Here is a 114505-nt window from a genome sequence, read left to right as displayed (position 1 = left end):
CTCCAACACCACGTGGTAGCCGTGATCGAGCGCGAACCGCACGGTCTGCCCGATCAGCGCCGGAGCGGCACCGCCGGGCCGGTCCCGCTCACGCAACACGATGCGACGCAGGTAGTCCTGCTCGACCAGGGCACAGCCCCGGCCGTGCCGACGCCGCAGTTCCCTGGCGATGCTGGACTTGCCCGAGCCGGAGTTGCCTCGCACGCAGACCAGGATCGTGTCCACGCTGCCGGTCGGCACGGACTCAGTGGTCACGGCGCTCCCGCTGTCAGTTGTTGCGTACGGTCAGGTTTCTTGCGGTTTGCGTGACTCCTTCCTGCCGCAACTCCAGGATGTGATGCTGGTCGTCGGTCTGCACGAACCGGACTTCCAGATCGAGTCCCGGATGCAGGTAGCGACCGCCCGGCTCCGCCAGCAGGACGACCGGCTGCTGGCCGGCGGCGGAGAAGGTCAGCTGGCCGTCGCTGACCGCGATGTCGATCGGGTAGTCGTCGCGCAGGACGTAACGGCCCGCCACGTCACCAAGTGGTTCGGCGGTGACATCGGTGGCGTAGCGACGGTCGGCAGCGGCACGGATGCTGGCCAGCAACTCCCACCCATCCTCCGAATTGGTCATCGCCGCGACAGCGGTGCCGCTGTCGGGCCAGACGGAGGAGAAGCAGGTGTAGCCGACGTTCTGCCCGGTGTGCCCGAACCGTCGGCATCCGACTCGGTCGGTGAGCTCGGTGCCGAGCCCGTGGACGCCGCCGGGGATCTGCGGTGTCCACATCTCGGTGGCCAGGTCGCGGCTGAGCAGCTTCGAGTCCCCCGAGGCCGCCCGAGCGATCTCAAGGTCGAGCCGAAGCAGGTCCGTAGGGGTGCTCCACAGCCCAGCTGCCGCCGTCTCCGGCTGCACCCGCCAACCGCCGGGCACCCCGGCGCCGCCCCCATGATGGCCACGAGCCACCGGATGCGGTCGCTGGTGCGGAAACTGCTGGTCGAAGCTGCTGTCGGCCATGGCCACCGGTTCCAGGACCAACGATCGCATGAGATCCTCGAACGGGGTCCCGGTCACGTCCACCATCAACTGCTGGAGCACCGAGTAGTGGCTTCCCGAGTACCGGAAACGGCTACCCGGCAGAAGGGTCGCCCGAACCGGTGGAGTGGTCGTGGAGCCGCCGCCCTCCAGGACCTGCAACAGCGAGGGCGCGCGATCCGCGGCGTAGCCGCGATACCAGGTGTCGGACAAACCGGCGGTGTGCGCCAGCAGTTGTCGCACCGTCACCCTGGGCTGCTGACCCGCGCGGTCGAGCAGTTGCCACGAGTTGAGGTACTCGCTGATGTCGGCGTCCAGATCCAACGCACCGTCCTGAACCAGCAGCAACGCGCCGAACGCGGCGACATGCTTACTGATCGAACAGGCCGCGAACGCGGTGCCTGCGGTCACCGGCGTCGACGCCTCACCACCCGTGACGCCGTAGCCGGTCGCCCACACCCGCCCGTTAACCTGCCCGACGGCGATGCTGACCCCCGGCACCTGATAGACGCGCATCAGATCGGACAGCGTCGCCGTGTCCGGCGAGAGCCGTCCGGAAGACACGTGCCGGTCAAGTTCGCCCAGCAACAGGGCCCATTCCTGCGACAGATCCACGTCCTTCACGGCACCGATTCTTGACCACCCGTGCTGCCCGATCAACGCCGCGCCGCCGGGCCTGTCCGTCATGCAGCACGGTGCGCCACCGGTTGAGGTGTGCGGCGTCCGGCCGGGGCTGTGACCACGGGGCAGCAGAGGGTCCCACCCGCGACTCAGGGGCATAGCCAGTTGGCCATGCCCCTGAGCACTGCTGGTGCGCCGCCAGGGACTCGAACCCCGAACCCGCGGATTAAGAGTCCGCTGCTCTGCCAGTTGAGCTAGCGGCGCTCGTCGGCAACGGGACGAGACGGTAGCACGCCCCGGACGCCGCCCCGAACAAGCGCCTTACCGCAGCGTCAGCGTGACCTGCCCGGTCGCGACACCGGACGGGTCCACGACCAGGGAGTACGTGCCGGAGGCCGGCAGCACTGTCGGCCCGATGTCGCCGGCCCCGTTGACCACGCAGCCGCTGGTGATCGGGCTGCCATCGGGGGCGCGCAGCTCCAGCACGCCGCACTGGTCGGGTAGGTCGGAGGCGGTCGCGGTCAGCCTCACCGACGTTCCGGCGCTGGCGGTGAACCGGTAGGTGGTGACCGCGCCGGGTCGGTCGACGGTGGCGACGACCTGCGGCCCGCCGACGGTGATCGTCGCCGCCCGGTCGTGGCTGCTGACCAGCCGCAGTGTGGTCGCTCCGGTGCCGCGTCCGCTGGGGTCGACCACCACGGTGTACGTCCCGTCGGCAGGCAGCAGCGTGCCGTCGATCTCGCCGCCGCCGTTGATCACGCAGCCGCTGTGCAGCAGCCGGCCCTCGGTGTCGCGCAGTTCCAGTGGGGAGCACTGGTCGGTCAGTGTGCTCGTGGGCACCTCGACGAAGACGCGCTCACCCTGCCGCCCGGTGAACCGGTAACGGGCCCGCGCGCCGGGCTGTTCCAGTGTCGCGGTGACCGCCGGGCCGTTCGCTTGCAGCGTGCCGTCGACGTCCCGAGCCGCGTACACCCCGACGGCGGCCCGTCCGGTGTCGCCGGGGGCGGCGGTGACCCGCACGGCGTACGTGCCGGTGGCGGTGAGGTCGACGCGGTCGATGTACCCGACGCCGTTGATGGCGCAGCCACTCGCGATCTCCCGGCCGCTCGGGTCGGTGAGCGTGTACGGCGAGCAGCGGTTGCCGATCCCGGGCGCGGTGGCGTCGACGAAGACGGAATCCCCGGCCCGGCCGGGGAACGTCAGCGGCGCCCCGCCGGGGGTCAGGCTGGCGGTCGCCACGGGTACGGCGGTGATCGGCGTGGTGGCGGGCGGGGCGACCCGCTCGGTGGTGGCGCCGGAGACTGCGAACTCGGGGCGGCCGCTGACCGCGACGTCGAAGACGCACTCGGCGAGCTGGGCGGGGGCGGTGACGCCGGCCCACCGGCAGACCTGCTCGGCCGTGGCGCGGCGGGCCGGGTCGAGGTCGCCGACGGTGACCTCCCGTTCGGGGAAGGCGCGGTCGGTGAACGTGCCGGTGTCCTGCCCGTCGTCGTAGTGCAGCAGCGAGCGGTCCGGGGTGATCCGCCAACTGTCCGCGTACGTCGGGTAGAGCTGCGCGAACGGCACCGGTTGGGTGAGCGCGGTCCCGGAGGAGGACGCGATGTCATCGGTCGGGTCGCCGTCGAAGTCGCCGAGCAGGCCGCGTACCTTCCCGGCCCGGCCGTCGGCGAGCTTGACCAGCACCCGGTAGCCGTAGTGGCCGATCTGGTCCACCGCCGCCGCGGAGCCGTCCGGCCACGTCACGTCGTACCCGTCGGTGGGTCCGGTGTCGGAGGGGCGGCGGGTGAGGGTGCCGCCGCCGGGCAGGTCGGTGCGTTCCGGCGGCGCGGCCAGCGGCGCGCCGTCGACGTGCACCCGGGTGCCACCGTCGGTGAGCGTGAGCGCGACCCGGTGGGCGCCGACCCGGAACGCGACCGCCGAGTTGACCGAGGCGGTCCGGGTGCCGGCCATCGGCGCCTGCCGGACCTGCACCTCCAGCGGGTCGTTGCCGGTGGCGGTGACCAGCGTGAACTCGCCCACGGCCTGGAAGTCGTAGGCGACCCGGTCGAACGTGACCAGGTGCGGGTCGCCGTTGCTGCCGCCGCAGTTCGCGCCCTCCTCGCAGAGCTTCACCGGACCCTTCTGCGGGGGCGTCTTCTTCGCCGGTTTCTTGCACTCGTCGAGGTTCTTCGGCAGCGGCTTGCCGTCGTACTCGGTGCGCGGCGGCAGTCCCTTCGCCGTCCGATAGCGGTTCTCGGCAAGCGTCGCCTTCACCTCGGCGGTACGGATGCCGGTGCTGCCACAGTCGCCCTGCGGAACCTTGCCCTGGGAGATGTCGTCGGCGTGGTTCAGCTCGTGGTAGAGCGCGGCGCAGGGGTCCCGGGACACGCCGTCGCCGTACGGGTCGACGGAGGTCGGATTCCAGGTGACCGTCGAGGAACCCTTCCCGTCGGGGCTGTCCGGGGTCTCGAACGCGCCCGAGCCGCCGGGGGTCGGAATGATCCGCACCCGGGGGGACTTCTTGTCCCGCAGCCGCGGCAGCACACCGGACGGGTCCCCACCGGGCGCGGCGAACCCCTTCAGGCAGTTGTCGACAGCGCCCTGGAAGTCGACGCCGCTGACGGGCACGCCACCGGTCGGGTCCACCGCGTAGTCGGCCCGGGCCGGTCGGGACCCGCCGATGACCAGCGCGCCGACGGACACCAGCAGCAGGACTACCGCGGCGGCGGTCGGCCGGCGGCGGCGGGCCCGCAACAGGACCACCACCAGCGCGACACCGAGCAGCGCCAGCAGCAGCCCTCCGCCGGCAAGCCACAGCCAACGCCGGCCGGTCACGCCGCCGCCGTCGCCAACGGTGAAGGTGGCGGTCCGCAGTGCGGTCCCGCCCGCGCAGAGGCTGGTCGCACCGGTCACCGGCAGTGGCAGGTAGCCGGCGGTCACCTCGTACCGGCCGGGGGCGCCGACCGGCCAGAGCGTGTCCAGGCCACCGCCGTCCGGGGTGGCGGCCACCGAGCGGAGCATCACCGCGTCGGGCGTGTCACCGTCGTGCAGGCGTACGCCGGTCAGGGTCACCGTCGTGGCCGCACCGGGCTCCACCGTGGTGAGACCGGCGGTGGCGGCAGCACCGATGCCGTCGTCGTGGAAGCTGCGGGCCAGCGTCGGCGTGAGGTCGCGCCCGTCGAGGCGTACCCCGGTCACCTGGACGGTGCCGACGGCGCTGGTCGGCAGCGCGCACGCCGCGTCGGTGGTGTTCGTGACAGTGAGGTCGAGACGGACCTGGTCGCCGGCCCGGTAGTCGGCCTGGCCGGGCCGCAGGGCCAGGCCGAGGCCGCCGTCGGCGGGCGCCGCAGCGGCGCTCACCGCGCTGGCCGCCAGGGCGGTCAGCAGTACGGGAAACGTGGCCGCGAGTCGCACCGTCCACCTCATGGTGCGGACTGTAGGGGCGCGACGGCCGGTCTCCGCACGCTCTGTCGGGGACCGGATCCCAGTCGTCGCCGGTTGTAGGCGCGGTGGCCGTGCCCAGCAGTCCGCCAGGTCCCGTTGATCAAGCGGGTACGCTCGTTACCGCTGCATGCTGCGCTGACCGGCGCCACAACGGCGCCGAACGGCCGGCTCGGCCGCGAGCCGCAGTGAATCCGAAGAACCTCGCGCCGCTCCAGGGGGAAGCAACCAGGTGAGCACCCATTCGATGTTGTTGTTCGTGCTCGCCGCTGTCGCGGTGATCGTCGTCGTGCGGTGGGTGGCGGCCCGCACCGGTCTGCCGGCCGCGGCGCTTCTGCCGCTCATCGGCATCGCGTACGCGCTGCTCCCCGGCCCCAACATCGGCCTTGATCCCGACCTTGTGCTCATGATCGTGCTGCCGCCGTTGCTCTACAGCGCCGCTCTGGACTCCTCGCTGTTGGACATCCGCCGGAACCTCCGGATCGTGGTCAGCCTGTCCGTGCTGCTGGTGCTCCTCACCGGGGTGCTGGTCGGCATCGGGTTCCACCTGTTCGTCGCCGGGGCGACGCTCGCTGCCGGGATCGCGGTCGGTGCCGCCATCGCGCCGCCCGACCCGGTGGCTGCCCTGGCGGTGGGCCGCCGAGTCAACCTGCCACCGAAGATGGTCACGATCATTCAGGGCGAGGGGCTGCTCAACGACGCCACCGCGCTGACGATGCTCAGCGTCGCGGTGGCCGCCGCAGTGGGTGGTGAGTTCTCGTTCCCATCCGCCGTTGGCCAGTTCGTGCTGGCGGCGGTCGGCGGGGTCGCCGTGGGAGCTGCCGTCGCCTGGCTGGTACGTCTGGCCCGACCGTTCACCGCGGACCCACTGTTGTCGAACGCCATCTCGCTCGCGACACCGTTCGTGGCCTACCTGTTGGGCGAGGAACTGCACGTCTCCGGGGTGCTCGCCGTGGTGATCGCCGGGCTGATCGTCGGCCACAAGACGCCCCAGCTCACCTCGGGCGCCGCCCGGCTGCAGACCAGCGCGGTGTGGCGGCTGGTCGACTTCCTCCTGGAAGGCTTCGTCTTCCTGCTGATCGGCCAGCAGCTTCCCGAAGTCGTCAAGGGCCTGCGTCAGTACGACACGTCGACCATCGTCATCGCCGTCGCGGTGTCGGTCGGCGTGGTGCTCCTGCTGCGCCCCGCGTGGCTGGTGATGACCCAGTCCCTCCCCCGGTCGCTGCACACCCGGCTGGGCGGCATTTCCGAGCAGGACGACCCGGACGAACCCGGGAGTGCCCGGCAGATCGAGCGCGCTGACCGCAACGCCCGCCGACTCACCTCCCGTGAAGTGGTGGCACTGAGCTGGTCCGGCACCCGTGGCGTGATCAGCCTCGCCGCGATCTTCACCCTGCCGCTGACCACCAACAGCGGCGCACCCTTTCCTGACCGTGACCTCCTGCTGTTCTGCACCTTCGTGGTCGTCCTGGTGACACTCGTCGGGCAGGGCATGACGTTCGCACCGCTCGTGCGGATGCTGGGCCTGCGCGCCAACGAAACAGACCAGGCCCGCGTACGCAACGAGGCCCGCTCGGCGGCGGTCGGGGCCGCCCTGGCCCGCCTCGACGAGGTGGCCGCCGCGGAGCCGGACAGCGCGGTGGCTGTCAACACCATCCGTACGCAGCTGCTGGCCCGACTCGCGCGCTACCGCGGGCGGCTGGACCTTCTGGAGCAGAGCGGCTCATCCGAGATGCCCACCTCACCGGAGTACGAGACGGCGCTTCGTGTCCGGCGGACAACCATCGACGCGCAGCGCGAGGAGCTCGTGCGCTGGCGCGACTCCGGCCGGCTGCCGGATGAGGAACTCCGCGTCCTGGAACGCGAACTCGATCACGAGGAGCTGCTGCTCCCGAAGCGGACCTCCAGCTGACCTGCCGGGTGACGGCGCCGTGGCTTCAGCACGGCGCCGTCACCCGCCGCCTCACAGCTGGTGCAGGATCACCGGGTCCTTGATCTTCTTGTCGGCCGCGAGCAGCAACGCCTTACTGATGATTTCGGCGAGACGGTTGTCGCCCTCGAAGGGCAGGAACATCTCCGGCTCCTTCGCCTTCGCCGAGTCGGGGATGATGCACAGGTACCGGTCGTCCGGGGCAATCAGGATGTTGCCCGAGCCGCAGTGGATGCGGTAGGTGTGCAGGTCACCCCGCACTTCGAGGAACCGATCGGTGAACGTGCACCGGCTGCCGATCGCCAGCCGGGGGATCAGCTCGGCCAGCACCTCCCGGCGAGTCCGAGCGGTCGGGCTGAGGTCGCCGAAGCTGTTCTGCGACCAGTAGTCGCGGTACCGGCCCTGGGGACCACCGTCGTACCAGTTCGGGTCGTTGCCCACCCCGGCCGCGGCCACGAACAGGTCGACGTCACGCATCACCTCGCTCAGCACGACCGCCGGAACCTCCTCCAGCGGCACCGGTGTGCGCTCGTCCCGCAGGAACACCAGTCGGTCGGTTCCCATCGTGTCGAACATCAGGTCGTCGCCCTGATCCTCGATCCCGGCGATGTGCAGCACGGCGCGCAGCTCCCAGTCCGGAAGGGCCAGCCAGGGGTCCTGGTAGCTGGCGCCGTCGTTGCGGTGTCGAACGTGCGACCAGCCGCGCCGGGACAGCAGCGCGATGAGACGATGCTGGCGCACGATGTGCGCGGCGAACCGGTTGGAGTACGTGCCGGTGGCCCGCTCCGCGTCGGTCAGCAGGTACTGCTCGCGGTGCGCCTGCTTGAACGGCTGGGTGATCGTGTGCCGGGCCAGGAAGTCCCGCCACGCCAGGACCGCGGCCGGATCGTCGACCGGGTGCCACAGCCGCACCGTGGCGTCGCCAGCCGGCTCGAACACCGTGTCGTCCACGGTCCGCAGGGCGTCGCCGCCCCAGCAGCAGGCGACGCCGTCCACGGTCCAGATCAACCGTCGGGCCAGGGTTCGGGCCAGCGGGTGGTCCAGGAACCGCTCCCGCCACTGCTCGACGGTCCACGCCCGGTCACGCCGCAGCAGCCCCTCCAGGCGGTCGCGGGTGCCGGTCAGCGTCGCGCCGATGTCCGCGACGGTCGCCTTCAGCTCCTTCAACTCCTCGCCGTGGTCCTTGCGCACCTGAGCCGGAGGAGCCTTGACCACCTTGCCGTCGGAGTTGCGCCACACCACGGCGGCGTCGAGGCCGCGCACCTCGACCTCGTACGAGCAGTCACCCAGCTTGTCGGCGAGCGGCAGCCCGAAACCGGGCAGCGCCATCTCCTCGACGTCCTCGCGGCCGATGCCGAGCGCCTCGGCGTGCTTGGTCAGGCCCTTCTCGACGATGCGGAGAGTGCTCTTGTAGGTCAGCCGCGACGCCAACCGCGCCAGTTGCGCGAGGGCGGCGGGGTGCTCGGTGTCCACGAGCACCGCGACCGCGACGTTCGCCAGCTTCGGGCTCGACGGACCGTGGCCGGGAACCTTGCGGGCGGCCCGTTCCGCGATGTGGCCGAGGCTGCGCAGGGTCTCCTCGGACGGCGGGCACATCGCTCGCATCCAGAGCAGGCCCCACAACACCCCGACGTTGTGGCGGTCGGCCAGCCGCGGCGGAAACTCCGCGAGGTGGCCACTGCAGCACGTGGTCATCCGCAGCGGCAGGCTGCGCGGCAGACCCACCAGCGGAAGCCAGTCGTCGAGCCGATCGGTGAACTCGTCGACGCCGACCGCGTCGAGCAGGGCCCGGGCACTCTTCTGCCAGGCGGCCGTCGGTCGTGCCTTGTCCGCGCCGAGCAGGCAATGAGCAAGCAACGCCTGCCAGCGGGATCGGCGCTCCTCCGACATCGCCTCGATGTCCGCGACGGCCCGGTCAGCCCACTTCTCGCCGACGTTGACGGTGGGCCACATCGCCGCGTCCTCGTCGCCCATGTTCGAGTACGAACGCTCGATGCGCGTCCGACGCCAGGTCGCCAGGGCCGCCGGGTGCGAACGTCCGGCGAGGTACTCGGTTTGGAGCGACTCCCGGGTGAATGTCACGAGCGACGTGCTCCACCGACCGAATCCCAGCCACGCCTCACCGCCCAGTCGGTCCAGCCACCCGGCCCCGGTCAAACCGCCGCCCGAGCGCAGAGAGCGGAGCAGCCCGTACAACGCGTCGCTGTCCTGTCCCGGCACCGCCCATGCGTCGAACAGAGCCTGCCGCACAGTCACCGGTTGTGCGGCGAGGAGCTGCCTCGCCCGCTCCCAGATCTCGCTCAGCGCGATCTCCCACGGGGTCTTCCGGACGTGGTACGACCGCGGCAGGCTGCCGATCAGTGTCATCGCCGCGGCGACCCGACGGTCGTCATCCGTGCCATCGCCATCGAGCGCCGCGACGGCGGCACGGACCTCCTCGGCCCGCTGCGTGGCGTCCGGCAGCAGTTCGACCTGCGGGGACGCCAGCTCGTACGGTCCGGCCGGGTCGTTGAGCGCGGCGAGCAGCGCCGGTCCGGTGCCCTCCGGCGCCCAGCCGCACACAGTGCCCACCCAGCCGACGAAGTCCCGTTTGCCATGGTCGTTGAGGGTGTTTCCGCTCCGCTCACACCATCCCCGGATGGTGTCGACCACGTCGCGCAGCACGATTTCCGAGTCGTAGGTGCCCATCAGCCACCCACCAGCGGAACGAGCTTCAGGAAGGTGACCCGGGACCCGGCGTGCAGGCGGACCTTCTCGTCCAGCGCGGTCACCTGACGGTCGTCGACCAGCACCACGAAACGGTTACGGGTGAACCCCTCGAGCGCCACCCGGGTCCGCTCCTCGGGATCTACCTGCGCACCGGACTCGGCGACCTCCAGGAATGTCCGTCGGCGGATCAACTCGTCGAGACGTACTGTCTCCTCGAAGATCTCCATGGTCCATTCGGGCCCGCTCGGCACGCCGGTAGCTTCATCGACGACTGTGATCAACGGCATGGCGGAGAGGCTAACTGATCACTCCGACAGCATTCCCCGTCGTTCCACCGTCCGGCGACCGCCGCCCTCAACGGCACCATCGTCCGCCTCAATCGCAACGGGTGAGCGGGCTGCAGTTTGTGTGACCTCGGCGGGTACCAACCAGTCTCCACGGTGTACGAGAATGTCCCGCGAAGGCGAGGTTATGAGCGTGACCTATCACGCGTACCCGAACAGGACCGACATGTCCGCGGTGGTGGACGCGGCACGCCGCGGGGACCAGGCGGCGATGGACGAGTTGGTCTCGCACTATCTGCCGCTGGTGTACAACATCGTGGGCCGGGCACTGAATCGTTCGTCGGATGTCGACGACGTGGTGCAGAACACGATGCTGAAGGTCGTGCGAGGGCTGGCGGGCGTACGCGATCCGCGGCTCTTCCGGTCGTGGCTGGTGGCCGTCACGATGAACGAGGTCCGTGCCCACCGGCAGGACCGGCACACCACCCCGACGCCGTCGGAGGACATCGACAACCTGGTCGTCCCGGGCTCCGACTTCGAGGACCTGACCCTGACCCAGCTTCGCCTGTCCGACCAGCGCCGGGAGGTCGTCCTGGCCACGCGCTGGCTGGACGACGACCACCGTCACCTGCTGTCGCTGTGGTGGTTGGTCGAGGCCGGTCACCTCTCCCGCGCCGACCTGGTCGACGCGCTGCAGCTCGACCCACACCACGTGACCGTGCGCGTGGCCCGGATGAAGGCGCAGTTGGACACGGCTCGGCTGGTGGTGCGGGCCCTCTTCGCCCGGCCCGGCTGCGCCGGCCTGATCGACACGGCCTCCGACTGGGACGGTCAACCGGCGCCCGTGTGGCGCAAGCGGTTGGCGCGGCACATCCGCGACTGCCCGCACTGCCCGAACGCCACCTCCGACCTGGTTCCGGCCGAGCGGCTGCTCGCCGGCCTGGCCCTCACACCCGTCCCGGTCAGTCTCGCCTCCGACGTCACCCGCAAGGCGTACGCCGCCACCGGCGCGTCGCAGGGCGCTGCGGGCGCAGGCACGCACGCGAAGACCGGGATCCTGCAGCAGGCCCGTTCCTCGGCGTTGTCCCTGCCCAAGACCCTGGTCGGCGCCTTCGCGGCTGTCGCCCTGGTCGGAGGGGGCGGACTCGTCGTCGCCCATTACACGGACGGGTCACCGCAGCGGCCGGCGAGCGCCACCGGCTCCCAGCCGTCCGCCGCGAGCACCGAAGCCGCCGCCGAGGCCGACGAACCCGCGCCGGCCTCGCCTTCCCCGTCGGCGCCCGACCCGTCCTCGGCCACGGCGAGCCCCACCCCCACCAGATCGGCGACGCCGAGCAAGTCACCGAAGCCGACGAGTTCACCCACGAAGACGGCAACCAAGTCCGCCAGCGCGTCCACCGGTGTGTCCGCCGCGGAACAACGTCTGCTGGTGCTGCTCAACGAGCGACGCCGCGCGCTCGGGCTGACCGAGGTCAAGATGCGGACGACGGAGCAACGCGCCGCGGAGGCCTGCGTGAAGCAGAACCTGGACGCGGGTGGCCTCGCGCACTGCGGCCACGAGGTCCTGTTCGCCTCGACGGGCAACTCCTCACCCGAGCAGATAATCAATGCCTGGTTCAACAGCCCCGGGCACAAGACCGCACTGACCTACGCCAGCTCCCGCTACGCCGGCCCCGCCATCGCCTACAACGGCAGCCGCCAGATCGCTGCCATCAACATCGACTACTGACGGAGCCGCGGGTACGGGTGATACAGCGGCGACGAAGCGACCGGCCCGACGCCGATCGGCGTCGGGCCGGCCTGGAAGCCACGTGCCGTTACCAGGGCACCACACCGGCGTCCTCGAAGAAGCCGCCGGTGGGGCCCCCGTCGGGCAGTGTGGCCAGGCGGATGGCGGTCGCTGCGCCCTCCTGGGGAGTACGCACCCCACGGAAGCCGTTGAGGTCGGTGGCGACGAAGCCCGGGCAGGCGCAGTTGATGAGGATCCTGGTGTCTGCCAGTTCCCGGGCGTACTGGAGGGTCACCGCGTTCAGGAACGACTTTGAGGGCGCGTAGGCCACAGCGACCGGACCTGTGGTGGTATCCCCGTCGGGGCCAGACTGCCGGGTCAGAGAACCGACGCCGCTGGACATGTTCACGATGCGCGGTGAGGCCGACCGGGTGAGCAACGGCAGCATCGCGTTCGTCACGCGGATGACCCCGATGACGTTGGTCTCCACCACCGTGCGGATGACGGCCGGATCGACGCTGCTCGGCTGCTGCTGTCCGCCACCGGTGATTGCGGCGTTGTTGACCAGGGCATCGAGGCGGCCGGCGCGTTCGGCGATCAGATCGGCTGCGGCGGCGACACTGCGGTCGTCGGTGACATCCAACGGGACACCGAAGGCGTCGACGCCAGCGTCCCGCAGCCGTGCCACCGCCGTGTCCCGCCGGGCCTGGTCGCGCGCGCCGACACCCACGCTCCAGCCCAGCGCACCCAGGCCTGCCGCAATCTCGTACCCGATGCCCTTGTTGGCCCCGGTGACCAGGGCAATCTTCTTGTCACTCATGTCTTCGACTGTGGGCCACGGCCCACGAGTCTCCAAGACCACCTGAGTCATGGGCGATACCCGGAAGGTATCGCCGCCTTCGTTCCCGGCTAGGCTGGACACGTGGAGACACGAGAGCTGCGGTATTTCGTCGCCGTGGCCGAGGAACTGCACTTCGGCCGCGCGGCGCAACGTCTGGGCATGGCCCAGCCGCCATTGTCGCGGGCGATCAGTCAGCTCGAACGCCGTCTGGGTGCCGCCCTGCTGAAGCGTGACAGCCGCTCGGTGACCCTGACCGAAGCCGGTGCGGTCCTGCTGCATGAGGGACGAGCAGCGCTGGACGCTGTGGAAGCTGCCGAACATCGCGCCCGACGCGCAGCTCTCGCCGTCACCGGTCACGCCAGCGTCGTCCTGGCGACCAAGGCTGGAGCGTCCAGCGAGTTGCTCGCGAAGCTGCTGCACGCCTACGGCACCGAACCCGGATCTGTCGACGTCGACGTGGTGCTGTGTGGCCCCGGCGAACAGGAACGACTGCTGCGGACCGGCCGTGCCGATGTCGCGATCCTTCACCACCCGTTCGACAACCTGACGGGGCTCGACACCGAGGAGCTGTTCACCGAGGGCCAGGTCGCCATCCTCCCGGCCGGCCATCCCCTCAGCACTCGCGAGAGTGTGCGGCTGAGCGAGGTGACCGAGCTGCCGGACCTGCCTCTACCGCGCTGGCCCGCGTATGACGGCACCTATCCCGACGGCCCCGGTCCTGAGGCCCAGAGCCACTCCCAACTGCTCCAGCTCACCGCCCTTGGCCGGACCTTGCTGGTCGTGCCCGACTCCGCCCGATCCCAGCTGAACGACGATCTCGTCGCCGTGCCGATCGTGGACGCGCCGGACGTCACCACGGTCATCGCCTGGCCCCCGCACAGCCGTTCCCGAGCTGTCGCGGATCTTGTACGAGCCGCACTGCGCCTCTAGCCGCCGGCATCGCGCCTCGGCGTACGCGAAAAAGGCCCTGACCGGCAGGGATCTGCCAGGTCAGGACCTTCATCGTTGGTGCGCCGCCAGGGACTCGAACCCCGAACCCGCGGATTAAGAGTCCGCTGCTCTGCCAGTTGAGCTAGCGGCGCTCGTCGGCAACGGAGAGAACATTAGCACCCCCGGAACCTGGGCTCCAATCCGGTTACCGGGCTCCCCCCTTCGGTCGAGCTTTGCCGGCAAAAATCCACAAACCGCCCAGCCCGCTCAAGGCGGGGGCATGGGTTGCGGCGTCGATGCGGCACGATGTCCGCCAGGTACGCGAGAACAGAGGTGGGGATGACACGGTTCACGCGAGCCGGGGCGGTGGTGGGCGCCCTGACTCTGGTGGCGTCGCTGGCACTGACCGGGTGCGGCGACGAGCAGAAGAAGCCGGAATTCGTTGGCGGGACGTCGTCGGCGGGCGCGGGTGCCGAATCTGGCTCGTCCGCGCCCTCGGCACCGACCACCCCGAGCGCGCCGAGCGGGCCGACGCTCACGCTGAGCCCGGCCGACGGCACGAAGGACCGGCCGGTGAGCACGGAGATCAGCGCGAAGCTCCCGAGCGGCGGAAAGGTGTCCGCGGTCACCCTGACGGCGGACGGTGGGGGCTCGGTGGAGGGCAAGCTGCGCACCGACGGTTCGGCCTGGGTGCCGTCCGCCCCGCTGAAGTTCGGCACCCGCTACACCGCCACGGTGACGGCGAACGGGTCCGACGGCACGAGCAGCCAGGGCACCAGCAGTTTCACCACGATGGCCAAGCCGAAGTCGACCATCGGGTCCGGCCTGTACCTCTTCGACGACAAGAGCTACGGGGTGGCCATGCCAGTGGTCACCGAGTTCCACCCGGGCATCCCGAAGAAGGACCGGGCGGCCGTGCAGAAGCGGATGTTCGTCCGCACCGACCCGCCGCAGCCGGGGGCCTGGCACTGGGTCGACAACGGCACGCAGGCCTACTACCGGGCCCCGGAGTACTGGAAGCCCGGCACGACCATCACCGTACGGATCGCCCTGGCCGGGATGCCGCTGAGCAACGGCAAGTACGGCGACATGGACCGTAAGGCGACGGCGAAGATCGGCCGGTCGTTCGAGATGAAGGTCGACAACGCCAACAAGAAGATGACGGTGTACGAGAACGGCGCGCTGGTGCGCACCATCCCGGTGAGCCTGGGCAAGAAGAGCACGCCGTCGTCCAGCGGCACGATGGTCGTGATGGAGAAGAAGGAAGCCACGACCTTCGACACCCGCGACGACCCGGACCCGGCCAACCGCTACGTCACCGACATCCAGTTCGCCCAGCGGCTCACCTGGGGTGGCGAGTACATCCACGCCGCACCCTGGTCGGAGCACGTGCAGGGGCGTCAGAACGTCTCGCACGGCTGCGTGAACGTGTCGATGGCGAACGCCCGGTGGTTGTTCGAGAAGACGCGGATCGGTGACCCGATCACGGTGAAGGGCACCGAGCGCAAGATCGCCGCCGGCAACGGCTGGACGGCGTGGAGCCTGAGTTGGTCGGCGTTCATCAAGGGCAGCGCACTACCCGTACCCAGTGGTGGAGCCGGCCCGGCGCTCTGAGCCGCCCGGCATCGATGCGCCGGCCCTGCCGATGGCCGGGCCGGCGCGTACCCTTGCATTCCCGCGCTGCGACGACGCCGCGGCGACCCCTCGGTCCCGGTACGGAGACGAGCCAGGCTCACGAAACGCCGGATAGTAGCAAAAATCCGGCATCATCGTCGGCGTGTTTCGGTTCACCCTCGGCAACCGGGGCCGGCTCTGGCGCGTCAGTAGGAGACGATGGGGCAGCGACCACGACTGTGAGGGAATCATGCGAGCTAGCCAGGATCAGCTGATCAGGCGCGGGGGCCGACGCCGCGTGTTCGCGGCAGGGCTCCTCGCCGTGGCGCTGGCCTTCACCTCCGCGTGCACCGATGGCGACGGCGACAAGCCGTCCTCCTGGCAGGGCGGCGACAAGGCTCCGGCACCGAAGGCGGCGGCGACCATCAGCGAACCGGCGGCCGACGCCAAGGACGTGCCAGCGTCCACCGGCATCACCTTCACCACCAAGGACGCCGTGAAGACCGCTGTCGAGCTGAAGGACGCGGCCGGCAAGGCCGTCGAGGGCACCCTCGCGGCAGATGGCAAGACGTGGCTGCCGGCCGGCGCGCTGGAGTACGGCACGGCCTACACGGCGACCGTCACCGCCACCGGCGACGACGACCGTCCGGCCACCGCGACCAGCACCTTCACCACCATGGCCAAGCCGAACAACCAGGTACGGGTGACCAGCTTCCTCGGCGACAACCAGGTGGTCGGGGTCGGCATGCCGCTGATCGTGAAGTTCAGCCGGAACATCCCGGAGGACTACCGCGACGACGTGCAGCGCCGGATGACGGTGACGTCGACCCCGGCGCAGGAGGGCATCTGGCACTGGGTCAGCCCCACCGAGGTCCGGTACCGGCCGAAGGAGTTCTGGAAGGCCGACAGCAAGATCTCCTACCGGGTGCAGGCCGGCGGCCTGCCGATGGGTGAGGGCTGGTACGGCCGCGCCGACCTCAGCGTGGACGTCAAGATCGGCGCTGCGGTGGTCATGACGGTGGACAACAAGACCAAGCGGATGACAGTGACCCGCAACGGCTCCGTGGTCAAGACCATCCCGGTCAGCCTGGGCAAGAAGAGCACCCCGTCGTCCAGCGGCACCATGGTCGTGATCGAGAAGCTGCGCAAGACGGTCTTCGACACGTTCGAGGAGCTGGGCCCGGAAGAGGGCTACCGCACCAAGATTGACTTTGCGCAGCGCCTCACCTGGGGTGGGGAGTTCATCCACGCGGCGCCCTGGTCCGAGGGCCAGCAGGGCAGCGTGAACGTCTCGCACGGTTGCGTGAACGTGTCGATGGCCAACGGTGACTGGCTGTTCAAGAACACCCAGATCGGTGACCCGATCACGGTCAAGGGCACCGAGCGCAAGCTGCAGAACGGCAACGGCTGGACCGACTGGAACATGAGCTGGGACGAGTACGTCAAGGGCAGCGCCCTGCCGTACGAGCCTCCCGCGGACCCGGACACCACGCCGACGCCGGACGGCGCGGTCACCCCGTCCCCCACGCCGACCGCCTGACCCCTACGACGGAAGCCCTCTCCCACGCGGAGGGGGCTTCCTCGTGGGTGCCCCTATCGGGCCCCTGGAACGACTCAGGCCCCCTCCGAGGAGGGGGCCTGAGCAGCACAACCAACTGGGTGACTGATGGGAATTGAACCCACGACAACCGGGACCACAACCCGGTGCTCTGCCAACTGAGCTACAGCCACCACGCCGCCGTCGCCCGGTTGATAGCCCCGGGCGGGGTGCGGACCAATAATAGCCACATCGCGGCGTGCCTCGTCCAGCGGGTTCCCCGGTCCCCGTACGAGCCGCCGCGGGTCAGAGTTCGGCGGCGATCGCCTTGGCGGTCTCGACGTCCGGGCCGGGCAGCGGCACGAAGACCGTACGCCGGTAGTACTCCAACTCCCGGATGCTCTCCCGGATGTCGGCCAGCGCCCGGTGCGCGAGGCCCTTCTGCGGCTGGCCGAAGTACACCCGGGGGTACCAGCGACGGCAGAGTTCCTTGATCGACGACACGTCGATCAGCCGGTAGTGCAGGTGCGCGTCGAGTCGTGGCATGTCCCGGGCGATGAAGCCCCGGTCGGTGGCGATCGAGTTGCCGCACAGAGGTGCCGTACGCGGATCCTTGACGAAGGTGCGGACGTAGTCCAGGACCAGGTCCTCCGCCTCGGCGAGGGTGACCGCCGAGCGGCGGACCTCCTCGGTGAGGCCGGACTTGGCGTGCATCGTCTGGACGATCTCCGGCATCGCCGCCAACGCCGCCTCATCAGCGTGGATCACCACGTCGACACCGTCACCCAGCACATTGAGGTCGGGATCGGTGACCAGTGCCGCAACCTCGATCAGTTTGTCCCTGCCAAGGTCCAACCCGGTCATTTCACAGTCGATCCAGACAAGGAGATCAGCCACCGGGACAGCCTACGCGCAGCCCACGACCCGCGGCTGCGCGCTCTCGGCCGACCGGACCGCTAGGGTTTCGGGGTGCCAGCAGAACCCGTCGCACCGCCCGCCGTCACGGACGACGATCCCGGCGGCCGTACGGTCCGTCGCCTGGTCGCGGTGGTGGCTCTTGTCGCCGTGCTGCCGGCGCTCTACCTGCGCGGCCTCGTGCACAACTTCTTCGACCTCAAGATCTACATGTCGGCCATGGACTGGTGGCGCGTCGGCCACCCGCTCTACGACTACGTCCAACCCGACCGCGTGCAGGGCGAGCTGTACTTCACGTACCCGCCGTTCAGCGCGCTGCTGCTGTGGCCGTTCGGTCTGCTGCGACTCGGCGCCACCGTGACGATCTTCACGGTGCTAACGGTGCTGGCCGTGGTGCTGACCACCCGGTGGGTGGTGATGCCGCTCATCGCCCGGCACCACCTGCCGCGAACGTTCACCCTGATCGTCGCCGTGCTGCTGGTGCTGGCGGTGGAGAGCACCCGCGAGACGATCACCTTCGGTCAGATCAACATGCTGCTGGTCGTACTCATCCTGGCCGACCTGCTGTACGCGGTGCCGCAGGCGCGACGCTGGGCCGGGGTGGGCGTGGGGCTGGCGACGGCACTCAAGCTCTTTCCCGGCATCTTCATCGTGTACCTGTTGGCCACCCGGCGGTGGCGGGCCGCGGCGGTGGCCAGCGCGACCGCGGCGGCGGCGACCCTGCTCGCGGCGGCGATCGCCCCGAGCGACTCGTGGCGGTTCTGGACGCACGAACTGTGGGCCACCGACCGGGTGGGACGCACCGACTACGTCGGCAACCAGTCGCTGTTCGGCCTGCTCAGCCGGTTCACCGCGCCGGCGAAGCCGGACCAGCTGCTCTGGCTGCTGTTGGTCGCCGTGGTCGCCGTCTACGGGCTGTGGCGGGCCGCCCGCGCTGCTCGGGCCGGTGACGCGTTGACGGGCCTGACGCTGACCGGGCTGGTCGGTTCGCTGGTCAGCCCGATCACCTGGACCCACCACATCTACTGGTTCGTTCCGGCGGTGGTGCTGCTCGCGGACGCGGCGTTGAGTGCCGACCGGCCGGACGAGGCACGCCGGCGTCGGTGGTTGGCCGGGCTCGCGCTGGGCATCACCGCTGTGATCATCTATGGCGTGGTGACGTTCCAGGCCTGGGGCGTGGAACCGGTCCGCACCGAGAACCCGGCGGACTTCGTCGTGCAGAACGCCTACGTGCTGATCAGCGTGCTGCTGCTGGTGGTCCTGCCGGTGCGCGCGCGACGCGCTGAGGAAGACTCAGGCCGCCGTGAGGAAAAATCGCGCCAAATGGACAGATCTCCCCAGTAGCCACCATCAGCGCTAATCTGACCTCATCTACCTCAAGCGTCGCTCAGGTAGCACCGATCCCCCGGTGAGGGTGGCCCTCCGCGTCGGCAGCGCGGAGGGCCGCTCGCCGTTTCGTCCACCGTCGGCCGGGTCGCCACCGGCGGGACCTCCACCGGCTGGTCCGTGGCCTCCGTACCGGCCGGCGGCCACGCGAGACTCAGCGTCACCTCCGGTGGGCGCGGCAACCGGGCCGCTTCGTCCAGGTCGGCGAGGGTGACCGGCCGGGACGGTGCGGTGCCGATCGCCGAGCGGAGCCGCTCCCCCGCAGCCGAGCCGACCGGGGTGAGCTGGCGGACGGCCGGCAACGGCGAGGTCGGGCCCGGGTCCCGGGAGCCCAGGCCACTCAGCGAGGTGACCCCGAGCCGGCCGGCGAGCACCGGCACCTGATCCGGCTCGACCACGAAGATCACTTCACGCGGGCGCAGCGGCCGCAGCAGGAGCAGCACCGCGCAGACCGCCAGCAGGACGCCCACGGCCAGCAGCCCCCAGGTGGCCGGCCCGGTCCACCCGGCGCGCAACTCGGCGCGCAGGTCCAGCGCCAGATCCGCCCCGCCGTCGGGGCGCATCACCACGAGGCTCATCGGCTCACCGGCCAGGTCCCCGGCACTCCACTCCAGCGAGCCGATCCCCTCGCGTACCCAGAAGGGCCGCCCCAGCGGTGTGACCGCCTCAGCTGCGGTCGGGGTGCCCACGGCCGGACCGGCCGCGTCCAGCCGGACCGGCAGCGGGCCCTGCGCCAGCGCCACCCGGCGGACCGACGCGTACGGCACCGGCTCCAGCCAGCGGCGTACCTCAGCGGTGGGCGCCAGCCCGACGAAGGCCGGGCCGTCCGCGGTACGGGCGTCCAGTCGCAGCCGGGTCTGCGCGGTACGCGCGAACGGCGCCTCCTGCCGCAGCAACCGGTCGAGGTCGGTGACCACGACCGCGTGACCGGGCGTGCGGACCGTTTCGAAGCGGGCGGCGTAGGCCCCGTCGGGGTCGGCGTGGCGGGTCACCAGCCACAGCGCGCCTCCGGCGAACAACGCCGGAATCCCCACGACCAACAGCAGCACTCCGGCGATCACCCGCACGAACCGCATCCGCACCGTCCCCCTCCGTAGCCAAGTACCCGGCCGACCTTACCGACGTAGACCGCCTGATCAGCGGATATCCACGGCACGGGCGGTTGCCGACTCCAGAAAGCGCGCTGGCCCGCCGGATGGTCCGGCGGGCCAGCGGTGTGACCGGGGTCAGGACTTGGCGACCGGCTCCCGACGGGTCCGCGTGAACGCCAACCCGCCCAGCACCAGGCCGGCCAGACCAGCGACGAGACCGGCCACACCGAGGCCAACCGCGAGGCCGTTGCCGTCCTCGTCGTCGTCATCATCGTCGGGCGCCGCGACGGCGGCGGCGGCCGGTGCGGCCGAACCGCCCGGCGCCGCGGCGGCGGTCAGGGTGAGCACCGGAGCAGGGTTCTCGGGCTCCTCGGCACCCGGCGTCGGCGGGTCGATCCAGCGCGAGATGTTGCCGTCCGAGTAGGTCTGGAGGACCTTGAAGACCATCGAGTCGACCTGCGGCAGCGGCCCCATCGAGACGGGGAACTCCTGGAACTGGCCCGGCTTCACGGCCGCGTCACCGGTGGCCGTCCAGGTGATCTTGGAGACCGCCTCGGTGAGCTGGCTGCCGTGCACCTCGATCGGCGGGTCCACCTTGCGCTTCTCCGTCGCGACCGTCCAGCCGGGGACCGGCATGGTCGACACCGAGCCGACCGGGGCGTTCTCCGGCAGCGTCACCTCCAGCTTCGTGGTGGAGGCGGTGTCACTCTCGTTCGGCACCCGGAACGCCACCCGGGCGTAGCCACCCTGGGTCGCCTCCTTCGGGTTCACCGTCACGTGGGCGGACGCCGGTCCGGCGAAGCCGAGCACAGCGGTGGCGGCGGCGGTGAACGCCAGTGCGGCAGCGGCGGTTGCGGTACGCCGGATTCGGGTCATGGGTTTCGCGGACCTCTCTAACGGATCGGCACGGTGGCGGTCACCGTGGCCTGGTCGATGTCGGTCGTTCGGGCGGTGATCTTCAGTTGCCAGTCGCCGGCCGCCGGCAGGCTGATGTCGCCGTAGGCGTGGTTGTCCGTCAACGGCAGCAACGGGACGTCGATCGGTTCGATCCCGGCCGAGGGCAGCGCGGCGGTCGCCTTCCACTCCACGACCGGCAGCGGCAGGTTGTCCTTGCCGTACGCGTACAGGTGCACCGAGTTGTTGCCCCGCTGGGCCGGGCTCACCTCGACCTGCATCTCGTAGAGCGGGCTGGACAGCCTGGTGCTGAACAGGCCGGCCTCGGTGCTGGACGGCCCGGCGACGGCGGTGCGGGCGGGCGTGGTCTGCACGAGCGTGGCGGACAGGCCCAGCACCACCACGGTGACGGCCAACTCCACCCAGACCGCCCGGCGTACCGGCGCCGGTCGCTGCGCGGCGACACGGCGGCGGACCAACTGCCGGGAGTACGCGGCCACGGCGATCACCAGCGCGAACAGCGCGATCTTGGCGAGCAGCAGCCGCCCGTAGGTGGTGTCGAACAGCGCCTGCGGGGTGGCCACCTCGATCAGCGCCTGGACGGTGCCGGCCAGCAGCAGCGCCGACACGGCGAGCGCCGCCCAGCGCGACCAGATCGGCAGGATCGCGCTCAACTCCCGCTCGTCGGCCTGGCGCAGAAGGAAGCCGGCGAGCATGAGCAGACCGCCCAGCCAGACGGCCATGCTGCCCAGGTGCACCGCGTCGACCACCACGGAGACCGCCGGCGCCGGGGAGGCGGCCGGGTGCCCGGCCAGGGGCCAGGTCAGCAGGGTGGCGCCGCCGAGCACGGCCAGGATGATCGCGTCGGCGCGGCCGGTCGGTCGGGCCAGCAGCGGCCGGAGCAGGAAGACGGACGCCGCCAGCAGACCGAGCCGGACCAGGTGGGCGGCGCCGAAGGCGCTGCCGAACACGCTGCCGAAACCCTCGCCGGTGACGTCGAAGAGGCCACCGCCGGCGGTGTAGGGCACCTGCAACCACAGGTCGGCGAGGGTGGCGACGGCCACCAGACCCAGGCCGGTCCACGCCAGGCGGGTCGGCCCCCGGCGGGAGAGCCGTCGGGGCCAGAGCGCGGCGAGCACCAGCGCCGGCCCGACCAGCAGGACCAGGCCGGCGTAGCCGAGGAAGCGGGCCACCTTCACCGCCGTACCCACCACCGGGTTGGCGCGGCTGTCCGAGCCGGAGTCGACGGGTGGCGTCGAGGGTGCGCCGACCGAGTAGGTGAACGCCCCGGAGACCGGGTGGCTGTCGGCGGAGATCACCCGGAAGCTGACCAGGTAGGTGCCTCGGCCCCCGGCCGGGTCCACCGGAATGGTCACGACACCGCCGGCGAAGGACGGTTCACCCCGGTCGGCCCGGGCCCCGTCGGGCGCGATGATCCGGATCTTGCCGGGAACCTTGCGGACCGACTCGCTGAACGTCAGCACCACCTCGGACGGCCCGCTCGGCACGATGGAGGAGGCGGCCGGGCTGCTGCTCTCCAGCACCGCGTGGGCGCTCGCGGAGGTGGCCGGCGCGATCAACAGGGCGACGACGGTGACCAGCAGGCCGGCGGCTGCGGCCAGCCGGGCGAACCAGCGGCGGGGGGCGACAGTCATGCCAGCCATGGTCGCCGACTGGTGTGGATCTCGGCGACCCGAGTCGGGCGAAAGGCTCAACTCTGCTCAGCCGCCAGTGCCGCGCGGGAGGGATCGCGTGTCATGAGCAGGTAGTCGGCTCGCGTTGGGAAAAAGTTCCCGACGTGGTGCAGAACATCCAAGGGCCGAAGGACCCTGACGCTGCGACGGGCGCCGCGTAACCTGGTTTGTCGTGATCCCCGTCCCGCGTGACACCGGTGCCGCCGGTCCGGCAGAGCCGGCAGAGCCGGCCGGTGACGTCGCCCGGGACCCGGCCACCGAGTGGGCGCTGATCGCCCGCGACGGTGACCCGAGCGCCCAGGCGGCGTTCGTCCGGCTGACCCAGGTCGAGGTCTGGCGGTTCGCCGCCGCTCTGGTCGACCCGGACAGCGCCGACGACCTGACCCAGGAGACATACCTGCGCGCGTTTCGGGCGCTGCCCGCGTTCGAGGGTCGCTCCAGCGCCCGCACCTGGTTGCTCGGCATCGCCCGGCGGGCCTGCGCCGACCACCTGCGCACGGTGATCCGCCGTCGGAGGCTGGACGAGCGCCTGGCGGCGAACGCGTACACCGACCGCCCCTACCCGGACCCGGCCGGTCAACTCGGGGCCGCCGACCTGGTCCGCCGGCTCAGCGCCGAGCGGCGTGCCGCCTTCGTGCTCACCCAGTTGCTCGGTCTGTCGTACGCCGAGGCCGCCGCAGTCGAAGGGGTGCCGGTGGGCACCATCCGTTCCCGGGTCGCCCGGGCCCGCGACGACCTGGTCGAGGCGGCCGGCGACGCGCTGACCGGCTGAGCGCGGAACTTCCGGCGGAGACGGGACGACAAATGAGCGTGACTGCACCTCCCTCCGGGGCTGGCCGTTGGCCTGCCGTCCGGCCCTGGCTCGGCACGGCGGCCCGGCTCGGCCTCGCCGCCGTCTGGCTCGTGGCCGGCGCGTCGAAGGTCGGCGACCTGGCCGCCTCCGGGCGTGCCGTCAACGCGTACCAGGTGATGCCGTACGACGTGGCGAGCGTGATCGGCGCGGCCCTGCCCTTCGTCGAGCTGGCGCTGGGCGTGCTGTTGCTGCTCGGGCTGGCCACCCGGCTCGTCGCCGGGGTGTCCGCCGCGCTGCTGGTGGTCTTCATCGCGGGGATCGCCTCGGCCTGGGCGCGGGGGTTGGCCATCGACTGCGGCTGCTTCGGCAGCGGCGGGCAGTTGGCCGAGGGACAGGCCCCCAGTTACCTCCCGGAGATCCTTCGGGACCTGGGATTCTTGGTATTGGCCGGATTTTTGCTGATCTGGCCACGTACGCCCGTCTCGGTGGACGGATGGTTGTCCGGCGAGCCCGTTGTGGAGGACGAGGATGAGTAGTCGCAAGGGGCAGCGGGACGCCGCCCGGGTGGTCCGCGAGCAACTCGCCCGCGAGCGGCGGCGCAGGCGCACGATCTGGGTCTCGGCCGCAGCCGTCGTCGTCCTGGTCATCGCCGGTGTCATCGGCTGGGCCGCCTGGTCCAGCCAGCGCTCCGACGAGTTCACCACCCCGCCCGGCGCCAACGCGGCCGGCACCGGCATCGTCACCGGCGGCGGGCCGGTCACCGTCGACGTCTACGAGGACTTCCTCTGCCCGGCCTGCAAGCAGTTCGAGCAGACCAGCGGGGCGACGCTCGAACAGTTGGTGGCCGAGAACAAGGCAAAGGTGGTCTACCACCCGGTCGCGTACCTCAACCGCTTCTCCACGACTGAATACTCGACCCGGTCGTCGGCCGCCTCCGGCTGCGCCGCAGCGGGCGGCAAGTACCACGAGTACGCCAAGGCGCTCTTCGCCCAGCAGCCGCCGGAGGGCAGCGCCGGGCTCACCGACGACCAGCTGATCGACATCGGTGTCGGCGTGGGCCTCGACCGGGGTTCCTTCGGCAGCTGCGTGAAGGACAAGACCTACCGGACGTGGACCGAACACGTCACCGAGGACGCCAGCCGGAGCAACGTCACCGGCACGCCGACCGTCAAGGTCAATGGTCAGCCAGTCGACAACCCCACCCCGGACGCTCTCACCGCAGCCGTGGCGGCGGCCGGCAAGTGATCCGTACCCTGCTGGCCCGGGCCGGCCTGGTCGCCACCGCAGCCTGCGCGGCCACCCTGCTCACCGCGGCGCCCGCCGCCGCGCACGGCGCGGACGCACCCGACGGCACCGACTACCGCGCCCGGACCACCGGGGTCACACCGGCACGGCCAGGGCTGGAGGTACGCGTCGTCGAGGCGGGCGCCCGACTGGAGCTGACCAACCGCACCGGCCGCGCCGTCGAGGTGATCGGCTACTCCGGCGAGCCGTACCTGCGGGTCGGCCCGGACGGGATCTTCGAGAACAGCCGCTCTCCCGCCACGTACCTGAACCGCACCATCACCGGGGACACCGCGCTCCCGGCCGAGGCCGACCCGGCCGCCCCGCCGTCCTGGCGGCGGATCGACGACGGGCCGACGGTGCGCTGGCACGACCAGCGCGCACTGTGGCAGGAGTCGGCGCCACCGGCGGCGGTACGCGCCGCACCGGACCGGGAGCACCGGGTGCGGGACTGGACGGTCCCGCTGCGCGACGGCGCCGACCCGGTGGTCATCGGCGGCACCCTCGACTGGGTGCCGCCGCCGGACGCGTACACCTGGTGGACCGTGACCATCGTGGGCCTGCTCGCGGTGGGCGCGCTCGGCCTGGTCGCCGCCGCCGCCCCGGCCGGCGCCCGCGCGCTGTCCGCCGTGGGCGCGTTGCTGGTCGTCGGCGGCGCACTGACCGTCGTGTACCCGGTGGGGCGTGAACTGGACGCGGGCGCGCAGGGTGTGGGCGGGGTGCTGGTCGGGCTGCTGTCCGGGCAGATCTGGTCGCTGCTCACCGGCCTCGGCGCGGTCGCCGCCGGTTGGTACGCGCTGGCCCGCCGCCCGGCCGCCGACTTCGCGGTGGCGCTGGCCGGGGCCTGCCTGGCGCTCTTCGGCGGCGCGGCGAACGCCGCCGTGTTCGCCCGGTCCATCGCTCCGGTGCCCTGGTCGCCCGAGGTCGCCCGCGTCATGGTGGCGGTGGTGCTGATCACCGGTGCCGGCGCGACCGCCGCGGGAGTTCTCCGCCTGCACGCCGCGTCCCGGGCCGCCGCCCGATCACCGCGCGTCGAGGACGCCGAGCGCGGAGCTACGGCCGCGGGGTGAAGCCGTAGGGAAGTTCGAGACGGTGGCGGGCCAGCAGGGCCTCGTCACGCAGCAGATCTCCGGTGGGGGCGTCGGCGACGATCCGGCCACCGTCCAGGATCACCGAGCGTTCGCACAGCTCCGCCGCGTACGGCAGGTCGTGCGTGACCATCAGCAGGGTCACCGGCAGGTCGCGCAGGATCTCAGCCAGCTCACGGCGGGCCGCCGGGTCCAGATTCGACGACGGCTCGTCGAGCACCAGGATCTCCGGGTGCATGGCGAGCACGGTGGCCACCGCCACCCGGCGGCGCTGCCCGAACGACAGATGCTGCGGGGCCCGCTCCCGGTGCTCACTCATCCCCACCGCCGCGAGCGCCTCGTCCACCCGGGCGGCCAACTCCGCCCCGCGCAGGCCCAGGTTCGCCGGCCCGAACGCCACGTCCTCCGCCACCGTGGGCAGGAACAACTGGTCGTCCGGGTCCTGAAAGACGATGCCCACCCGGCGACGCACCTCGCCCAGGGTGGCCCGATCCGGCGTCACGGTCAGCCCGCCGACGCTCACGCTGCCCTCGGTCGGGGTGAGGATGCCGTTGAGGTGCAGCACCAGCGTCGTCTTGCCGGCCCCGTTGGGCCCGAGCAGCGCCACCCGATCGCCGCGCGGCACGCTCAGGTCCACCCCGTGCAGGGCGACATGCCCATCAGGGTACGCGTAGCGAACGCCACGAACGTCCAGCGAGACAGCGGTCTGCACGACACCGATCATGACAGCACGACGGCGGTGGCGGCGATGGAGGCCGCCAACACCGGCACGGTGGCCGCGACCAGCCACTGGCCGGTGGTCGCCGCGCCCTCGCTCTGCCACACGGCGGGCATCCGCCCGGTGTAACCCCGCGACAACATCGCCAGGTAGACCCGCTCGCCCCGCTCGAAGGCGCGCAGGAACAGCGCCCCGATCCCGGCGGCGAAGCCCCGCAACTGCCACAGGAAACGCGGGTCGTCACCCCGGGAGATCCGGGCCACCCGCATCCGCCGCGCCTCGCCGATCAGCACGTCGAGGTAGCGCAGCATGAACGTGGCGATCTGGGTGAACACCTGCGGGCAGTGCAGCCGGTCCAGCCCCACGATCAGGTCCCGGGTCGTGGTGGTCGCGGCGAGCAGCAGCGAGGCGAGCACGCCCAGGGTGCCCTTGGCCAGGATGTTCCACGCGCCGTGCAGGCCGTCCTCGGACAGCCGCAGGCCCAGCACCTCGACCCGGTCGCCGCTGCCGAGGAACGGCAGCGCCACCGCGAACAGCACGAACGGCAGCTCGATCAGCGCCCGGCTCAGCAACCACCGCGGCCCCACCCGGGCCAGCGCCGCCACCACCGCCACCAGCAGGGCGTACGCGCCGAAGGCCCAGAACGCCGTACGCGGGGTGGCCACAACGGCGATGGTGAAGACCACCATCGCCACGATCTTCACCTCGGGCGGGAGCCGGTGCACCGGCGAGTCCGACTCGCGGTACAGCACGTGCCCGTGACCGGCACCCATCTGCGCGTACCCCTGCTCAGCTGGCCGCGTCGGCGCGGCGCCGGACGTCGTCGGACGTCGCGGGGTCACCCTCGGCGGGCGTCGTCGTGTCTCCGTTGCCGCCGGTCGGGGTGGTGCCGTCGGTCGGCGTCGTGCCCCGGCGGCGCAGCAGCCAGAAGCCGCCAGCGCCGATCGCGAAGGTCACCAGCACCCCGAGCACCCCGGAGAGGCCGGTGGAGACGAAGCTGTTCCGCACGCCACGCACGCCGTAGTCGGCCAGCGGGCTGTCGGCCAGCTCGTGGTCACGGGCCTGCTGGGCGGGGCAACTGCCGCCGACGATGTTGTCGTCGGCGTCGACGGTGCAACCCTTGAGCAGGGACGAGTCCAGTCCGTCCGGGTGGGACGAGGCGTAGTTGCTCACCACACCGGCGAGCAGCAGGGCGACCAGCAGGCCACCGGCCAGGAAGGCCCAGGAACGGTTCTTCATCGGGCACCTCCGGTGACCGGGACAGCGGGGGCGGCAGGGGCGGCGGGCGTGCGCAGAGAGCGCAGCGCGTACACCAGGTCGGGGCGCACCTTCGCGACGGTGAGCACTGTGGTCGCGGTGATCAGGCCCTCGCCGATGCCGATCAGCAGGTGGACGCCCGCCATCGTGCCGGCCAGGCCGGTCAGGTTGTTACCCAGGTCGGTGGTGCCGCCGAGCCAGTACTGCAGGACGAAGCCCTGCGACGCGACCACCACGCTGAGCGTGGCGGCGACGAACGCGGTCACGGCCAGACCGGCCCGCGTACGGGGCAGCACCCGCAGCAGCACCGCGATCAGCACGTACGCCGCAGCGGTGCCGAGCAGCGCCATGTTCGTGATGTTGAGGCCGAGCATCGCCACGCCGCCGTCACCGAAGATCAGTGCCTGCACCACCAGCACCACGGCCACGCAGAGCGCGCCGACCCACGGACCGACCAGCATGGCGGCGAGCGCGCCACCGAGCAGGTGGCCGCTCACGCCGGCTGTGAAGATCGGGAAGTTGAGCATCTGGACGGCGAAGATGAACGCCGCCACCAGGCCCGCCATCGGGGCCAGCCGGTCGTCCAGGTCGCGCCGACCGCGCAGGACGCAGACGGTGAGCGCGGCAAGGGCCAGCGCAGCGAAGATGGCTGCGACCGGACCGTCGATGATCCCGTTCGAGATGTGCATCGCCAGTGTTTCCACGCGACCTCCCACGCGTCAGCGGACCCGACCGGGCCGGCGTGGGTCAGCCTATTTCCCAAACCTCGTTGTTGCCAGAGTCTTGCAACAACGGATGAGCTTGATCACCTTCCAGGTCAGGTGCGGCGTCGACACGTCCCGGTGATCAGCTCGGCTTCCGTGAACGTCGGGGTGCCCGCCGGGTGATCGACTCGCCTTTCTTGATGTCGGGGTGTCCGCGGGTCGGGGATGCCCCGGTTTCCAGAACCACGAGTCGATCTTCACCCGCCGGCGCGGACCCGCGCGGCTCGCCGACGACGGCGCCGGCCAACCCAGCGGTATCGTCGGGCCATGACCGCGCCCGACCGCCTCTCCGCTGGTGACCCCGCCCCCGAGTTCACCCTCGCCACCGACACCGGCGACCAGCTCTCCCTCGCCGACCTGCGAGGCCGCAAGGTCGTCCTGTACGCCTACCCGTCGGCGATGACCCCCGGCTGCACCAAGCAGGCCTGCGACTTCCGCGACTCGCTCGCCTCGCTCCAGGCCGCCGGCTACGAGGTCGTCGGCATCTCCCCGGACAAGCCGGAAAAGCTGGCGAAGTTCCGCGAGCGCGACGCGATCACCTTCCCGCTGGTGTCCGACCCCGACAAGGCGGTGCTGGCCGCCTACGGCGCGTTCGGCGAGAAGCAGCTCTACGGCAAGACCGTCACCGGCGTGATCCGCTCGACGTTCGTGATCGACGCCGACGGCAAGATCGAACGGGCGCTCTACAACGTCAAGGCCACCGGTCACGTCGCCAAGCTCCGCCGTGACCTCGGCCTGGACTGATCTGTCGTACCGGGCCGCTACTTTGCGTCAGTGGTTCGATACAAGTACACGCCCGAAGCGTTGGCGGCCGCTGCCGCCGCCGCGCGCAACATCACCGAGGTGATGCGGCTGCTCGGCGTTCGCGTCAGCGGTGGCTCGCACGCGCACATCAGTCGGCAGCTCAAACGCTTCAACGTCGACACGTCACACTTCACCGGTCAGGCACACAACAAGGGCCGCCGAGGTGAACGGCGCACCACATCAGCACAACTTCTGGTCGTGCTGCCCGACGGGTCCCGTCGGACGCCCGGCGTGCGATTGAAGTGGGCGCTGGGCACACTCGGCGTGCCGCAGGAGTGCGAGGGCTGCGGGATAGGGCCGGTGTGGCGAGGCGCTCCACTCATCCTGCACGTCGACCACATCAACGGGGACTTCCTCGACAACCGTCCACCGAACCTGCGGCTCCTCTGCCCGAACTGCCACAGTCAGACCTCCACCTACGCCGGCCGGCGGAACCAGGCTCGCATCCCCACCATTCCCGTGCGACCGGCGCCCGGTGACCAGGAACGCTCGCACGAGACTGCCGGATCCGGTCGCCGACCAGCAAGGCGGGAGGATCTCGTCGACCTGTTTGGTCAGGTCGACGCGCAGCAGGTGACGGCCCTGGAGGCGGCACGGCGGTTGGACTGGTCCCCGGCCTATCTGCACAAGGTTCGGCGGAGGCTCGAGCAGGACGGAGTGTTGAGGCCACGTCCGGACCGAAGGTGGCGTTCGAGGGCGCATCGCGACGTGGTGATAGAACAGGCGCTGGCGCATCCTGATGTTGGACCGAAGCGGCTGTCGGGGATCCTCCGCAATCTGCCGGGCCGAGCATGCAGGGTGAGTCATGGCACGGTCTCGACCATCCTCAGGGAGGCCGGGCTCAACACCGTCGACGCCAGACGCTCTAGACTCAGGGCGTTGGCGGGAGTGGCGTAACGGCAGCCGCGCAGGTCTTAGGAACCTGTATCCGGAAGGATGTGGGGGTTCGAATCCCCTCTCCCGCACAGGTCGACACACACCCCGCACCAGCGCGCGATTGTCGGGAGCGTCACTGTCGTGGGTCGCGGGCCTGGTCATCGGGTCAGGATGGCGGGCGTGAGTCTGCGTTTCGTCCTCGACCCCGACCTGACCCCACAACTGCGCGCCGAGATCGTCGACCTCTGGGCGGATGTCAGCAACGCCGGCGGCGCTGTCGGTTTCGTGCCGCCGGTCACCGCCGCTGACGTTCGTGTCCTCGCCGACCCGACCTTCGCCGGTATCGCCGACGGTCTGGACCGGCTGCTGGTCGGCTACTCGGGAGACCGGCTGGTGGCGGTTCTGATCTTCAGTGACAACCGTTTCCCGCTCAAGGCGCACTGGTGTGTGTTGAAGCGGGTGATGGTCCACCCGGACACTCAGGGCGCCGGCTACGGTGCCGCGCTGATGGTCGAGGCGGCCCGGTTGGGGCGGGAGTTCGGCCACGAGGCGTTGCACGTCACGGTGCGCGACGGGTTGGGGTTGGACACGTTCTACGCCCGTCTCGGTTATCGGGAGATCGGCCGGCTGCCGCGCGCGTTGCGGGTGGCGCCCGATGACGACCGCGACGAGATCCTGATGTGGCTCGACCTGACGCCCGTCGACTGAGCGGTCAGCCCGCGCACCAGCGGGCGTTCGCTCCGGCCGGCTGGGTGGTCGGCGTACCGGTGGCTGGTGCGCTCGCCTTCGCCACCTCGACCGGACGGCGGGCGGGGGTCGGCGTGACAGCGGGTCGGCTGTTCGGCGGCCGGGCCGATGCGGAGGCGCGCGGGGTGGCCGCCACGGCGCCGCGCCCGTACATCGGGACGACGCTGTTCTGCACCTGACCGGGTGCCAGACGGACGCCGCCGACGGTGACCCGGTTTCCGTAGACGTCGCTGACGCGGATGCTGAACGGGCCGGGCCCGGCACCGGAGGCGATCAGCCAGTAGTTGTAGTCCTGCCGGGCGGCCGACTGCCACGCACCGCTGTCACCCTGGCGGACCTCGACGGACCGCAGCGGGTTGCCGTGGTTTCCGATCCGGACGGCGAACCACCACTGCGACGCGCCCTCCTTCATCCGGAAGGTGAGCGGTCCGGGCAGCGGCGGGTTGACCACAGCGCGGTAGGTGACGGGGACGAGGCCCTGGACCGGGTCGGCGATCCGGGCGAACGCCTCGCGGGACAGATCGAGGTGCCCGGGCGCGCACTCCGGGCACTGGTCCATGATCAGCACTCGGACGGTGCCCTTCGGGCCGGTCACGTCGAGGAATCCGCCGCAGGCGGCAGCCGCGGAGTATTCGCTCGGGCCGAGCGCCACGTAGAGCCGGTTGGCCGGCGCGGCGGGGTTCGAGCAGTTGCCGCCGGCACCCTTCGAGTCGTAGAAGGTGGCCTTGCCGCTGTGTGTGGCGTTGCCGGTGGGTGGCGCGGCGGCGAGCGGTCGGGCGGCGGCGCAGGCCGGGGCGGAGCCGGATCGCAGGGTCAGGGTGAGGCCGAGTGCCGCCGCGACAACGGTGACGCCGGTCGCCACCAGCCAGGGCACCGAGCGGGACGACGACGCGGGCCGCTCCTCGGGAGCATGGTCCAGGTCGATGGTGATGTCGACAGCGCTCTCGTCCGTCACGACGGCGATGCTGCCGGACCCGGGCGCGGGCGGACAAGCCGGCTAAGCCAAAGCTAAGACAGCATCGACGGACGGTGATCGGCGCGTACCGATCGCGGGTCGCGCCCGCCCGTCAGGTCGCGAGGACGACCGGAGCCCCCACGGCCAGGGGTCCACTGTCGATCGGCACCAGGTGCAGTCCGAAGAGGAGCTTCTGCTGGACGTTGCGGTGTCGCCCGAGTGTGCGCAGCGGCTCCTTCGTGCGTACCCCGGTCTCCTGGTCCGTGGTGGTCACCACGCAACGGTCGCACGGCCCGGCGGCACGAAACCGCAGGTCACCGATGTGCAGCGACCGGCCGGCCCAGTCATCCTCGGCCCAGGACGGCGCCCCGTCGACCACCAGGTTGGGCCGGAACCGGGTCATCGGCACCGGCTCCTCCCCCGCCTCGGCCAGCCAACCGTTGAGGGCGTCGAGGGAGGCGGTGTTGGCCAGCAGCAGCGGGTAGGCGTCGGCGAAGCTGACCTGGTCACCGGTGTCGTGTTCACGGTCCCCGGCGGCCAGGTGGCGGGTCGGCTGACCCAGCCAGACCAGCCGGACCGGTCGGCCGAGCAACGCGCCGAGCCAGTCGTCGGCCGCCGGGCCGGCCAGCAGGGCCGGGACCGGGAGCTTGCGGCTGCGGAAGGTGCGCACCGCGACCGGTTCACCCCCGGCCGGCTCGGGCACGTCGAGGTCGGGCTGCCCGTCGGCGCTCAGCACCAGACCCCCGGGGCGCACGGTGGCGCGCAGGCCGACCAGCCGGGTGGTCTCGCGTTGGGTGACGCCGACGCCGTCGGCGTCCACGACCATCCAGCGTCGGTCGCCGGCCAGGCCCCACGGCTGCACGAACGCGCCGTCGTGGTCGAGCCGGTGGCAACCCTTGACGGGGTACGTGTGAATCGAGGTCAGCCGCACCCGGTCACCATGCCACGCCGATGCCGTCTCCCGGGTACCAGTGGTTGGCGGGGCTCTCCCGGTAGGCGAGGAACCGCCGGCCGGTGCGCTCGGCGTGCTCGGCCAGCACGTTGGTGCTGGTGACGTTGTCGGTGAGCAGGATCGCGCCGGGGGCGAGCTTCGGCTCGACGGCGTCGAACTCGCGTTTCTCGTGGGCGCGGCTGTGGTCGCTGTCGTGCAGGAAGAGGTCGACCGGGCGGTCCAGTGCGCCGATCGAGGCGATCGAGTCGCCGATCACCAGGTCGACGACCTCCGACCAGGGCTCGCTGGCGGCCAGGTAGCCAGCCTCGGGGTTGATGTCCAGCGACGTGACCCGGCCCGGGTGGCCCTCCTGTGCGTTGCGGAGCAGGGCGGACGCCAGGACGCAGGTGCCCAGTCCCTTGTCGACGCCGGTCTCCACCACGTGTGCGGGGCGGGTGGCCCGGACGATCGCGTACCAACCCACGCGTCGGGCGTAGTGGACGTGTTTGTCGGCGAGACCGCGGCGGGCGGCGCCCGCGGTGGCCCGTTCGATGTGCTGGCGCAGCGCCTGGTCGGACTCGATCTCGTCGAGCCACCCTCGGACCTGCTGCACGGGCCGGTCGCAGACCACGCTGACGAACCAGGCCAGGTGGTGACGGCTGAGTTTGGTCAGCTCGTACGTGTAGTTGTGATGTTCCCGGGAGGTGACCAGCCACCGGGCCGAGATGCGCAGCACCTTGGCGTCATGGCGGGCGACCCGGGCGAGCCGCTTGGGAAATGCGGCGACGGGGGCGAGCGGGGTACGGGCGATGGCCCGGCGCAGCTGCGTGGCGTCCACCGCTGCTTCATACCAGGTTCAGGCGATCGTCCGGGCGGAAAGTTTTTTGGTCAGGATGTGAAACCGTACGGCCCAGACGGGGGCACGTGAGCGTAACCCGCAATCAGTAGCATCGCGGCATGCAGTATCGCCAAGAGTACGCGGAGCCCGAGACCCAGCTCATCGCGGCACAGCAACCATCGGAGCCGACCAAGAAGGCGCGCACCAAGCGTCCCCGGTGGCAAAAAGTCGCTTTGATCACCTTCGTGGTCCTCGCATTGCTCGCTGGTGGCGGAATGATCGCTGGCGGCTTGTACTTCCGGTCGATCAACTCCGGCATTGAGCGCGTCGACGCCTTCGACGGTGTGCCGGAGGCCGAGCGTCCGCAGGTGGGTGAGAGCGCCAAGGGCGCCATGAACATCATGATCCTCGGCAGCGACTCGCGCGATCCGGAGAGTGACTCCGGCTCCCGGACCGACACCATCATCCTGGCCCACCTTCCGAAGGACCGGTCCAGCGCCCAGCTCATCTCGATCCCACGGGACACCTGGGTCAACGTGCCGAAGTCATCGAACGGCCGGGGCGGTAAGGACGCGAAGATCAACGCCTCCTTCGCGTGGGGCGGCGTTCCGTTGATGGTGCAGACGGTGGAGAAGTTCACCGGCGTACGCGTCGACCACGTGACGATGGTCGACTTCGCAGGCTTCAAGGAGATCGTCGACGCCCTTGGCGGCATCGAGATCGACGTGGAGAAGGGCTTCACCTCGAATTACGCGTTGAGCAGTAACCGCACGTTCAACAAGGGCCGGCAGACGATGGACGGGGCCACCGCGCTCGACTACGCACGGGAACGCCACGCCTTCGCCGACGGCGACTTCGCCCGGATCAGGCACCAGCAGCAGGTCATCAAGGCGATCCTGGACAAGGCGGCATCCGGGGGAACGCTCGCCAACCCGGCCAAGCTGAACTCCTTCGTCAAGGCGACGGCGGACGCGGTCGCCGTGGACAAGTCGCTGAACCTGCTGGACCTCGCGTCCGAGATGCGCGATCTGCGCAGCGGCAACCTGACGTTCCTCACTTCCCCCACCAAGGGCACCGGGATGATCGGCACCGAGAGCGTGGTGCTGGCCGACAAGGAGAGGGCCGCCCGGGTCTTCGGAGCGGTCCGCAACGACAACGTTCCGGAGATCCTGTCCGCCGCAAAGTAGGAGTAGGAACTGGCTTGCCGGCCATGGTGGCGCGCTCCGGCCGATCGTAGAGTTCGGTCGCCCTCTGGTCGGGACACGTGACCGAGGGCTTTCACGGGGGAGGTCCACAAGTGTCAGGCCAGCCAGCGACAAGCCATCCGTCCACGCCACCACTCGGCGGGCGACAATTTGACACGCCGGGCGACGGGGTCCGCCTCTACGGTGGGGCCCCGCCCGTCCCTAAAGCTAGAGAGTCGCAGGTTCAGGCGGAGGCCAAGGCGGAGGCCAAGGCGGAGGTCGCAGGCCTGAATACCACTGCCGTTCTTCCGTACGCAAGGACCCGCACCTCGTCGCGGTTGCGGTGGATGCGGGCATGGATGATGGTTGCTCCCGTCGACGCCGTCGCGCTGCTCGCTCCGCTGCTGCTGAGCCAGAGCTACTGGCGCGGGACCATGGCCAACGCCGCCCTGACAGTGACCCTCTTCGCGGTCGGCGGCCTCTACCGGCCGCGCCGTCACGTGAGCATTCTCGATGAACTGCCGAGCCTTTGTGGGCGACTGCTGGCCGCCGCCTCGGTGGTGGCCATCATCGCGGCGGAGCGCCACGCCTCAGTGGCGTACGTCGGCGGCTTTATGCGAGACGTCGCGCTGTCAGCGCTGTTCGTGATCCTCGGGCGCGCGGCCAGCCGGGCGTTCACCGTCCTGTCCCGCAAGCATCGGTGGGCGGAGCACAACGCGCTCATCGTCGGCGGCGGACCGATCGGTCTCGAACTCGCAAGGTTGCTGCGCCGCTACCCTCAGTACGGCCTACGGTTCGTCGGCTGCGTCGACGCTCCGTCACGACAGGACAACGAGGCGCTTCCCCTGAGTGGGACGCTGACGGACCTCGAACACCTGATCCGGCTGACGGAGTGCGAGGTCCTGATCATCGCCGACCCGGACTGCCACGAGTCCACGCTCATGGACACTCTGCTGCAGCCGCGCAGCTCGCGTTGTGACCTCTGGGCCGTGCCGCGCCTGTGGGGTTCACGCTCCCACAACGGCTACCCCGACCACATCGGCGCGTTCCCGATCGTCAAGATCGGTGACATTTCGCTGACCGGCCCGCGGTGGGCCATCAAGCGGGCGTCCGACGTGCTGTTCGCCGCGATCGCTCTCATCCTGCTGAGCCCGGTGCTGTTGCTCTGCGCCATCGCCACGTTCATCGACGGTGGCCGTGGGATCTTCTTCTACCAGGAGCGGATCGGCCGGTACGGCAAGCCATTCAAGGTAATCAAGTTCCGGTCGATGCGTCCGGTAAACGAGCAGGAGTCCCAGACCAACTGGTCCATCGCGCACGACAACCGGGTCAGCCCCATCGGCCGGTTCATGCGCCGCACGTCGCTGGACGAGCTGCCCCAGCTGTGGAACATCCTCCGGGGTGACATGAGCGTGGTCGGGCCGCGGCCGGAGCGGCCGTACTTCGTCGAGAAGTTCACGGCCGAGTACCCCAACTACGCGTCGCGGCACCGGGTTCCCGTCGGGCTCACCGGGCTCGCACAGGTCAGTGGCCTGCGCGGCGATACGCCGATCTCCGACCGGGCGAGGTTCGACAACTACTACATCGAGAACTGGGTGCTCTGGCTCGACATAAAGATCATTCTGCGTACGGTGGCCGAGGTGTTCCGCGCCGGGGGCCGCTGACGGCAGGCCGAGAGGGACCTCGGCCGGTACCGCGTCAGCCCGTCAGCCGGCGCCGACGACGGCCCACGCGGCGAGTCCGGCGACGCCGAGGGCCCCGCTGCCGACGACCCGGTTCCGGCCCATTGTGGTGGTTGCCGGCGCGCAGCCGTGGCCGAGGACGGCTGGCTCGGCCGGCGGATCCGGGTCGGGGCCGTCGTCTTCCACGCGGCCAAGCCGTGCGACCGGTGTCCTGGTCCCTACCACTGACCAGGACACCGGTGAGAAGGGCCGCCAGCCGCTGCGGGTGACCAACGGCGGGTCAGGCCGGTGGCGGGGGTGAAGGTGTTGCGGCCCTGCCACATCGGGAGGGGTGAGGGCTAGTGCCAACCACTCCTCCCACGTCGTCGACCTGATCAAGGTCCCTGGCCGCGACCAAGGCCGACCTGCTGATCCGCTGCAAGAACAGCCGCCGCCTACCGATGATCCACCGCAACCGCGACGGGAGAGTCCGGCTCGGCAAAGCCGCCTCCCTGGTCAGCCGGCTCGGCGGAGGCGCTCCCGGCCGAGCGTGGATGTAGCAGGCCCCGGCGGAACGCCATCACCATCACGAGCAGGAACAGGGCCACGGCGATGGCGGCCTGCGCCAACGCTCGCTGCGCCGGGTCGCGAAGCAGGAAGCCGACCAGCAAGACCGGCAGCGCGACAGCGGCAGCGACCGGAACACCGGAGAAGACGGCAGCGAGGGTCCGCGCCGGACGCAGCCCAAGCGCCCGCGAGCCGACGGTCGACATGGCCGGCGCCAGAGCGAGGGCGGTCAGGGCGTACCCGGTCGCGATCCCGACCGCACCCCAGTTCGCCGCAACCAGATAGACCGGAAGGCTGACGGCGAACATCGCCACAGTCAGGAGAAAGTACGGCTTCACGGCGCCGACAGACCACATGGCCGGCCGGACGAAACCGACGGAAACCTGGGCGGCGCCGACGACACAGAGGATCTGGGTCACCGGGACAGCCGACCTCCACTGCTCGCCGAGCACCACCGGCACAAGCCACGGCGCCACGAAAAAGGCCATGGTCAGGGTGGGCCAGATCGCGACGCTCAGCGACTTGGTCCGTGTCAGGAGCACCGGACCGAGGCTCTGGCCGGCGCGATGCCGCTCCGAGAACTCCGGCAACGCCACCCGTACGATCACCTCGCCGAGGAACTGGACGGGCGTCACGAGGAACCGCACACCGACCGAGTACACCGACAACTGGGCGGCCCCGGCCATCCAGCCCACGATAATGGAGTCGATGTTCCTGCTACTCACCGCCAGGGCGTCGGAGCCGAAACTCTTGGAACTGAAGGACCAGAGCTCTCGGAAGCTCTCCCGATCCCACCGCGGCCACGGGAACGGTCCCGACAGCCAGATCCAGGCGATGGTGAGGGCCACATCCGCGGCGAGGACCGACACCACGTACGCGAACTCCCCAAGACCCAGGACGAGTGCGACCACGCAACAGGCGAGCGAGATGAGCGCGACGCCGGTCTCGGCCATGCCGATCAGGTGCTGCCGCTGCTCCCGATAGAGGCGCGACTGCGATACCAGACCGATCGACCGGATCAGAGGCGCCACGCTGAGCATGCAGAAGAGCAGCATCGTCGTCGAGCCGAGCGGGCCTGCCAGGCCGGCGAGGCACGCCGCGACGGTGCCGACCGCGAAGAGGGAACCGCAGGCCCAGCTCATCAGGGCCGCGGTACGGAGGTGGCGTGAGGTCAGCGACGGGCGTTGGATGATGGCGGAGACAAGGCCGAGGTCGACGCTGAGTGACACGTACGTCATGAACACGGCACCGGCCGCGATAGGTGCGAACTTCGTCGGCCCGAGGATCCGGGCGAGCATCAGGGCGACGACAATCCGCGACAGTTGCGAACTAGCCAGCCCGATGCTCGCCCACGCGACCGTCCGCCTCATACCGTGACCCGCTTCCTACGGGTCCCTGCTCTCGAGGGGCCCAACAGCCACCGCTTCCCGAGGGCGTCTCGGACCGGCACCCGTCCGTTCGGGAGCGTCAGGTTGGGTCCGTCGTTGCGGAGCATGTGTGGTATTCCGAGCAGCGCGCCCAGGAGAAAGGCCTGCTCCCAGGCGTAGATGCTGGAGAAGTACGTGGCGGCTGTTACGGCAAGGGCGAGAGCCGCGGGACCGACCATGAAATACCCGGCCCGCCAGGCGTCAGCGACTCTCCGGCCGATGGCCAACCACATGGCGATCAGCGCCAGCACGCCGGCCGCCCCGAAATAGACGCCCAAGAGGCTCGGCATGGTCTTGGGCGAGAAGCCGTAGCTGCCGTCGGCGTTGAGCTGTTCGTCCAGCTCGGTGAAGTCCGAGGGTGAGAAGCTGTCGTCGAACTGGTCCATGGAAGCCCGGACGTAATTGGGCAACCACTCCAGCGGACCGGAGAATCCCATCCCGACCGGATGGTCCAGCGCGGCGTCCATGCTGGCGTCACCCCACACCGAGCGCACGGCGTCCGAGCTGGAGTACGACATTCCGGCCCACTGGGGCGCGGTGACCAGAGCACCCAGCCCGAATCCGCCGAGTAGCGTCACGACCACGAGTACGCCGCCCGGTGCGACGTTCGCCCAGCGTCCCACTCGGGGCACCAACCAATGCAGCAGAATGGCTCCGAAGATGGCCGCGCAGAAAGCCATCCCAGCCACCAGCGTTCCCCGGCTCGGCATGAGGTACGCCAGCGCGCCGGCCACGACACCGATGCCGAGCGCCCACGCCTTGTTGCGGACCCGGAGAGTAGCCGTGGCCAACGCGACCAGCACTCCGGCACCGAGGGCGGAGGCCTCGAAGCGTCCCCCTCGGGCACGCTGGTTGAGATTCTCGATCCCGTGCAGGAACCACACGTCGTTGCGAGGCATGACGCCGAGCAGGTCCAACGCGCCGAACAGCACGAGCATCCCGAGGCTGACCAAGCCGAAGAGTGTGATCAGTGAGGGCCGGTAAGCCGCGAGTCTCCCGGCGACGACCATGATGGCGAAGAAGACCGCGATCGGGATCCCGACGGCGAGGGCCTTGAAGTAGAGATTGACGCCCTTACTCTCGCTGGGAAGGACGAAGAACGTCACCGCCGTGACGATCACACCCGTACCGAGCAGCAGGATGAGGACTCTCGGCCACATGCTGTCCCGGTCCCGAGGCAGCAGGAGGCCGCAGAGCAGCAGCGGGACCCAGGCGAGACTCGCCCCGAAGGTTCCCGCGAGCGCCCGGAGCGGGGCGATGTCGTCGAAGGCGACGAGAACACCGGCCACACAGACAAGCACCGTGATGACGGTGTGCCGCCGTTCGCCCAATCCGAACCACCGGCCGCCGTTTAGTTCCCCGTGACGCACGCTATGCCCCCGCCACGCTCGGGCGCACGGCATGCTCGGCGACCGCCGCGTCCAGCAGCGCACCCACGGATGCCGCCGAATACGCGTCCCGGCGGGCCACCAGGCTGTCCTTCGCTTCACGCCAGGCACGATCGTCGCTGAGAAGCGTGGCGGTCCGTTCTGCGAACGCTTCCGGTGTGTCGGCGTGACTGAGCGCCCCGCTCAACGCACTGAGACCACGTCCTCCCACCGTCGTCGTCACGACCGGGATCGCCCAGCGCATAGGGTCACCAAGTTTCAGATTGACGCCACTGCCGGCGAAGACGGGGTTCACAAAGACGCGACTGACGGCGAGGAACTGGTTGATGTCCTCAGGACTGGCGACCAGCGTCACGTTCGGGGTGGCGGCGGCGGACCGGACGAGTTCCGCCACCGGCCGTCGTCCCGCGATCGTTAGTGTCGCGTCGGGCACCCGGGCCAGCACCTTCGGCCACGTCTCGGCCAGGAACCACTGAAGGCCCTCGATCGCGTGCGGGATGTCGAGAGAGCCGATGAAGGTGACGGTCCGGGCCCGGTGCACGTTCAGGTCGAGCCCGTCGGAGAGCGGCACGTCGAACATGATGGGCGGGATGATCGTATGGGGGATGCCGCTGAAACGCGGTGCGACGTCGTCCGCTGACATGAACCAGATCTTCGTGATCGGGAAGTCGCGGACGGCACGGAAGAACTTCCGGATCCGGACGTACTCCGCGAGCAGGTACGGCGCCCGCACCCCCTTCGCCGCTCGCAACAGGTCCCGGAAGTACCGGACCTCGTCGTTGTGTGCCCGCAGCACGACGGGCAGCGGACCCAACTCCTCCCTCAGCCGGAACGCCGCCGGAAGGGTCCACTCGTGGTGACTGACGATCAGGTCAGGCTTCCAGTCGCGGACCTCGGCGAGGCTGCTGTCGTCCTCGAGACGGCTCGACACCTGGTACGGCAGGAGGGGGTTGCTCAAGGTAGCGCGAACCAGGGTCCTCCGCGGGACCGGTACGAAGGCGCTGACGAAGTCCTCGTTCGCCGACCGGGTGTCCGGGGTCAGGTCCTCCTCGTGATGGAAGCCGAGCACAAAAACCTCGTGACCGGCGGCCCGCATCGCCGCAACCTCATTGCGCATCGCCACCCGTCCGCCATGTACCGCGGGGAGCGGGAGGTCGTCGCAGATGTGCAGGACCCTCATTTGGCCTACGCCTCCCCGCGCTGACTCTGGGCACTTGCTATTTCACGCTCAACCGGGAAAGCGGCGCCGACCGGCCGGCCGGCCGCGTTCCGCTCGCCTCTGAACGGGGACGACGGGGGTTTGCCACCGATCCCCTTGCGCCCGTCCTGCAGCCCGCGCCACGCCCAGAGGATCCCGCTCAGCCGCCGGTCCCGGACCGCGATGGCGCAGGTACGGACGAAGTCCAGCAGGCTGAACCGGAGTCGCAGGTCGAAGTAGTGCGGAAAGACCGAGAGGAACAGGATCCGATTGCGGACCCGGAGGTATGGCGTGTAGTTGCCCGGCTCCTGGGCGCATACCGCATTGGGCACGAGGCGCACCGTCCACCCCTGCAGGCGCAGCCGCAGCTGAAACTCGACCTCCTCGAAATAGAGGAAAAAGTCCTCCCGCAGGTGGCCGACCGCCTCAAGCGCGCTCTTACGCACCAGCAGGAAGGCTCCGTCCGCCCAGGCAACGTCGAAGTCCGGTTGGCCGACCCATTGGCTGGCCGCGGCGCGGTACCCGCCGTGATAGGTACGCCCCTTGGCGTCGAGCATCCCGCCGGCGGAGAACACCTGTTCCGGGTTCGACCGGAAGAGCAGCAGCGGCGCGGCGACTCCGGCCTCGGGATGTGCCTGCAGGCAGCGCAGCAGATTCTCGACCGCGACCGGCGACGCGGACGCGTCCTGCGTCGCCAGGAGGACGTGCTCGGATCCGGAGTTGTGCAGGTAGCGAAGCCCAGCGTTGACTGCCGCGGCGTAGCCCGGGTTTCCCGGGGAGTTCACCACTTCAACACCGACCGCCCTGAGCGCGGCGGGGGCGGCCGCAAACTCCCCGCTGTTGTCGACGACAACGACGTGCCGGGGAGCGCGCGACCAACCGCGGATCTGGCCGACCAGCTCGGTCACCTGGGCCACGTTCCTGTAGTGAACGATGACTATGTCATAGCCCGGCTCGCTGCCAGGGCGCGAGTCAGCCATCCTCGGTTCTCCCTCGATTTCCGAAACTAGGCCGCGTCACGGTGTGAGACGGCGGGAGGTAAGGCCATGGCCGCGGGGATGCCATCGCGCTCATCGCGTGCTGAGCCGGTACAACTCTGCCAAGGCGCTGCGCTGAGCTGCGAGGCTGAACCTTTCACGAACCTCCCGGCGGCACGCTTCCGCGAGTTGGTCGAGACCACCGGTGGCCAAAAGGTCCTGGACTGCTGTTGCCGCCTGGCGCGCGTCCTCGACAAGAGGTATCGAACTGATATCGGCCACGCTCGGGATACGCCGCGCCACGACCGGGACTCCTACGCTCATTGCCTCAAGGAGAGCGAGCGGGGCCCCTGCTTCATAATGTGCGCCGTGCACGAGAACGACCGCCCGTTCCTTGATGAACCGCATCAGGGCGTCGCGGTCCATCCAGCCCGTAACCGTTACTCCAGACTCTTGCAGCAGGCGGGTGTACTTCTCGTCGCCGGCACCGATCCAGAAGAACCTCAGCGGCCTGCCGTCCGGCCCGACGGTACCGGCCAAACGCTTGGCCGCCTCTGCGAAGAACGCAGGATTCTTCTGGGTGCAGACACGGCCGACCGTGACGACCGAATCGGGCGTCCTCGGCTCCACCTGCTCAGGAACCGGCAGGAAGTGGCGGACGATGGTGATCTTCGAACCGGGTATCCCGAGCCTCTTGAGTTGATCGGCCTCGTGGCTGCTCACGGCGCCGTAGGCATCCGCCCGCCCACGCAGTGCCCATTCGATCGCCCGCGTCCAGGATCGCACCTCATACCAACGTTTGGCGCTGTACGCGAGGGCGTGCGGACTGTAAACGATGCGCGCGCCGGACGGGCGCTCGGCCGTGCGTACCGCTACACCAGCCCAGGAAGAGTGGCAGTGAATGACTTCGGACGTGCTCTCCAGACGACGGTAACGCCGCGCGAGTTGGCCGAGGTTGTCGAGGATCGTGACCTGCGCGAAGGGATCCATGATCTGGCTTGAGACCACCTCGTCCCGGGCAGAGACGAGTGCCTCGTGCTTCAGCTCAGGCAGGGAGGCTGCATACTGCGCCATCGCCGTCGCGACTCCGGCGCCGAAAGCCTGGGTCACATGGAGAACGGCCGGCTGCGAGATCGCGTATCCCGCTGTTTCGGCGTCGTTTACCGCGGTGCCGAGCGCCGTGTCGCCACCGGCTCGGGGTCCCGTGCCACGCACGCTTCGTTGGTTCAACATGCCAGACACGGGCAGAGGGTACTGCACTCCGGAACCTCCAGTCCTAGCGGTACTTGTTGCCATGGCCGACCCGATCGGCCCCGCTGCGCGAGCCAGTATCGAACTGACTGAACGCCTTCCGTACTCCTCACACCCGAGACCGTCGTGCACCAGGCCGAACCCGACGCACCGAGCGCCCGGTGGAACCGCTCAGCGACCACCACCACGGAAGACCTCCGCGACCGTCCGCAGCAGCACTTTGATGTCCAGCCAGAGCGACCAGTTCTCGATGTAGTAGTTGTCGAACCGCGCCCGGTCGGAGATCGGGGTGTCGCCGCGCAGGCCACTGACCTGCGCGAGCCCAAGCTGCGTCATGGTCGCAGCTGGATCCCTCGTCACCGATTGCCCGGACATGGTCGATCCTCCCCGTGGAACGCCCGGAGTCCTTGCGAAGGCCCTGGGCGATCGCAACATACGAGGAGGTCAGTCCCGCCACCAGAGCCGGGAGGGCAGATGGAGATCCTCCTTTCCGGCGGAAAGAATCTCCGGAACGGCGTCGCGCGCTGCCCCGGATCCGTTCTGCCCCCCGCGTCCCGGTTGGTGGAGCCGCCGCCTTGCCGACGGCTACCGGCCGGGCAACGAAATGGCATGCCGTCAGGTGTGTTCTCCCCGGCCGCCTCGGCCAGGTCCAGCCAGCATCGTGGCGGCGTCGCAAAGGTCTCGCGCCAGCCCGGGTCCGCCCTGCGGTCGCAGGCCTGGGCCTGTCGCGTGGGTGGGCACTGCCTGTCCGTCCACACCCTCCACGTGGGATCATCGTCCACCGACTCAGGCGGAGGGGGAGCCATGGCCGACGAAGGCAGGGCCGCACGACTCTACGCTGCGGCTGTCACGCGACGCACCGCCCTGCTCCGAGGTGGCGCGGTCGCCGCCGGGCTGGGGACCGCGGCGCTGGGCGGCGCCGCCGCGGCGAACGGCCTCTCCTCTGGCGGCGGCACGGTGGCCAACGTCCGCGACCACGGGGCCCGGGGCGACGGCGCGACGGATGACACCGACGCGCTCCAGGCCGCTATCGACGACGTACGCGCCAGCGGTGGAATCGTGTTCTTCCCGCCCGGCGTGTACGTGACACGCCGGCTCACCCTGTACTCCCGGGTGCACCTGCGCGGCTCCGGCGGCGACTCGACGATCCTGCGGCTGCGCGCCGGCGCGAACTCGGCGATCCTCGAGTCGGAGAACTTCGCCCGGCTCACCGGCACCGCTCCCGAGGCGGGCATCACCCTGTTCAGCGTCCGCGACCTGACCCTCGACGGGAACAAGAGCCAAAACCAGAGGGCCGGCTACGGATTGCGGATCTACGGCTACGGCTACGAACTCACCGAGGTGATCGTCTTCAACTGCCGCAATGACGGAATCGTCAGCGAGTGGGGACCGACCGGCGCGCTACCCACGCCGTCGCATCAGATGGAGGCCCGGATCACGGCCGTGCGTACGCACGACAACGACGGCCACGGCGTCAACTTCCAGGGTCCCCACGACTCGATGTTCCTCAACTGTCTGGCCTTCCAGAACGGGGCGGCCGGCTTCCGACTCAGCGGCGAGTCAAAGGGAACGCTGATGGTCAACTGCCACGCGTGGGGTATCCGGCAGGACCTTGCGTTCGACCTGGCGGCGACCGGCATCGGCTGCATGAACTGCTTCGCCGACCTCAACGGTGGGGTGGGCGTACGGATTTCCCGAAACGACTGTCGCTGGCTGGGCGGCATGGTGCTCGGCTACAACAGCATCGATCCGCACCCGGAGATCGGCGTGCAGTTCGTGCCGGGGATCCAGCCGGACGAACCGTCTGGCTGCCTCGTCGAGAGCAAGGTCATCAACTGCGGAACGGCAGCAGTGGATTTCGGGGCCGACCGGGGTCTGTCGACCGTGCGGGTGAGTCTGTCGCAGCCCGGCGTCAGGGACGAGGACGGCCGCGTGGCCCCCGGATCCGGTCAGGGCTGGATCGGCAGACCGGCGCATACCACGCAGGTGGAGATCACCCAGGGCCTTGGTCATCCGGATAAGAATCTGGTGATCCAACCCGCCTTCGACCTGCGGGCCCAGGCCGACCCCACCCCTCCGGAGGGCGACTCGGTGCGTCTGTTCGCCCGCACCGTGAACGGCCAGACGCAACTGTGCGCGAGGTTTGCCAGCGGGGCGGTCCAGGTCCTGGCGACCGAGTCCTGACCGCTCGCCTGGGCGGAGGCTAGGAGGCGACCGAACTGGCGGCAGGAGTGTCGGCCCGGTCGGCGGGGCCACCGGGCGATGTCGGCGGGGTCAGCCGCATCCGGCCGAGGAACCAGCACACCACCAGAGCCTCGCAGAGCAGCAATTGCAGGACCAAGCCGCCCACCGTGTCGACCCACGCGGCCGACACGGCGAGCCCGCCGAAGGCGATCGCCCGGGAGCCGACCGCGGAGAGCAGGAATCGCCGCGGCGGCGCCCAGATCATGTGTCGCGTGGCCAGCCAGGTGGCCACCGCCAGGAGCGCCTTGTACCCGCAGAAGATGGCCACGACGGTCGTGCCGACCGCGGCCAGATCGGCGGCGAGCAGGTCGCGGATCCGTTCGCTGGCGAGCACCGTCGCCGAGACCACCATCAGCGCCACGACAGCGGCTGCGCGGGTGCCGGTCCGCCAGCGGCTGTCCCGACCGGCGATGATGTCCTCGCGGGTGCTCGCGGACAGCGCGACGTGGAACGGCCCGAAGGCGAGGTCCAGGGCTCGCAGCACGACAACGGCGGTCTGCCCGGCCACCGCGCCGGCGATTGAGGGAAGCGCCAACGCGTAGGCCAGGTCCACGGCGGCCGCCCCGCAGTACGCCGAGCCGACGCGGACGCTCGCCCACAGTCCGGGGCGGATCAGGCCCGCTGTCGCCGGAGCGGCGGTCAGCAGCACCCAGGCGAGGACGGCCACCTGGGCCGGCACGGCGGCCACGTCGACGCGGACGCCGGTCGCGGCGAAGGCCAACCCGGTGAGGATGGTGCCGACCGCCACGAGTTGCAGTATCAGATTCGCGCGCCGTGACGACCGGCGGCGCGCGGTGGACCAGAACAGCGCCTCCAGCGGCAGTTGCAGCACCACCGGCGCGATCATGAACAGGCGGTCGCCGATGCTCGTGTCGGGTAGCGCGACAGACGCGGCGAGGAAGGCCGCCGCTCCGACGGGCAGCATCGTGACCGCGGCGACCCGGCGGGCCCAGGACTCCGGGGACCAGGTGTCGGGCACCAGGCCGGCGGAGAGCGGCCGGCCCACCAGCGACTCCATCAGCGTGTACGGCAGTGCGAGCAGCGTGCCCTGAAGCGCGACGAGAGCCAGCCGCTCGGTGTCCGCCCAGGAAGCCAGGAGGAAGATCACGACGCTGCTCAGCCGGGCGAGCGCCTGCACCGACAACTGGGACTGCTGCAGCCGCCGCCCCACGTCGAGGACGATCCGAATCATCGGGCAGCGGGCCGATCGATCGTCGGTGTGGTGACCGGAAACGTCTTCGACGGCGCAGGCGCGGCCGTGGTGGTCTGGGCCGTCGCACCAGCCGCGGGCGGCAGGTCCGCGGCGTCGAGGTGCCGCCCGTACGCGGCGAAGACGCCCAGGCACATCATGGCCCCCGGGTACTCCCACGCCTCGATGACGAGGAAGGAACAGGCGAGACCGGCGAGCAGGGCGACGAGGAGCACCGAACCGGGTCGTTCGTCGGTACGCCGCCACAGTTTCCACAGCAGGTACCCGGTCGCCGCCACCAGGGCCACTCCGATCACCGGTCCGAACTGCAAGACGACGCTGACGAAGTAATTGTCGATGAAGATCTGCTGGCTGCTGGTCACCCGTGAGGTCGTGGCAGCGCCGACGCCACCAATGCCCAGCCCCCACACCGGCAGGTCCGCGTCGAACAGGTCCGCCCACACGTCGAACCGTTGGAAGAGACTGGTGGCCCCGGCCATACCGAGCGCCACGAAACCGGCCGCGACGGCGGCCACCACGCCCAACCCGACGATCCGGGCCCGTCGACGTCCAGCGGTGCCACCGGACCGGTTGAGCACCACGGCGGCGACCATCCCACCGGCGACCAGGAGCACGCCGGAACGACTGGTGCTCAGAACGAGGCAGAGGACGCTGGCGGCCCCGCCAGCGTGCCAGGACCAGCGGTTGGGTCGCGCTGTCGGCGTCAGCCACAGCACCACGTAGCCCAGTAGGTACGCCCCGGCGAGGATGCCGAGCTCGGCGTTGAACGAGGTCAGCCCGGGCACCCGGAAGGTGTCCCCGATGTACCTCACGGCCGTGTCCTCCTCGAAGCCCCACTGCACGAGGCGGGCCGGTCCGACCGCGAGCTCGCCGACGCTGGCCAACGCGTTCGCGATGAGCACCCACGCCAGCACCGTCATCAGGGGGAGCACCTGCCGCCGGGTGAGCGAGCAGAGCACCACGAGCAGCAGGACCGGCAGCACGGTGAGCCGGACACCGACCAGGGTCTGCGCCACACCGTGGTGGGCGAAGCCGATCAGACTCCAGACCCCGACGACGAGCAGCGCGACGCCGGCCCAGACGAGCTGGCGACGGGTCCAGCGGTGCAACACGACGGTCAGCGCGAACAGCACGCACACCACCACCGCGGCGGAGAGCCCGAGGGCATAGTCCCGCCCGCCGAAGGCGTCGCCGACCACCCCCTCCGCGCCGAGGAACCACAGGCCCAGCGGAGTGTTGAGCACGACCAGCGCATAACCGAGGCCGACCACCGGACTGACCGCGAGGAGGGCGAGCAGCGCCACGAAGATCGGCAGCAGCGGCGACAGACCGGTCAGCAGACAGGCCACCACCGCGAGGAGCAGGATGACCGTCCCGGCGACGGCCAGCCGCCTGGACAGGCGAACGCCGATGAGCGGCAGCCCGCGGGGCGGGGCGACGGCTGGGCCGACGATCCACGACATCATCGCGTGGTCACCTTGAAGGAGGGCCGCCCGTCGGCCGGTGCCGCCACGACAGACTCGTAGCTCTGAATGATGGTGTCGACGTGCCGGTCCCAGTCGAGCCGGCGCCCGTCCTCGATGGCCGAGGCAGTCATCGCGTCGTACTCCCCGTCCGGCATCGAGGCCGCGCGCCGCAACAGCTCGGCCAGCTCGTTGGGCTCGCGAAAGAGCAGCACCGAGCCGTCCGACGCCATGGGCGGGGCCGCGACCGCGTTGGCGATCACTGGACGACCCGCGACCAGCGCCTCCGCGCAGACCAGGCCGAAGGTCTCCGCGCCACGGCTGGGAAACACCAGCCAACCAGCCGACGCGAAGGCAGCCTCCTTGCCCGCCTCGTCGAGGTGGCCCAGATACCGGACCGACGGCACGTCCTCGGCCAGCCGCTCGACCTCGGCCCGCAGCGGGCCGTCTCCGCCGATCAGCAGCGTTCCCCCGGTCGCCGAGCCCGCTTCCCGCCACGCTTCGAGCAGCAGGTCGACGCCCTTGTGCGCGGCGAGAGCACCGAGGTAGAGGAAGACGTTGCGGCCTCCGTACGGCAGCTCCCGGCAGCGGGGCGACGTCGGCATCGCCAGCGACACCACCCGGTCGGTGACCCGGCGGACCCCGGGGGCGCTACCGAGGACACGCCGACGGGTCCGCTCGGAGGGAAAGAGCAGCACGGCCGGACTCAACCGCCGCAGCACCCAAGCCGAGCGCAGACGCAGCAGCCGGTCGAGGCCCGGTGAACGGCCCAGGTTGCCGAGCGCGTTGTTCGGATCGCAGACGGCGTGGTCGTGGACCGAGTGCACGCTCGGGTACGCGCGGACCAGCCGGCCGACCGGCAGGCTGCCGAGACCCTGCCAGTTGTGCACGTGCACCACGTCGGGCGCGAATTCCCGCAACGCGTCCACCCGCAGCCCGGTCGGGTCGACCAGGTCGCCCAGGTGGGTGAGGACCTTGCCGGCGCGCGTACCGGGCTGGCCCAACCGGGCCGCGACCCGGGGCCGGATCGGGACGTCGTCCGGCAGGCTGTGCGCTGACGGGCCGCTGAAGACGCGCACCTCGTGCCCGCGCTGCGTCAGCGCGGCGGAGAGGTTCCGGAGGTACTGTTCGGCACCACCACGGATCGCGAACGACGAGTGGACCATGGCTATCCGCACGACTCAGACCTGCCTTGTGATGGATCGGGTGGCCGGTGTCTGGAGGTCGTGCCCGTTGTCGGCCGCCAGCAGGTCGGCGAGGTGGAGCGTCGCCTCCCGCCAGGATCGCCCGGTCGCACCGACGGGCGGACGGGGAGCACCGGTCGCCTCCGTCACGGCCCGCACCACCGCCGAGGCCGTCCAGGTCGTCATGCGGACGGCCCGCCCGTCGGTCGCCTCGTGCAAGGCGGGGTCGGGTGAGATCACGGTTGGGGTGCCCAGCCGCAGCGCCTCGGCCGCCGGCAGCCCGTACCCCTCGAAGTGGCTCGGCATGAGAAACGCCGCGGCGCCGGCGATCGTGGCGGCGTAGTCGTCATCGGACAGCTGGTCGAGCAGGAGCACCCGGTCGGCGGCCGGGGACGCCGCGACCGCGGCCTCGAACCGCTCGATCCGCTGCCCGCTGGTGAGCACCGCGAGCACGTGGCCGGGAATGTCGGGCAACGCCTCGACGGCGAGTTCGACCCCCTTGTGTGCGGCGTGGCCGGCGACCACCAGGTACGGGCGGCCGGCGGTGGCGGCGCGTACCTGTGCCTGCGGCCCGCCGGGGGCGACGTGCAGGTCGCTGCCGGGATGCCAGACGACCGTGCGGTGCTCGGGCACGCCGTAGAGGCCGAGCAGATCGTGGCGGGTGCGTGCGCTGACGCACAGCAGCCGCCGAGACCGTTTGATCGCCGTGCCGTAGCTGGCACGCCGGTACTGTCGCACCGCAGTCGGCAGGCCGTGGGGCCACAGCCTGAACGCGAGGTCGTGCACGACAGTGGTGACCGGCAGCCGGCTGCCGACGACGGCGACCGACGGGCTGAGGGAGAGGACGGTGACCAGACCGGCCTTCGCCCTGGCGGTGACCTTCCGCAGGGCGTTGGTGGCGGCCGCGACGGTCCGGGCACGATCGCCGGCCTGCCGACTCACCACGTCCACGTCCGCCGCCGACCCGGCCGGTGGGTCCCAACCTGACGGTACGGCTACCAGCCGGAGGCGCCCGGACGGCCAGTGGCGCGTGATCTCGGTGAGCACGCGGGTGATGCCGCCAGGGCCTACCCCGCTGCAGTCCACGACCGTGGTCGGTTCGGCGGGTCTCATGCGCGATCCGCTCCGCCACCCGGAGCGTCGAGCAGCTGCGCCGAGATGGTCCGCGGCTGGCTTGGCCAACCGGACGTCATCCACCGATGTCATGATGTCTCGCTCACGTCGATGCTTCGCATCGCTCCGACCGGGGCACCGGCCGGAGCCACGGTCAGCTGTTGCGGCGCCAGAGGTCCCGCAGTGCGTCCCAGTTGCCGGCGATGCCGGCCTCGCAGAGCGTCTCGATGTAGAAGGCACCATCGATGTCGTCCCGGTCCCACCAGACACCGCAGATCGTGCGGCCATCCTCGGTCCCGAAGGCGTACTCGACGTAGCTGCCGGCTGCGCCGGTCACGCCGCCGGTCGTTCGGGTCGCCTCGTGCAGCCCCGGTGCCAGTGCGCCGCCGGCGAGGTTGAGTTGCTGACGGTACGCGCGTGCCGCGTCCTTCTGCGACCTTTGTGGATAGAGCGCGAAGTGCACGGATGCGCCGCCGTAGCGGCAGAAGACATGCCGTTCCTCATCGGCCGGCAGCGCTGGGCCACCCACCTCACCGTTGGCCGCGCAGCCGCCGATCCGCGCCAGCCATGGCTCGGCCAGGGGCGCCAACTCGCCCTCGAACTTGGTCTTGTTGATGGCCAGCTGCGTCGCCTCGTACGGCGCGATGGTGGCTTCGGCCGACGGTGTCGGCTTCGCGCCGTCGCCGTCGCCGCTGCCGCCGATGAAGAAGCCCACAGTGCCAGCGACCAGGGCGAGCACCAGCCCGCCGGCGATCAGGAACCACTGGGGCTGCTTCGGCTTCGGTGCCACCGGGGCGATCCGTCGGCCTCCGGAGGAGAACGTGTCGAAAGGCGGGACCGTGCCGGCACTGGCGACGTTCGCCGGGGACTGCGGGGCCGCGGAGACCGGCCCTGTCGACGGCGGTGCGGGCGAGGCCGGCGCAGCCGAGACCGGCTGCGGGGACGCCGACACCGGTTGCCCGGAGACCGGGGTGGTGTGCACCGCCCACGGGAGTTGCGGCGTGTGCGCCACCAGCTCGGGGACGGGGGCAACCGACTCCGGCGGCCCGCTGACCTGCTGCGGCACGCCAGGCGGGGCCGAGGTGGGCGGCGCGGGGATCGGTGGGGCCGAGGTGGGTGGGGCCGAGACCGGCAGATCCGGCACGGGTTGGTAGTCCATGCCGAGGCTCTGGAAGAGTCGCTGCGGCGCATGCCCCTCGTTGGCCCGGTAGGCCACCCAGGGGTGAGCGGCGGAGAGGTCGGCGGCCGCGTACGGGTGGCCGCCAACGGCCTGCGCCAATGCGTTGGCCGCCGAGCCAAAGGCCACACGCCACCGCTCGTCGGACGCGGCGACCCCGTCCAACACGGCCACAGTGGCGAACTGGCCCTGCCCATCCACCGCGGCCCACGCCTTACCAACCTGGCATGCGCCCAACATATGGGTGTACCTGTATGGGCTTTCCGGCTGCATCCCGCTCCTTCGCTCAACCGCCGTGCGGATCCTACAGAGCCCACGCCAACTCAGCGGCCCGCCGGTCGGCCGTGCGACAGCTCAGGAGGACGGGTGGCCACGCCAAAGCTTGCCGACTGAAAGTTTTGATGCATAGAGTCACGCCATGAATGAAGGAGCTGCCGGGGCGTCAGTCGAGCAGGTGCTCGACCTGTTCGACGGGGTGCGGCTCACCCCCACCCAGCGCCGCATCGCGCACTGCCTCGTGCAACACGCCCCCGCCGTGGCGTACCTGTCCGCCGCCGAGGTCGCCGAGCTGGCCGGGGTCAGCCAGCCGTCGGTCACCCGGTTCGCCGTCGCGCTCGGCCACGACGGCTACCCCGCGCTGCGCCGCAGGCTGCGCGACCTCACCATCGCAACGCCGGCCGGATCGGCGGACGGTGGAAACGAACTCCAGCAGGCGGTACGCGCGGAGATGGGAAACCTGGACCGGCTGGCCGCTCAACTCGCCGACCGGGACCGGATCGCCGAGACCGGGCGGCTGCTCGCCGAGAGTCGGCCGCTGCCGGTTCTCGGCCTGCGCGCCGCCGCGCCACTTGCCGCGTACTTCGCCTATTTCGCGGCCAAGGTGCACCCGGACGTACGGGTGCTCGACGACGGCGGCAGCCTGCTCACCGACCGGCTGGAGCAGGCGGCCGAGGCCGGCGCGTCCGCCGTGCTCGCCTTCGTGCTGCCCCGCTACCCCCGGGAGACCCTGGACGCGCTGCGCGACGCCCGCGCCGCCGGGCTGACCGTGGTGGCGATCACCGACTCGCCGGTCAGCCCGGCCACCGAGCACGCCCACGTGGTGCTGCCCGCCGCGGTCGGCGCGCAACTCGTGTTCGACCTGCACACCGCACCGATGACCCTGGCCATGGTGCTGTTGCAGGCGATCTGCGACGCCGCGCCGGCCGACACCCAGCGCCGACTGGAGGCGTTCGAAGCCTCCGCGGCCCGCCGACAGTTGTTCCTCGGATGACCGGAGGAGAAGCAGAGATGACCAAGCCCATCCGTGCCGCACGGGGCAGCCAGCTCACCACCCGCGGGTGGCAGCAGGAGGCCGCTCTGCGAATGCTGATGAACAACCTCGATCCCGAGGTGGCCGAACGCCCCGACGACCTGGTGGTCTACGGCGGCACCGGCAAGGCGGCGCGGGACTGGCCGTCGTACCACGCGTTGGTCCGCACGCTGACCGACCTGCGTGAGGACGAGACGATGCTGGTGCAGTCGGGTCGCCCGGTCGGGGTGATGCGTACGCACGAGTGGGCGCCCCGGGTGCTGCTGGCCAACTCGAACCTGGTGGGCGACTGGGCGACCTGGCCGGAGTTCCGCCGGCTGGAGCAACTCGGCCTGACCATGTACGGGCAGATGACCGCCGGTTCGTGGATCTACATCGGCACCCAGGGCATCCTCCAGGGCACCTACGAGACGTTCTCGGCGGTGGCCGCGAAAAGGTTCGGAAGCACCCTGGCCGGCACGTTGACGCTGACCGCCGGCTGCGGTGGGATGGGCGGCGCGCAGCCCCTCGCGGTCACCATGAACGGCGGCGTCTGCCTGATCGTGGACGTGGACCGCACCCGGCTCGACCGTCGGGTGCACGACCGCTACCTGGACGAGGTCGCCGACTCCCTGGACGACGCGGTCGCGCGGGTCCTCGCCGCGAAGCGGGATCGCCGGGCCCTGAGCGTCGGCGTGGTCGGCAACGCCGCCGATGTCTTCCCGGAGCTGCTCAGCCGTGGTGTCGAGATCGACATCGTGACCGACCAGACCAGCGCGCACGACCCGCTGGCGTACCTGCCGGTGGGGGTGGACCTGGCCGACGCCCGGGACTACGCCGCGGCGAAGCCGGCCGAGTTCACCGACCGGGCCCGGGCGTCGATGGCGAAGCACGTCGAGGCGATGGTCGGCTTCCTCGACGCCGGGGCCGAGGTGTTCGACTACGGCAACTCGATCCGCGGCGAGGCGCAGCTGGGTGGCTACCAGCGCGCCTTCGATTTCCCCGGTTTCGTGCCGGCGTACATCCGGCCGTTGTTCTGTGAGGGCAAGGGGCCATTCCGGTGGGCGGCGCTCTCCGGCGACCCAGCCGACATCGCGGCCACCGACCGGGCGATCCTGGAGCTGTTCCCGGAGAACGAGTCGCTGGCCCGTTGGATCAAGCTGGCCGGCGAGCGGGTCGCCTTCCAGGGCCTGCCGGCCCGGATCTGCTGGCTCGGTCAGGGCGAGCGGGACAAGGCTGGTGTGCGGTTCAACGACATGGTCGCCTCCGGCGAACTCTCCGCGCCGGTGGTGATCGGCCGGGACCACCTGGACACCGGCAGCGTCGCCAGCCCGTACCGGGAGACCGAGGGCATGGCCGACGGCTCCGACGCGATCGCCGACTGGCCGCTGCTCAACGCCCTGGTCAACACCGCCAGCGGCGCCTCGTGGGTGTCCATCCACCACGGCGGTGGGGTGGGGATCGGCCGGTCGATCCACGCCGGGCAGGTCTGCGTGGCCGACGGCACCGCCCTCGCCGGTCAGAAGATCGAGCGGGTGCTCACCAACGACCCGGCGATGGGCGTCATCCGGCACGTCGACGCCGGCTACGAGAGCGCCCGCGAGGTCGCCGACCGCACCGGCGTCCGGGTGCCGATGACGGAAGGCGGCCCCGCATGAGCGACGACCTTGCTGCCCGGTTCCGGGAGTTGTGGGACGAGATCGCGCCGGTCGGGCGGGACGCCGACAGCGGCGGCTACCTGCGGTACGCGTTGACCGCCCCGGAGATCGAGCTGCGCGGCTGGTTCCGCGCACAGGCGGAGCAACGTGCCATGCCGGTCACCGAGGACGGCAACGGCAACCTCTTCGCCCACTGGGGTGACCCGGAGGGCGAGGATGCCGTGCTCACCGGCAGCCACTTCGACTCGGTGCCGCACGGCGGGGCGTACGACGGGCCCCTCGGCATCGTCAGCGCGTTCCTCGCCGTGGACGAGCTGCGCGCCGCCGGGGTGACCCCGGACCGGCCGCTGGTGCTGGCGGCGTTCGTGGAGGAGGAGGGTGCGCGCTTCGGCGTACCGTGCCTGGGGTCGCGGCTGCTCACCGGGGCGCTGCCGCCCGAGCGCGCGGCCGGCCTGCGCGACGCGGCCGGGGTGAGCTACGCCGAGGCGCTCGGCGACCGGCCGGCGGGTGCCCGCCCGGAGCTGCTGGGCCGGTTCGGCGCCTTCGTGGAGTTGCACGTCGAGCAGGGCCGCGCGCTCGTCGACACCGACGCGCCGGTCGCGGTGGCCAGCGCGATCTGGCCGCACGGCCGGTGGCGCTTCGACGTCGACGGCGAGGGCAACCACGCGGGCACCACCCGGATGGCCGACCGCCGTGACCCGATGCTGACGTACGCGTTCACGGTGCTGGCTGCCAACAAGGAGGCCCGGCTGCGCGGCGCGCACGCCACCGTCGGGCGGGTCTCCGTCGAACCCAACGCCACCAACGCGATCCCGTCGAGGGTGACCGGCTGGCTGGACGCCCGGGCCGCCGACCCGCAGACCCTCGCCGGCCTGGTCGAGGCGGTGCGCGGCAAGCTGGCCGAGCGGGCGCGCCGCGACGGTACGGCGGTTACGGTCACCGAGGAGTCGGCGACCCCGCTGGTCGCCTTCGACGGCGGGCTGGCGCAACGGCTGGCCGCGCTGCTCGACGCGCCGGTGCTGCCCACCGGTGCGGGGCACGACGCGGGTGTGCTCGCCGGGCACCTGCCCACCGCGATGCTCTTCGTGCGCAACCCGACCGGAGTGTCGCACTCCCCCGCCGAGGCGGCCACCGACGACGACTGCGCTGCCGGGGTCCGGGCGCTGGCCCGGGTGTTGAAGGAGCTGACTTGCCGGTGACACCGACCCGCTGGCTCGCCGAGTACGCCTGGCTGCCCGAGCACGCCGAACCCACTCCCGACGTGCTGATCGAGATTGAGGACGGCAGGATCGCGGCGCTCACGCCGCTGCTCGGGGCCGGAGGCCCGCCCGCCGGAGTCGAGGTGCTGCGGGACGCGACCCGACTGCCGGGTCTGACCCTGCCTGGGCTCGCCAATGCGCACTCGCACGCCTTCCACCGGGCGCTGCGGGGGCGTACCCACGGTGGTCGGGGCGACTTCTGGACCTGGCGGGACCAGATGTACGCGGTGGCGGACCGACTGGACCCCGAGACCTACCTCGCCCTGGCTCGTGCGGTCTACGCCGAGATGGCGCTCACCGGGATCACCTGTGTGGGCGAGTTCCACTACCTGCACCACCGGCCCGACGGCGGCGCCTACGACGACCCGAACGAGATGGGCGCTGCGCTGGTCGAGGCCGCCGCGCACGCCGGGATCCGGCTCACCCTGCTGGACACCTGCTATCTCACCTCCAGCGTGGACGGTCAGGCGCTCGCCGGGCCCCAGCACCGGTTCGGCGACGGCGACTCGGCCCGCTGGGCGCAACGGGCATCGGCGTTCCAGCCGACGGACTCCCACGCCCGGGTCGGCGCGGCCGTGCACTCGGTGCGGGCCGTCCCGGCCGACCAGCTCCGCACTGTCGCCGACTGGGCCCGGGAACGGCGGGCACCTCTGCACGTGCACCTCTCCGAGCAGCCCGCCGAGAACGACGAGTGCCGGGCCGTGCACGGGCGCTCGCCCACCGCGCTGCTCGCCGAGCACGGCGTGCTCGGGCCGGACACCACCGCCGTGCACGCCACCCACCCGACCAGCGCCGACCTGACGCTGCTCGCCGACAGCCGGACCGGGGTGTGCCTCTGCCCGACCACCGAGCGGGACCTCGCCGACGGGATCGGCCCGGCCCGCCTGATGGCCGATGCGGGGATCCGGCTGAGCCTGGGCAGCGACAGTCACGCGGTGGTCGACCTGTTCGAGGAGGCCCGGGCGGTGGAGCTGGACGAGCGCCTGCGGACCCGCCGACGCGGTCACTTCGCGCCGGTCGACCTGCTGACGGCGGCCACGTCCGCCGGGCACGCCGCGCTGGGCTGGGCCGACGCCGGGAGGATCGCCGTCGGCGCCCGCGCCGACCTGGTGACGGTACGGCTGGACACCGCCCGCACGGCCGGGGTGCCGCCGGTGGGTGTGTTCTTCGCGGCCTCCGCGGCGGACGTCCAACAGGTCGTCGTGGATGGTCGGGTGGTGGTGGCCGACGGCCGGCACCTGAGCGTGGACGTGCCGACCGAGCTGTCGTCCGCGATCGAGGCGGTGACGCCCTCATGAGCAGTCTGCTGGTCGACAACATCGGGGAGCTGGTCACCAACGGTGCCGGTGAGGGCCCGCTGGGCATTCGCCGGGACGCGGCCGTGCTGGTCGAGGAGGGTCGGGTGGTCTGGGTCGGGCCGTCCGCGTACGCGCCGGCGGCTGACCGACGACTCGACGCCGGCGGGGCCGCCGTGCTGCCCGGCTTCGTGGACAGCCACGCCCACCTGGTCTTCGCCGGGGATCGCGCCGCCGAGTTCGCCGCCCGGATGGCCGGTGAGCCCTACACCGGTGGCGGCATCCGGACCACTGTCGGTGCGACCCGGGCCGCCACCGACGACGAGCTACGGGCCACCGTGCGCCGGCTGCGCGGGGAGGCGCTGCGCCAGGGCACCACGACCATGGAGATCAAGAGTGGGTACGGGCTGACCGTCGCCGACGAGGCCCGCTCGTTGCGGATCGCCGCCGAGAGCAGCACCGAGACCACCTTCCTGGGCGCGCACGTGGTACCCGCCGAGTACGCCGACCGCCCCGACGACTACGTCGGCCTGGTCTGCGGCCCGATGTTGGCCGCCGCCGCGCCGTACGCCAAGTGGGTCGACGTGTTCTGCGAACGGGGCGCGTTCGACGTCGACCACGCCCGGGCCATCCTGGCCTGTGGTCAGGCCGCCGGCCTGGGCGTACGGATCCACGCCAACCAGCTCGGCCCCGGGGGCGGGGTGCGGCTCGGCGTGGAGCTGGACGCGGCCAGCGTCGACCACTGCACCCACCTGAGCGACGCCGACGTGGACGCGCTGGCCGGCACGGCCCTCAGCGACGGCTCGGGGACCCGTACGGTGGCGACGCTGCTGCCCGGTGCGGAGTTCTCCACCCGCTCGCCGTACCCGGACGCCCGCCGGCTGCTCGACGCCGGTGTCACGGTGGCGCTGGCAACGGACTGCAACCCCGGCTCCTCGTACACCTCGTCGATGGCGTTCTGTGTGGCCCTGGCGGTCCGCGAGATGCGGATGACCCCGGCGGAGGCGGTCTGGGCCGCGACCGCCGGCGGGGCGCGGGCGCTGCGCCGCGACGACATCGGTGTCCTCACCCCCGGCGCGCGGGCCGACCTCGTGGTCCTGGACGCGCCGTCCTACCTGCACCTGGCCTACCGGCCCGGTGTCCCCTTGATCCGCCAGGTAATGCGCAACGGAGTAACGCCATGACGACCGTGACCATCCAACCCACCGGAATCTCCGCCGACGACGTTCTCGCGGTGGCCCGCGGCAGCGCCACGATCGTCCTCGACCCGGCCACCATCGACGCGATGGCGACCAGTCGGGCCATCGTGGACGGCATCGAGTCGTCCGGCCGTCCCGTCTACGGGGTCTCCACCGGGTTCGGGGCACTGGCCAACACCTTCATCGCCCCCGAGCGGCGGGCTGAGCTGCAACACGCCCTGATCCGGTCGCACGCCGCCGGGGTGGGTGCCCCGATGCCGCGCGAGGTGGTCCGGGCCATGATGCTGCTGCGGGTCCGGTCGCTCGCCCTGGGCCGCTCCGGGGTCCGGCCGCTGGTCGCCGAGGCCCTGATCGACCTGCTCAACCACGACATCACCCCGTGGGTGCCGGAGCACGGCTCGCTGGGCGCCTCCGGTGACCTGGCGCCGCTGGCGCACTGCGCGCTGGTGCTGCTCGGCGAGGGTTGGGTGCTCGGCCCGGCCGGTGAGCGACAGGACGCGGCCGACGCGCTGACCGCCGCCGGGCTCAAGCCGATCGAGCTGGCCGCCAAGGAGGGGCTGGCGCTGATCAACGGCACCGACGGCATGCTCGGCATGCTGCTGCTGGCCATCCACGACGCGGCGCACCTGTTCGCCATGGCCGACGTGACGGCCGCGCTGGCCATCGAGGCGATGCTCGGCTCGGAGCGGCCGTTCCTGCCCGAGCTGCACGCCATCCGACCGCACCCCGGCCAGACGGCGTCGGCGGCGAACATCCACCGGCTGTTGCAGGACTCCCGGGTGATGGACTCGCACCGCGACGACCTGGCGCACGCCGTGCAGGACGCGTACTCGATGCGGTGCGCCCCGCAGGTGGCCGGCGCAGCCCGCGACACCCTGGACTTCGTCCGCACGGTCGCGGGTCGGGAGCTGGTGTCCGTTGTGGACAACCCGGTGGTGCTGCCGGACGGGCGGGTCGAGTCGACAGGTAACTTCCACGGCGCGCCGCTCGGCTTCGCCGCGGACTTCCTGGCCATCGCCGCGGCCGAGGTGGGCGCGATCGCCGAGCGTCGGGTGGACCGGCTGCTCGACGTCACCCGTTCCCGGGAACTGCCGGCGTTCCTCTCCCCCGACGCAGGGGTCAACTCCGGGCTGATGATCGCCCAGTACACGGCGGCGGGGATCGTCGCCGAGAACCGTCGGCTGGCCGCCCCCGCCTCGGTGGACTCCCTGCCCACCAGCGGCATGCAGGAGGACCACGTCTCGATGGGCTGGGCGGCGGCCAAGAAGCTGCGCACCGTGCTGGACAATCTCACCAGCCTGCTCGCGGTGGAGCTGCTGGCCGGCGTACGCGGTCTGCAACTGCGCGCCCCGCTGGAGCCGTCACCGGCCGGGCGGGCCGCCGTCGCCGCGCTCGGCCCGGCGGCCGGCGAGCCCGGCCCGGACGTGTTCCTCGCCCCGGTGATGGAGGCGGCCCGCGCCGTCGTCGCCGGGCCGGAGTTGCGCGCCGCCATCGAACGGGAGGTCGGCCCGCTGGGCTGACCTCCGCCGGGTCGCTGTCGTCCGCCGCGGGTCAGGCGGCGGACGGCAGCACCTCCCGACCGTCAGGCGGCGGGCGGCAGCACCTTGGCGATCAGCTTGGCCAGCTCGCGCAGCGCCTTGCCGCGGTGGCTGATCGCGTCCTTCTCCGCCGGGGTCAGCTCGGCGTTGGTCCGGTCCTGTCCGTCGCCCAGGAAGATCGGGTCGTAGCCGAACCCACCGTCACCGCGCGGGGCGCGCAGCACCCGACCGGACTGCCGGCCGTCGACCAGGTGCTCCTTGCCGCCGGGCAGCACCAACGCCACAGTGCAGACGAACGACGCCGCCCGCTGCTCGTCCGGCACGTCGCCGATCTGGTCCAGCACCAGCTGGAGGTTGGCCTGGTCGTCGCCGTGTCGACCGGACCAGCGGGCGCTGAACACCCCCGGCATCCCGTTGAGCGCGTCGACAGCGAGCCCGGAGTCGTCGGCGATGGTCGGGAGCCCGGTCTGCCGGCACCCCTCCCGCGCCTTGATCAGCGCGTTCTCGCCGAAGGTCAGGCCGGTCTCCGGCAGCTCGGCGTACTGCTCGACGTCGTCCAGCCCGAGCAGGGCGATCCGGTGCGCGCCGAGCGCGCCGTCCAGGATCCGCTGAAGCTCCACCAGCTTCTTGCGGTTACGGGTGGCGAGCAGGACCTTGTTCATGCGAGTGCCTTCCGCTGGGCTTCGGCCAGATCCGCGCAACCCGCGACGGCCAGGTCGAGCAGGCTGTCGAGCTGGTCGCGGGCGAACACGCCCGCCTCACCGGTGCCCTGCACCTCGACGAAGTCGCCCGCGCCGGTGCACACCACGTTCATGTCCACCTCGGCGGCGACGTCCTCCTCGTAGCAGAGGTCGAGTCGCGCCTCGCCAGCGATGATCCCCACGCTGACCGCGGCCACCGACCGGTGCATCACCTTCTCCGGCTTACCCGCCAACGCCTTCCGGGCGGCGAGCCAGCCCACCGCGTCGTGCAGCGCGACGTACGCGCCGGTGATCGCCGCCGTGCGGGTGCCCCCGTCGGCCTGGAGCACGTCGCAGTCCAGCACGATCGAGTTCTCGCCGAGCGCCTTGAGATCGATGCTGGCCCGCAGGCTGCGGCCGATCAGCCGGGAGATCTCGTGGGTGCGACCACCCACCCGGCCCTTGACGCTCTCCCGGTCGGAGCGGGTGTTGGTGGCCCGCGGCAGCATCGCGTACTCGGCGGTCACCCAGCCGAGCCCGGAGCCCTTGCGCCAGCGGGGCACCCCCTCGGTGACGCTCGCCGTGCAGAGCACCCGGGTGCCGCCGAACTCGACGAGCACCGAGCCCTCCGGATGGGTGCTCCAGCCTCGGGTCAGGGTCACCGGTCGGAGTTGAGAGGGCCCTCGCCCGTCAGGTCGCGCCATACCTGCACCCTATGCGGTGCGATGGCCCACCTCCGCCGGGGTGTCCGGCCGGCGAGGCGCGGGAGGTCAGACGTCGTAACTCGCGCCGGGCCGGACCACGTCGATCGGTCCGGTGTACGCGGCGGCGGCCGACTCCAACGTGTGCGCCTCGCTGCCCCAGGCCGCGACCAGGTGGGTGAGCAGCAGCCGACCCACCGCGGCCTTGGTCGCCGTCTCGCCGGCTTCCCGGCCGGTCAGGTGCAGATCCGGTGGGTTGTCCACCCCGTCGAGGTAGCTGGCCTCGCAGAGGAAGACGTCGGCGTTCTGGGCCAGCCGCAGCAACGCGTCGCAGGACGCCGTGTCCGACGAGTAGCACAGCGACCGACCGTCGTGCTCCAGCCGCACCCCGTACGTCTCCACGGGGTGGTTGACCCGGTCGACGGTGACAGTGAACGGGCCGATCGGGAAGGTGCCCGGCTGAAGGGCGTAGAACTGGTACACGTCCTCCACGGTGCCCTCGTCGCCGTAGGCAGCACTGAGCCGGTCCGGCGCGCCGGAGGGCGCGTACACCGGAAGCGCCGGGTAGGGGCCGTCCGGGGCGTACCGGCGGACCACCACGTACGTCACGGCGTCGAGGATGTGGTCACAGTGCAGGTGGGTCAGCAGGATCGCGTCCGGGGCGTGCAGCCCGGCGTATCGCTGGAGGCTGGACAGCGACCCGGAGCCGAAGTCGACCAGGAGCCGGAAACCGTCGGCCTCGACGAGGTAGGCCGAGCACGGTGACTCCGGGCCGGGAAAGCTGCCGGCGCAGCCGAGGACGGTCAGTCGCATCGAGTTGTCTCGCTGTTACTGTCAGTAGCATCGGTGCCGGCCGTCGCCTCAGCCATGATCTCTACCGACGCGTGCGTCACGCTGCGCAGCCTACGCCGGGGTGCCCGGCAGCAAGAATGATCCAACCGAAGTTGTCACGAACGTGACACCTGCTCACGGTGCCGTGGACAAGGCACGGGCCGCCGACGCGGATCGGCGGCCCGTGCCCGGGAAGACCACGTCGGTCAGGCCCAGAGCTGCCCCTCCAGGGCGTCCTCGGCATCCGACAGCGTGCCGCCGTACGCGCCGGTGGACAGGTATTTCCACCCGCCGTCGCAGACCACGAAAGCCACGTCGGCGCGCCGGCCGTCGCGGACCGCCTCGTGCGCCACCGCGAGCGCGGCGTGCAGGATGGCCCCGGTGGAGAACCCGGCGAAGATGCCCTCCACCTCCACGAGCTGCCGGGTACGCAGCACCGCGTCCCGGGTGCCGACCGAGAACCGCCGGGAGAGCACCGACGCGTCGTACAGCTCCGGCACGTACCCCTCGTCGATGTTGCGCAGGCCGTAGACCAGCTCGCCGTACCTCGGCTCGGCGGCCACGACCTGAATGCCGTCGACCTTCTCCCGCAGGTAGCGCCCGGTGCCCATCAAGGTGCCGGTGGTGCCCAGCCCAGCCACGAAGTGCGTGATGGTGGGCAGGTCGTGCAGCAGCTCCGGCCCGGTCGTCTCGTAGTGCGCCCGAGCGTTGGCCTCATTGCCGTACTGGTAGAGCATCACCCAGTCGGGGTGCTCGGCGGCGATCTGCTTGGCGGTGGCGACCGCCTGGTTGGAACCACCCGCCGCCGGCGAGAAAATGATCTCGGCGCCGTACATCCGGAGAAGCTGGATCCGCTCCGTGGAGACGTTCTCGGGCATCACGCAGACCAGTCGGTAACCGCGCAGCTTGGCCACCATGGCCAACGAGATGCCGGTGTTGCCGCTGGTCGGTTCGAGGATGGTGTCACCCGTCCGGAGCCGGCCGGCCTCCTCCGCCGCCCGGACCATGAACAGCGCCGCGCGATCCTTGATGCTGCCGGTCGGGTTCCGATCCTCCAGCTTGGCCCAGAGCCGCACCGGCGGCGCCCCGTCGGGCACCGTCGGCGAGAGCCGGGGCAGGCCGACGAGCGGCGTACCCCCGCAGGCGTCCAGCAGACTGTCGTACCGCGCCATGGCGGACGACCTCAGCGAGCCGCGACGGCGCTGCGCTGGCTGATCGCCGCGGCGGCGCTGTGCGAGCTGATCGCCGCAGCGGCGGCGAAGCCGAACGCGCCGCCGGCCACGGCCGGCAGGATGGTCACGCTGTCGCCGTCGGAGAGCTTGGCGTCCAGCGCACCGAGGAAGCGGACGTCCTCGTCGTTGACGTAGACGTTGACGAAGCGGTGCAACGTGCCGGTCTCGGTGATCAACCGGCCGCGCAGACCGCCGTGGCGGGAGTCCAGGTCGGTGAGCAGATCGGCGAGGGTGTCGCCGCTGCCGTCGACGACCTTGGCGCCGCCGGTGTAGCTGCGCAGGATGGTGGGGATGCGAACCTCAATGGCCATGATGTCGAGCTCCTCGATCGGGTGTGCCTACGGTGACGGGACGAACGGGTGCGGGCGCTGACGGGTCAGCGACCGGAACACTCGTAGTCGACCGTCGCCGGGCTCTGCCCGAACATGTAGGACTGGACCGCATGCGGGTCGACGCCCGCCTCCACGACCTGGACCGGCTCCTCGGCCACCACGCCGTCGACGATCCGGAAGGACCGGATCTCCTCCGAGTCGGGCTCACGGGTCGAGACGAGCAGGTAGTGCGCGCCCGGCTCACCGGCGAAGGAGACATCCGTCCGCGACGGGTACGCCTCGGTGGCGGTGTGCGAGTGGTAGATGACCACGGGCTCCTCGTCCCGGTCGTCCATCTCCCGCCACACCCGCAGGTGCTCCATCGAGTCGAACTCGTAGAAGGTCATCGACCGCGCGGCATTGTCCATCGGGATGTGCCGGGTGGGGGTGTCGCTGCCGACGGGACCAGCGACGACGCCGCACGCCTCGTCGGGGTGGTCCCGCCGCGCGTGGGCGACGATCGCGTCGATGATCGACCGGTCGATGCTCAGCACGAGCACCAGCCTAACGCCTGATGAGCACGGGCCGAAGTGGTGCCGGTCACGCTTAGTCGATCAAGGCGTTGAGCAGCGACTCCTGCAAATATCCGAGGTACGCGTAGACCGACAGTTGGAACACCCGGCTGGAGGCCGGATCCTCGGCGACCGCGTCGTCCAGCTCCTCGCCCAGGTCCGTGCCGTCCTTGATCTCCAGCCGGACGCCCATCGCGAGCCGGGCGTCGTTCAGCGCCCGCAGCCACGCCTCGGCCGCCTCGGCGTCCAGCCGCACCTCACCGCCGGCCTCGTCGGGAAGCGCGGCGAGGATCGCCCCCGCCTGGTCGATCTTCGCGGTCTTCAGGTCGCCCTCGGTGTAGCGGCGGAACTCGGCGGTGCCGGGGGCGTCCTTGGGATAGACCGCCGGGAAGAGCCGACCGACGACCGGGTCGGTGTGGTCGAAGCCATCGGTCAGCAGGCCGACCACCTCGGAGGCGACCTTGCGCAACACCCGTACCTCGTCGACGGCGAAGGTGGCGACATAGCGGCCGGACTGGCGACGGAACATGCTCATGATCGGTCCACCGTCGCCCACAGCCCGTACGCGTGCAGCTGCGACGCGTCGTGCTCCATGCGCTCCCGGGCACCGGTGGAGACCACGGCTCGGCCCTTGTGGTGCACGTCCAGCATCAGCTGCTCGGCCCTCTCCCGGCTGTAGCCGAAAAGCTTCTGGAAGACCCAGGTCACGTACGTCATCAGATTGACCGGGTCGTCCCACACGATCGTCACCCACTGCCGGTCGGACGCCGGCACCTCGTCAGTGGCCGGCGTCTCGACCGGTGCAACCTGCGGAGCCGCCATGCCCCCCATCGTGCCACCGGTTTCCCGGAACCGAGGAACCGGAACGCCGGCCCGGCGTGGATCGCCCATCCCGGGCACCCCTGACTCGCCCCGGACGCCGTCCGGCGCGCGGTGCGGGGCGGACCGCAACCGAAGGGTCGCCACGCCGTCAGGCGAGCAGGATGCCGTGATCGACTGCATCGGAGAGCACCGCGCCCAGCGAGAGGCGGATCACCTCGAACCGTCGGGAGATCTCCCGGGACAACCCCAGCTCGACCTCCCGCACCGCCCGCTGCGACCAGGCCCGCGCCGCGCTGTGGTCGTTGTTGCCGGGCGTACGCCACTGCTGCCAGCAACCGCCGGAGAGCGCCACCGCGACCGGCGGGAGCACCTCGGAACGGGCCGCCGCCGGGTAGCTGGACAGGGCGTCGATCGCCTCCGGACCGGTCAGCCCGGCGACCCCGGCTGTGCTGGTGATCAGCAGCACCTTGTCCAGTTCCTGGCCGGGCCGGTCGTCGACCAGGCCGTACTGCACGGCGGTGGCGATCCGCCGGCGCACGCCCTCGGTCGGCGGCGTGGCGAGCACCCGGCCCGCGACGTCGGTGATGATGCCGCGCACGGCCTGGTCGCACTGTGCCGTGGCCAACAACGACAACGCCGCCATCTCCCGGTCGAGCAGATCCGGAAGGCCGGCGCAGCCGACCCCGAACACGATCTCCTGGACCGCCCGCAGGTGGATGTTCGCCAGCTCCAGGGCGAGGTGCTGGCGGATCCGCTGGGCGCAGGAGCGGGTTTGCCGGTCGAGCCGCTCGGACCAGTCGCCGGGGTCGGCGGCCACCGCGATCCGGTCGTGCTGACCCGGCAGCACCGGTGGGTTGACACTGGCCCGTTGCAGCCCTTCCCGCGACGACCAGCCAACCAGGGCCCGCCGCAGATCGGCGGCGGAGTCGGCGTCGTCGACCGGGAACCACCGTGCGCCGGCCAGCGCCGGCACCGCCGCCAGCAGCGCCGCCCGGTGCGCCGCGACGGTCACCGCAGCAGCGGTGGCCTCCGTCGCTCCGCTCCCGGCCGGCGGGACGGACGCCCCCGCGTCCTCCGTAGTCGCCGCGCCGTCGGCCAGCGGGGCCCAGCCGGCCGCGCCGGGGGTGACCGCGAAGACGACCTCCACCGAGGTCGGGGCGACCTCGGCCAGCAGGTTCAGCTCCGTGGCGGTGAACGCCTGGTCGGCGGCGATCACGAAGAGCAGCGCACCGGCACGGCCCACCGCTTCGAGCAGCACCCGGTTGCCGGCCGCGCCGAGCGTGGCGGTGTCCGGAACGTCGATCAGGGTGAAGTGCCGCAGCAGCGGCTCGGGCACGCTCAGCTCGACCCGTCGGGGCGGACGGGCCAACGCCGGTCCGGCGGCGTCCCGGTCCGCGCCGTACGAGTGCGGTTGACGGTAACCGGGCACGAACGCCGCCCGGGTGGGCACCTTGGCGTTGCGCACCACCAACCAGCTGCCCGCCGGCACGGTGAGCATCACCGGGTCGAGCTTGAGCAGGGTGGCGAGCACGGCGCGCCGCTCGGCACCGGCCGGGCCGACGGCGACCACGCCGAGCGGCTCCTCCGGTGCGGGACCGGTCACGCCGACCCGCGTGGGCAGCGGGCCGCAACTCGGCAGGTCGGTCGGGCCGGTCGTGTCGTCCGGCGAGTCGACCGAGGGGAGAGGGCCCTGCTTCATCAGGTGCCTCCCGTTGCAGGTGACCGGGTTGCCCGGTCGCGTGAACATTCCGGTGGAGCATCGTCAGATGTCGGAAGACTACGGGCGAGCCGACGACCGGGCGGAACACCTCCGATACTCACCGGTAATTGTGCGGCTACTCAACTTCGTTCGGTGACGGTGCGGGCGCGGACGGAATTCATCGATATGCTGCCCGGATGAGTCGATGGGAGTTCGTCGGCCGGACGGATGAGCTCAACCGCCTGCTGGCAGCGGTGACCGGTGAGGCCGGCCGGGGGCTCTTCTTCAGCGGCAGCGCTGGCATCGGCAAGAGCCGGTTGCTGCGCGAGGGCGTGAACGCGTTGCCCACCGACCGGTTCGCGATCTGGTCCATCGCGGCCAGCGCCACCACCGCCGCGCTGCCGTTCGGCGGGCTGGTGCAGGTGCTCCCCGCCGAGCAACCCCAGGGCCTCTCCCCCGCCGGCATCCTGCGCTGGGCGCTCAACCTGCTGCAACAGCAGGCGGCCGGCCGACGCATCGTGCTCGCCATCGACGACGCCCACCTGCTCGATCCGCCCTCGGCGGCGCTGGTGCACCTCGTCGCCCGCGCGGAGAACGCCACAGTGCTCGGCACCCTGCGCGACGGCGAGCAGATCCCGCTGCCGATCCGTGCACTCTGGACCGATGATCTGGTCGAGCACGTCGAGCTGACCCCGATGCCACCGGAGGAGACCGCAGGCCTGCTGGCGGCCATTCTGGAGGGCCCGGTCGACGCCGGCTCCGCCGACCGGCTCGGCCAGCTGTCGGCCGGCAACCCGCTGCTGCTGCGCGAGCTGGTGCACGCCGCCACCGGCAGCGCGGAGCTGAAGCGCACCTACGGCATCTGGAAGTGGACCGGCCGACTGGAGCTGGCGCCGAGCCTGACCGACCTGATCGACACCCGGGTCGGCAAGCTCACCGACGGCGTCCGCGCAGTCGTCGAGCTGGTGGCGTTCGGCGAACCACTCGGTCTGCACCTGCTCAAGCAGGCCGCCGACCAGGCAGACGTGGAGACCGCCGAGGAACGCGGTCTGATCAGCGTGATCCAGCACGACCGGCGGACCAACGTCCGGCTGGCCCACCCGCTCTACGGCGAGGTGATGCGTCGCCGTTGCCCGGTCAGCCGCACCCGCCGCCTGCAGGCGCACCTCGCGGAGCTGCTGGAGCAGGTCGGCAAGCGCCGACGCGACGACCTGCTGCGGGTGGCGGTCTGGCGACTCGACTCGGGCACCGCACAGGACCCGGCCATGCTGCTCGATGCCGCGGTGCAGGCCTTCACCCGCTACGACGTGCCGCTGGCCACCCGCCTGGCACGCGCCGCGCTCAACGCCGACGGCGGCTCCGACGCCGCAGAGCTGCTGGCCACCATCCTGATGTTCGCCGACCGGCCGGAGGAGGCGATCGACGTCCTCGACGCCGTGCCCCCCGAGCCCGGCGACGAACGGCGACTCTGCCGCTGGCTGACAGTGCGCGGGATGGTGAGCTACTGGGGGTTGAGCCGGCAGTCCACGGTGGAGGAGATCGCCAGCCGGGTCAAGCAGCTCGGTGACTCCGCGGACCAGTCCCGGGTGCACGCCTTCGAGGCGATCATGCGCCTGCACGGGCTCGACACGACGACCGCGGTGCGGCTCAGCCAACGCGTACTGGACCGGCCGGCGGCCGGCGTCGCGGCCCGCGAGCTGGCCCGATCCACCATCGCGTACGTCCAGGCCGCACAGGGCCAGCTCAACCGCAGCGGTACGGCGATCGCCCAGGTGCACTCCGCCGCGGGCAGTTGGCGCACCGACATGCCGTACCTGCAGTTGGCACTCGAACTGGCCCGGGGCACCAGGCTCATGCTCACCGGTGACCTGGCCGGGATCGACGCGATCGTGGCCGACGAGTTCGCCGACCTCGCCGGTGCCGGCGACTTCCGGCTCGGCACCGGCTACCTGGCCATCCTCCAGGCGTACGCGGCCCGGATGCGTGGGCAGAGCGACGCGGCCATGCGGACCTCCCTGGGCGCCTGCGCGGTGCTGGCCACCAGCCGGGTCTACGCCGGTCTGGCCCAGGCCGAGCGCGCCCAGTCGGCGGCGCTGCGCGGCGACTCGGCGCAGGCGACCGCGGCGATGGCCGAAGCGGACCGCACCCACGCACCGGGCATGGCGGTGCTCTACCCGTGGCTGGAGCAGGCCCGGGGCGCGGCGCTCGCCGCGTCGGGCGACCTGCCGGGCGCGGTCAAGCACCTCGGCGACCTGGTCGACCGGCTGCGATCGGATGGTTTCGCCGGGCACGAGGTGCACGTCCTGCACGACCTGGTGCGGCTGGACCGGGCGGGCATGCCGGTCGGTCCCACCTGCTCCGACGGTGGCCGCCGTACGGCCGCGCAGCGCCTCGCCGAGCTGTCCGAACGGGTCGACGGGGCGCTTCCGCCGCTGCTGGCCCGGCACGCCCACGCGGCGGTGACCGACTCCGCCACCGATCTGCTCGCGGTCGCCGACGACTATGCCGCGTTGGAGCTGACCGTGTTCGCGGCGGAGGCCACCTCCCAGGCCGTGCAGCGGTTGCGCCGGCAGCACTCGCCCGCGGCCAACGATGCCCGGGAGCGCCTGGCCGGGCTGCTCGGGCGTTGTGACCTGATTCGCACGCCGGCACTGCAGGCGGGCGCGCCGGTGCTCACCGAGCGGGAGTGGCAGGTTGCGCGCCTCGCCGCGCACGGCGCACCCAGCCGGGCTATCGCCGAGCGGCTCTACCTCTCGGCGCGCACCGTGGAGAACCACCTTCAGCGCATCTACGCCAAGCTCGGCGTGACCGGTCGCGCCGAGCTGTGGGCCGCGCTGCGCTCGATCCCGGGCCACGACGGCGGCGACGCGGGCTGAACCTTAGGCTGGGGCGGTGAGCACCCACCGCCCCGCGCTGCTGACCGACCACTACGAGCTGACCATGGTCAGCGCCGCACTGAAGGACGGCACCGCCGACCGCCGGTGTGTCTTCGAGGTGTTCAGTCGCCGGCTGCCGAGTGGCCGCCGCTACGGCGTGGTCGCCGGCACTGCCCGGCTCATCGAGCTGATCCGCGACTTCCGGTTCGACCCCACCGAGGTCGACTTCCTGCTGCGGACCGGGGTGGTCGACGAAGCGGCCGCGGCCTGGCTCACCGACTACCGCTTCACCGGCGACATCGACGGGTACGCCGAGGGTGAGCTGTTCTTTCCCGGCTCGCCGATCCTCACCGTCTCCGGCGGCTTCGCCGAGTGCGTGGTGCTGGAGACAGTGGCGCTCTCCGTGCTCAACCACGACTGCGCCGTGGCGGCAGCGGCGGCGCGGATGGTGACCGCGGCGCGGGGCCGGGCGCTGATCGAGATGGGGTCGCGTCGGGCGCACGAGGAGGCGGCGGTGGCAGCGGCGCGGGCCGCGTACCTGGCCGGGTTCCGGTTCACCTCCAACCTCGCCGCCGGTGAGCGCTACGGCATCCCGACGGCGGGCACGGCGGCGCACGCGTTCACCCTGCTGCACGACGACGAGCGGGCGGCGTTCGCCTCGCAGGTCGCCACGCTGGGCAAGGACACCACGCTGCTGGTCGACACGTACGACATCAGCCAGGGCATCCGCAACGCGATCGCGGTGGCCGGGCCCGAGCTGCGGGCGGTACGGATCGACTCGGGTGACCTGGCGGTGATCGCCCAGCAGTCCCGGGAGCTGCTCGACTCGCTGGGCGCCACCGAAACCAAAATCATTGTTTCCGGTGACCTCGACGAGTACTCGATCGCCGCGCTGGCCGCCGAACCGGTGGACATGTACGGCGCCGGCACGGCCGTGGTCACCGGCTCCGGTGCGCCGACCGCCGGGCTGGTCTACAAGCTCGTCGAGGTCGAGGGACGCCCGGTGGTGAAGCGCTCCGAACACAAGGCCACCATCGGCGGCCGGAAGGTCGCGGTCCGCCGCCACAAGCCGACCGGCACCGCCACCGAGGAGATCATCGTCCCGCAGGGTGTGCCGGACCGGAAGCCCAACGACCGGATGCTCCAGCGCTCGTACGTGGTGGGAGGCGAGCCGGTCTCGCTGCCCTCTCTCGACGAATCACGGGAGCACCTGCGCGAGTGCCTGATCTCCATCCCGTGGGAGGGGCTGAAGCTCTCGGCCGGCGACCCGGCGGTGCCGGTCACCGTCGTACCCTCCGACTGACCTCGACCCAGACCGCCCGCGCAGGCCGGATCACGAGAGGAACCCCGAATGGCCAACGCTCTGATCATCGTGGACATGCAGAACGACTTCTGCGAGGGCGGCTCACTGGCCGTCGCGGGCGGCGCGGGGGTGGCCTCGGGCATCTCCCGCCTGCTGGCCTCCGAGCCGGACCGGTGGTCCCACGTGGTCGCCACCAAGGACTACCACGTCGACCCGGGTGCGCACTTCGGCGATCCGCCGGACTTCGTGGAGTCCTGGCCCCGGCACTGTGTGGTCGGCACCAGCGGCTCCGAGTTCCACCCCGAGCTGGACACCGGCCGGGTCGAGGCGATCTTCCACAAGGGCGAGCACGCGGCGGCGTACTCCGGTTTCGAGGGGCATGCCGACGACGGCGAGTGCCTGGCCGACTGGCTGCGCCGGCACGACGTCGATCAGGTCGACGTGGTCGGCATCGCGACCGACCACTGCGTCCGGGCGACCGCGCTGGACGCCGCCCGGGAGGGCTTCGCCACCACCGTGCTGCTCGAGTTGACCGCTGCCGTCGCTCCGGCGACCACCGACGTGGCGCTGCGCGCGATGGACGGCGCCGGGGTGACCCTGCACGGCCAGCCTGTGATCAGGGCCGCATGAGGGCGTAATTGGTTGGCCAACGGGCCACCTCCGGTCGAGGATGTCGCCGGAGGTACGGACCCACGTGAACATGAAGCCTTACCGGCAAGCGCTCGCCCTGCCCGGCCTGCGGTCGCTGCTGCTGGTCGCCGTCCTTGCCCGCATCCCGCTCACCGCGACCGGGGTGACGCTGACCTTCCACGTGGTGTTCGATCTTCATCGCGGTTACGGGGCCGCTGGCCTGGTGGGCGCGGCCGTCACAGTGGGCGCGGCGATCGGTGGGCCGCTGCTCGGCCGACTGGTGGACCGTCGCGGCCTGCGCCCGGTCCTGGTGGTCACCGGCATCGCCGAGGCGATCTTCTGGTCCACCGCGCCCACGCTGCCGTACCCCCTGCTGCTGCCGGCCGCCTTCGTGGCCGGCTCCCTGGCCCTGCCCATCTTCTCCGTGGTCCGTCAGTCCATCGCCGCGCTGGTCCCGGAGGCGCAGCGCCGCCCGGCGTACGCGCTGGACTCCATGTCGGTCGAGCTGTCCTTCATGATCGGGCCGGCGCTGGCGGTGGCCCTGGTCACCGCGATCTCCGCGCAGACCACCATGTACCTGGTCGGCGGCGGCATCGTCGCCGCCGGGATCGCCCTGTGGGTGGTCAACCCGCCGATCCGGGGAGCCACCGAGCCCAGCGGCCCACCGCGGCGGGTGCCTCGCCGGGAGTGGCTGACCCCCCGACTGCTCGCCGTGCTGGCGCTCAGCGCCGCCGCGACCCTGGTGCTCGGCGGCACCGACGTGGCGGTGGTCGCCGTGCTGCGCGCCAGCGGCGAGGTCGGCTGGACCGGCGCGGTGCTGGCCATCTGGGCGGTCGCCTCGCTGTTCGGCGGGTTCGCCTACGGGGCCGTGCACCGCTCGTTCTCCCCGTTGGCGCTGACCGCCGCACTCGCCCTGTGCACCATCCCGGTCGGGCTGGGCGGTGCGCACTGGTGGCTGCTGTGCCTGGCGCTGATCCCGGCCGGCGCGCTCTGCGCGCCGACCATCGCGGCCGGCTCCGACGCGGTCAGCCGCCTGGTCCCAGCCGAGGTACGCGGTGAGGCGATGGGGCTGCACGGGTCGGCGGTCACCGTCGGCATCGCGGTCGGCGCGCCGCTCGCCGGCGCGGTGATCGACGCCAGCTCGCCACTCTGGGGCTTCGTGGTCACCGGAGCGCTCGGCGCGCTGATCGCCCTCGTGGTGCTCCCGATCGAGCTACGCCGCCGCCGCACCGCTGACGCGGCCAACCCCGCGCAGCCCGTCGAGGCCGACCTCGCCCCCACCGCCCGCTGACGGCTGCACCCACACCGCGGACCGGCGGTGCGATGGCCCGCTAGCCCGGCGCCTCGGGCGGCGGCCCGGTGCCTCGGTAGTGGCCAGGCCGTCTGATGAGAGCGCCGCCGCATCGGTGATCTGCGCCCTGTCAGTTGCCACTGACGGACCGCTGGTGGCACGCATGCTGCTGACCGCTATACCTCTGAGTCATAAATATGCCTCAGAGGTATAGCGCTTTACGGTGCGGGGCCCGAGATGCCGGCCGCCCAGACGGCCGGTCCAGGCCCGACCAGACAGGCCAGGCCCGACCAGACAGGCCAGGCCTGGGCAGGTCTGTCCGGACATGGCGACGGGCGCCGCTCCCGGTGGTCCCGGGGGCGGCGCCCGTCGTACAGCTGGGTTGAGCGTCAGTGCCGGTCGATGTCGCTGCCGGTGTCCTCGCGGTAGCTGGCCCCGCCGTCCGACTCGCTGGTGAGCGGCTTGGAGCCGCCCTCCGGCGGGCCGGCCAGGCTCTGGCCGCCAGCGGCCAGTTCCGGGAACTTCTCGTCGAACGCCGGCCGCTCGGAACGGATGCGGGGCATCCGGTCGAAGTTGCGCAGCGGCGGCGGGCTGCTGGTCGCCCACTCCAGCGAGTTGCCGTGACCCCAGGGGTCGTTCACCTCGACCACCGGGCCGGTCTTGTACGACTTCCAGCAGTTGTAGATGAAGGGCAGCGTGGAGATACCGGTGATGAACGCACCGATCGTGGAGATCATGTTCAGCGTGGTGAAGCCGTCGCTGGGCAGGTAGTCGGCGTACCGACGGGGCATGCCCTCGTTACCGAGCCAGTGCTGCACCAGGAACGTGGTGTGGAAGCCGATCATGGTGAGCCAGAAGTGAATCTTGCCCAGCCGCTCGTCGAGCATCCGGCCGAACATCTTCGGGAACCAGAAGTAGATGCCGGAGAACACCGCGAACACGATCGTGCCGAAGAGCACGTAGTGGAAGTGCGCCACCACGAAGTACGAGTCCGACACGTGGAAGTCGATCGGCGGGCTGGCCAGCAGCACACCGGTGAGACCACCGAAGAGGAAGGTGACCAGGAAGCCGACCGCCCAGAGCATGGGCGTCTCGAAGCTGATCTGGCCCCGCCACATGGTGCCGATCCAGTTGAAGAACTTCATACCGGTCGGCACGGCGATCAGGTAGCTCAGGAAGCTGAAGAACGGCAGCAGCACCTGACCCGTGGCGAACATGTGGTGCGCCCAGACGCTCATCGAGAGCGCGGCGATCGCGACGGTCGCGGCGACCAGACCCTTGTAGCCGAAGATCGGCTTGCGGGAGAAGACCGGGATGACCTCGCTGATGATGCCGAAGAACGGCAGCGCGACGATGTAGACCTCGGGGTGCCCGAAGAACCAGAACAGGTGCTGCCAGAGCATCGGCCCGCCGGTTGCGGGGTCGTACACGTGGGCGCCGAGGATGCGGTCCGCGGCGAGCGCGAACAGCGCGGCGGCCAGCAGCGGGAAGACCAGGATCACCAGGAGGCTGGTGACCAGGATGTTCCACGTGAAGATCGGCATCCGGAACATGGTCATGCCGGGTGCACGCAGGGTCAGCACCGTCGTGATCATGTTCACCGCGCCGAGGATGGTGCCCAGGCCGGAGATGGCCAGACCCATGACCCACATGTTGGCGCCGACGCCGGGCGAGTGCTCGACGCTGCTCAGCGGCGCGTACGCGAACCAGCCGAAGTCAGCGGCACCACCAGGCGTGATGAAACCGGCCGTCGCCATCGTGCCGCCGAACAGGTACAGCCAGTAGGCGAAGCTGTTCAGTCGGGGGAAGGAAACGTCGGGTGCGCCGATCTGGATCGGCACGATGTAGTTCGCGAACGCGAACACGATCGGCGTCGCGAAGAACAGCAACATGATCGTGCCGTGCATCGTGAAGAGCTGGTTGTACTGCTCGGGCGACAGGAACTGCAGCCCGGGCCGGGCCAGCTCAGCCCGCATGATCAGGGCCATCAGGCCGCCGACCATGAAGAACACGAACGCGGTGACCATGTACATGATCCCGATTTGCTTCGCGTCCGTGGTTCGCAGCAGCCGCGCGATGGCCGACCCCTTGACCGGCTCCCGGACCGGCCAGGGCCGGGTCACGACCGGCTTGGGTGCGACGGTGGTCACGAGTGGCCTCCGGTTCTCGGTTGTCCCGCTCGGCACACGCTGGTTATCGGCGGGCCGTCATCCGCAAGGAGGATAGTCCCCGGCAGGTCGCAGCGCCGCGTGGGGTGGCGTGACACGATCTACTACGGGCCTACAGCGGGCCGAGCAGGAGCCGGTAGTGCTCCCCGAAGATCCGGCCGCCGCGTCCGCGCAGCAGGGGGTCGCGCAGCGCCGGCGGCACGTCCCTGGTGCGGTTGCGGTCCCGGGTCCGGTCGCGCACCCAGCGCGTACGCGGTCGGCGACGACTCTCGTACGCCACCAGGGCCGCGTCCACGCTGCCGGCGGCGCGCAGCGACTCGGCCAGCACCACGGCGTCCTCCAGTGCCATCGCCGCGCCCTGCGACAGGGTCGGCGCGGTGGCGTGCGCGGCGTCACCGATCAGCAGGACGCGCCCCCGGTACCAGCGGCCCAGCTCCACCTCGTCGGTGATCCCGACGTGCACCTCGTCGAGCGCTGCCAACACCTCGGGCACCGGGCCGCGGTAGTCGGCGAAGAGTTCGCGCAGCCGGGCCAGTGGCTCGGCGGGCTCCTCGGTGCCGGCCTCGTCGGCGTACAGGTGCAGTCGCCCGGCACCGATCGGCACCATCAGGAACCCGGAGCGCTGGCCGAGCAGGGCGGTCCACTCGGCGACCGGCGGGCCGTCGCGGAGCACCGCCCGGTAGACGACCTGCCCGACCGGGCGCGGCGGTCCACCGAGCGCGGCCAGGGCCCGCACCGAGGAACGCGGCCCGTCGGCGCCGATGACCAGGTCGTACTCCGCGGTGGTGCCGTCGGTGAAGGTGACACCGACGGCGCCCGGGAGCAGGTCCAGGGTGCGCACCTCGGCGCCGTGGCGGACGGCGCCGCCGGCCCCGCTGAGCAGCACCCGGTGCAGGTCGGCCCGCGGCAGCGCCCGGCATTCGCCGACGCCGGCCCAGAGGGTGTCGAGGTCGACGTCGCAGAGCTTCGCACCAGCGGCATCGAAGAAGTGCTGCCGGTGGATCACCTGCCCGAGTGGACGGACCGGGTCGTGCAGATCGAGCCGGTGCAGTGCACGGGCGGCATTGCCGGGCAGGTAGAGGCCGGTCTCGGTGGACTCCCCGGGCGGCAGCCTGTCGGTGACGTCCGGCCGGAAGCCCGCCAGGCGCAGCGCCCGGGCCACGGCCAGGCCGGCGATGCCCGCGCCGACGACGAGGATGCGCAGGGGGGAGCCACCCATGGTGGTGTACGCCTCCGGAGGGGGAGCGGCACGCGTTGGAGGCAACACGCTACTCGGAGCTATTCGCCCACACCAGGCCCCAATCGGCCGTCTCGGCGGCGCTCGTCGGCGGCGCGCGTCGCTTAGCTGGCCGTCGAGCGGCAGCCGTCCGGCGGGTGGTGGCAATCCTCACAATTCACCAGTTTGACGCGCGCGGTTGCGGATGAGTTTCAGACATGTGAATGTGTCATTGAGCGTGGGAGCGCTCCCGCACAGCCCCACCACATCCGGCGCCCGGCACGCGCCGAGTCAAGGAGTGTCATGAAACGTCAACTTCGGGCCCTGGCCGTCGCCGGGCTCCTCCTCACCAGCTCACTGGTGGCCGTGGCCCTCGGCGGCAACGCCTCCGCTGACACCCTGATCTGTGAGCAGTACGGCTCGACCACCATCCAGGGCCGCTACGTGGTGCAGAACAACCGCTGGGGCACCACCGCCCAGCAGTGCATCAACGTCACCAACAACGGCTTCGAGATCACCACCCAGAACGGCAGCAGCCCCACCAACGGCGCGCCGACGGCGTACCCCTCGGTGTTCTTCGGTTGTCACTACACCAACTGCTCCCCCGGCACGAACCTGCCGATCCAGGTGAGCCAGATCAGCAGTGCCACCAGCAGCATCTCCTACCGGTACGTCAGCGGCGCCACCTACAACGCGTCGTACGACATCTGGCTGGACCCGTCACCCAAGCGGGACGGGGTCAACCAGATGGAGATCATGATCTGGCTCAACCGGCAGGGCCCGATCCAGCCCATCGGCTCGGTGGTCGGCACGACGAATCTGGCCGGCCGGACCTGGGAGGTCTGGCGGGGCAGCAACGGCTCCAACAACGTCATCTCCTACGTCGCGCCGTCGGCGATCTCCAGCCTGAACTTCAGCGTGCTGGACTTCATCAACGACGTCCGCAACCGTGGCGCGATCACCAACTCCTGGTACCTGACCAGCATCCAGGCCGGTTTCGAGCCCTGGCAGGGCGGCGTCGGCCTGGCCGTGACGTCGTTCTCGGCCAACGTCAACGGTGGCGGCAACCCCACCACCCCGCCGCCGACCACCCCGCCGCCGGGCGGTGGCGCGGCCTGCGCGGTGAAGTACACGGCGAACTCGTGGAACAACGGCTTCACGGCCGACGTGCAGATCACCAACACCGGGTCCAGCGCGATCAACGGGTGGACGCTCACCTACAGCCTGCCCAGTGGGCAGCAGGTGACCAACGCCTGGAACGCCACGGTGAGCCAGAGCGGGTCGACGGTGACCGCCCGCAACACCGGCCACAACGGGTCGGTCGCACCCGGCGGCACGGCCAGCTTCGGCTATCAGGGGACGCTGAGCGGGTCGTACTCGTCCCCGACCAGCTTCTCGCTCAACGGGGCCACCTGCTCACGGAACTGAGGGCCATCAGCAGGCTGCGGGGGCGTGACCTGAACGGTCACGCCCCCGCAGCGTCTGTCAGTGCTGGACCTGCTCAGGCGGCCGGCGGGATGGTCCGCGTCCGGGACAGTTGGCCGAAGCTGGTAGCTGGGTCGTCGTAGGTGCTGCCGAAGCCGCTGCCGGAGACGGTCGTCCACGCGGACGTGCTGATGTGCACGCTGCCGTCCTCACCCGTCCACCGTTCGCGCCGGAGCGGCTCGTCGGTGGCAACCCAGGTGACCTTGAGCTTGGTGCTGCCCGTGCTCTCCTGCCACTCACTGCAGATCTCGTCGCCGTCGACGAAGTCGCAATGCTGCCGAGACTCCTGGTACGGCACCGTCGCGGTGAGGTTCGCACCCGTCAACGAGAACGAGAAGCGGGTGACCGGCACGTCGTACGCGCGGCGGGTGACGTTGTCGCAGCCGCGCACGCCGTCGGTGACGGCACAGACGCTCTGCTGCCACTCGACGTCGACGACGGTGTCGCCGACCGCTGGCCGGGTCACGTCGACGAACATCCTGCCATCGCCGCCGTCGAAGTGAGCGTGGGCGGTCCGGTTGACGGTGTCGGCCTGCGCCGGGCCGGCGACCAGCGCGACCGTGGCGGCGGTGGTGACGCCAACGGCCAGGATGGTGCGAAAGCGAATCACTGTGCTCCCTTACTGAGGTGGAGTGATGACCTTAGATCAATCCACCGACACTCGGCACACGGTTCTGATCCACTCGGAGTTCCCGGAAGTCGGGGCGTCGTCGCACCCGGACACCCCGACTTCCGGGAAGTCGAGTCGATCAAGCGTGGACAGCCGAGGTCAGACCCGGGTGAGGCGTACGGCGTCGGCGACGATCAGGCCCGTCGCGCTGCTCCACCGGCTCACGCCCACCCGGTTGGCGTCGCCGGCCGGCAGCGTGAACGTGCCGAGGGATCGCCACTGCCCACCGGTGGCCCGCTGGTCGACGATGATCGTCCGGTTGCCGGTCGTGGTGGAGACGACGTACGGGGCAGCACTGTTGTAGCCGGAGGTCGCCGGCCACCACGCATCGATGCGGTAGTTGGCCGTCGCCGGGACGTTGAACCTGTACCAGGCGACGTCGCTGGCCGCGACGGGTTCCGCGTAGCGGTAGTCGGCGCCGTACCGCTGCCCGGAGTACGTCGACACACCCCAGTTGGCGCTGGCGGTGAACCGACCGGCGGTGGTGTTGTCCACGATGGAGGACCACGCCGGCGGGTTCCCGCCGCCCGACATCTTGGCCGCCACGTCGGCGCGCATGACGTTCAGGTCGATGAAGGACGGGTCGATCTTGCCGCTGGTGCTGGTCTCCCGGTGCCCCCGGGCATAGCTGCTGTCCCGACCGAGCCGGGTGAGCACGGCGGCGGTGGCGGCGATCGAGGCGTTGTACTGCGCGGCGGTCATCTCCTGGTTGACGCCGTTGTAGTCGATCTCCCACCCGATCATCAGGGTGTTGCCGTCCCCGGCCGGGATCGGCCCACTGCCGCCGCTGGTCCCGGCGTGGTTGCACCGGCCGGCCGAGATGACGTGGAAGACACCGTTGTAGTCGACGAGCGCCTGGCAGAGCGGGCCGGGCAGATCCGACCGGCCGTTGATGCAGATGCCGAGCGCCGGGTGCGGGTTGCTGGCGCTGGAGGTCGCGGCGGTGTGGTGCCAGAGCACCCCGATCGGGTCGAAGGAGCCGGGCCGCATCCGGTTCAGCCAGTCGCCCTCGACGACGACCTGGACCCCGGCACCGCGCAGCACGTCCACCAGCCAGGGAATGGTGGCCATCAGGCGTCCTGGAGCAGGTCGGCGAGGCACTCGGCCTTCGGCGCGGCGCTGGCCTGGGCGGGTCGGGCGACGACGGTCAGTGCGGCGACCACCAGGGCGGGGATGCCGAGCACCCCTCGGCGACGCAGACGAATGGATGGTGAGCGGGTCATGGCGATCCTCCAGCGACGGGGGGCACGAACGGATCGACGATCGTGATGACGGGGACGGTATACCGTCCCGTACGTCGATGTCGATACCCTTCATTGCCGAGTCACGGAGTGAAGGAAACCGCCGGCTCAGACCTCGCCGAGGGCGTCGATGTCGCGCATCTCCTCCGCCGTCAGCGAGAAGTGGAAGACGTCGAAGTTGGCGGTGATCCGCTCCGGTGTCACCGACTTCGGGATCACCACGATCTCGTGGTCGATGTGCCAGCGCAGCACTACCTGCGCCGGCGAGACACCGTGCGCGCCGGCGATCCTGGTCAGCACCGGGTCGCTCAGGTCGCTGGTCTTGAACGGGCTGTAGCCCTCCAGCACCACACCCCGGTCCCGGTGCTCGGCGTGCCGCTGCCGGTCGTACAGCGACGGGCTCCACCGGATCTGGTTGACCGCCGGGTTCTCCTCGGTGGACTGGATCAGCTCGTCGATCTCCCCGGTGCTGTAGTTGCTCACACCGACCGCCCGAACCAGGTTCTCGTCCCGGGCGGCCAGCAGCTCCCGCCACAGCGGAATGCTGTCCGCGGTCGACGACGGCGGCCAGTGGATCAACCAGAGGTCCACCTGGTCGACGCCGAGCGCCTCCAGGCTGGCCTCCAACGTCGCGCGCTCCCGGCCCACCCGGTCCGGCGGGAGCTTGGTGGTGATGAAGACGTCCTCCCGGCGCAGCCCGCTCTCGCGCACCGCACGGCCGACCTCCCGCTCGTTGCCGTACATGGTGGCGGTGTCGAGGTGCCGGTACCCGGTGTCGAGCGCGGCCAACACGGCGTCGTAACCCGCCTGGCCGGTGGCCTGCCAGGTGCCGAAGCCGAGCAGGGGCATCCGCACGTCACCGGGGAGCAGGGCGGTGGGCTGGTCGGTGTGGTCCATGAGGTCCGTTCTACCCCGCCGCGCCCCCGGCCGCCGAGCGAACCGGACACTCCGGCATCCAGCGCGGTGGTCCGGATTGGCGGAGAATGCGGGTGTGACCGACCGGCTGGAGGAGTACCGGCGACGACGGGACGCGGCCCGTACGCCGGAGCCGGTGCCGGAGCAGAGCCCCACGGCGGCCGGCACCGACACCGACGCCGGCCGCTTCGTCATCCAGCAGCACCACGCCCGCAGCCTGCACTGGGACGTGCGCCTGGAGCACGAGGGGGTGCTCGCCTCCTGGGCGGTGCCGCGTGGCCTCCCCCGCGACCCGGGCCGCAACCACCTCGCCGTGCACACCGAGGACCACCCGATGGAGTACCTCGACTTCTCGGGCGACATCCCCGCGGGCGAGTACGGCGGCGGCCGGATGCTGATCCACGACCGGGGCACCTACCGGTGCGAGAAGTGGCGCGACGACGAGGTGATCGTGACGCTCTCCGGTGACCGGACCGCCGGTCGCTACGTCCTGTTTGCCACCGGCGGCCGGGACTGGATGGTCCGACGCACCGACGCGGCGCCGCCGGGTTGGACACCGATGCCCGACCTGGTCCGCCCGATGCACGCCACGCCGGCCGCCAGGCTCCCCCGCGACCGCGCCGCCTGGGGGTACGAGCTGCGCTGGGACGGGCTCCGGGCGATGGCGTACGTCTCCGGCGGGCGACTGCGGTTGCTCTCCGAGACCGACGAGGACATCACCGGCGGCTATCCGTGGCTGCGGGCGATGGCCGAGGCGCTCGCGCCCACCGAGGCGGTGCTCGACGGTGTGCTGGTGCGCATCGACGGTGCCGGCCGGGTGCGTCCGGTCCGCCAGAGCACCGGCAGCCGGGTTCCCGCCGGCGCGCAGTACCTGATCGTCGACCTGCTCTGGCTGGAGGGCGTCAGCAGCGTCGACGTGCCGTACGCGCAACGCCGGGAGCTGCTCGATGGGCTGGCCCCGGCCGGTGCGCACTGGCAGACTCCGCCGTGGTTCCCCGGCGCGGGCGACGAGGCCCTGCGCGCCGGGCAGGAGCAGGATCTGCCGGGCGTGGTCGCCAAGCGGCTGGACTCGGTCTACGAGCCGGGGCGGCGCAGTCGACGCTGGCTGAGCGTCGACGCGGTGTGACGGCGAGGAGCGACGTGTACCTGACCCACCTGGACTGCCCGCGCTGCGGGCGGGAGTACGCGGCCGAGGTGTTGCAGAACCTCTGCCAGTGCGGTTCCCCGCTGCTCGCCCGCTACGACCTGCCGGCGGTGGCGAAGGCGGTCACCCCGGAACGGTTTCCGCTGCGCCCGGCCGACCTGTGGCGCTACCGGGAGCTGCTGCCGGTCGCCGACCCGCGGCACGTCACGACGCTCGGCGAGGGCTGGACGCCGCTGCTGCGCACCCCGGCGTACGGCACCGAGATCGGCATCACGGACCTGATGGTCAAGGACGAGGGGTTGATCCCGACCGGCTCGTTCAAGGCGCGCGGCGCGGCGGTCGGGGTGAGCCGGGCCCGGGAGCTGGGCGTCGAGCGGATCGCGATGCCCACCAACGGCAACGCCGGGTCGGCCTGGGCCACGTACGCCGCGCGGGCCGGGATGGGCGCGACCATCGTCATGCCGCTGGACGCGCCGAGCATCTGCCGGCGCGAGTGCGTCGCCGCCGGCGCCGATCTGCGCCTGGTGGACGGGCTGATCAGCGACGCCGGTCGGCGGGTCGCCGAGCTGATCTCCGCGTCCAACGGGTCGATCTTCGACGCCGGCACGCTGCGCGAGCCCTACCGGCTCGAGGGCAAGAAGACGATGGGGTACGAGATCGTCGAGCAGCTCGGCTGGCAGGCGCCGGACGTGATCATCTACCCGACCGGCGGCGGTGTCGGTCTGATCGGCATCCACAAGGCGCTGCACGAGCTGCGCGAGCTGGGCTGGATCGGCGACAAGCTGCCCCGGCTGGTGGCGGTGCAGTCGACCGGCTGCGCGCCGATCGTGCGGGCGTTCGCGGCCGGCGAGGATCGGGCGCAGCCGTGGGTGGACGCGCACACTGTGGCGTTCGGCATCACCGTGCCGGCGCCGCTGGGTGACGAGCTGATCCTTGCGGCGCTGCGGGAGTCTTCCGGCACGGCCGTCGCCGTCGACGACGCGGAGATCCTGGCCGACCTTCGGGACTTCGCCGCCCGGGAGGGGCTGCTGCTCTGCCCGGAGGGGGCGGCCTGTCTGACCGCGGCCCGGCACCTGCGCGCCGGCGGGTGGATCCGGGCCGGCGAACGGGTGGTGGTGCTCAACACCGGTGCCGGTTTGAAGTATCCGGACACGGTCGACGTGTCCGGCGTACCTCTGATGGGTTGAACGCGCGGGCACCCCGCGGCCCCTGCGGGCCGCGGGGTGCCGCCGTGTCGATCTACTGGTAGGTGATGTCCGAGGGTGAGTAGAGGCAGTTGACGCCGTCGGCGCCCTCGCCGATCTCGGTCGGCTCACTGCCCTTCGGCACACCCTTGTACTTGACGCAGATCGAGGTCTCCCGGTCCGGGTCGCCGATGATGGTGATCCGACTGAACCGGGCGGTGTCGCCCCAGTTGGTGTTGATGCCGGCGATCGCGTCGGTGTCCCGGACGATCACGTTGTCGATCACCACGTGCCGCTGGTACGACGTCGAGCAGTTGCCGCAGGCCCGGTAGAGCTTCCCGGCGTTCTCCACCCGGAAGTTCTTGATGTGGACCGTGCCCGAGCCGTTGTGCTGGAAGACCTTGTCGCTGGCCGAGCGGGCGCCCCCGCCGTCGACGGTGTACGTGGTGCCGCCCCGGAAAGTGGCCGCGTCCTCACCGACGTCCTCCCACCAGACGTTGATCAGGGTGCAGTTGCCCTCGCAGTGCACGCCGTCACCGGCCGGCGCACCGATGATCACGTTGCGGAGGGTGGCGCCGGCGGCCAGCTCGAACATCGGGTCCTGGCTCTCGCTCTGCCCGCCGTCGCCGATGCCGTAGTAGCGCTTGAGCCCGCCGTCGAACGTGCCGGAGACCGCGATCGTGGCGTCGACCTTCTGGCTGCTGGTCGGCGTCGGCCAGCCAGACGGCGGCGGCGTGGTGGTCGGCGGCGGCGTGGTCGGTGGCGGAGTGGTCGTCGGTGGCGGAGTGGTCGGGGTGCCGCCACCGGACGAGTCGACAGTCACGTCGTCGAAGCCGCCACTGGCGTACGCGGTGACCAGGCCGATGCGGCCCGCGCCGGCCAGGCTGTTGCTGCCGGAGGCGATCTGCGTGCCGTTGACGAAGCCCCGGATGGTGCTGCCGCTGGTCTCGATGCGCAGGGTGTACCAGGTGCCGGTGCCGACGCCCAGCGCCGCCGAGCCGATCGCGGTGACGCTGCTGCCGTTGACTGCCTGGAGCTCGGCCCGCCCGGAGCCGAGCAGGGCCAGCCGGTACATCTTGGTGCTGCTGGTCGACCGTGCGGCCAGCCCGACCAGGGCGCTGGAGGAGCCGAAGCTCGCCGGCCTGACCCGGGCCTGTACGGAGTAGTCGGTCCAGCTGGTCTGGCCGGCGAACTGCCGGGCCAGCTCACTGCCGGCGTTGGACTGGTTGAGCACGCCCGAGCCGTCGACCGTCCAGGTGCCGCCCGACTTGGACCAGCCGGAGGTGTTGCCGTCGTTGAAGTCGTCGCTGAAGACGGTGGCCGCGAAGGCCGAGGTCATGCCGGCGGTGAGGGCCGCCGCGGTCACGCCGGCGCCCACCGCCAGGAGTAGTGGTCGGCGGCCGGGGAGTCGTCTCTTCTGCACAGTTGTCCTCCTTGACGCATGTGGTGGCGATCCCTCGGCGCCCACTCGGGGACGTGTCGGCACGGCGTTCGGCCGTTGCCTGGGATCGGTGCGCGCCCCCGTCGGATGCCCGGGCCCGAAGCGGGGTGAAGCGGGATCAAAGGCCCTGGGAAAGGGCTTTCCCGCTCTTTCGAGGCTAGGACTGCGCACGCATCGACGTCAATGCCTGGCGTTTGCAGGTCTGTTGCAGGATTTCGGGGTGATCAGTAGCTGTCCGGCTGGGTGATCCGCCAGGCCGCGTTGATCAGCCCGATGTGCGAGAGCGCCTGCGGCATGTTGCCGAGGTGCGCACCGGTGGCCAGGTCGACCTGTTCGCTGAACAGACCCACGTCGTTGGCATGCCCGACGACCCGCTCGAAGAGCGCCTCGGCCCGCTGCTGCTCACCCGTCATCACCAGGCACTCCACCAGCCAGAACGAGCACAGCAGGAATCCGGCCGGATCGGTCGTCCACCGCCGCAGCAGTCCATCCTCGGTGCCCAGCTCGCGCTCGACCATCGCGATGGTCGAGCGCATCCGCGGGTCGGTGGCCGGAAGGAAGTGCGTGACCGGCAGGGCGAGCACCGAGGCGTCCAGCTCCGCCGACCCGAACGCGCCGGTGAACGCCCCGATCCGCTCATTCCACCCCTCACGCAGCACGGTGTCGCGGATCTCGTCGCGGATCGTGGCCCAGCGACCTGGGTCGGCCCGATCGCCGAGCCGGTCGGCGAGCCCCACCGCCCGATCCATCGTGAGCCAGCAGGACACCTTGGACGAGACGTAGTGCCGCTCCTCGTCGCGGGTCTCCCAGATGCCCCGGTCCGGCATCCGCCACGTCGCGGCCACCTGCTCGGTCAGCCCGAGCACCATCTCCCGCAACTCGTCCTCGAACCGCGTGCCGAGGTAGTCGCGCAGCCGCCACACCGCCGACATCACCTCACCCGGCACGTCGAGCTGCCGCTGCCGCCAGGCGTCGTTGCCGACCCGCACGGGTCGACTGTCGTGGTAGCCGCGCAGGTGATTGCAGTGATGCTCGGAGATGTCGCGCTCCCCCTCCAGCCCGAAGAGCACCGGCACGGGCTCGTCGCCGAACCGGCCGATCGAGCGGGTCGCCCAGGCGAACAGCCGGGACGTCTCGTCGGGGCAGGCCGCCACCCAGAGCGCCCGCATCGTCAACGAGAAGTCCCGCAGCCAGGAGTATCGGTAGTCGTAGTTCCGGTCGCCGCCGATCTGCTCCGGCAACGAGGAGGTCAGCGCGGCGGCGACCGCGCCACTGCGGGCGTACGTGAGGCCGGTCAGGACGGTCGAGCTGTGCTTGACGAGTTCGGGGTAGCGGCCGGAATACCCGTGTGTCTCCCGGAACGCCTGCCAGGCCTGTGTCGTCTCGGCGAGGGTGGTCAGCGGGTCCACCCGGGCCGGCGGGTCGCCGTACGCCGCACCGAAGGCCACGTCCATCCCGACCACCTGACCGGCGGAGACCTCGAACTCGTGGGTCACCCGGTCGGCACCTGCCCGCAGGTGCAGACCCCCGGCGCGCAACACCAGCACGATCGGGCCGGCACCGGCCAGCACCCCGCCGTCCGGCTGCTCGTGCAGGTACGGCGTGAGCAGGCCGTACTCCGGGCGGGGCGCGAAGTCCAGCGACATCCGTACCCGCCCGGACAGCCCCTCGACCACCCGGATCAGCACGGCGGGTGAGTTTCTGCCCAGCTCGTGGGCGCGGGCACCGACCTCGGCGGCCAGGGCATCGGTGACCGCCACACTGCCGTGCGGCGTGTGGTGCACCGTCCGCAGCACCAACGTGTCCGGCAGGTACGCGCGCTCCACCCGGAACCCCGGGCCGCCGACCCCGACCGGCGCCAGCCGGAAGTGGCCAGCTCCGGGGTCGAGCAGCCGCGCGAACACGGCCGACCCGTCGAACCGGTGCGGGCACCACCAGTCGATCGAGCCGTCCTTGCCGACCAACGCCCCCGAACGGGAGTCCGAGAGGAACCCGTAGTCGGAGATCGGCGGCTGCTGCTCCACCCGCCGGGGGTACCCGCATCGACCCGGATCAGGCCGCCAGCGGGCCGGTCAGTCGGTCGGTGGCTCGTCCTTGCCCGCCGCCTCGGCCGCGTCGGCTTCCTCCTTGGTCTTGTGCACGGCCTTGTCGGCGTGCTCCGGCGGGCCGTAGACCGTGTACAGCACCAGCGGGTTGGGGCCGGTGTTGACGAAGTTGTGCTTGGTGCCCGCCGGCACCACGACCAGGTCGCCCGCGACGACCTTCCGCTTGGAGCCGGCGACCCGGGCCTCACCGACGCCACTGACGAAGGTCAGGATCTGGTCGATGTCCTCGTGCACCTCCTCGCCGATCTCTCCATCGGCGGGGATGGTCATGATGACCAACTGGCTGTGCTCACCCGTCCACAGCACCCGCCGGAAATCCGGACTCTGTTCGGCGACAGTCGCGATCGTGAAATGTTCCATGCCCACGCTCATACCCCGTTCGGCAGCGCGCCACGCCGGGACTCGCGAATGGTGGAATTCCCCACGGTCGGCAGGTTTGGATCCGGGCGGACCGGGGATCGAGGACGAGGACCGGCACGAACAGCCGGTCGAGCCAGGTCCCCGCCGGCGTACCGCCGAACGGCTGCGGTGGTGGGAGACGGCCAGAGCGCGGCGACGCTCGACCACGGTCGAGCGGCGCCGCGCGCTCTTGTGAGCCGCGCTGGCCTCCATGATCGACAGGGGGCTGGGCGCCGGGGACTAGCGGTGCAGCCAGGTGAGCAGGTCGGGTGGGGCCAGCGCCGACACCCGCTCCTGGTAGCGGGCCCGAGCGGACGCGTCCAGCAGCTCTCGCCCCTGCCCCGAGCCGCCCTGGCGGAAGAAGGCCCGGCGGTCGCGCAGCACGCCGAGCGTGTCCGGGGCGAGCCGGTCGGCGCGCTCCCGCATCCGCCCGAAGGTGGCCGCCTCGACCAGCTCCGGCCACCGCTCGACGGCGACCGGGATGCCCCACCGGTCGGCGAGCCGCCGCATCTCACCACCCAGGTCGGCCCGCAGATCGTCGTAGTGCACCAGCTCGACGTTCGGCTCGTGTCGACGAGCCCAGGCGTCACGCAGGTGCAGCATCACCCCGGGCAACGAGTCCAGGTCGGTACGCGGATCCACCTCCCGGTCGACCCAGCTCGGCAACCACTGCTCCACCGGGAGACGCTTCCTCGGCGGCCCGGTCGGGGCGGGCTGGCCGGTCAGCTCGGCGAGGCGTACCCGGTCGAGGTTGCCGGCCTGGTGGTAAAGGGAGACCGCCATGTCCAGCGGATGCCGGGCCACCACCACGTAGTGCACCCGGGGATCGAACGGCACCCCGTCCAGTGGGGTGTGCGTCTTGATGAACCGCCGGTGCGGCTGCGCGGCCAGCCGGGCGTACACCGCGTCCTGCGGTTCGGCCAACCAGTCCAGCCACGGCGACAGCACGTTCAGCGGCGCCGGCAGCTCCGGGGTGCCCAGCACCAGCAGCGCGCAGATCATCTGCATCCAGGTGGTGCCGCTCTTGGAGCGGGTGCTGATCACGATGTCGCCGTCGCGGAAGGGAAATCCGACCCACCGGGCGCTGTCCTCGTCGTCGGATCGGTAACGGTGGGCTGGCGTGAGCATCGGGAAAGCGTAGTCGCGGAGCCGACAGCGGAGCAGCCGAATTACGACCCCACGCGCTGTGAGACATGCGCATGCCTGGCTACATTGAAGTATGGTGCCCGCCAACGGCAGCCGGGCGGCGGAACCGGTCTACCGCCCCATTCTCGCCTGCCGACGAGGCGAGCTGGACGCTCTGAGCCACCTCGACTCCACAGCAGCCGCACTGGTCGCCCCGATCCTGGAGGTCGGCACGACCGACAGGTCCACCATGGACACTCTCCGCCGGCTACCACCCGGACTCCTGCCGGCCGTCGACGTCAGCGCGCTGCCCGACACCCCCGCGACGGAACTGGGCCGTTGGGACGTACCGCTGATGCCGGTGATCGGGCTCGCGGAGAGCGACCACCGGCTGGCCGCGCACGGAGCGGCGGCGCGGGCACACGGCCGGCGGGCGCTGGTCCGCCTGCGGGCCGGTCAGGACCGGGCCGGGCCGGACCGGAGCACCACCGCCGTGGAACGGGTCTGGCGGTGCACCGAGCTCGCCCCCGAGGAGTGCGACCTGCTGGTGGACGCGGGAGACGTGTGCTGCCCGGCGGATGTGCGGTCAGCCGAGCCGCGGGTGCGTCGCCTGCTGGACTGGGCGCGCCGGCACGCCTGGCGGTCCGTGACGGTGGCGGCGGGCGGGATGCCACCGACGTTGTCCCGGCTGCCCACCGACGAGCCGATCCGGCTGGACCGCTGGGACTGGCAGCTCTGGCAACGACTGGCCGACGTCGGAGTCGACTACGGCGACTACGGGGTCCACCCGGCCGTGCCCGGCACCGGCGACCCCGGTGACCGGCTGCCGACGGTGCGATACACCGACGACGGCAGCTGGTGGGTCTACCGCTGGGCGCGGCGAGGTGGCCGCAGCGAGGAACGGTTCGCCGACCTGTGCCGCACGCTCGTGTCCGCGCCGCACTGGCCGAGCACCGGCGCGGCCTTCTCCTGGGGCGACCACGAGCTGCTGCGCCGGGCCCGTCGGGGCGCCGGTGCCGGCTCGGCCGCCAACTGGACGGCGTGGAGCACCTCCCACCACCTGGCGTACGTGCTCGCGACGCTGTCGCGCCCGGACGACGACATCGCGCCGAGCTGGCACCCCCGGCCGGGTCCGCCGCAGCGGGGGCGAACGACTCGGTGAGGCCGCTGCTACTGCTTCTCGGTGAAGCCGAACTGGATGATGCCCTCGTCATCGACCGTGGCGTCCACCGACGCGTCGCCGAGCAGCTCGGCGGCATCCTCGTCCAGGAAGATCCGGGCACCCTGGTTGTCGACGACACGGTCGCCCTGCGCCGGCTCGGGCACCAACTCCACGGTGAGCGAACCCGCCTCGGTGTCGGCGGCGATACGGACCCCGCCGTCCTGGGCGACGTCCTGCTGGTTGGCGAGGTCACGGATGACGAGCACAGCGTTGTCGGTCATGGTGAGCATGGCGGAACTCCTCGTGGATTCTCGGTTCGCGGTCGGATGACGGGCAGACCGGACAGTCGGCCCGCGTACGAGCACACGTGGGAGGCGACAGGAGGGGCGAACGGTCATCGCCGTCGCATCGGATCGGGGCAGCTGACGGCCCCGTCACCTCCACCGTGCCCGCTGGTCGGCGATCCGTCAAATAGAGCCAGGTCAGTCGAGAGCGGGGGCCGGGGCCAGCAAGGCGCGAATCTCGTTGACCGCCGCGCGGCCGGCCCGGTTGGCGCCGATCGTGCTGGCCGAGGGGCCGTACCCGACCAGGTGAACGCGCTCGTCGGCGACCACCCGGGTGCCGTCCATCGTGATACCGCCGCCCGGCGCGCGCAGGCCCAGCGGGGCGAGATGGTCGATGGCCGCGCGGAAGCCGGTGCACCAGAGGATCACGTCCGCCGACACGTTTCGCCCGTCCGCCCAGGCCACCCCGTCGGGTGTGATCCGGTCGAACACGGGTAGCCGGTCGAGGACGCCCCGCTCACGCAACCGGCGTACCTCCGGGGTGACCGGCAGCCCGGTCACGCCCACCACGCTGCCCGGTGGGCGGCCGGCCCGGACCGCCTCGTCCACCCGGGCGACAGCGGCACGGCCCAGCTCGGCGCCGAACTCCTCGTCCCGGAACTCCGGCGGCCGGCGGGTGACCCAGGTGGTGGCCGCCGCGACGGTGGACACCTCGCCGAGCAGTTGCACGGCGGATGTCCCGCCACCGACGACCACGACCCGCAGGCCGGCGAACTCGACCGGGCCCCGGTAGTCGGCGGTGTGCAACTGCCGGCCCCGAAACGACGACCGACCCGGGTAGTGCGGCCAGAACGGCCGGGTCCAGGTGCCGGTCGCGTTGATCAGCGCCCGGGCGACCCACCGGTCCTGGTCGGTCTCCACGTCCAGCCGCCCGTCCGGGCGGGAGCGCACCGCACGGACCCGCACCGGCCGTCGCACCGGTAGCTCGAATGCCCTCTCGTACGCGGCGAAGTAGGCGCTCACCTGCTCGGCGGCCGGGCGCTTGGGCTCGGCGGGCGGGAGCGGCATCCCGGGCAGGTCGTGGAAGCCGTGTACCCGGTCGAAGACCAGCGTGGGCCAGCGGTGCTGCCAGGCCCCACCCGGCCCGTCGTCGCCGTCGAGGATGACGAAGCCGCTGCCGGGCGGGAAGCCGGTGCGGCGCAGGTGGTAGCCGGCGCTCAGGCCGGCCTGACCGGCGCCGATCACCACGACGTCCGCGGAGTGGGTGTCCACGCGGTGTACAACGCTGCGTCCGGCACCGCTGTGCCCGCTTTCGGCCGTCGCGCCGATCACAGACCGCCATTCCGGCGACGGTCACCTGACCTGCGCTTACGCTGAGCGAATGGGCGACTTCCGTCGGTACGCGGCAGAGTTTCTCGGCACCTTGCTGCTGGTCTTCTTCGGAGTGGGCAGCGCGGTGGCCGCGCGGGTTCAGGGCGGCGTGGTGGTGGTCGCGTTGGCCTTCGGCTTCGTGATGCTCGCCCTCGTCTACACGATCGGCCCGCTCTCCGGCAGTCACGTCAACCCGGCGGTGACGCTCGGTGTGCTGCTGTCCGGCAAGATCTCGGTGGTCGGTGCGATCGCGTACTGGATCGCCCAGTTCGTCGGCGCGACCGTGGCCGCCTTCCTGCTCTGGGGGCTGACCCGCTGGGGCGACGTCGCGGACCAGACCGGTGCACTGGGCTCGAACGGGTACGGCGCGCACATCAACCGGGGCGGCGCGGCGGTGCTGGAGATCGTGCTGACCTTCCTCTTCGTCCTGGTCGTCCTGGTGGTGACCAGCCGGAGCGAGAATCCGGGGACCGCCGGGGCGGCCATCGGGCTGGCCCTCGCCGCCACCCAACTCGTGGGCGTGACGCTCACCGGCGCCGCGGTCAACCCGGCCCGAGCGTTCGGCCCGGCGGTCTTCGAGGGCGGCGTGGCCCTGCGGCAGCTCTGGGTGTTCATCGTCTTCCCGCTGCTCGGCGGCGCGCTCGCCGCCCTGGTCGCTCCACTGGTGATGGGGGCGCAGCGGCACTACTGGGGTGGGCACGAGAAGTCGGTCGGCCGGCCGACGTAGCTCACGTGGCAGTAACTTTCGCGCGCTGCCCTTCTCCGGCGATTACCTTCGTGGCAGCATCAGCGCATGCATCGCCGTCACTTTCCCCGGGCCCTCGCGCTGCTCACGCTGGTCGCCACCGTGGCCACCGTCGGCGCGCCCGGTGCCACGGCCGAGTCGCCCACCCCCGCGACGACCCGACTGCACGCCACCATCGACTCGATCCTGGCCGACAACCGGCTCGCCGGCGCTCAGGCGTCGGTGGTCGTGGTCGACACCGGCACGGGACAGACGCTCTACGACCGCAACGGTGACCGCAGGCTGGTCCCGGCCTCCAACACCAAGCTGATGACCTCGACGGCGGCCCTGGAGCTGCTCGGCCCGGGGCACCGCTTCACCACCGACGTCCGCACCAGCGGCAAGCGCCGCGCCGGCCTGCTCTCCGGCAACCTCTACCTGCGCGGTGGCGGTGACCCGACGATGCTCGCCGCCGATTACGACGCGCTCGCCGCGCAGGTCGCCGCCGACGGCGTACGGGTGGTCACCGGCAACCTGGTCGCCGACGACACCCGCTACGACCGCACCCGGCTCGGCCCCGACTGGACCTGGGACGACGAGCCCTACTACTACGCCGCCCAGGTCTCCGCGCTGACCGTGGCCCCGGACACGGACTACGACGCCGGCACCGTGATCGTGCAGGCCGCCCCGGCCGGCCGGGCCGGTGCCCCGCCGGTGGTCAGCACCACTCCGGCCACCGGCTACGTCCGCGTCGACAACCGGGCCGAGACGGTCGCCGAGGGCGAGACCTCGATCTCGATCGAACGCGAACACGGCGGCAACACCGTCGTGGTGACCGGCCAGATCGCCGTCGATGACGAGCCTGCCAGCGACTGGGTGACCGTCTGGGAGCCCACCGGCTACGCGGCCGACGTGTTCCGGTCGGCGTTGCACCGGCACGGCGTGCGCGTGCTCGGCCGGACCGTGCTGGGCCAGCCCACCCCGGAGACGGCCCACCCGGTGGCCCGGCACGACTCGATGAGCCTGGGCGAGCTGATGACGCCGTTCCTCAAGCTCTCCAACAACGGGCACGCCGAGGTGCTGACCAAGGAGATCGGTCGGGTGTTGTCCGGCGCGGGCACCTGGGCGGCCGGGTTGACCGCGATCAGCGAGTACGTTGCCGACACCGGAATGGACACCGGCCGGCTGCGTCAGCGCGACGGCTCGGGGCTGTCCCGGCGCAATCTGGTGCCGGCTGCGGAGTTCGTCGACCTGCTGAGCGCCGTCCGCGCCGAACCGTGGTTCGAGACCTGGTACGCGGCCCTGCCGATCGCCGGGCAACCCGAGCGGTTCGTCGGCGGCACCCTGCGCAGCCGGATGGCCGGCACCGCGGCGGCGGGCAACGTGCACGCCAAGACCGGAAGCCTGACCGGTGTCTCCGGGCTCTCCGGCTACGTCACCAGCGCCGACGGCCGTCTCATGGCGTTCTCGATCCTGTTGAACAACTACCTGACGGCGTCGGTCAAGTCGCTGGAGGATCAGATCGCCGTGGCCCTTGCCGGGTTCCGCGAGGATGCTGCGACGGCGGCGCGGACGGCACCGCCAGCGGTGCCGGAGACGCCTCGGACCCCGGAGGGCGTCGAGTGCTCCTGGGTCAAGCCGATCACCTGTTGAGCTGTGGCCGGGAGGCACTCGTGTGCCTCCCGGCCGGGCGCGCGCTCAGGCCGGTCGGTCCGGTGGGGGGACCACCGCCGTCGGGTCGCCGCGCTCGATGAGCGCGTCGATCTCGGCGGCCCGCAGCCCGCGCAGCGCCAGCACCCGGGTGCCCCAGCGGTGCAGGCGGCACGGGTGCGGGCTCGCATCGTTGCGGCAGACCACTCCCCCGGACCACCGCCGGGGGGCGTGCACCACCACCGCACGCACCGCGAACTGGGTGTCCTCGCCCGTCACGTACGGCGGCAGGGGGATGTCGCGGAGCACCTCCCCGGACGCTTCACCGGCACCGGACGAAGCGGCGCCACGGACGCGATGGGCGGTGCTACTACTCATCTCCGCTGCCTCCACACTGGATGGTCGGTTGGGAACAGCAGAAAGTTACGACCATCTCGACGGTCCGCGACGGACAAACTGTCCCGCTGTGCGATCGCGCAGCGGTCGGCCGGTCAGCGCACCGCCACGGCCTGGAGGCCGACGTTGCCGCAGTGTGGGGTAAAGACCTTCTCGACGGTCCAGGTCAGGAGCAGTTTGGCACCCTTCGGCAGGGTGAACCGGACGGTGAACTGAGCGCTCTTACCGGTGTACGGGTCCTCCAGCACGGCGGTCCTGACAGGTCCTCCGGTGGACAGTCGGGCGTCCAGGCGCCCCCGGGCCATCCACGTGCCGGCATAGAGCTGGACCGTGCGCGACTCACCGCTGCCGACGACGGCGAGGCGGAAACCGTTGCCGGCGCCGCAGGTGTAGACGCCGTTGGAGCTGTCGCTCGCCGACCGCTGAGACGAGCCGTCGGACCAGCGGACGTGCTCCTGGTTGCCGTCCCAGCCGACCCGCCTTCCGGCACCGCCCTCGTCGGCTATCTCCCCGGAGCCGGCGCGCTTGCGGACCGTCGAGGTGCCGCCGCGCTCCCCCCAGTGCATCCAGTCCCGGGCGCCCACGGCGGTGAGGTCGACCTCGGCGGGCATCTCTGCCTGGGTGACCGACAGCGCCGGCGCCTCGGGCGATGGCGGCGGCGGGGCCGGTGCGCTGGTCGACTGTGTCGGCTCGGGCGAGGGTGGACGCTGGCGCGGACGCAGGCCGGGCATCGCCGGCCCCGCCTCACCGGTGCGCCCGTCGGTGGCCGGGAGACCGGGGGAACGGGCGGCGCCCGCTGTCACATCGCCGGAGCGACCCCCCTGGCCGTCGTCGGGCTCCGGGTCCGACCGGCTGCCGAGGTAGGCGACGAGCACCACCAGACAGGCGAGTACGGCCGCACCCTCCACCGCCCAACGTCGTCGCCGGGCACGGGCCACCCGGCGCAGCACGGCCCGGGTCTGCCCGAAAGTGACGGCACCCGAGCGGTGCTTCGGCGGCGCGTCCCCGGCACCCGGATCCGCCCGCGCGCGGTCTTCGTCCGCCACCGACCCCTCCAACTCCACCACCCGGCCGCCGTCGACCGCTGCGCGGCAAACCGTCCACTGTGGGCCGTTTCGCGTTCGTACCGGCGTGGACGACACGCTAGATCCGGACTGCCTGACGTGTCCAGCCCGCAACCGGACGCTGTCGGACAACCCGCCCCGCGCGAACCGGCACTTCGGCAGGCCACGAGCGCCGCTCGCGTCAGCCGATCCGGAAGCCGAGAAGTTGCGCGATGACCACGGCCTGCCCGACGTCGATGACGGCTCCGGCCCGCTCGACGGCCGTCGGGTCGAGCGCGGTGAGATCGCTGCCGCGCAGGTCGGCGCCGCCCAGCTTGACGTTGAGCAGCTGCGCGCCGGACAGATCGACGCCAGCGACGGTGGCCCCGGTGAGATTGGCCCGGGTCAGGTCCACCTCACGCATCCGCACCCCGGTCAGCCGAACGCCCCGCAGGTCAGCGCCGGGCAGCGCGACGAAGGACCAGTCACCGCCGTCGACGGTCAACGGTCGCAGGTCGCACTCGAAGAAGGTGCTGCCGACCAGCTTGCAGCCGGTGAACTCGGCCTCGAAGAAGTTGCACCGCCGGAACACGCAACGGGTGAAGGCCGAGTCGACGTGCCGGGACGCGTTGAACCGCACGTTGCCGAACGTGCACCCGGTGAAGACCGCTCCACGGCTCACCGCCTCGGTCAGGTCCACGTCGAAGAACTCACAACCCACGAAGTGTCGGTCGGTCAGCTCCTCGCCGTACCAGTCCTCGTTGCGGTAGGTCACGTCCTCGGTCAGCTCCGGCATCCGGCCAGGCTAGTGGTCGACAACGACGGTCGGCAGCCGGCGTGGCCGGCGGTGACCCCCTTCCGGTACGGGCGAACCGGCGAGTAGGTTCGGCGACGTGAGTGTGGCTCGGAGCAAGGACCCGGATCAGATCGGTTTCGACCCGGTGCGGTTGGCGCGGATCGACGAGCACTTCGGCCGGTACGTCGACGACGGCCGGCTGGCCGGCTGGCAGGTGGTGGTCACCCGTCGCGGCGAGGTGGCGCACTCCTCGACGTACGGGCTGCGGGACCGGGAGTCGGGCGCACCGGTCGAGGCCGACACGCTCTGGCGGATCTACTCGATGACCAAGCCGGTCACCTCGGTCGCGGCGATGATGCTGTGGGAGGAGGGCCGGTTCGAGCTGACCGACGAGATCAGCCGCTGGCTTCCGGAGTTCGCCGACCTGCGGGTCTACTCCAAGGGATCGGTGCTGAAGCCGTACACCGTGCCGGCGACCGAGCCGATCCGGGTCTGGCACCTGCTCACCCACACCGCCGGGCTGACGTACGGCTTCATGCAGACCTCGGTGGTCGACGGGCTCTACCGGGCCGCTGGCTACGACCTGTATCCCCCGGCGGAGGTCGATCTGGCCGGCGCCTGCGCGGTCTTCGGGAAGCTGCCGCTGCTGTTCCAGCCCGGTTCGGCCTGGGGCTACTCGGTCGCCACCGACGTGCTCGGTCGGCTCGTCGAGGTGATCTCCGGGCAGAGTCTCGACGCGTTCTTCGCCGACCGGATCTTCGGGCCGCTGGGCATGACCGACAGCCGCTGGTGGGTGGAGGGCGAGGAGGCCGACCGCCTGGCGGCGCTCTACGTCCCGGACCCGCGCAGCGGCCGGGCCGTCCGCTACGACAGCCTCGGCTCGCTCGCGTTCAGCAAGCCGGCCCTGCTGTCCGGCGGCGGCGGTCTGATCTCCAGTGCCGCCGACTACCACCGCTTCACCCAGATGTTGCTGCGCGGCGGCGAGCTGGACGGGGTCCGGCTGCTCGGGCCGCGCACGGTGCGGTTCATGACCCGCAACCACCTGCCCGGCGGGCAGGACCTGGGCACCCTGTCCACCGGCGGCTTCGCGGAGTCGACGCTGGACGGGATCGGCTTCGGCCTGGGCTTCGCGGTCACCGACGACCCGATCCCCAGCCGGGTGCCGAGCAGCGTCGGCGAGTACTACTGGGGTGGGGTGGCCAGCACCGCGTTCTGGGTGGACCCGACCGAGGAGATCACCGCGCTGCTGTTCACCCAGCTGATGCCGTCGAGCACCTACCCGCTGCGCTCTCAGCTGCGTCAACTCGTCTACGCCGCGCTGCTCGACTGACCGGAACGACCGCCGGGCCGCTCGGCGCTGACCTCCGCAGACCCGGCGGCGGCGACGCCCGACGATCAGGCCGCCGAGCGGACCCGTCTGTCGCCGCCGCTGTAGAGCTGCCCCAGATGTGGGGCACGCGGTAGCCAGCTATCCCGGCAAGCGCGCCGCACCCCGAACGCGCCGCACCCCCAGCGCGCCGCACCCCGAACGCGCCGCACTCCGAACGCGCCGCACCCCAAGCGCGCCGCACCCCGAACGCGCCGCACCCCAAGCGCGCCGCACCCCGAACGCGCCGCACCCCAAGCGCGCCGCACCCCAAGCGCGCCGCACCCCAAGCGCGCCGCACCCCAAGCGCGGCCAGCGACCTGACGCCTCCGGCCGCCCCATATCCGGGGCAGCTCTACAGCACTGCGGCCCCACCCCATGGCCTCCGCCTCGGGTGTCCGCGTTCGTCGGTGGTCGAGGTGGCCGCAACGCGGCGCTGGCCTACCGAGCGCGATCGACCTCAGTCGGCGAGGCGGGCGGGGAAGCCGCCGGTGGCGATCGGGCCCCAGGCGTCGATGGTGACCCGGATCAGCGACTTGCCCTGGCGCACCATCGCCGCCCGGTAGTCGTCCCAGTCCGGGTGTTCGCCGGAGATGCTGCGGAAGTATTCGACAAGCGGCTCCAGCGCCTCGGGCAGGTCGAGCACCTCGGCGGTGCCGTCGATCTGCACCCAGGGGCCGTTCCAGTCGTCGCTGAGCACGCACGCCGAGACCCGCGGGTCGCGGCGGATGTTGGTCACTTTGGCCCGCTCAGGGTAGGTCGAGACGACGAGCCGGCCCTGCCCGTCGATCCCCGCCGAGACCGGGGAGGACTGCGGGCGACCGTCGGCCCGGGTGGTCATCAGCAGGACGCGGTGACGCGGCCGGAGGAAGTCGAGCAGGCTGTCCCGGTCGACCCGGGTGTTCCGTGCGATGCTGCGCGCCATTCCTCGTTCCTACCAGGGTGCGGGCGGGGCGGCGGCAGCGGGTCAGCGGGGCCGGGCCGTGGAGCGGTGCACCGCCTGGGTGGGCACCCGGGGGCGGCTGGACGGGCGCCAGGCCCGGCCGTTGGCGTAGATCACCCGAAAGCCGAGGTACGACGCCAGCGGCGCCCAGTGGGCCGAACCCATCCGCAGCTCGGCGGCATTGTGCCGCTGGCCGTTGGCAAGCACGTCGAGGAGGACGGTTTCGAAAGCCGCCGATTCGACCCAGTCGACTTCTCGGGTGAAACCGCAGATCAGAGCGGCTCCGGTGACCTCCAGGAACTCGCGCAGCACCGCGTCGGAGGCCCGCAGGACGGAGCAACTGCCGAAATAGAGTCGCCGCCCCTCGGCCCGGCCGGCCATCAGGTCGGCCACCTCGTTCAACTCCACCGACTGCCAGTCGGTGAGGCACAGCCGGCTCGGTTCGCCGTGCATCGCGAAGAAGCCGACCCGGTGGTCGGCGTACTGCTTGAGCAGCCAGCGGTCCAGGAAATAGAACAACTCGTCGCGGGTGGCCGCGTCCTTGTGGATGAAGCGGATCTTGCCGAGCCGCTCCAACAGCTCAAGGGTGGGCAGCACGGAGCCCCGCTCGTTGAGGTCGCGGTGCCACTGACCCTCGACACAGAAGACGCCACCGCGTGCCACGTGCACCTCCGCCAGTCCACAACCCGAGGCTGACGTTACCGGGCACCAACGGCCAGGGAACATCACCCTCGGTGTGGCAGATTGCGACGTTCGGTGCGCTTGATCCCGCAAGAGCCGATGGGCGGTCAATGGCTGTTTCGCAAATCAGCCTAATTCCCAGCCAATACCCAGCTACCGCAGATTGTGAGGACGATTCTCGTTAATCGCCTCCAACCACACCGATCAGTGTCAGGGTGGAGATCGCGGGACTTCTCGGTCGATGTCCCGTGGCCACCCCATTCGCTCTCCTATCGGGAGGACTTCTGTGCGCGTAAACACCTTGAAGCGTGCTGCCATCGCATTCGCCCTGGCGTTGCCCGGGGCAGCGATCGCCGCGGTGGTCGCCGCGCCGGCGGCGTATGCGGACGGCTGCTACACGTGGAACCGCACCCTGACCCAGGGGCGCTCCGGCGACGACGTCCGACAGTTGCAGATCCGGGTCGCCGGCTGGGCCGGTTACCGGGACATCGTGGAGAACGACGGCCGCTACGGACCGAAGACCGCCGCCGCGGTCAAGCGGTTCCAACAGGCGTACGGGCTGCGCGCCGACGGCATCGCCGGCCCGCAGACCTACGCGAAGCTGTACCAGCTCCAGGACAACGACTGCACACCCGCGCACTTCAGCTACAACGAACTCGACAATGGGTGCGGCGGAAGTGGGTGGAGCGGTGGTCCGCTGTCGGCGGCCCAGACCAAGCAGAACGCGCTGCGCACCATGTGGAAGCTGGAGGCGCTGCGCAAGAGCCTCGGTGACAAGCCGCTCAACGTGTCCAGCGGATACCGCAGCCGCGCCTGCAACAACCAGGTCGGCGGTGCGTCGGACAGCCAGCACCTGTACGGCAACGCGGCCGACGTCACCTCACGGACGTCGTCGCTGTGTCAGGTCGCCCGCGGCGCCCGTAACAACGGTTTCAGCGGGATCTACGGCCCGGGTTACCCCGACCACGACGACCACGTGCACGTCGACTCGCGTCGGGAGAACAACAGGGACAACAGCTCGAACACGACGAACTGGTCCGCGCCGGACTGCGGGATCTGAGCCGGCGACGACCGACTCATCTGTTGGGCGCGACGTCGGCCCGACGCGGAGGGGATCTCCACGTCGGGCCGACGTTTGTGTCGCCCCGGGTCGGGTGGGCGGAGGGGTGCGCTCAGCTCGCCCGGGGCCAGCGCGGCCCGGTGACGGGGGGAGTCACCGGCCGGCCAGCAGCGGTGGCCCGTACGCCCGGTGGGACGACCCGCGCGGCCTGCTGCCGCGCCGGCAACCCACCGGTGCGCCCGGCCGGCGCCTGGTAGCCGGTCGTCGCCGGCCGGCTACCGACGGGACGTGCCGGAGACGGCCCGGTCGCCGTGAACGGGAACGGTACGTGCACGAACGGATTGCCGTGCCGGATCAACGCCTCGATCTGGCGTTCGTTGAGCCCGTGTGTCTCCAACACCCGTCGCCCCCAGCGGTGCAGGCGGCACGGGTAGGAGGCGCCGTCATTGCGGCACAGCGGCCCGGTGGGCCACTCCTCGGCGGTGTGCACGACCACTGCCCGCACCGCCAGCCGGACATCTTCCGGGGTCAGTGGTGCCGGCATTGGCACCTCACCCAGTACCTGATCGATGGGATCCGTCGACTGCTCACCAACTCGCACGGCAGGCCTCCCGCAGTTCGGCAGCGGTACGGCGGACCCACCGCACCGACATCCTCGGCCATGGGTACGGCCGGCACCGGACGAAAGTTCAATTCCGGTACGCGGTAAGCGGAATCGGCCTCAGACCAGACCGGCGTCGTGCACGAGCAGGGCCACCTGGACCCGGTTGTTGAGGTCGAGCCGGGTCAGCAGCCGGGAGACGTACGCCTTCACCGTCGCCACGCTCATGAACAGCTCCCCCGCGATCTCCGCGTTGGTGTGCCCGCGGCCCAGGGCGACCGCTACCTGCCGCTCCCGCTCGCTGAGCCCGGTGAGCAGCCGCAGCGCCCGCTCCCGCCGCGGGTCGGGGCCGGCCGGGCCCGGGGTGGCGGCGGTCACGTGGGCGATCAGTGTGCGGGTCACCGTCGGGGACAGCGTTGCCTCACCGGCCGCCACCCGGCGCACGGCGTGCACGATCTCCGCTGGCGGGGTGTCCTTGAGCAGGAAACCGGCCGCCCCGGCGCGCAGCGCCCGCAGCACCTGCTCGTCGGCGTCGAAGGTGGTCAGCACCAGCACCTCCGGCGGGTGCGGCTGGGCACGCAGGGCCTCGGTGGCGGTCAGCCCGTCCACGCGGGGCATCCGGATGTCCATCAGCACCACGTCCGGGGCGTACGCGGCGACGGCCGCGGGGACCTCACCGCCGTCGGCGGCCTCGCCGACCACGGTCAGGTCCGGCAGACCGCCGAGGATCATCGAGAGCCCGGCCCGGACCAACGCGTCGTCATCCACGATCAGCACGCGCACCGGCGACACTGCCGACTGCGGCCCCGCCGCACCGGAAGGGCCGGTCACGCCGGAGGCGTCAGCGGCACCGGAAGGGCCCGCCGCAGCGCAAGGGCCGGTCACGCCGGCCACGGCAGCCAGGCGGCCAGCCGGAAGTCGCCTGCGTCGTCGCGACCGTAGGCGAGCCGGCCACCGGCGAGCGTGACCCGTTCGCTGATGCCGACCAGGCCGGTGCCGGCGCCTGGCAGCGTGCCGCCGGCCGGTGCGCCGACCGGCCAGCGGTTGCCGATCGCCACGGTCAGGCCACTGCCCGGGCCGCCGGCGACGTCCACGGTGACCGCCGCGCCGGCCGCGTGCTTGCGGGCGTTGGTCAGCCCCTCCTGCACGATCCGGTACGCGGCCCGGCCCAGCGCCGCCGGCACCTTCCCCGGGCTGGCGACGCTGTCACTGACGTTGACGCGCACCCCGGCCGCCCGCGATTCGGCGATCAGGGCCGGCAGGTCGGCGAGGGTGGGTTGCGGCGGCTCCGGGGAGTCGCCGTCGTCGCTCTCGGCCCGGAGCACCCCGATCACCTCCCGCAGGTCCTGAAGGGCGGCGTGCGCGCTGCCCCGGATCACCCCGGCGGCCCGGGCCACCTCGTCCGCGGGAGCGTCCGGGCGGAACTCCAGCGCCCCGGCGTGCAGGCTGAGCAGCGAGATCCGGTGGGCCAGCACGTCGTGCATCTCCCGGGCGATCCGGGTGCGTTCGAGGTGGCGGGCCTGGGCGACGCGGAGTTGCTGCTCGGCTTCGGCCCGCTCGGCCCGCTCGCGCAGCGACACGATCAACTGCCGCCGGGCACGGACGAACATCCCCCACGCCAGCACGGCGAACGTGATCACCACTCCCCACGACGCGGTGACCCAGTACGACATGGCCGGGTCCGGGCGTAGCCAACTCATCACCAGGTTGGTGAGCAGCCCCACGCCGGTCACCGCCACCGCGACGGCGGTACGCCGGTGCACCACGACGGTGAAGTAGATGATCACCAGTGGGATGGCCGAGGCCATCGAGAACATCGTCAGCGGTGTGGTGGCCACCATCAGCCCGAGTGGCCACCGTCGACGCAGCCAGAGCAGCCCGCAGCAGACCAGCCCCAGCAGCGCGTCCACACCGACCATCCAGTCATGCGGCAGCGGGGTCGTCATCGACGGGTCGGGCGACAGGGCGTCGGCGGTGACGAACAGCACCCAGAGGAGGGAGAGCAGGAAGGCCAGGGTGTCGACCGCCCAGTCCCGGGTGGTGCGCCGGGGCCGCCGGGCCGCCGTCTCCGGGCTGGCCGCGCCGGCCAGCGCCCCGGGCAGCAGCCAGGGGTGTTCCGGGACGGCGAGGCTGGTCACGGCACCATGCTAGGCAGCCGAAGGGCACCACGACCAGCTACCAAAGTCGAGACCCGCCGGTCGACCAAGGTCGGTACGGCATCGACCGGCGGCCGCAGCGGATGGCCGGGCGGCGCGGGCAGGCTCGACCACATGATCACCGTGGAGAACCTCACCAAGCGATACGGGCCACACCCGGCGGTGGACGACGTCTCGTTCCACTGCGAGCCGGGCACCGTCACCGGCTTCCTCGGCCCCAACGGCGCCGGCAAGTCGACCACCATGCGCATGATCTGCGGGCTCACCGCGCCGACCGCCGGCCGCGCCACCGTCTCCGGGCGCCCCTACCGGGAGCTGCCCAACCCGGGGCGTGAGGTCGGGGTGCTGCTGGACGCCTCCGCCCAGCACGCCGGGCGCACCGGCCGCGAGGCGTTGACGCTGTCCGCGTACACCATGGGGTTGGACCGGCGCGAGGTCGCCGCGAAGCTCGACCTGGTCGGGTTGAACGCGGTGGCCGCGAAGCGCCGGGTCCGGGCGTACTCGTTGGGCATGCGCCAGCGCCTCGGCCTGGCGCACGCGCTGCTCGGTGACCCCCGGGTGCTGATCCTCGACGAGCCGGCGAACGGCCTGGACCCGGAGGGGATCTTCTGGATGCGCGGCCTGCTGCGCGACTTCGCCGACCGGGGCGGCACGGTGCTGCTCTCCTCCCACCTGCTGCGCGAGGTGGAGGCGGTCGCGGACCGGCTGGTGGTGATCGGGGGTGGCCGGATCGTGGCCCAGGGCAACAAGAACGAGCTGCTGGCCGGCGGCGGCACCGTGGTCCGGGCCCGCGACGGCGCGGCCCTGCGCCGGGCGCTGGACGTGGCCGGCCTCACCGCCGCGGACGGCCCCGACGGGCTGCTCGTGCAGGCCGACGCCGAGACGGTCGGCCAGGCCACCGCGGACGCCGGTGTCGCGCTGGCCGAGCTGCGCCCCGCCGGCGGCGGCGGCCTGGAACAGCTCTTCCTCACCCTGACCGCCGGCGAATCCACCAAGGAGGCCGTCCGATGACCACCACCGCGCCCACCACCGACGCCGTCGCGGCACGGCGGCACGTCCCGGCACCCCGCCCGTCGCTGCTCCGGCTCACCGCCGTGGAACTGCGCAAGCTCGTCGACACCCGGGCCGGCCGCTGGCTGCTGATCTCCATCGGCCTGGTCGTCGTCGCGATCGTCACCCTCCTGCTGATCTACGCCGAGGCCGCCGAACAGACTTTCTTCACCTTCTTCGTCACCTCGCTGTTGCCCGTCAGCGTGCTCCTGCCGGTGCTGGGCATCCTGTCGATCACCAGCGAGTGGTCCCAGCGCACCGCCCTCACCACGTACGCCCTGGTGCCTCTCCGGGAGCGGGTAGTGGCCGCGAAGCTGATCGCTGTGGTGCTGGCCGCGCTCGCCTCCCTGCTTGTCACAGTGGCGGTCGCCGCCGTGGGGACGTGGGTGGCGTCCGCCACGGGCGGCGCGGGCACCTGGCAGGTCGACGCGACGCTGATCCTGCACGCGGGGATCGTCCAGGTCGCCAGCGTGCTCATGGGTGCCGCCTTCGGTCTGCTGCTGCTCAACCCGCCGCTGGCCATCGTCGGCTACCTGCTCCTGCCCACCCTCTGGACGGTGCTCAGCGAGGTGGTCCGGCCGCTGCGCGGACCGGCCGGCTGGCTCGACCCCAACCAGACGATGGAACCCCTCTTCACCAGCCACGTCACCGGCGAGCAGTGGGGGCGGTTGGGGGTGTCCCTGCTGGTCTGGATGGTCCTGCCGCTGGCCGCCGGGCTGTTCCGGACGCTCCGCCGCGAGGTGTCCTGACCATGGACATGGCCGGCTACCGACCACGCACCGTGGTCAGCGGCGGCCCGGTGGAGCTGGCGGTCATGTGGGGCGGCTTTCCGCTGCTCGGCGCGGGCGTGGGATGGCTCCTCGCGGCCACGACCGGTTGGCTCGCCCGGCTGCCCTGGGTGCCGTTCGGCGATCTGATCGAGTGGCTGGACCGGCTGCCCGAACCGCAGGCCACCTTCGGCACGATCGCGGTGGGCGTCCTGGGCGGTCTGGTCATCGCCGGGATCGGCACCGCCGAGCGGCTGATCGTCACCGTCGACGCGGCGCAGGTCCGGCTGCGCCGCTCCGACCAGGACCGGACCGTCGCACGGGTCGACGCCCGGGTGGTCTTCCTCGCCGACGGGCACCTGGTGCTGCTCGACGCCGACGGCGCGGAACTCGTCCGGGAGCCGACGGACCTGCCGGCCAACAAACTGGCCGCGGCGTTCCGGACGCACGGCTGGGGTTGGGCGGACGACGACCCGCACCGGTCGGCGTACCGGCTGTGGGTGCCCGACCTGCCCGGCCTGCCCGCCGGCGCGGACGCACTGCTGCGCGCGCGCGTTCGGGCGGTCGAGCGGGACCGCCGCGACGACGCCCGGGAACTCCGACGGGAGCTGGGCCTGCTCGGTGTGGTGCTGCGCGACGAGAGCAAGCGGCAGTACTGGCGGCTGACCGCGCGAGCTGTCGCCCCGGGACCGGAGCAGTCGACTTCGGCCGAGCGGGAGCCGGACGGGCGGTAGCGTCTGTCCCAGGAGACCCTGGGAGCCGCGCGATGACCGAACAGCAGCCGTACCGGGTGGTGTCCCGACACCCCGGCTTCGAGCTGCGTCGGTACCCGGCCCACCTGGTGGCCGAGATGCAGATCCAGGCGTCGTTCACCCGCGCGCCGATCGAGGCGTTCCGGCCGCTGGCCGCGTACATCGGGGGTGCCAACCGGGCTCGGCACCCGATCGGGTCGAACACGCCGGCGACGTCCGCGTCCGACGGCTCGGAGAAGATCGCCATGACGGTGCCGGTGGTGCAGGTGGAGGGTGAGTGGCCGGGCGCGTACCTCGTCCAGTTCGTCATGCCGGCCACCTTCACCGCCGCCACAGTGCCCGAGCCGGTGGACGCCCGGGTGCGGATCCGCGAGATTCCGGCGCAACTGGCCGCGGCCATACGCTTCTCCGGCCGGTGGACGGAGCAGGCGTTCAGCCAGCGGGCAACCATGCTCGGCCGGTCGGTCACCGCCGCCGGGCTGCAACCCACCGGCGCGATCCGGTACGCACGCTTCGACCTGCCGTGGAAACCGTGGTTCCTGCGCCGCAACGAGGTCGTGCTGCCGGTCGTCGAGTGAGCTACCGGCGGTCAGTGACCGCCGGCCGGGCCAGCAGCAGGGCCATCGCGAGCCCGGAGAGCAGCCCGCACAGCGAGACCAGCAGGTCGGAGTCGGCCGCGTTGATCGGGCTGTTGCCGGCCAGCTCGGTGAACGTCGCCCCGATCGGCAGCAGGAACATCATGGGGATGGCGGTGGCCAGCAGGAATGCCACCGGACCCAGCAACGCGGCGAGGGCGGCCAGCGCGTGGTGCCGCCAGATCGGCCGACCGCCCGGCCAGTCCCAGGCCAGCACTGTGACGCCGGTGAGCAGCACCGCACCGAGGGCCGTCTCCGGCAGGAGTCGCGTGCCGGGAGCGACGGCCCGGACCAGCCCGACGCCAACCATCGCCGCCACGGCGAGGCCGGCCGCCAGCCCGACACGGGCCCGGGTACGCGCCGGGGCCGCCGCCAGTGCGGCACCGACGGCCAGGACGACCAGCAGCGCCGCCGTGGCCAGGGCGCCCTGGTGCAGCTCCGGCTCCCGGTCGGTCGGTGACTCGATGCCGGCCGCCACGAGCGTCAGCACCCCGGCCACACAGGCCGCGCCGGTCAGCGTCCTCCGCTCGGCGGCTGACGGCGCCTCACCGCCCTGGGCTGAGGGCGCGCGGCGCTCCCGCCACCACAGCGTCGCCGCGAGCGCACCGAGCACGGCGCAACCGCCGACGGCGAGCAGCACCGTCGCCCGGACGCCGATCGGGTCGACCCGGTCGATCGCCACGTCGGCGGCGACCCAGCAGCCGCCGAGCAGCACCGCCGACCGACTCCAGCGCAACTGCCCCCGGCCGGCCAGGACCAGTCCGACCGCCACCGCCATGATCGCCATGAACCGCAGGTCGCGGGCCCAGTAGGCGTTGTTGCCCGGCAGCCTCTCCGACCACGGGCCGATCGGCTCGGTCAGCGGTTGCAGCACTGTCACGCCGAACGCCCAGAGCACCACGGCGGCGGCGGAGAGCAGCAGCCCGACCGGCCGCGCGGTTCGCATCCGTGGACGGTAGCGGCCCGGCCGCTTCTTCGGGGGGCGGGGACGCGGTCATCCGGCGAGCCCGACCGATGACCGCGCGGGCCGGTGCCGCAGCGACCGCCACGTCGGCAGCACGCTCGCCAGCGCCGCGAGCAGCAGGCACAGCCCCACCACCCCGGCGACCACCGACCACGGCACCACCAGGTCGACGGGGGCACCGACCTGCTCGGCGAGGCCGGCGCGGATGCTGAGCAGGCCGGCGAACGCGACAGCCCCGCCGAGCAGCGCGCCGATCAGGACCACCAGTGCGGACTCGGCAGTGACCAGCCAGACGACCTGTCGCCGGGTCGCCCCGGCCAGCCGGATCAGCCGTAGGTCCGCGGCCCGGCCGGCGGCGGCCAGCAGCAGCGTGTTCGCCACCGCGATGGCCCCGTAGCCGGCGGACACACCGATCAGCAGCAGCGTGAAGAGCCAGACGAGTCGGTCCTCGGCGGCGTCCGCCTCGGCCGCCCAGGTGGCGACGTCGACGATCCGCGCACCGACCGGTGGATCGAGCCGGTCCCGGACGTACACAGTGGACGTCAGCGCCGACGGGTCGTGCGTACGCACCACCGCCCGGGGCACGAGCAGGTCCCCGGGGAGGGAGGTGTCGGTGACCACGGCGACGACGCGCAGCGACACCAACGTCCCGTCAGCGAAGACCACCGCGTACGGCTCGGACGGCCGCAGGTTCGCCGAGGCGGTCACCACCACAGCGTCGTCACCGCGCAGGTCGTCGAGCGAGCCGGCGACGACGGTGAGCGCCCGGTTCGCGGCGGCGAAGCCGGCCGGGTCCACGCCCAGCGCGGTCAGCGGCCGGTCCGCCGGCACTGTTCCGGGATCGGTGCGAAAGACAGTGGTCGGCAGGAGGGCGGTGCCACCGGTGGCGGCGACGGCCTGGTCGGACAGCCCGGGTGCCCGGTCGGGCAGCACGATCCAGCCGGCGTTCACGTTGTCCGCCCGTCCTGCCGCGTAGGCGGCGGTGGTGGTCCGCACCATCCCGGACACCAGCACCGCGAACGCGACGGTGAGCAGCACCGGGGCGGCAGTGGACGCGGTCCGCCGGGTCGCGGTCAACGCCCCGCCCCGGACCAGCATCCCGATCGCGCCACCACGCCGCCGCACCGGCGACCGCAGCAGTCGCACCACCGGCCCGACCACCGCCGGGGAGAGCACTGTGGCACCGGCCACCAGCGCCATCACCGCGTACAGGGCGTACTGCCCAGCGACGCGGGCCTCGTCGGCGGTCGCCGTCCCGACGCTGAGGGCGACCCCCACCGCGACGAGCAGCGCGCCGGTGGCGACGCGTAGCCGCCCGATCGGTCGCTGCTCCACCGCCGCCTCGCGCAACGCCTCCAACGGTCGAATCCGCGCCGCCCGGCGGGACGCCGACCAGACGGCCAGCAGCGAGATCACCGGCCCGGCGACGAGCGAGAGCGCCACCGGCCAGAGCTCGTACCTGACCCGGAAGGTCGATGGTTCGAAGCCGGCGTCGACGAGAAGCCAACCGAGCAGCGGCGCGAGCCCTCCGCCGAGCAGCAGACCGACGATCCCGCCCGAGGCGCCGACGACGAGCGCCTCGCCGTACACCATGCGGCGGACCTGTCGTCCGGTGGCGCCGACGGCGCGCAGCAGGCCCAGCTCACGGCGGCGTTGCGCGATGGTGAACGCGAAGGTGGAGGCGACCACGAACACCGTGACGAAGCCGGCGAGGGCGGCCGTGGCGGTGAGCACCTGCATGCCGATCCAGCGGGTGCGGGCGTCGTTGCGCGGCTCCAGCGCGCCACGCGCGTCGCCGGTGAGCACCTGTCCGTCGGTGCCGACGATTCCGCGAGCCGCCGAGGCGACCCGCTCCGGGTCTGCGTCCGCGGCGAGCACCAGCCCGATGGCCCGGACGCCGGGCGCGAGCGTGGCGGCGACCTCGTCCGCGACATGGACGCCGGGCCCGTCGACCAGACCGGTGACGGTGTACGACTCCGCACCCACAGCCGTCAGCAGGGTGACCGGCGCGCCGCTGCGCAGCCCGAGCGCGCGGCCGACGACCACCTCGCCGGGCCTGCGCGGCGGTTCGCCGGCCGTGAGGCGCAGTCCACCGAGCTGGGCACTGGACCAACCGTGTCCCTGGTGGGCGTCCTCCCGCCGGTTGTCGGTGCCCGCGGGTCGACCGTCGACCATCGGCTGGGCGTAGAAGGTCCGGTCCGGCACCGCCGCCGCGACACCGGGCAGGGCGGCCAGCCGGCCGACGAGTCCCGCCGTCGCGGTGGCGGACCAGGGTCGGGTCGGCACGAACGAGTCGGCCGACGCGCCCGCTTCGGGGCTCTGCACCACGACCGCCGCCCGCGCGAGCCGATCCGGCACCTGTGGGCGCCCGGAGGCGAGGAGCAGAGTGGCCGCCGCGACCAACGTGACCCCGAGGGCCACGGCCACGAACGCGCTGACCGCCCGCCGGATGCTCACCACGACGGCCCCGCAGGCGTCGCCGCGTGCCGGGACGGGCCGGCCTCACGCTCGGCGATCCGGGCGGCGACCACCGCCGCGGTGATCCCGCTCTCCAGCTCGTCGACGACACGGCCGTCGGCGAGCAGCAGGACCCGATCGGCGTACGCGGCGGCGGCGGGATCGTGGGTCACCATCACGACGGTCTGCCCGTGGTCGTCGACGAGCCCGCGCAGCAGTCGGAGCACCTGTCGGGACGCCGCGCTGTCCAGCGCTCCGGTCGGCTCGTCGGCGAAGACCACCGCCGGGCGGGTGATCAACGCGCGGGCCACGGCGACGCGCTGCTGCTCGCCGCCGGACAGCTCACTCGGCCGGTGCCCGGCCCGGTCGGCCAAGCCGACGGCGTCGAGCGCCGCGACGACGTCCCGAGCCGGCGGGCGGCGGCCGGCCAGGCGCAACGGCAACTCGATGTTCTGCGCGGCGGTCAGCGTGGACACCAGGTTGAACGCCTGGAACACGAACCCGATCCGGTCACGCCGCAGCCGGGTCAGCTCGTCCTCGCCGAGGTCGTCCAGGCGGGTGCCGTCGATTGTGACGGTCCCCTCGGTCGGGCTGTCCAGCCCCGCCGCGCAGTGCAGCAGGGTGGACTTCCCCGAGCCCGAAGGGCCCATCACCGCCGTGAACGTGCCGCTCGCGAAGCCGGTCGTCACGCCGTCGAGCGCCGTCACCCGCCGGGTCCCGGTGCCGTACACCGCGCGCAGCCCCGTCAGGGTCACCGTGTGTGTGGTCATGACCGCCACGGTGCCCGGTGCGTGGGGTGCCGCGCGTCGTGCCGGCGCGGACACTTTCCAGCCCTCCCCCGGGTGGAGGCGAAGGCCCGGAATCGCCGGTACGTCGTCCTGGAGGATGACCGCCCGTGGGTGGACGCGGCCGACCCGGCTGGCCGCTACCGTCTGGCAGGTGACCGCTCCCCTGCTGACCCGGCGGCTGCGGCCGGTGGACCTGTACATCGTGGACGCCGTGCTGGCCGTGGCGGTCGGTGGGCTGCTCTGCCCGTACGCGGCGCTGGAGTCGCCGCTGCACGGTGGCGTACGCGAGCCGCTCTGGGTGTCCGTGCTCGTCGGGATGGTCCTCGGGCTGCCGCTGGCCGTCCGGCGGCGGTGGCCGATCCCCGTCGCCGTCGTGATCAGCGGCAGCACCGCCGCGACCCTGGTCACCGGCGTGATCCCCAACTTCGCCGCTGCCGCGCCGGCGGTCGCCATCGGTCTGTCCTTCTACACGGTGGCCGTGTCGACGACCACCCGCCGCTCGCTGCTCAGCGCCGCCGGTTGTCTCGCTCTGGTGAGCGTCGCGCTGGTGCTGACCGCTGGCGATCTGTGGTCACGCACCGGTGCCGTCGTGTACGCCACCGTCATGATCGCGCCTGCCTGGGTGATCGGCTGGCTGCTCCGGGAACGACGTGCCCTCGCCAGCCGGCAGAGTGACCAGCTGGTCCGTCAGGCCGCCACCGAGGAACGGCTGCGGGTGGCCCGCGAGCTGCACGACGTCGTGGCGCACACGCTGAGCCTCATCGTGGTGAAGGCGGCCGTCGCCAACCACGTCGCCGAGGCCGACCCACGGGAGGCGGGGGCCGCACTGCGGGTGATCGAGGAGACCGGCCGCACCGCGCTGACCGACGTCCGTCGGGTGCTCGGCGTCCTGCGGGAGGGCACCCCGTACGCCCCGATGCCCGGGCTGGACGAGTTGCCCGTGCTCGCCCAGCAGGCGGCGATCGGCGGTGTCGACGTCCGGCTCGACGTCCGGCGGGAGGAACCGGCCGGCACGGTCCCGGAGTCGGTGGGCCTCGCGGTGTACCGGATCGTGCAGGAGGCGGTGACCAACGTGGTGAAGCACGCGGCGCCGGCCGCCTGCCGGGCTACGGTGACCGTCACCCCCGACGAGGTGCGGGTGGAGGTGACCGACGACGGTCGGCGTCCGGTGCTGATCGGCGGGGAGGGGCACGGGTTGATCGGCATGCGGGAACGGGTGGCGTTGCACGGTGGGGAGTTCCGGGCCGGGCCACGCTCCGATGGCGGCTTCGCGGTGACGGCCAGCCTGCCCTACCGGGTGGCCACGTGATCCGGGTGCTGATCGCCGACGACCAGGCGCTGCTGCGCGGCAGCTTCCGGCTGCTGGTGGATCTCGCCGGGGACTGCACGACTGTCGGCGAGGCGGGCACCGGCGTGGAAGCCGTCGCGTTGACCCAACGGCACCGTCCGGACGTGGTGCTGATGGACGTCCGGATGCCGGAGATGGACGGCATCGAGGCGACCCGGCGGATCTGCGCCGACCCGGCGACGGCCGGCACGCGGGTCATCATCCTGACCACGTTCGACCTGGACGAGTACGTCTACGGGGCGCTGCGCGCCGGTGCCAGCGGCTTCCTGCTCAAGGACACCCCGCCAGCGGACCTGCTGACCGGGATCCGGGTGGTCGCCGCCGGTGAGGGGCTGCTCGCGCCGACGGTGACCCGCCGGCTGATCGACGAGTTCGCCCGGCAACCGGAGCCGACCCGGCCGCTGCCCCGGCAGCTCGACGGGGTGACCGAGCGGGAACGGGAGGTGCTCGCGCTGATCGCCCGCGGCCTGTCCAACGCGGAGCTGGCCACGCACCTCAACCTCAGCCAGGCCACCGTCAAGACGCACGTCGGGCGGCTGCTGACCAAGCTGGCCGTACGCGACCGGGCGCAACTGGTCATCGTCGCCTACGAAACGGGACTGGTGGGGCCGGGCGGCCTACGCTGAGCCGGTCGGCCGCGAACCCAGGAGGAGCCATGACCCGGTACGTCGCCCTGTTGCGCGGGGTCAACGTCGGCACCACCCGGCTGGCGATGGCCGACCTGCGCCGGATCGTCACCGACCTCGGGCACGAGGACGTCAGGACGTACCTGCAGAGCGGCAACGTGGCCTTCGGCAGCACCGTGCGCGACGCGGAGAAGCTGGCCGCCGGGATCGAGCGGGCGCTCACCGACGAGTTGGCGTTGACGGTGCCGGTGCTGGTACGCAGCGGCCGGGAGCTGGCGGCGATCGCCGGCGGCAACCCGTACGCCGACCGGGAGGACGACCCGACGAGGCTGCTGGTGGCCTTCCTCGCCACCCCGCCGAAGAAGTCCACGGTGGACGCCCTCTCCGTGCCCGGTGGGGAGAACGTGTCGTTCACGGTGACCGGCCGGGAGGTCTTCCTGCACTTCGTCGACGGCGGTTACGGGCGGTCGAAGTTCACCAACGCGTACCTGGAGAAGAAGCTCGGCGTGGTGTCGACCAGCCGCAACTGGAAGTCGGTGCGGGCCCTGGCGGAGATGACCGCCGCCTGACCCCGGCGCGTCTGTCCGCGGGTCGGGTGAAAGGGCCGCCACCGGCCCGTTCGGCAGGCAGTCTGGGAGGATGCGCGCAATCCAGCAGGACCGCTACGGCGGGCCGGAGGTGCTCCGCCTCACCGAGGTGCCCGACCCGGAGCCCATCCCGACGGAGGTGCTCGTCCGCATCGTCGCCGCGGGCGTCAACCCGATCGACGGCAAGACCCGCTCCGGCGGCGGGTTCGCCCCGGTCGTCGGGCCGCCGCCGTTCATCCCCGGCTGGGACCTGTCCGGGGTGGTGGCCGAGACCGGGTACGGGGTGACCAGGTTCCGCCCCGGCGACGAGGTCTACGGCCTGGCGTTCTTTCCCCGCCGCGCGGGCACGTACGCCGAGTACATCAGCGTGCCGTCCCGGCAGCTCGCCCGGAAACCGGCCACGGTCGGGCACGTCCCGGCCGCCGCCCTGCCGCTGGTCGGGTTGACCGCCTGGCAGCTCGTCGAGGCCGCCGACGTGCGGCCGGGCCAGCGGGTGCTCATCCACGCCGCGGCCGGCGGCGTCGGTCACCTCGCCGTGCAGATCGCGAAGGCCCGGGGCGCGTACGTCATCGGCACGGCCCGCACCGAGCGGCACGCGTTCCTGCGCGAGTTGGGCGCGGACGAGACCGTCGACTACACCACCATCCGCTTCGAGGACGCCGTCGACCAGGTCGACGTGGTGGTCGACCTGGTCGGCGGGGACACCCGGCTGCGTTCGTTGGACGTGCTGGGTCGCGGCGGGTTGCTGATCCCGGTGCCGCGCGGTGAGCCGGACCCGACCGGACCGGCGGCCAAGCGGGGCATCCGGGTGCTGCCGATCATCGTGGAGCCGGATCACGTCGGGCTGGCCGGGCTGGCCGCCATGGTCGACGCCGGCGCGCTGCGGGTCAGCGTCACGGCGACCCGGCCGCTGGCGGAGGCCGCCGACGTGCACCGGGCCATGGAGGCCGGTGGTGCGGTCGGCAAGACCGTGCTGGTCGTCGATCCCGCGCAGGCCGGGTGACCCGGCGGGGGTCGCGGCGGCCGTGCCGCGACCGCCCACCCGGTCCGGTCAGAAGTGGTACGCGGTCTCGTACTCGGGCACCAGCACCCGGCTGCGCGGCGAGATCCGGCGCACGGCCGCGATCATGTCGTTCAACCGGGTGCGGTCGGTCGGGGCGACCGGCGGCGGGTTCTGGAGCGCCGTCTCGAAGTTGTCGAAGTGCACCGGCACCACGACCTTCGGGTAGTCGAGGCCGGCCAGCAGACGCGGCAGGTAGTCACCCGTGGTGGTGGCGTTCTGCAGGGCCACCATCGCCACGTCGGGCGCCAGGCCGGTGAGGTTCCGCTCGGCGACGTCGCTGGCCCCGGTGAAGTACACCGACGGACCGCCGTCGACTCGCAGCAGGTAGCCCAGCGTGTCGCCCTCCGGCAGGTCCGCGATGGTCGCCGGCTGCGCGGGCTGGCTCACCCGCACCCCCGGAAAGGCCAGGGAGTACGACGGGTTGCGGCTGTGCAGCGAGCCGACCACCTCGACGGTGTGGTCCCCGAAGTCGAGCACCTCACCTCCCTTGACCGGGCTGAGCTGCGTCGACGGCACCCCGTAGGCCAACCCCAGGTGGTACGCGGTCAGCGTGCCGAACACCCGCGCACCGGTGCGCTTGGCGATGTAGGGCACGTCCATGAAGTGGTCCCAATGGGTGTGGGTGACCAGCACCGTCGTGGCCTTCTCGACGCGCGGGTCGATCACGTCGGCGCGCACGGTCAACGGGGTGTCGGTCTTGAACGCGCCGGTGAACAACCCGGTGTCTATCCGGCTGAGGAACGGGTCGACGAGAACGGTGCGGTCGGCGATGTCGACGCGCCAGCCGGCCGTACCCCACCAGCGGAAGCTGACCGCGCCCCTACGGCGGGCGGTCGGAGTGGGTGCGGCGGCCGGCGTCGCGGCGTGGGCCGGGGCGCTGGCGGCGAGCCCGCCGGTGGTGACCAGGGCGGTGGTGGCGGCGGTGTCGCGCAGGAAACGTCGGCGGTCGAGACTGGGCATGCGGTTCTACTCCCCGTGGTCGGGCGGTTGGTCGACCACGAGCCAACCAGCGCCACCGGGCTCCGGTCCAAGATCGAAGACGACCGGCTCCGATACGCCAGCGGATATCGGGCCAGCTCAGGTGCGGCACGCCGAGGCTGCGGCGGGTGCGAAATCAGTCGCCGCGCAGCGCCTCGACGGCCGTCCGGGCGGCCTCCCCCATCGCCAGGTCCACGTCGATCCGCCGCGAGGCCAACCGGTCGGCGCGGGCGAAGACAGCGATCGCGTACCGGCCACCGTCGGGATATT

General features: G+C 71.5%; 103 protein-coding genes, 4 tRNA genes and 2 pseudogenes (2 of these 109 only partly in view). 43 read left to right on the top strand and 66 right to left on the bottom strand.

Annotated features, from left to right (window positions below; genetic code table 11):
* The 4 genes from HNR22_RS25185 to HNR22_RS25170 all read right to left on the bottom strand — a co-directional run.
* Positions 1-255, bottom strand: partial view of an AAA family ATPase gene (locus HNR22_RS25185; protein ID WP_179782421.1) — the 5' portion only. The gene continues 315 nt to the left of window position 1, outside the view; 255 of the gene's 570 nt are visible here — the first part of the coding sequence; its start codon is at positions 253-255; its stop codon lies beyond the left edge, outside the window.
* A gap of 13 nt (positions 256-268) precedes the next feature.
* Positions 269-1639 carry a serine hydrolase gene (locus HNR22_RS25180; protein WP_179782420.1) on the bottom strand — a complete coding sequence of 457 codons (1371 nt, stop codon included), beginning with the start codon at positions 1637-1639 and terminating at the stop codon, positions 269-271.
* A 185-nt stretch (positions 1640-1824) separates the two neighbouring features.
* Positions 1825-1900, bottom strand: a tRNA-Lys gene (locus tag HNR22_RS25175).
* A gap of 57 nt (positions 1901-1957) precedes the next feature.
* Positions 1958-5041, bottom strand: a complete 3084-nt coding sequence (locus HNR22_RS25170; RefSeq protein WP_179782419.1) for a VWD domain-containing protein — start codon at positions 5039-5041, stop codon at positions 1958-1960.
* 262 nt (positions 5042-5303) lie between these two features.
* Between HNR22_RS25170 and HNR22_RS25165 the strand changes: the two genes are divergently transcribed.
* A complete protein-coding gene (locus HNR22_RS25165) occupies positions 5304-6968 on the top strand; it encodes a Na+/H+ antiporter (protein ID WP_179783717.1) in 1665 nt (554 codons plus the stop codon).
* A 51-nt stretch (positions 6969-7019) separates the two neighbouring features.
* On the opposite strand, the gene HNR22_RS25160 is transcribed toward HNR22_RS25165, so the two are convergent.
* A complete protein-coding gene (locus tag HNR22_RS25160; protein ID WP_179782418.1) occupies positions 7020-9674 on the bottom strand; it encodes a DUF4132 domain-containing protein in 2655 nt (884 codons plus the stop codon).
* Entirely contained in the window at positions 9674-9982 is a 309-nt protein-coding gene (locus HNR22_RS25155; RefSeq protein ID WP_179782417.1) for a MoaD/ThiS family protein, read from the bottom strand. The genes HNR22_RS25160 and HNR22_RS25155 overlap by 1 nt, the downstream gene beginning before the upstream one ends.
* Positions 9983-10166: 184 nt before the next feature.
* Here HNR22_RS25155 and HNR22_RS25150 point away from each other — a divergent pair, with 184 nt between their 5' ends.
* On the top strand, positions 10167-11708 hold the full coding sequence (locus tag HNR22_RS25150; protein WP_179782416.1) for a sigma-70 family RNA polymerase sigma factor: 1542 nt from the start codon (positions 10167-10169) through the stop codon (positions 11706-11708).
* A gap of 88 nt (positions 11709-11796) precedes the next feature.
* Here HNR22_RS25150 and HNR22_RS25145 read toward each other — a convergent pair whose 3' ends face one another.
* On the bottom strand, positions 11797-12528 hold the full coding sequence (locus tag HNR22_RS25145) for an SDR family oxidoreductase (RefSeq protein WP_179782415.1): 732 nt from the start codon (positions 12526-12528) through the stop codon (positions 11797-11799).
* A gap of 102 nt (positions 12529-12630) precedes the next feature.
* On the opposite strand from HNR22_RS25145, the gene HNR22_RS25140 reads away from it, so the two are divergent.
* Positions 12631-13479 carry a LysR family transcriptional regulator gene (locus tag HNR22_RS25140; RefSeq protein ID WP_179782414.1) on the top strand — a complete coding sequence of 283 codons (849 nt, stop codon included), beginning with the start codon at positions 12631-12633 and terminating at the stop codon, positions 13477-13479.
* Between the two features lie 76 nt (positions 13480-13555).
* Here HNR22_RS25140 and HNR22_RS25135 read toward each other — a convergent pair.
* Positions 13556-13631, bottom strand: a tRNA-Lys gene (locus tag HNR22_RS25135).
* Positions 13632-13818: 187 nt separating this feature from the next.
* On the opposite strand from HNR22_RS25135, the gene HNR22_RS25130 reads away from it, so the two are divergent.
* Positions 13819-15093, top strand: coding sequence for a L,D-transpeptidase (locus HNR22_RS25130; protein WP_179782413.1), 1275 nt, complete (start codon positions 13819-13821; stop codon positions 15091-15093).
* Positions 15094-15343: 250 nt separating this feature from the next.
* Positions 15344-16633 carry a L,D-transpeptidase gene (locus HNR22_RS25125; protein WP_179782412.1) on the top strand — a complete coding sequence of 430 codons (1290 nt, stop codon included), beginning with the start codon at positions 15344-15346 and terminating at the stop codon, positions 16631-16633.
* A gap of 118 nt (positions 16634-16751) precedes the next feature.
* Here HNR22_RS25125 and HNR22_RS25120 read toward each other — a convergent pair.
* Positions 16752-16824: transfer RNA gene (locus HNR22_RS25120), tRNA-His, on the bottom strand.
* Positions 16825-16936: 112 nt separating this feature from the next.
* A complete protein-coding gene (orn, locus tag HNR22_RS25115; RefSeq protein ID WP_179782411.1) occupies positions 16937-17527 on the bottom strand; it encodes an oligoribonuclease in 591 nt (196 codons plus the stop codon).
* A gap of 72 nt (positions 17528-17599) precedes the next feature.
* Here orn and HNR22_RS25110 point away from each other — a divergent pair, with 72 nt between their 5' ends.
* Positions 17600-18889: a glycosyltransferase 87 family protein gene (locus HNR22_RS25110; protein ID WP_179782410.1), complete on the top strand. Its 1290-nt coding sequence runs from the start codon at positions 17600-17602 to the stop codon at positions 18887-18889.
* A gap of 32 nt (positions 18890-18921) precedes the next feature.
* Here HNR22_RS25110 and HNR22_RS32075 read toward each other — a convergent pair.
* The 3 genes and pseudogenes from HNR22_RS32075 to HNR22_RS25095 all read right to left on the bottom strand — a co-directional run.
* Positions 18922-19479: pseudogene (locus HNR22_RS32075) on the bottom strand (hypothetical protein); the annotation flags it as partial.
* 678 nt (positions 19480-20157) lie between these two features.
* Positions 20158-20898 carry a YcnI family copper-binding membrane protein gene (locus HNR22_RS25100; RefSeq protein WP_179782409.1) on the bottom strand — a complete coding sequence of 247 codons (741 nt, stop codon included), beginning with the start codon at positions 20896-20898 and terminating at the stop codon, positions 20158-20160.
* A gap of 17 nt (positions 20899-20915) precedes the next feature.
* On the bottom strand, positions 20916-22580 hold the full coding sequence (locus HNR22_RS25095; RefSeq protein ID WP_179782408.1) for a copper resistance CopC/CopD family protein: 1665 nt from the start codon (positions 22578-22580) through the stop codon (positions 20916-20918).
* A gap of 202 nt (positions 22581-22782) precedes the next feature.
* Between HNR22_RS25095 and HNR22_RS25090 the strand changes: the two genes are divergently transcribed.
* From HNR22_RS25090 to HNR22_RS25075, 4 genes are read left to right on the top strand one after another with little or no spacing between them, the layout of a single operon-like run.
* Positions 22783-23382, top strand: coding sequence for a sigma-70 family RNA polymerase sigma factor (locus tag HNR22_RS25090; RefSeq protein WP_179782407.1), 600 nt, complete (start codon positions 22783-22785; stop codon positions 23380-23382).
* A gap of 32 nt (positions 23383-23414) precedes the next feature.
* Positions 23415-23939 carry a MauE/DoxX family redox-associated membrane protein gene (locus HNR22_RS25085; protein WP_179782406.1) on the top strand — a complete coding sequence of 175 codons (525 nt, stop codon included), beginning with the start codon at positions 23415-23417 and terminating at the stop codon, positions 23937-23939.
* The gene (locus HNR22_RS25080; protein ID WP_179782405.1) at positions 23932-24648 is read left to right on the top strand and encodes a DsbA family protein; all 717 of its coding nucleotides are present in this window, start codon (positions 23932-23934) and stop codon (positions 24646-24648) included. Before HNR22_RS25085 ends, HNR22_RS25080 begins: the two co-directional genes overlap by 8 nt.
* Positions 24645-25757, top strand: coding sequence for a hypothetical protein (locus HNR22_RS25075; protein WP_179782404.1), 1113 nt, complete (start codon positions 24645-24647; stop codon positions 25755-25757). The genes HNR22_RS25080 and HNR22_RS25075 overlap by 4 nt, the downstream gene beginning before the upstream one ends.
* Here the strand turns inward: HNR22_RS25075 and HNR22_RS25070 are convergent.
* The 4 genes from HNR22_RS25070 to HNR22_RS25055 are packed head-to-tail and all read right to left on the bottom strand — an operon-like array spanning position 25741 to position 28454.
* Positions 25741-26499: an energy-coupling factor ABC transporter ATP-binding protein gene (locus HNR22_RS25070; RefSeq protein ID WP_099850971.1), complete on the bottom strand. Its 759-nt coding sequence runs from the start codon at positions 26497-26499 to the stop codon at positions 25741-25743. The genes HNR22_RS25075 and HNR22_RS25070 overlap by 17 nt on opposite strands.
* The gene (gene cbiQ, locus HNR22_RS25065; RefSeq protein ID WP_179782403.1) at positions 26496-27266 is read right to left on the bottom strand and encodes a cobalt ECF transporter T component CbiQ; all 771 of its coding nucleotides are present in this window, start codon (positions 27264-27266) and stop codon (positions 26496-26498) included. The genes HNR22_RS25070 and cbiQ overlap by 4 nt, the downstream gene beginning before the upstream one ends.
* A 16-nt stretch (positions 27267-27282) precedes the next feature.
* Entirely contained in the window at positions 27283-27732 is a 450-nt protein-coding gene (locus HNR22_RS25060) for a PDGLE domain-containing protein (RefSeq protein WP_246381002.1), read from the bottom strand.
* Positions 27729-28454, bottom strand: a complete 726-nt coding sequence (locus tag HNR22_RS25055) for an energy-coupling factor ABC transporter permease (protein WP_099850968.1) — start codon at positions 28452-28454, stop codon at positions 27729-27731. Before HNR22_RS25055 ends, HNR22_RS25060 begins: the two co-directional genes overlap by 4 nt.
* 327 nt (positions 28455-28781) lie before the next feature.
* On the opposite strand from HNR22_RS25055, the gene bcp reads away from it, so the two are divergent.
* The 4 genes from bcp (at position 28782) to HNR22_RS25035 (ending at position 30902) form a co-directional block, all read left to right on the top strand.
* Positions 28782-29258 carry a thioredoxin-dependent thiol peroxidase gene (gene bcp / locus HNR22_RS25050; protein ID WP_179782402.1) on the top strand — a complete coding sequence of 159 codons (477 nt, stop codon included), beginning with the start codon at positions 28782-28784 and terminating at the stop codon, positions 29256-29258.
* A 30-nt stretch (positions 29259-29288) separates the two neighbouring features.
* Positions 29289-30215, top strand: coding sequence for an HNH endonuclease family protein (locus HNR22_RS25045; RefSeq protein ID WP_218906696.1), 927 nt, complete (start codon positions 29289-29291; stop codon positions 30213-30215).
* Positions 30201-30283, top strand: a tRNA-Leu gene (locus HNR22_RS25040). The genes HNR22_RS25045 and HNR22_RS25040 overlap by 15 nt, the downstream gene beginning before the upstream one ends.
* A gap of 91 nt (positions 30284-30374) precedes the next feature.
* A complete protein-coding gene (locus tag HNR22_RS25035; RefSeq protein ID WP_179782401.1) occupies positions 30375-30902 on the top strand; it encodes a GNAT family N-acetyltransferase in 528 nt (175 codons plus the stop codon).
* A gap of 4 nt (positions 30903-30906) precedes the next feature.
* Here the strand turns inward: HNR22_RS25035 and HNR22_RS25030 are convergent, their stop codons facing one another.
* The 3 genes from HNR22_RS25030 to HNR22_RS25020 all read right to left on the bottom strand — a co-directional run bounded on the left by HNR22_RS25030 (position 30907) and on the right by HNR22_RS25020 (position 33665).
* Positions 30907-31896: an expansin EXLX1 family cellulose-binding protein gene (locus HNR22_RS25030; RefSeq protein WP_179782400.1), complete on the bottom strand. Its 990-nt coding sequence runs from the start codon at positions 31894-31896 to the stop codon at positions 30907-30909.
* Positions 31897-32008: 112 nt separating this feature from the next.
* Positions 32009-32827: an MOSC domain-containing protein gene (locus tag HNR22_RS25025; RefSeq protein ID WP_179782399.1), complete on the bottom strand. Its 819-nt coding sequence runs from the start codon at positions 32825-32827 to the stop codon at positions 32009-32011.
* A gap of 4 nt (positions 32828-32831) precedes the next feature.
* A complete protein-coding gene (locus HNR22_RS25020) occupies positions 32832-33665 on the bottom strand; it encodes a class I SAM-dependent methyltransferase (protein WP_179782398.1) in 834 nt (277 codons plus the stop codon).
* 119 nt (positions 33666-33784) lie between these two features.
* On the opposite strand from HNR22_RS25020, the gene HNR22_RS25015 reads away from it, so the two are divergent.
* Together HNR22_RS25015 and HNR22_RS25010 are read left to right on the top strand one after the other, a co-directional pair.
* A complete protein-coding gene (locus tag HNR22_RS25015) occupies positions 33785-34852 on the top strand; it encodes an LCP family protein (RefSeq protein ID WP_179782397.1) in 1068 nt (355 codons plus the stop codon).
* 356 nt (positions 34853-35208) lie between these two features.
* Positions 35209-36513, top strand: coding sequence for a sugar transferase (locus HNR22_RS25010; RefSeq protein WP_179782396.1), 1305 nt, complete (start codon positions 35209-35211; stop codon positions 36511-36513).
* A gap of 42 nt (positions 36514-36555) precedes the next feature.
* Here HNR22_RS25010 and HNR22_RS25005 read toward each other — a convergent pair whose 3' ends face one another.
* The 7 genes and pseudogenes from HNR22_RS25005 to HNR22_RS24975 form a co-directional block, all read right to left on the bottom strand.
* Entirely contained in the window at positions 36556-36717 is a 162-nt protein-coding gene (locus tag HNR22_RS25005; protein WP_179782395.1) for a hypothetical protein, read from the bottom strand.
* Between the two features lie 248 nt (positions 36718-36965).
* A complete protein-coding gene (locus HNR22_RS25000; protein WP_179782394.1) occupies positions 36966-38447 on the bottom strand; it encodes an oligosaccharide flippase family protein in 1482 nt (493 codons plus the stop codon).
* On the bottom strand, positions 38444-39805 hold the full coding sequence (locus HNR22_RS24995; RefSeq protein WP_179782393.1) for a hypothetical protein: 1362 nt from the start codon (positions 39803-39805) through the stop codon (positions 38444-38446). The genes HNR22_RS25000 and HNR22_RS24995 overlap by 4 nt, the downstream gene beginning before the upstream one ends.
* 70 nt (positions 39806-39875) lie before the next feature.
* Complete coding sequence (locus tag HNR22_RS24990) at positions 39876-41072, bottom strand: glycosyltransferase (protein WP_281374197.1); 1197 nt, start codon at positions 41070-41072, stop codon at positions 39876-39878.
* Between the two features lie 5 nt (positions 41073-41077).
* A complete protein-coding gene (locus HNR22_RS24985; RefSeq protein ID WP_281374196.1) occupies positions 41078-42070 on the bottom strand; it encodes a glycosyltransferase in 993 nt (330 codons plus the stop codon).
* A 90-nt stretch (positions 42071-42160) separates the two neighbouring features.
* Entirely contained in the window at positions 42161-43300 is a 1140-nt protein-coding gene (locus HNR22_RS24980) for a glycosyltransferase family 4 protein (RefSeq protein WP_246382698.1), read from the bottom strand.
* A gap of 189 nt (positions 43301-43489) precedes the next feature.
* Positions 43490-43642: pseudogene (locus HNR22_RS24975) on the bottom strand (sugar transferase); the annotation flags it as partial.
* Between the two features lie 480 nt (positions 43643-44122).
* On the opposite strand from HNR22_RS24975, the gene HNR22_RS24970 reads away from it, so the two are divergent.
* Positions 44123-45502 carry a right-handed parallel beta-helix repeat-containing protein gene (locus HNR22_RS24970; protein ID WP_179782389.1) on the top strand — a complete coding sequence of 460 codons (1380 nt, stop codon included), beginning with the start codon at positions 44123-44125 and terminating at the stop codon, positions 45500-45502.
* Between the two features lie 19 nt (positions 45503-45521).
* Here HNR22_RS24970 and HNR22_RS24965 read toward each other — a convergent pair whose 3' ends face one another.
* The 5 genes from HNR22_RS24965 to HNR22_RS24945 form a co-directional block, all read right to left on the bottom strand.
* Complete coding sequence (locus tag HNR22_RS24965; RefSeq protein ID WP_179782388.1) at positions 45522-46733, bottom strand: hypothetical protein; 1212 nt, start codon at positions 46731-46733, stop codon at positions 45522-45524.
* A gap of 17 nt (positions 46734-46750) precedes the next feature.
* Positions 46751-48238 (bottom strand): hypothetical protein, encoded by a 1488-nt coding sequence (locus tag HNR22_RS24960; protein ID WP_179782387.1) that lies wholly within the window; start codon positions 48236-48238, stop codon positions 46751-46753.
* A complete protein-coding gene (locus tag HNR22_RS24955) occupies positions 48235-49413 on the bottom strand; it encodes a glycosyltransferase family 4 protein (RefSeq protein ID WP_343059954.1) in 1179 nt (392 codons plus the stop codon). Before HNR22_RS24955 ends, HNR22_RS24960 begins: the two co-directional genes overlap by 4 nt.
* 3 nt (positions 49414-49416) lie before the next feature.
* Entirely contained in the window at positions 49417-50532 is a 1116-nt protein-coding gene (locus HNR22_RS24950) for a glycosyltransferase (protein WP_179782386.1), read from the bottom strand.
* 154 nt (positions 50533-50686) lie between these two features.
* On the bottom strand, positions 50687-51910 hold the full coding sequence (locus HNR22_RS24945; protein ID WP_343059953.1) for a hypothetical protein: 1224 nt from the start codon (positions 51908-51910) through the stop codon (positions 50687-50689).
* Positions 51911-52127: 217 nt separating this feature from the next.
* Here HNR22_RS24945 and HNR22_RS24940 point away from each other — a divergent pair, with 217 nt between their 5' ends.
* The 6 genes from HNR22_RS24940 to hutH are packed head-to-tail and all read left to right on the top strand — an operon-like array spanning position 52128 to position 59928.
* Entirely contained in the window at positions 52128-52979 is an 852-nt protein-coding gene (locus HNR22_RS24940) for a MurR/RpiR family transcriptional regulator (protein ID WP_179782384.1), read from the top strand.
* Positions 52980-52996: 17 nt separating this feature from the next.
* Positions 52997-54655, top strand: coding sequence for a urocanate hydratase (gene hutU, locus HNR22_RS24935; RefSeq protein WP_179782383.1), 1659 nt, complete (start codon positions 52997-52999; stop codon positions 54653-54655).
* Positions 54652-55854 (top strand): allantoate amidohydrolase, encoded by a 1203-nt coding sequence (locus HNR22_RS24930; protein ID WP_179782382.1) that lies wholly within the window; start codon positions 54652-54654, stop codon positions 55852-55854. Before hutU ends, HNR22_RS24930 begins: the two co-directional genes overlap by 4 nt.
* Positions 55851-57212, top strand: a complete 1362-nt coding sequence (locus tag HNR22_RS24925; RefSeq protein WP_425488114.1) for a formimidoylglutamate deiminase — start codon at positions 55851-55853, stop codon at positions 57210-57212. The genes HNR22_RS24930 and HNR22_RS24925 overlap by 4 nt, the downstream gene beginning before the upstream one ends.
* The gene (gene hutI, locus HNR22_RS24920; protein ID WP_179782380.1) at positions 57209-58393 is read left to right on the top strand and encodes an imidazolonepropionase; all 1185 of its coding nucleotides are present in this window, start codon (positions 57209-57211) and stop codon (positions 58391-58393) included. The genes HNR22_RS24925 and hutI overlap by 4 nt, the downstream gene beginning before the upstream one ends.
* The gene (gene hutH / locus HNR22_RS24915; RefSeq protein WP_179782379.1) at positions 58390-59928 is read left to right on the top strand and encodes a histidine ammonia-lyase; all 1539 of its coding nucleotides are present in this window, start codon (positions 58390-58392) and stop codon (positions 59926-59928) included. The genes hutI and hutH overlap by 4 nt, the downstream gene beginning before the upstream one ends.
* Before the next feature lie 62 nt (positions 59929-59990).
* On the opposite strand, the gene rdgB is transcribed toward hutH, so the two are convergent.
* The 9 genes from rdgB to HNR22_RS24870 form a co-directional block, all read right to left on the bottom strand.
* Positions 59991-60608, bottom strand: coding sequence for an RdgB/HAM1 family non-canonical purine NTP pyrophosphatase (gene rdgB, locus HNR22_RS24910; protein WP_099850934.1), 618 nt, complete (start codon positions 60606-60608; stop codon positions 59991-59993).
* The gene (rph, locus tag HNR22_RS24905; protein ID WP_179782378.1) at positions 60605-61330 is read right to left on the bottom strand and encodes a ribonuclease PH; all 726 of its coding nucleotides are present in this window, start codon (positions 61328-61330) and stop codon (positions 60605-60607) included. Before rph ends, rdgB begins: the two co-directional genes overlap by 4 nt.
* A 66-nt stretch (positions 61331-61396) precedes the next feature.
* The gene (locus HNR22_RS24900; RefSeq protein WP_088946437.1) at positions 61397-62140 is read right to left on the bottom strand and encodes an MBL fold metallo-hydrolase; all 744 of its coding nucleotides are present in this window, start codon (positions 62138-62140) and stop codon (positions 61397-61399) included.
* Between the two features lie 224 nt (positions 62141-62364).
* The gene (locus tag HNR22_RS24895; RefSeq protein ID WP_179782377.1) at positions 62365-63330 is read right to left on the bottom strand and encodes a PLP-dependent cysteine synthase family protein; all 966 of its coding nucleotides are present in this window, start codon (positions 63328-63330) and stop codon (positions 62365-62367) included.
* A gap of 11 nt (positions 63331-63341) precedes the next feature.
* Complete coding sequence (locus HNR22_RS24890; RefSeq protein ID WP_179782376.1) at positions 63342-63701, bottom strand: MoaD family protein; 360 nt, start codon at positions 63699-63701, stop codon at positions 63342-63344.
* Positions 63702-63766: 65 nt separating this feature from the next.
* Positions 63767-64255: a M67 family metallopeptidase gene (locus HNR22_RS24885; RefSeq protein WP_179782375.1), complete on the bottom strand. Its 489-nt coding sequence runs from the start codon at positions 64253-64255 to the stop codon at positions 63767-63769.
* A gap of 52 nt (positions 64256-64307) precedes the next feature.
* Positions 64308-64808, bottom strand: a complete 501-nt coding sequence (locus HNR22_RS24880) for a DUF2017 domain-containing protein (RefSeq protein WP_088946434.1) — start codon at positions 64806-64808, stop codon at positions 64308-64310.
* Positions 64805-65095, bottom strand: a complete 291-nt coding sequence (gene clpS, locus HNR22_RS24875) for an ATP-dependent Clp protease adapter ClpS (RefSeq protein WP_179782374.1) — start codon at positions 65093-65095, stop codon at positions 64805-64807. The genes HNR22_RS24880 and clpS overlap by 4 nt, the downstream gene beginning before the upstream one ends.
* Before the next feature lie 148 nt (positions 65096-65243).
* Positions 65244-66794: a P-loop NTPase family protein gene (locus HNR22_RS24870; protein WP_179782373.1), complete on the bottom strand. Its 1551-nt coding sequence runs from the start codon at positions 66792-66794 to the stop codon at positions 65244-65246.
* A 197-nt stretch (positions 66795-66991) separates the two neighbouring features.
* Here HNR22_RS24870 and HNR22_RS24865 point away from each other — a divergent pair, with 197 nt between their 5' ends.
* From HNR22_RS24865 to HNR22_RS24850, 4 genes are read left to right on the top strand one after another with little or no spacing between them, the layout of a single operon-like run.
* The gene (locus tag HNR22_RS24865; RefSeq protein WP_179782372.1) at positions 66992-69670 is read left to right on the top strand and encodes a LuxR C-terminal-related transcriptional regulator; all 2679 of its coding nucleotides are present in this window, start codon (positions 66992-66994) and stop codon (positions 69668-69670) included.
* A 16-nt stretch (positions 69671-69686) separates the two neighbouring features.
* Positions 69687-70973 (top strand): nicotinate phosphoribosyltransferase, encoded by a 1287-nt coding sequence (locus HNR22_RS24860; RefSeq protein WP_179782371.1) that lies wholly within the window; start codon positions 69687-69689, stop codon positions 70971-70973.
* A 48-nt stretch (positions 70974-71021) separates the two neighbouring features.
* The gene (locus tag HNR22_RS24855) at positions 71022-71603 is read left to right on the top strand and encodes an isochorismatase family protein (protein ID WP_179782370.1); all 582 of its coding nucleotides are present in this window, start codon (positions 71022-71024) and stop codon (positions 71601-71603) included.
* 40 nt (positions 71604-71643) lie between these two features.
* Positions 71644-72894, top strand: a complete 1251-nt coding sequence (locus HNR22_RS24850; RefSeq protein WP_179782369.1) for an MFS transporter — start codon at positions 71644-71646, stop codon at positions 72892-72894.
* A 389-nt stretch (positions 72895-73283) separates the two neighbouring features.
* On the opposite strand, the gene ctaD is transcribed toward HNR22_RS24850, so the two are convergent.
* Complete coding sequence (ctaD, locus tag HNR22_RS24845) at positions 73284-75044, bottom strand: aa3-type cytochrome oxidase subunit I (RefSeq protein ID WP_179782368.1); 1761 nt, start codon at positions 75042-75044, stop codon at positions 73284-73286.
* Positions 75045-75174: 130 nt separating this feature from the next.
* Positions 75175-76281: an FAD-dependent monooxygenase gene (locus HNR22_RS24840; RefSeq protein ID WP_179782367.1), complete on the bottom strand. Its 1107-nt coding sequence runs from the start codon at positions 76279-76281 to the stop codon at positions 75175-75177.
* Between the two features lie 300 nt (positions 76282-76581).
* Between HNR22_RS24840 and HNR22_RS24835 the strand changes: the two genes are divergently transcribed.
* Positions 76582-77706, top strand: coding sequence for a glycoside hydrolase family 12 protein (locus HNR22_RS24835; RefSeq protein ID WP_179782366.1), 1125 nt, complete (start codon positions 76582-76584; stop codon positions 77704-77706).
* A gap of 73 nt (positions 77707-77779) precedes the next feature.
* On the opposite strand, the gene HNR22_RS24830 is transcribed toward HNR22_RS24835, so the two are convergent.
* The 4 genes from HNR22_RS24830 to HNR22_RS24815 all read right to left on the bottom strand — a co-directional run bounded on the left by HNR22_RS24830 (position 77780) and on the right by HNR22_RS24815 (position 80571).
* Complete coding sequence (locus HNR22_RS24830; RefSeq protein ID WP_179782365.1) at positions 77780-78373, bottom strand: hypothetical protein; 594 nt, start codon at positions 78371-78373, stop codon at positions 77780-77782.
* A 159-nt stretch (positions 78374-78532) separates the two neighbouring features.
* Positions 78533-79504: a golvesin C-terminal-like domain-containing protein gene (locus HNR22_RS24825; RefSeq protein ID WP_179782364.1), complete on the bottom strand. Its 972-nt coding sequence runs from the start codon at positions 79502-79504 to the stop codon at positions 78533-78535.
* Positions 79504-79656 carry a hypothetical protein gene (locus HNR22_RS24820; protein WP_179782363.1) on the bottom strand — a complete coding sequence of 51 codons (153 nt, stop codon included), beginning with the start codon at positions 79654-79656 and terminating at the stop codon, positions 79504-79506. Before HNR22_RS24820 ends, HNR22_RS24825 begins: the two co-directional genes overlap by 1 nt.
* A 126-nt stretch (positions 79657-79782) precedes the next feature.
* Complete coding sequence (locus HNR22_RS24815) at positions 79783-80571, bottom strand: aldo/keto reductase (RefSeq protein WP_179782362.1); 789 nt, start codon at positions 80569-80571, stop codon at positions 79783-79785.
* Between the two features lie 94 nt (positions 80572-80665).
* Here HNR22_RS24815 and HNR22_RS24810 point away from each other — a divergent pair, with 94 nt between their 5' ends.
* Both HNR22_RS24810 and HNR22_RS24805 read left to right on the top strand, forming a co-directional pair.
* Positions 80666-81715 (top strand): DNA polymerase ligase N-terminal domain-containing protein, encoded by a 1050-nt coding sequence (locus HNR22_RS24810; protein WP_179782361.1) that lies wholly within the window; start codon positions 80666-80668, stop codon positions 81713-81715.
* A 14-nt stretch (positions 81716-81729) separates the two neighbouring features.
* A complete protein-coding gene (locus HNR22_RS24805; RefSeq protein ID WP_179782360.1) occupies positions 81730-82920 on the top strand; it encodes a threonine synthase in 1191 nt (396 codons plus the stop codon).
* 52 nt (positions 82921-82972) lie between these two features.
* Here the strand turns inward: HNR22_RS24805 and HNR22_RS24800 are convergent, their stop codons facing one another.
* The 4 genes from HNR22_RS24800 to HNR22_RS24785 form a co-directional block, all read right to left on the bottom strand.
* On the bottom strand, positions 82973-84340 hold the full coding sequence (locus HNR22_RS24800; RefSeq protein ID WP_179782359.1) for a pectate lyase: 1368 nt from the start codon (positions 84338-84340) through the stop codon (positions 82973-82975).
* A 242-nt stretch (positions 84341-84582) separates the two neighbouring features.
* Positions 84583-86382: a glycoside hydrolase family 15 protein gene (locus tag HNR22_RS24795; protein ID WP_179782358.1), complete on the bottom strand. Its 1800-nt coding sequence runs from the start codon at positions 86380-86382 to the stop codon at positions 84583-84585.
* 48 nt (positions 86383-86430) lie between these two features.
* Positions 86431-86823 (bottom strand): cupin domain-containing protein, encoded by a 393-nt coding sequence (locus HNR22_RS24790; RefSeq protein ID WP_179782357.1) that lies wholly within the window; start codon positions 86821-86823, stop codon positions 86431-86433.
* A 279-nt stretch (positions 86824-87102) separates the two neighbouring features.
* Positions 87103-87990 (bottom strand): sulfotransferase domain-containing protein, encoded by an 888-nt coding sequence (locus HNR22_RS24785; RefSeq protein ID WP_179782356.1) that lies wholly within the window; start codon positions 87988-87990, stop codon positions 87103-87105.
* Between the two features lie 91 nt (positions 87991-88081).
* Between HNR22_RS24785 and HNR22_RS24780 the strand changes: the two genes are divergently transcribed.
* On the top strand, positions 88082-89149 hold the full coding sequence (locus tag HNR22_RS24780) for a beta family protein (protein ID WP_179782355.1): 1068 nt from the start codon (positions 88082-88084) through the stop codon (positions 89147-89149).
* Positions 89150-89157: 8 nt separating this feature from the next.
* Here HNR22_RS24780 and HNR22_RS24775 read toward each other — a convergent pair whose 3' ends face one another.
* Positions 89158-89439, bottom strand: coding sequence for an adhesin (locus HNR22_RS24775; RefSeq protein ID WP_179782354.1), 282 nt, complete (start codon positions 89437-89439; stop codon positions 89158-89160).
* Positions 89440-89631: 192 nt separating this feature from the next.
* Positions 89632-90705: an NAD(P)-binding domain-containing protein gene (locus tag HNR22_RS24770; protein WP_179782353.1), complete on the bottom strand. Its 1074-nt coding sequence runs from the start codon at positions 90703-90705 to the stop codon at positions 89632-89634.
* A 109-nt stretch (positions 90706-90814) separates the two neighbouring features.
* On the opposite strand from HNR22_RS24770, the gene HNR22_RS24765 reads away from it, so the two are divergent.
* Together HNR22_RS24765 and dacB are read left to right on the top strand one after the other, a co-directional pair.
* Positions 90815-91531, top strand: a complete 717-nt coding sequence (locus HNR22_RS24765) for an MIP/aquaporin family protein (RefSeq protein WP_179782352.1) — start codon at positions 90815-90817, stop codon at positions 91529-91531.
* A gap of 66 nt (positions 91532-91597) precedes the next feature.
* Positions 91598-93181, top strand: coding sequence for a D-alanyl-D-alanine carboxypeptidase/D-alanyl-D-alanine endopeptidase (gene dacB, locus HNR22_RS24760; RefSeq protein ID WP_179782351.1), 1584 nt, complete (start codon positions 91598-91600; stop codon positions 93179-93181).
* Positions 93182-93226: 45 nt separating this feature from the next.
* On the opposite strand, the gene HNR22_RS24755 is transcribed toward dacB, so the two are convergent.
* From HNR22_RS24755 to HNR22_RS24745, 3 genes are all read right to left on the bottom strand, one after another.
* Positions 93227-93556 carry a hypothetical protein gene (locus tag HNR22_RS24755; RefSeq protein ID WP_172861950.1) on the bottom strand — a complete coding sequence of 110 codons (330 nt, stop codon included), beginning with the start codon at positions 93554-93556 and terminating at the stop codon, positions 93227-93229.
* A 113-nt stretch (positions 93557-93669) separates the two neighbouring features.
* Complete coding sequence (locus HNR22_RS24750) at positions 93670-94620, bottom strand: hypothetical protein (protein ID WP_179782350.1); 951 nt, start codon at positions 94618-94620, stop codon at positions 93670-93672.
* 199 nt (positions 94621-94819) lie between these two features.
* Positions 94820-95413 (bottom strand): pentapeptide repeat-containing protein, encoded by a 594-nt coding sequence (locus tag HNR22_RS24745; protein WP_088946411.1) that lies wholly within the window; start codon positions 95411-95413, stop codon positions 94820-94822.
* Positions 95414-95510: 97 nt separating this feature from the next.
* On the opposite strand from HNR22_RS24745, the gene HNR22_RS24740 reads away from it, so the two are divergent.
* Positions 95511-96743 carry a serine hydrolase gene (locus tag HNR22_RS24740; protein WP_179782349.1) on the top strand — a complete coding sequence of 411 codons (1233 nt, stop codon included), beginning with the start codon at positions 95511-95513 and terminating at the stop codon, positions 96741-96743.
* Positions 96744-97239: 496 nt separating this feature from the next.
* Here HNR22_RS24740 and HNR22_RS24735 read toward each other — a convergent pair whose 3' ends face one another.
* Both HNR22_RS24735 and HNR22_RS24730 read right to left on the bottom strand, forming a co-directional pair.
* Positions 97240-97704: a PPOX class F420-dependent oxidoreductase gene (locus HNR22_RS24735; RefSeq protein ID WP_099850879.1), complete on the bottom strand. Its 465-nt coding sequence runs from the start codon at positions 97702-97704 to the stop codon at positions 97240-97242.
* A gap of 42 nt (positions 97705-97746) precedes the next feature.
* Positions 97747-98385, bottom strand: a complete 639-nt coding sequence (locus tag HNR22_RS24730; RefSeq protein ID WP_088951490.1) for a DUF6642 family protein — start codon at positions 98383-98385, stop codon at positions 97747-97749.
* 304 nt (positions 98386-98689) lie between these two features.
* On the opposite strand from HNR22_RS24730, the gene HNR22_RS24725 reads away from it, so the two are divergent.
* Positions 98690-99463 carry a D-Ala-D-Ala carboxypeptidase family metallohydrolase gene (locus HNR22_RS24725; protein WP_179782348.1) on the top strand — a complete coding sequence of 258 codons (774 nt, stop codon included), beginning with the start codon at positions 98690-98692 and terminating at the stop codon, positions 99461-99463.
* Between the two features lie 112 nt (positions 99464-99575).
* Here the strand turns inward: HNR22_RS24725 and HNR22_RS24720 are convergent, their stop codons facing one another.
* The 3 genes from HNR22_RS24720 to HNR22_RS24710 form a co-directional block, all read right to left on the bottom strand.
* Positions 99576-100007, bottom strand: a complete 432-nt coding sequence (locus tag HNR22_RS24720; protein ID WP_218906681.1) for a hypothetical protein — start codon at positions 100005-100007, stop codon at positions 99576-99578.
* Positions 100008-100184: 177 nt separating this feature from the next.
* Entirely contained in the window at positions 100185-100967 is a 783-nt protein-coding gene (locus HNR22_RS24715) for a response regulator (protein ID WP_179783714.1), read from the bottom strand.
* Complete coding sequence (locus HNR22_RS24710) at positions 100946-102202, bottom strand: histidine kinase (protein ID WP_179782346.1); 1257 nt, start codon at positions 102200-102202, stop codon at positions 100946-100948. The genes HNR22_RS24715 and HNR22_RS24710 overlap by 22 nt, the downstream gene beginning before the upstream one ends.
* 132 nt (positions 102203-102334) lie before the next feature.
* On the opposite strand from HNR22_RS24710, the gene HNR22_RS24705 reads away from it, so the two are divergent.
* Genes HNR22_RS24705 through HNR22_RS24690 form a run of 4 tightly spaced genes read left to right on the top strand, consistent with a single transcriptional unit; the run spans position 102335 to position 105367 of the window.
* The gene (locus HNR22_RS24705; RefSeq protein WP_179782345.1) at positions 102335-103231 is read left to right on the top strand and encodes an ABC transporter ATP-binding protein; all 897 of its coding nucleotides are present in this window, start codon (positions 102335-102337) and stop codon (positions 103229-103231) included.
* Complete coding sequence (locus HNR22_RS24700; protein WP_179782344.1) at positions 103228-104019, top strand: ABC transporter permease; 792 nt, start codon at positions 103228-103230, stop codon at positions 104017-104019. The genes HNR22_RS24705 and HNR22_RS24700 overlap by 4 nt, the downstream gene beginning before the upstream one ends.
* Positions 104020-104021: 2 nt before the next feature.
* Complete coding sequence (locus HNR22_RS24695; RefSeq protein WP_179782343.1) at positions 104022-104771, top strand: YqeB family protein; 750 nt, start codon at positions 104022-104024, stop codon at positions 104769-104771.
* 32 nt (positions 104772-104803) lie between these two features.
* Positions 104804-105367 carry an SOUL family heme-binding protein gene (locus tag HNR22_RS24690; protein WP_179782342.1) on the top strand — a complete coding sequence of 188 codons (564 nt, stop codon included), beginning with the start codon at positions 104804-104806 and terminating at the stop codon, positions 105365-105367.
* A gap of 1 nt (position 105368) precedes the next feature.
* Here the strand turns inward: HNR22_RS24690 and HNR22_RS24685 are convergent, their stop codons facing one another.
* Genes HNR22_RS24685 through HNR22_RS24675 form a run of 3 tightly spaced genes read right to left on the bottom strand, consistent with a single transcriptional unit; the run spans position 105369 to position 109615 of the window.
* Complete coding sequence (locus HNR22_RS24685) at positions 105369-106370, bottom strand: hypothetical protein (RefSeq protein WP_179782341.1); 1002 nt, start codon at positions 106368-106370, stop codon at positions 105369-105371.
* Between the two features lie 48 nt (positions 106371-106418).
* Complete coding sequence (locus HNR22_RS24680) at positions 106419-108848, bottom strand: ABC transporter permease (protein WP_343059951.1); 2430 nt, start codon at positions 108846-108848, stop codon at positions 106419-106421.
* Entirely contained in the window at positions 108842-109615 is a 774-nt protein-coding gene (locus tag HNR22_RS24675; RefSeq protein ID WP_179782340.1) for an ABC transporter ATP-binding protein, read from the bottom strand. The genes HNR22_RS24680 and HNR22_RS24675 overlap by 7 nt, the downstream gene beginning before the upstream one ends.
* A 169-nt stretch (positions 109616-109784) precedes the next feature.
* Here HNR22_RS24675 and HNR22_RS24670 point away from each other — a divergent pair, with 169 nt between their 5' ends.
* The 4 genes from HNR22_RS24670 to HNR22_RS24655 all read left to right on the top strand — a co-directional run bounded on the left by HNR22_RS24670 (position 109785) and on the right by HNR22_RS24655 (position 113197).
* A complete protein-coding gene (locus tag HNR22_RS24670; protein WP_343059950.1) occupies positions 109785-110942 on the top strand; it encodes a sensor histidine kinase in 1158 nt (385 codons plus the stop codon).
* On the top strand, positions 110939-111607 hold the full coding sequence (locus HNR22_RS24665; RefSeq protein ID WP_179782338.1) for a response regulator: 669 nt from the start codon (positions 110939-110941) through the stop codon (positions 111605-111607). The genes HNR22_RS24670 and HNR22_RS24665 overlap by 4 nt, the downstream gene beginning before the upstream one ends.
* Before the next feature lie 29 nt (positions 111608-111636).
* The gene (locus HNR22_RS24660; RefSeq protein WP_179782337.1) at positions 111637-112176 is read left to right on the top strand and encodes a DUF1697 domain-containing protein; all 540 of its coding nucleotides are present in this window, start codon (positions 111637-111639) and stop codon (positions 112174-112176) included.
* 70 nt (positions 112177-112246) lie between these two features.
* Complete coding sequence (locus HNR22_RS24655; protein ID WP_179782336.1) at positions 112247-113197, top strand: NADP-dependent oxidoreductase; 951 nt, start codon at positions 112247-112249, stop codon at positions 113195-113197.
* A gap of 48 nt (positions 113198-113245) precedes the next feature.
* Here HNR22_RS24655 and HNR22_RS24650 read toward each other — a convergent pair whose 3' ends face one another.
* Together HNR22_RS24650 and HNR22_RS24645 are read right to left on the bottom strand one after the other, a co-directional pair.
* Positions 113246-114217 carry an MBL fold metallo-hydrolase gene (locus HNR22_RS24650; RefSeq protein WP_179782335.1) on the bottom strand — a complete coding sequence of 324 codons (972 nt, stop codon included), beginning with the start codon at positions 114215-114217 and terminating at the stop codon, positions 113246-113248.
* A 154-nt stretch (positions 114218-114371) separates the two neighbouring features.
* On the bottom strand, positions 114372-114505 hold the 3' end of the coding sequence (locus HNR22_RS24645; RefSeq protein ID WP_179782334.1) for a serine hydrolase. 769 nt of this gene lie beyond the right edge of the window; only the last 134 of its 903 coding nucleotides appear in the window; its start codon lies beyond the right edge, outside the window; the stop codon is at positions 114372-114374.

Origin of the sequence: Micromonospora jinlongensis (assembly GCF_013410645.1) — a bacterium.
In the GTDB taxonomy this organism is placed as follows: Bacteria; Actinomycetota; Actinomycetes; order Mycobacteriales; family Micromonosporaceae; genus Micromonospora; species Micromonospora zamorensis.
The sequence above is the reverse complement of the archived record's forward strand: the minus strand, read 5'-3'. Positions and strand labels throughout refer to the sequence as shown.

Excerpts from the sequence above, each read along its gene's own strand:
- HNR22_RS25170 (WP_179782419.1), bottom strand. The coding sequence starts at position 5,041 with ATGAGGTGGACGGTGCGACTCGCGGCCACGTTTCCCGTACTGCTGACC.
- HNR22_RS25165 (WP_179783717.1), top strand. The coding sequence starts at position 5,304 with ATGTTGTTGTTCGTGCTCGCCGCTGTCGCGGTGATCGTCGTCGTGCGG.
- HNR22_RS25160 (WP_179782418.1), bottom strand. The coding sequence starts at position 9,674 with ATGGGCACCTACGACTCGGAAATCGTGCTGCGCGACGTGGTCGACACC.
- HNR22_RS25155 (WP_179782417.1), bottom strand. The coding sequence starts at position 9,982 with ATGCCGTTGATCACAGTCGTCGATGAAGCTACCGGCGTGCCGAGCGGG.
- HNR22_RS25150 (WP_179782416.1), top strand. The coding sequence starts at position 10,167 with ATGAGCGTGACCTATCACGCGTACCCGAACAGGACCGACATGTCCGCG.
- HNR22_RS25145 (WP_179782415.1), bottom strand. The coding sequence starts at position 12,528 with ATGAGTGACAAGAAGATTGCCCTGGTCACCGGGGCCAACAAGGGCATC.
- HNR22_RS25130 (WP_179782413.1), top strand. The coding sequence starts at position 13,819 with ATGACACGGTTCACGCGAGCCGGGGCGGTGGTGGGCGCCCTGACTCTG.
- HNR22_RS25125 (WP_179782412.1), top strand. The coding sequence starts at position 15,344 with ATGCGAGCTAGCCAGGATCAGCTGATCAGGCGCGGGGGCCGACGCCGC.
- HNR22_RS25100 (WP_179782409.1), bottom strand. The coding sequence starts at position 20,898 with ATGACCCGAATCCGGCGTACCGCAACCGCCGCTGCCGCACTGGCGTTC.
- HNR22_RS25095 (WP_179782408.1), bottom strand. The coding sequence starts at position 22,580 with ATGGCTGGCATGACTGTCGCCCCCCGCCGCTGGTTCGCCCGGCTGGCC.
- HNR22_RS25085 (WP_179782406.1), top strand. The coding sequence starts at position 23,415 with ATGAGCGTGACTGCACCTCCCTCCGGGGCTGGCCGTTGGCCTGCCGTC.
- HNR22_RS25080 (WP_179782405.1), top strand. The coding sequence starts at position 23,932 with ATGAGTAGTCGCAAGGGGCAGCGGGACGCCGCCCGGGTGGTCCGCGAG.
- HNR22_RS25070 (WP_099850971.1), bottom strand. The coding sequence starts at position 26,499 with ATGATCGGTGTCGTGCAGACCGCTGTCTCGCTGGACGTTCGTGGCGTT.
- cbiQ (WP_179782403.1), bottom strand. The coding sequence starts at position 27,266 with ATGGGTGCCGGTCACGGGCACGTGCTGTACCGCGAGTCGGACTCGCCG.
- HNR22_RS25060 (WP_246381002.1), bottom strand. The coding sequence starts at position 27,732 with ATGAAGAACCGTTCCTGGGCCTTCCTGGCCGGTGGCCTGCTGGTCGCC.
- bcp (WP_179782402.1), top strand. The coding sequence starts at position 28,782 with ATGACCGCGCCCGACCGCCTCTCCGCTGGTGACCCCGCCCCCGAGTTC.
- HNR22_RS25015 (WP_179782397.1), top strand. The coding sequence starts at position 33,785 with ATGCAGTATCGCCAAGAGTACGCGGAGCCCGAGACCCAGCTCATCGCG.
- HNR22_RS25010 (WP_179782396.1), top strand. The coding sequence starts at position 35,209 with ATGATGGTTGCTCCCGTCGACGCCGTCGCGCTGCTCGCTCCGCTGCTG.
- HNR22_RS25000 (WP_179782394.1), bottom strand. The coding sequence starts at position 38,447 with ATGAGGCGGACGGTCGCGTGGGCGAGCATCGGGCTGGCTAGTTCGCAA.
- HNR22_RS24990 (WP_281374197.1), bottom strand. The coding sequence starts at position 41,072 with ATGAGGGTCCTGCACATCTGCGACGACCTCCCGCTCCCCGCGGTACAT.
- HNR22_RS24985 (WP_281374196.1), bottom strand. The coding sequence starts at position 42,070 with ATGGCTGACTCGCGCCCTGGCAGCGAGCCGGGCTATGACATAGTCATC.
- HNR22_RS24980 (WP_246382698.1), bottom strand. The coding sequence starts at position 43,300 with ATGTTGAACCAACGAAGCGTGCGTGGCACGGGACCCCGAGCCGGTGGC.
- HNR22_RS24970 (WP_179782389.1), top strand. The coding sequence starts at position 44,123 with ATGGCCGACGAAGGCAGGGCCGCACGACTCTACGCTGCGGCTGTCACG.
- HNR22_RS24960 (WP_179782387.1), bottom strand. The coding sequence starts at position 48,238 with ATGATGTCGTGGATCGTCGGCCCAGCCGTCGCCCCGCCCCGCGGGCTG.
- HNR22_RS24950 (WP_179782386.1), bottom strand. The coding sequence starts at position 50,532 with ATGAGACCCGCCGAACCGACCACGGTCGTGGACTGCAGCGGGGTAGGC.
- HNR22_RS24940 (WP_179782384.1), top strand. The coding sequence starts at position 52,128 with ATGAATGAAGGAGCTGCCGGGGCGTCAGTCGAGCAGGTGCTCGACCTG.
- hutU (WP_179782383.1), top strand. The coding sequence starts at position 52,997 with ATGACCAAGCCCATCCGTGCCGCACGGGGCAGCCAGCTCACCACCCGC.
- HNR22_RS24930 (WP_179782382.1), top strand. The coding sequence starts at position 54,652 with ATGAGCGACGACCTTGCTGCCCGGTTCCGGGAGTTGTGGGACGAGATC.
- hutI (WP_179782380.1), top strand. The coding sequence starts at position 57,209 with ATGAGCAGTCTGCTGGTCGACAACATCGGGGAGCTGGTCACCAACGGT.
- hutH (WP_179782379.1), top strand. The coding sequence starts at position 58,390 with ATGACGACCGTGACCATCCAACCCACCGGAATCTCCGCCGACGACGTT.
- rdgB (WP_099850934.1), bottom strand. The coding sequence starts at position 60,608 with ATGAACAAGGTCCTGCTCGCCACCCGTAACCGCAAGAAGCTGGTGGAG.
- rph (WP_179782378.1), bottom strand. The coding sequence starts at position 61,330 with ATGGCGCGACCTGACGGGCGAGGGCCCTCTCAACTCCGACCGGTGACC.
- HNR22_RS24900 (WP_088946437.1), bottom strand. The coding sequence starts at position 62,140 with ATGCGACTGACCGTCCTCGGCTGCGCCGGCAGCTTTCCCGGCCCGGAG.
- HNR22_RS24895 (WP_179782377.1), bottom strand. The coding sequence starts at position 63,330 with ATGGCGCGGTACGACAGTCTGCTGGACGCCTGCGGGGGTACGCCGCTC.
- HNR22_RS24890 (WP_179782376.1), bottom strand. The coding sequence starts at position 63,701 with ATGGCCATTGAGGTTCGCATCCCCACCATCCTGCGCAGCTACACCGGC.
- HNR22_RS24880 (WP_088946434.1), bottom strand. The coding sequence starts at position 64,808 with ATGAGCATGTTCCGTCGCCAGTCCGGCCGCTATGTCGCCACCTTCGCC.
- clpS (WP_179782374.1), bottom strand. The coding sequence starts at position 65,095 with ATGGCGGCTCCGCAGGTTGCACCGGTCGAGACGCCGGCCACTGACGAG.
- HNR22_RS24870 (WP_179782373.1), bottom strand. The coding sequence starts at position 66,794 with ATGAAGCAGGGCCCTCTCCCCTCGGTCGACTCGCCGGACGACACGACC.
- HNR22_RS24865 (WP_179782372.1), top strand. The coding sequence starts at position 66,992 with ATGAGTCGATGGGAGTTCGTCGGCCGGACGGATGAGCTCAACCGCCTG.
- HNR22_RS24855 (WP_179782370.1), top strand. The coding sequence starts at position 71,022 with ATGGCCAACGCTCTGATCATCGTGGACATGCAGAACGACTTCTGCGAG.
- HNR22_RS24850 (WP_179782369.1), top strand. The coding sequence starts at position 71,644 with ATGTCGCCGGAGGTACGGACCCACGTGAACATGAAGCCTTACCGGCAA.
- HNR22_RS24840 (WP_179782367.1), bottom strand. The coding sequence starts at position 76,281 with ATGGGTGGCTCCCCCCTGCGCATCCTCGTCGTCGGCGCGGGCATCGCC.
- HNR22_RS24835 (WP_179782366.1), top strand. The coding sequence starts at position 76,582 with ATGAAACGTCAACTTCGGGCCCTGGCCGTCGCCGGGCTCCTCCTCACC.
- HNR22_RS24825 (WP_179782364.1), bottom strand. The coding sequence starts at position 79,504 with ATGGCCACCATTCCCTGGCTGGTGGACGTGCTGCGCGGTGCCGGGGTC.
- HNR22_RS24820 (WP_179782363.1), bottom strand. The coding sequence starts at position 79,656 with ATGACCCGCTCACCATCCATTCGTCTGCGTCGCCGAGGGGTGCTCGGC.
- HNR22_RS24815 (WP_179782362.1), bottom strand. The coding sequence starts at position 80,571 with ATGGACCACACCGACCAGCCCACCGCCCTGCTCCCCGGTGACGTGCGG.
- HNR22_RS24790 (WP_179782357.1), bottom strand. The coding sequence starts at position 86,823 with ATGGAACATTTCACGATCGCGACTGTCGCCGAACAGAGTCCGGATTTC.
- HNR22_RS24785 (WP_179782356.1), bottom strand. The coding sequence starts at position 87,990 with ATGCTCACGCCAGCCCACCGTTACCGATCCGACGACGAGGACAGCGCC.
- HNR22_RS24780 (WP_179782355.1), top strand. The coding sequence starts at position 88,082 with ATGGTGCCCGCCAACGGCAGCCGGGCGGCGGAACCGGTCTACCGCCCC.
- HNR22_RS24775 (WP_179782354.1), bottom strand. The coding sequence starts at position 89,439 with ATGCTCACCATGACCGACAACGCTGTGCTCGTCATCCGTGACCTCGCC.
- HNR22_RS24765 (WP_179782352.1), top strand. The coding sequence starts at position 90,815 with ATGGGCGACTTCCGTCGGTACGCGGCAGAGTTTCTCGGCACCTTGCTG.
- dacB (WP_179782351.1), top strand. The coding sequence starts at position 91,598 with ATGCATCGCCGTCACTTTCCCCGGGCCCTCGCGCTGCTCACGCTGGTC.
- HNR22_RS24755 (WP_172861950.1), bottom strand. The coding sequence starts at position 93,556 with ATGAGTAGTAGCACCGCCCATCGCGTCCGTGGCGCCGCTTCGTCCGGT.
- HNR22_RS24745 (WP_088946411.1), bottom strand. The coding sequence starts at position 95,413 with ATGCCGGAGCTGACCGAGGACGTGACCTACCGCAACGAGGACTGGTAC.
- HNR22_RS24735 (WP_099850879.1), bottom strand. The coding sequence starts at position 97,704 with ATGGCGCGCAGCATCGCACGGAACACCCGGGTCGACCGGGACAGCCTG.
- HNR22_RS24720 (WP_218906681.1), bottom strand. The coding sequence starts at position 100,007 with ATGCCGGCACCACTGACCCCGGAAGATGTCCGGCTGGCGGTGCGGGCA.
- HNR22_RS24705 (WP_179782345.1), top strand. The coding sequence starts at position 102,335 with ATGATCACCGTGGAGAACCTCACCAAGCGATACGGGCCACACCCGGCG.
- HNR22_RS24700 (WP_179782344.1), top strand. The coding sequence starts at position 103,228 with ATGACCACCACCGCGCCCACCACCGACGCCGTCGCGGCACGGCGGCAC.
- HNR22_RS24695 (WP_179782343.1), top strand. The coding sequence starts at position 104,022 with ATGGACATGGCCGGCTACCGACCACGCACCGTGGTCAGCGGCGGCCCG.
- HNR22_RS24690 (WP_179782342.1), top strand. The coding sequence starts at position 104,804 with ATGACCGAACAGCAGCCGTACCGGGTGGTGTCCCGACACCCCGGCTTC.
- HNR22_RS24685 (WP_179782341.1), bottom strand. The coding sequence starts at position 106,370 with ATGCGAACCGCGCGGCCGGTCGGGCTGCTGCTCTCCGCCGCCGCCGTG.
- HNR22_RS24675 (WP_179782340.1), bottom strand. The coding sequence starts at position 109,615 with ATGACCACACACACGGTGACCCTGACGGGGCTGCGCGCGGTGTACGGC.
- HNR22_RS24660 (WP_179782337.1), top strand. The coding sequence starts at position 111,637 with ATGACCCGGTACGTCGCCCTGTTGCGCGGGGTCAACGTCGGCACCACC.
- HNR22_RS24655 (WP_179782336.1), top strand. The coding sequence starts at position 112,247 with ATGCGCGCAATCCAGCAGGACCGCTACGGCGGGCCGGAGGTGCTCCGC.
- HNR22_RS24650 (WP_179782335.1), bottom strand. The coding sequence starts at position 114,217 with ATGCCCAGTCTCGACCGCCGACGTTTCCTGCGCGACACCGCCGCCACC.